The sequence below is a fragment of the Amycolatopsis albidoflavus genome, from assembly GCF_039525725.1.
GTDB lineage: Bacteria > Actinomycetota > Actinomycetes > Mycobacteriales > Pseudonocardiaceae > Amycolatopsis > Amycolatopsis albidoflava.
On the sequence record NZ_BAAAHV010000005.1, the window covers coordinates 113,042 to 227,510 of the forward strand.

Sequence of the window (114,469 nt, forward strand, 5' to 3'; positions counted from 1 at the left end):
TCTCGCCGGACCGGATGGTCAGGTTGACGCCCTTGAGGATCTCCTTGGCGCCCTCGTCGGTGGTCACCGACGCGTGCAGGTCCTTGATTTCCAGGGTAGCCATCTGCTGTTTCCTAAAGAGTCTGAAGTGGACGGACGGGCTCAGGCGCCCACGGCTTCGAGTTCGGCCTCGATCGCGGCTTCGAGGCGCTCGCGCACCTCGGGCACGCCGATGCGGACCAGGATCTCGTGGAAGAACCCGCGCACGACCAGCCGCCGCGCGGCCTCCTCGCCGATCCCGCGCGACTGGAGGTAGAACAACTGCTCGTCGTCGAACCTTCCCGTGGCGCTCGCGTGGCCCGCGCCCTCGATCTCGCCGGTCTCGATCTCGAGGTTCGGCACCGAGTCGGCGCGCGCGCCGGGGGTGAGCACGAGGTTGCGGTTCAGCTCGTAGGTGTCGGTGGCCTCGGCGGCCGCCCGGATCAGCACGTCGCCGATCCACACCGCGTGCGCGCCTTCGCCCTGCAGCGCGCCCTTGTACATCACGCGCGACTTGCAGTTGGGCACCGCGTGGTCCACGAACAGCCGGTGCTCCTGGTGCTGGCCGGCGTCGGAGAAGTAGACGCCCAGCATGTCCACGTCGCCGCCGCGGTCGGCGAACGTCGCCGTCGGCGAAATGCGGACCAGGTCGCCGCCGAGGGTGACCACGGTGTGGTTGAGCGTCGCGTCGCGGCCCAGCCGCAGGTGCTGCTCGGACACGTGCACCGCGTCGTCGGCCCAGTCCTGGACGCTGACCACGGTGATCTTGGCCGAATCGCCGATGACGAACTCGACGTTGTCCGCGTAGGTGCCGGAGCCGACGTGGTCGAGCACGATGACGGCCTCGGCGAACGCCTCGGCGCGCACCTGCAGGTGGCCGTAGGCGACCTTGCCCTCGCCCGGGCCGTGGATGCGCAGCACCGACGGCTTCGACGCCTGGGTCTCCTTCGGCACGGTGACGATCGTGGCCTTGGCGAAGGACGAGTACGCCTGCGCCGCGATGCGGTCGCTCGGCACGCCCGCTTCGCCGAGGCGAGCGTCGTCGCGGCCGACGGTCTCGATCTTCAGCTCCGGCGCGGCCTCGGTCTCCAGCGTGATCTCGCCGGAGGCGACGGCGGAACCGTCGTGCAGGCCGCGCAGGCGCTTCATCGGAGTGAAGCGCCAGTTTTCCTCACGCCCGCCGGGGACCTCGAAGGCCTCGACGTCGTACGAGGTGAACCGCTCCGCGCGGGAGGCCGCCGGAATGACGGCCCCCTCGCGAAGGGCTTCAGAAACATTGCTGTCCGAGGCCACGGACTGTGTTGACTCCATTTAGCCGACGGACCCTTCCATCTGCAGCTCGATCAGGCGGTTCAGCTCGAGCGCGTACTCCATCGGCAGCTCGCGCGCGATGGGCTCGACGAACCCGCGCACGATCATCGCCATCGCCTCGGCCTCGTCGAGGCCGCGCGACATCAGGTAGAACAGCTGCTCTTCGCTGACCTTGGACACGGTGGCCTCGTGGCCCATGGACACCTCGTCGTTGCGGATGTCCACGTACGGGTACGTGTCCGACCGCGAGATGGTGTCCACCAGCAGGGCGTCGCAGACCACACTGGAGCGCGAGTGGTGCGCCCGCTTCGCGACCTTGACCAGGCCGCGGTAGGAGGTCCGGCCGCCGCCGCGCGCGACCGACTTCGACACGATCGTCGAGGACGTGTGCGGCGCGAGGTGCTCCATCTTGGCCCCGGCGTCCTGGTGCTGGCCCTCGCCCGCGAACGCGACCGAGAGGACCTCGCCCTTGGCGTGCTCGCCCATGAGGAAGACCGACGGGTACTTCATGGTCACCTTGGAGCCGATGTTGCCGTCGATCCACTCCATGGTCGCGCCCTCTTCGCACTTGGCGCGCTTGGTGACCAGGTTGTAGACGTTGTTCGACCAGTTCTGGATCGTCGTGTAGCGGCAGCGGCCGCCCTTCTTCACGATGATCTCGACGACCGCGGAGTGCAGCGAGTCCGACTGGTAGATCGGGGCGGTGCAGCCCTCGACGTAGTGGACGTAGGCGTCCTCGTCGACGATGATCAGCGTCCGCTCGAACTGGCCCATGTTCTCGGTGTTGATCCGGAAGTAGGCCTGCAGCGGGATCTCGACGTGCACGCCCTTCGGCACGTAGATGAACGAGCCGCCGGACCACACCGCGGTGTTCAGCGCGGAGAACTTGTTGTCGCCCGCCGGGATCACGGAGCCGAAGTACTCCTCGAAGATCTCCGGGTGCTCCTTGAGCGCGCTGTCGGTGTCCAGGAAGAGGACGCCCTGCTCCTCCAGGTCCTCGCGGATCTGGTGGTAGACGACCTCGGACTCGTACTGCGCGGCGACGCCGGCCACGAGGCGCTGCTTCTCCGCCTCGGGGATGCCCAGCTTGTCGTAGGTGTTCTTGATGTCCTCGGGCAGGTCTTCCCAGCTGGTCGCCTGCTTCTCGGTGGACCGCACGAAGTACTTGATGTTGTCGAAGTCGATCCCCGAGAGGTCGGCGCCCCAGTTCGGCATCGGCTTGAGGTCGAACAGCTTGAGCGCCTTCAATCGGGCGTCGCGCATCCACTCGGGCTCGGACTTCTTGCCGGAGATGTCGAGGACGACGTCCTCGTTCAGGCCGCGGCGGGCGCTGGCGCCCGCCTCGTCGGAGTCCGCCCAGCCGAAGGCGTAGTTGCCAAGGGACGCGATGGTCTCTTCCTGGCTCAACGGCTCGGTGGTGGGAGTGCGCTGCTCGGCAGCGGCAGTCATGCGGGTTTCCCTCCATTCGGGATCCGTGGTGCGTGCCCTTCGGGCGGCGCGGCCGCGTCTCCGGGCGTCGTGCGGTCCGGCTCGGGATGGGCCGGGATACCCGCCGGTCCGGCGGGTACGTGTGTGGTGCACGCGTTGTCTCCGCGCGCGATGGTCGCCAGCCGCTGGACGTGGGTGCCCAGCAGCTTCGCGAACGCTTCCGTTTCGGCCTCGCACAGCTGCGGGAATTCCGCGGCGACGTGCGCGACCGGGCAGTGGTGCTGGCACAGCTGCGCGCCTACGTGCGCGGCCGGGGCTTCCGCTCCGACCGTGCCGACCTGGCGGGTCGAGGCAGCGTAGCCCTCCCTGCTCAGCGCGGTGGCGAGGGCCTCGGCGCGCTCGACCGGATCAGCCGATCCGGTGATCGCCTGCCGGTGCGGCCCGACGAGCCCTTCGACCCGGCGCTCGGCGAACGCGCGCACCGCGTCCGGGCCGGCGTGCTCGGCGAGGAAGCGGATGGCCGAGACCGCGAGGTCGTCGTAGGCGTGCCCGAACCGGGCGCGGCCCGCCTCGGTGAGCAGGAACAGCTTGGCCGGACGGCCGCGTCCGCGCGGGCCCTTGCGGGGGGCGTCGCGGGTCTCGGCCTCGCCGTCGGCCTGCAGCGCGTCGAGGTGGCGGCGGATCGCCGTCGGACTGATGCCGAGCTGCTCCGCGACCACCACGGCGGTCATCGGGCCCTGCTCCAGCAGCAGCCGGGCGACCTCGTGCCGGGTGCGGCCCTCGGCCACGTTCACCGCGCTGACCTGCACGGGAACGCCGACAGCCGCGGCGCGCGGCTGCTCGCCGCGCCCCTCGCCGGTGGTCCCGTTCTTTTTCACAACACAAGTGTGTCTTATTTCCGGCCAGCGGGCAAAGGCGGGGTGTCGGGCAGTGACCCGACTCACCTCCGGACGCACCCCGCCGCCGCAGCCCCCGCCCCAGGTCCGTGAGGGGAACCCTGAGGGACTCTGATTCCCTCAGGGTTCCCCTCACGGACGACCGACTCCCCCGAGCCGGTATGGCTCGGCTGCGCTCATGGCGCCGGCTTGAGCCCTGGGCAGGGGGACTCGGATTTCTTCTAGGAGTCCTTCACGGACCGTCGGGGGCAATCCCGGAGCCGGGGACCGAACGGCTCGATGCTCCGTCCGAACCGGAGTCGATACGCTTCCGGGCGTGGCAGTCGGCGAACACCCGGACCAGCGGGCACCGGAACCGGACTTATCCGGCGAACCGGGCGGCGCTGACGGTGCCGACGGCGCCGTGGCCGCTCCCCCGGCCCCCGAAGCCGCGCCGTCGCCGGTCGGCCCGCGCCGCACCGATCCGCTGAACGCCGCCGAGACCCGCGGCCTCGACGCGGTCCGCCGCTTCGGCACGGTCGGCTCGTTGTTCCTCGCGCTCGGCTCGCTCGGGGCCGGGGCCGCGCCGGTGATCAACCCGGTGCAGGACCTGCCGGTGCTGCGGCTGTTCATCCGGATCCCGACGGTCTCGCTCGCGATCGCCTTCTCCGGCATGGGCATCCTGGTGCTGAGCTGGCTCCTGCTCGCCCGGTTCGCCCGTCCGGCGAGCGCGCGGCTGGCCACCAGCGGGCAGCTCGCCCGCACCGTCGCCATGTGGGTCGCGCCGCTGCTGCTGATCCCGCCGCTGTTCTCCCGCGACGTCTACAGCTACCTCGCGCAGAGCGAGATCGTGCACCGCGGCATGGACCCCTACCAGCTGGGCCCGGCGCAGGCGCTCGGCGTCGCGGACCCGCTCACCGCGGGCGTCACCAACATCTGGCGCGAGACCCCCGCCCCGTACGGCCCGCTGCTGCTGCGCCTCGGCGGCTGGCTGGCCCCGGTCGGCGGCAACAACATCGTCGTCGGCGTGCTGCTGCAGCGCGGCCTCGCGATGGTCGGCGTGCTGCTGATCGTGTGGGCGGTGCCGCGGCTCGCCCGGCGGTTCGGCGTGCAGCCGGCCACCGCGCTGTGGCTCGGCGCGGCGAACCCGTTGCTGATCTTCCATTTCGTCGCGGGCGCGCACAACGATTCGCTGGCCATCGGGCTCATGGTGGCCGGGCTGGAGATCGGCATCCGGCGGCTGCCGGTGCGGGTGAAGGGCGACAGTCCGCCGCCCTTGGCGAAGGGCGAACTGCTTTTCATCGCGCTCGGCGTCGTCATCATCACGATCGGCGCCACGGTGAAAATCCCGGCGGTGCTGGCGTTGCCGTTCCTCTCGGTGATGGTCGCGCGCAGATGGCACGGACGGCTGAAAGACCTGGTGTGGGCGGGCGCGCCGATGGCGCTGCTGTTCGGCGTGGTGCTCACCGCGATCTGCGTCGGCACCGGGCTGGGCTTCGGCTGGATCGGCGCGACGGCGAGCACGCCGGGGCTGGTGCGGTCGTTCATCTCCCCCACCGCGGAGATCGCGAACCTCAGCGGCGTCCTCGGCATCACGCTCGGGCTCGGCAACCACACCGACGCGCTGGTGCCGATCCTCGGCACGCTCGGCAACGTGATCACCGCGGCCGTCACGATCAAATTCCTGTGGGCCAGCTTCAAATGGCGCTACCGGCCGATCATCGGGCTCGGCGTTTCGCTGGGCGCGGCGATGATCCTGCAGATCAACCTGCAGCCGTGGTACCTGCTGTGGGCGGTGATCCCGCTCGCCGCGGCGGCCGGGACGTCGAGGTTCCGGGTGGTCGCCACGGTCATCAGCGCCGGATTGCCGTTCCTGCTCCCGCCCACCGGCGGCACCTTCGACGGCCGCTCGTACATCCTGCCGTGGGCCTACGGCGCGGCCGCTCTGGTGACCCTCGGCGGGCTCGCGATCGTGTACCGGGTTTCGCCGCTGCTGTTGTCCAGGACACCTCCGGCGTCCCCAGCACCGCGCGCGCCCGCCGACGTCGTATCGTGAACCGTTGTGGACAACCCCGCCGTCGAGATCTCCGGCTTGGCGAAAAGCTACGGCTCCACCACCGCGGTCGACGGCATCGACCTGCGCATGGAGCGTGGTTCCCTGCTGGCCCTGCTCGGGCCGAACGGCGCCGGAAAAACGACCACTGTCGAGATTTGCGAGGGTTTCCGCAGACCTGACGCGGGCCGGGTGCGCGTGCTCGGCCTCGACCCCGTCGCGGACAGCTCCCGGCTCCGCCCGCGCGTCGGCATCATGCCGCAAGGCGGCGGCGCGTACCCGGGCGTGCGCGCGGAGGAAATGCTGCGGCTAGTGGCTTCCTGCGCGGCGAACCCGCACGATCCGGCGTGGCTGCTCGACGTGCTCGGCCTGGCCGGCGCCAAGCGGACGCCGTTCAAACGGCTCTCCGGCGGGCAGCAGCAACGGCTTTCCCTGGCGTGCGCGCTGGTCGGCCGCCCGGAACTGGTGTTCCTGGACGAGCCCACCGCGGGCATGGACCCGCAGGCGCGGCGGCTGGTGTGGGACCTGCTCGCGGCGCTGCGCGCGGACGGCGTGAGCGTCCTGCTCACCACCCACCTCATGGAGGAAGCGGAAACGCTGGCCGACCAGGTGGTGATCGTGGACCACGGCAAGGTCGTCGTCGAAGGCACGCCGCATTCGCTGACGCTGGAGGCGGGCGAGGCGGCGCAGTTGCGGTTCCGCGCCCGCACGAAGCTCGACACGACGCTGCTCGCGGCCGCGCTGCCGGAGGGGTACCGGGTCAGCGAAACCGCGCCCGGTTCGTACCTGGTGGAAGGCGCGGTCGACCCGCAGGTGGTCTCCGCCGTCACCGCCTGGTGCGCGCAACAGGGCGTACTGCCCGAACAACTGCAAGTCGGACGGCGGACGCTCGAAGAAGTGTTCCTCGAACTCACCGGACGGGAGCTGCGCGCATGAGTTCTCCGTTCCCCGCAGGCACTTTCGCCCCCGCGCCCGGCCGCGGTTCGCTCGGCAAGATGCTGCGCACGCACGCACGCGTCGAAGCCGCGCTGACCCTGCGGCACGGCGAGCAGCTGCTGCTCACCCTGATCATCCCGCTCGCGCTGCTGATCGGCCTGAGCTCGCTGGACATCCTGCCCGCGAGCCAGCTCGGCTCAGCGTCCAAAGTGGACTGGATGACACCGAGGATCCTCGCGCTGGCGGTCATGTCGTCGGCCTTCACCGGCCAGGCGATCGCCCTCGGCTTCGACCGCCGCTACGGCGTCCTGAAGCGGCTTTCGGCGACGGCGCTGCCGCGCTGGCTGCTCGTGGCCGGACGGGTCGTGGCCGCGCTGGTCGTGGTGGCCCTGCAGTCCGTGGTGCTCGGCGTGGTGGCGGCTTTCCTCGGCTGGTCGCCGTCGGCCGCCGGGATCGGTTCGGCGGTCGTGCTGCTGCTGCTGGGAACGCTCGCTTTCGGCGCGCTGGGCGTGCTGCTGGGCGGCGCGTTGCGCGCGGAAGCCGTGCTGGCGCTGGCGAACATCGTGTGGTTCGTGCTGCTGCTCGCGGGCGGGATCCTGCTGGCTCCGCCGGCGTTGCCGTCCGGGGTCGGGGTGATCGTTTCGCTGCTGCCCTCGGGCGCGCTGGCGGAAGGCATGCGCGCGGCGCTGGTGGACGGCCAGTTCCCGGTGGGACCGGCGGCGGTGCTGGTGGTGTGGGCCGCGGCGGCCGGAGTGCTGGCGACGCGCACTACGAAACTCACCTGAATCCCACCCCCGATTTCCGGATCGCCGCGCCGGAAATCGCGCGCCGAATGTGACGGCCGCCGCACCCGATTCCTTGCGCGCGCTGGCAAATCCGTGCCGGACAATACCGCCGCGTGAAGGCGGGAAAACGCGCGCGAGTATTCTTTCCGCGTGTCCCTTCGCAGTTTGATCGCCCGCCTGCCGTATCCGTCCGCCGCGGTCCAGCGCGGGGTCGGGATCGCCGCGGTGGTCGCGCAGGCAGGCATCGGCGTCACCGGTTCCGTGGTGCGGGTGACCGGGTCCGGGCTGGGATGCCCGACCTGGCCGCAGTGCGTCGCGGGCAGCCTGGTGCCGGTGCGGCACCCCGGCATCGACGCGGTCACGCAGTGGATCGAGTTCTCGAACCGGATGCTGACCGGCGTCGTGATCGTGGTGGCCGCGCTGGCCGTGCTCACCGCGTGGCGGATCCAGGTCGACCACCCGGAGCGCAAACGGCTGGTGAAGCTCGCCTGGACGATGCCCGGCGGCGTCGTGCTGCAGGCGGTCATCGGCGGGCTGACCGTGCTGGCGAAACTGGAATGGTGGACGGTCGCGATCCACTTCCTGGCGTCCACGCCGCTGGTGTGGCTGGCGGTGCTGCTGCTGAAGGCGTTCCGCGAAGGAGACGAACCCGCGCGCCCGCTGGTCCCGAAGCTGGGACGGCAGATGCTGGTGTTGCTGACGGTCCTGATGTGGGCGGTCCTGATCGCCGGCACGACGGTCACCGGAGCGGGCCCGCACGGCGGCGACGTCAACACGCATCGCCTCGACGCCCCGATCGAGCAGCTGGCCCGGGTCCACAGCGGCCTGTTGATCGCGTACCTCGTGGTGCTGGGGGTCTTCGGGCTCACGCTGATGCGCGTCGGTGCGCCGAAGAGCGTGTGGCAGCGGTATGCGTGGGTGTGGATTGTCGCGCTGCTGCAGGGGATTCTGGGAACGGTGCAGTACGCGCTGGGCGTGCCCGAGGCGATGGTGTCGTTCCACGTGCTGGGCTCGGCGCTCGTGATCGTGGTGACGGCGGTGCTGTGGACGGGGACTCGCGACCGCGGGCCGGTGACGTCGCTGGAGCCCGCGGAGAAGCGGGAACTCGCCACCGCGAACTGACGGTCATCCGGGCGTAACTGCGCGTCGGCCCGGCGGACAGGTCGGCGGCTTACCGTCATCGCCGTCCGGCTTTCCGAAAGCCCCGCAAAGCCCGAGGTGCCGCCATGCCGACCGCCCCTGCCCGCCCCGGCAAGCCCCTGCTCTCCGGCCGGCGCGGGACCGCCGAGATGATCGTGCTCAAGACGTTCCTGCTCGTGCCGTTCGCCGCGCTGATCGCCGCCGTGCCGCTGCTGTGGGGGTGGGGCATCGGCTGGACCGACCTGATCCTCGCGACTGTCTTCTACGTGCTCGCGACGCTCGGCGTGACCGTCGGGTACCACCGCTACTTCACCCACGGCGCCTTCAAAGCGAGCCGCCCGCTGCGGATCGCGCTCGCGATCGCGGGGAGCATGGCCGTGCAGGGGTCGGTGATTTTCTGGGTCGCGAGCCACCGCCGCCACCACGCGTTCTCCGACCGCGAGGGCGATCCGCATTCGCCGTGGCTCTTCGGCACCTCGCCCGCCGCGCTGCTGCGCGGGTTCTGGCACGCGCACATGGGCTGGATGTTCCAGCGCGAGGTCACCAACGCCGACCGCTTCGCGCCGGACCTCGTCAACGACCGCGACCTGCGCCTGGTGAACCGGTTCTTCTGGCTGTGGATCACCCTCAGCCTCGCCCTGCCCGCCGCGCTCGGCTGGGCGTTCAGCGGCACCTGGCAAGGCGCGCTGACGGCGTTCTTCTGGGCCGGCCTGGTGCGGATCGCGTTCCTGCACCACGTGACCTGGTCGGTGAACTCGGTGTGCCACCTGATCGGCGACCGCCCGTTCGCGAGCCGCGACCGCGCGGCGAACTTCTGGCCGCTGGCGCTGCTGTCCATGGGCGAGTCGTGGCACAACTCCCACCACGCCGACCCGACCTGCGCCCGGCACGGCGTACTGCGCGGACAGGTGGACGTCTCGGCCCGGGTGATCTGGGCGTTCGAGAGGTTCGGCTGGGCAAGCGACGTCCGCTGGCCCCGGGCAGAGCGGTTGGCGGCGAAGCGCGTCCAGCAACCTGGCTGACAGTCCGTGAAGGGCTCCTTGAGGGAATCTGATTCCCTCAAGGAGCCCTTCACGGACCTTCAAGCATTGCCGGGTGGGACTAGGCCAACTGCTGCCGCACCGCCGACGCGAACCGCAACGGCGCGCCCGCGTCCGCATGCCGGAAGCCCAGCGACGGCTCAGTCAACTCCAGCTCCAGCACCAGCGGCCGACCGTCGTCCCCGCGCACCAGATCCACCCGCGCGTACAAGAGCTCCGCCCGCAAAATGCCGAGCAGCCCGCAGGCGGCGTCCAGCGCGTCCTCCGCCACCGCACGCACCTCCGGAGCCGGAACAGCAGCCGCGAGCCGCTCTTCCCGGTACAGCCCGGAAGTGTCCATTGAGGAATCCAACGGAGCGAATTTCGTGAAGGCGTGCGAATAAACGCCGCCGAAGTAGGTCACCGCGATCTCGCCCTGAGTGTCCACACTGGACTGATACGGCTGAATCAAACCCGTGCGCCCGTCGTCGTGCAAAGCGCGCAGATGCTGCTCCGCGTCCGCACCGGCGGAGGAGAACCGGGCGGCGTCGCGGCCTCCCGCGCCCACCGAAGGCTTCACCACGAACGGTTTCTTCGGCCAGCGCGGCTTCTCCCCCGGCGGCACGATCTCGACCGGCACTGTCGGCACGCCCGCGTCGAGCAGTTCGCCCAGGTACGTCTTGTCGGTGTTCCACCGCACGACCGTCGCCGAGTTGCTCAGCCCCGGGACATCTTCGCACCAGCTGAGGAATTCCTCACGGCGCGAGGGGTAATCCCAGGCGGCACGCAACACCACGATGTCCGCCGAAGCGAAGTCAGCGGCCGAATCCCAGGCCGCCCAGCTCACGGTGAATCCGAGGTCCGCGAGCGCCGGCAGCACCGCGGCCTCGTCGCCGTCGCCCTCAGGCAGCGCGGCGCAGCCGACGAAAATCGCCGAGCGCGTCACCGGCCCGCTCGCGGCCCGGCCATCTTGCGCCGGTGCGCGGCACCGATCTTGACCGTCTTCACGGTTTCGCTGTCCCACTCGGCCGCCTCGAGGTCGTCGACCTGCTCGACCAGCGCGGCACCGGTCTCGACCCCGGCGACCAGCACGTCGCCCATCGCCCCGTCCGGGCCCACGAGCACGACCCGCGCGCCGGCCAGCCCGATGTTCTCGACCACCGCGCGCGACGGTTTGCCGTGCTTCGCCACGAAGCCGCGGGCGGAGGCCAGCTGGCGGGCGGTCGGCGCGGTCGGCGTGTTTTCGGTCTCCTCAGCCACGTCCGGAGCTTAACCCGAGACCCCCGCCCCCGCGGCCCGACCGTGTTCTCGGCCATAGTGGACGGCAGACGCGCACATCTCGAGGAGGAACCATGCCGACCGCAGTGCAGGTGACCCGGACCGGCGGCCCGGAAGTGCTGGAACTGGCCGAGATCGAGCCCGGTCCGCCCGGCGCGGGCGAACTGCTGGTCGACCTCGCCGCCGCGGGCGTGAACTACATCGACACCTATCAGCGCCAGGGCATCTACCCGATCGACCTGCCGTTCGTCCTCGGTTCCGAGGGCGCCGGGACGGTCGTGGAGACCGGCGAGGGCGTCACCGGATTCGCTCCCGGCGACCGCGTGACCTGGCAGGGCGTGCTCGGCAGCTACGCCCAGCGCGCGGTGGTCCCGGCCAGCGCCACGGTGAAGGTGCCCGAAGGCGTGTCCGACGAGACCGCCGCGGCCACGATGCTGCAGGGCCTGACCGCGCACTACCTGGTGCGCTCGACCTACGAAGTCAAGGCAGGCGACGACATCCTCGTCCACGCGGCGGCCGGCGGTGTCGGTTTGCTGCTGGTGCAGCTGGCGAAGGCGCGCGGCGCTCGAGTGCTGGCCACGGTGTCCACCGACGAGAAGGCCGAGCTGGCCCGTGGCGCGGGCGCGGACCACGTGATCCGCTACGACCGCGAGGACTTCGCCGCCGCGACCCGCGAGCTGACCAACGGAGAAGGCGTCGCCGTGGTCTACGACGGCGTCGGCAAGAGCACCATCGACGGCAGCCTCGCTAGCCTGAAAATCCGCGGCACGCTGGCGCTGTTCGGCGCGGCCAGCGGCCCGGTCCCGCCGATCGACCCGCAGCGGCTCAACTCCGGCGGCTCGCTCTTCCTGACCCGCCCGACGCTCGGCCACTACCTGCGCACCCGCGAGGAACTCGACTGGCGCGCCAGCGAACTCTTCGCCGCCGTGCAGGACGGTTCGCTGAACGTCCGCATCGGCGGCCGCTACCCGCTCGCCGACGCCCGCAAGGCCCACGAGGACCTGCAGGGACGCCGGACGACCGGGAAGCTGCTGCTGATCCCGTAAGCAGCGTGGCTCGGACGGGTGTGGCATCGGCGCCGGCGCTCATGCCACACCCTGAGCATCACCATCGGTAATCGATATCGAGTCGCGTCGACAGCCGCTGCTCGGGCGAGGCCTCCGGCCGGGGGCCGCAAGGCCCGCAGAGCATGAGGTAATGAAACGTGAACTTCAGGTTCGCGGTCCCGTTGTTCTTCACCTTGAAGACACACGACCCGTAAAGATCGTAGGGAGTGTTGTCGGATTTGTTTCCCTGCACCGTCGAATGCAAAAATAGTCGACCGGGATATTGCTGTGGGCATCGTGGTACGGCAGCTGCATATGCCCGGCAGTGCAGTTCATCGAGCTCACCGCGATCGCTTGGACAGCGGGCGAAATCCGGAAGGACCACGCCATCGGAACAGCTCTTCCGGGAAAAGTCACTGCCTGACCGGTGAACCGCCCGTTCGCGTCTGTCGCGTCGAACGTGGTGTTGTCCTGGGTGAAGGTGTGATAGTGGTCCGCACTCGCCTGCCCGGCCGCCAGCGCCAGCGCGGCGGCGACGACAGCACCGACGGCTACCGCCTCAGCGGCTTTCCTCCGGCCCATTCCCGCGCTCCTTCGTCGACTTGATCCACGACGCCCGCAGACGAAAATCGTCCTGCTCGGCGTGCTCGACGATCATGCGGACTTCGTCGCCCACATAGAGCTGGCGAAATCCGCTGCCGAGCACGCCCCAGCTCGCCGGATCGACAACCGAATAGTGCACCCAGACGGGATCGCTGAAACTGTCGGATTCGACAACTCCCCACCCGTTGTCCGTGTCCCATTGACTGACTCGGCCCACGTAGACCAGGCCATCTGAATACGCCATTTCGCGACCTCGCTCCTCAGCGACGGTATGCACTTGGCCGCGGCGTGGTCAACACTTTCCGTGAGGAACACCCGAAAGCGGACTCGGCGATTAACCAAGCCCGCCGAGCGCGGGCACCGCCGGACCAGTCCGCACCACGCCGAGCCGCTGCGTCGCCCGGGTCAGCGCCACGTACAGGTCGTTGAGCCCGCGCGCCGAGCCCGCCACGATCTCGTCCGGCGACACCAGCACGACCCCGTCGAACTCCAGCCCCTTTGACCGGTCGACCGTCAGCACGCTCAGCCGCTCGTCCTCGGGAAGCAGCTTCCGCACCTCGTCGACGCGACCGCCCGGCACCAGCACCGCCACGGTCCCACCGTCCACAGCGGACAGTTCGGCGGCCACCAGCGCGGGCAGTTCCCCGTCCAGCGAAGCGACTTCCACGCCCCACGGCGGCACCCCGGTCTCCCGCACCGACGCCGGCGCGGCCAGGTCCACGTCGAGTTCGGCGAGCACGCCCGCCGCGACTGCCATGATCTCCGCCGGGGTCCGGTAGTTCACCGTCAGCTGCTCCAGCCGCCAGCGGTCCGCGACGTACGGCGACAGCACCTCGTCCCAGGTCCGCGCTCCCCCGGCGGCCCCGGTCTGCGCGACGTCGCCGACCAGCGTCATCGACCGGTTCGGCGTGCGGCGCATCAGCAGCCGCCAGTCCATCGCGGACAGTTCCTGCGCCTCGTCGACGATCACGTGCCCGAACGTCCACGTCCGGTCCTGCGCGGCACGCTGCGCCGCGGTCAGCTCGCTGCGCGCCTGCTGGCGTTCGGCGAACATTTCCGCGTCCAGCACGTCGGACACCCGCAGGATCTCCTCGTCCTGGATTTCCTCGTCCTGCTCGAGAATGTCCAGCACGCCCTCGGCATACGCGCGCTCGACGCGTTCGCGGCGCTTCTCCGCAGCCTCTTCCTCGGAGTCGTCGGTGCCGAGCAGCTCGGCCAGTTCGTCGAGCAACGGCACGTCGGCGGGCGTCCACTTCGTGGTGCGGCCGCTCTCCAGGTGCTTCCGGTCCGCTTCGGACAGCAGGTCGCCCGCCGCCCGATCGAGGTGTTCGCGGTCGGCGAACAGGTCGTCGAGCAGGCCTCCCGGGGTGAGTTTCGGCCACAGCGAGTTCAGCGCGACGGCCACCGCGGGGCTCGAGGCCAGCTCGGCGCGGATGTCCTGGACGTCCTGCGCGTCCAGCAAATCCTCGCCCAGCGCGCGGGCGGCCTGCCGGGTGAGCGCGTCGAGGACGTCGGAGACGAACAGCCGCCGCGCGAGGTTGTGCGGCCGCCGCGAACGGCGTGCCCGGGTGCGGGCCTGCGCGCAGGTCTTCCGGTCGAGCTTGAGGATCTCGCGTTCGTGCTCGATCTCGATCACCGGATCGGGTACACCTTGCCGGTCGCGGACGGCCTTGGCGAGCACGTCGGCCATCACCAGCCGGCCCTTCACCTCGGCTGCTTCCGGGGACTCGACGCCGTCCGCGTCCAGGCCCGGCCACAGCTGCCCGATGGTCGACAGCAGCACGCCGGTCTCGCCGAGCGACGGCAGCACCTGGCCGATGTAGCGCAGGAAGGTCGAGTTCGGGCCGACGACGAGCACGCCGCGCGTGGTCAGCTGCTGGCGGTGCGTGTAGAGCAGATACGCCGCGCGGTGCAGCGCGACCGCGGTCTTCCCGGTGCCCGGCGCGCCCTGCACCACCATCACCCCGCCGAGCGGCGCGCGGATGATCCGGTCCTGCTCGGCCTGGATGGTGGCGACGATGTCGGCCATCTCACCGGTCCGGCGGCGCTCCAGCGCGGCCAGCAGCGCCGCTTCTCCGGCCAGCCCGAGATCCTGGCCCTGATCGGCGGCGGTCAGGTCGAGGATCTCGTCGTCGAACCCGGTGACGCGACGGCTCAGCGACCGCAGATGCCGGCGGCGGCGCACGCCGTCCGGCGAAGCGGCGGTGGCGAGGTAGAACGGCCGCGCGACCGGGGCGCGCCAGTCGATCAGCAGCGGCCGGTAGTCGTCGTCCTCGTCGAACAGGCCGAGCCGCCCGATGTAGGCGGTCTCCTCGGTGTCTTCGGAGGTGCTGCCCGGCACGAAGTCCAGCCGCCCGAAGCACAATCCCTGCTCGACCGACCCGAGCTGGGCGAGCCGGTCGGTGTGCAGGTTCGTGGCGGCTTCGCGTTCGGTCCGCGCCTGCGGCGTCCCGCCGGTCTGGCGCAGGGTCTCGTCCAGCCGGCGCTGGGTCTGGGTGCGTTCGGAGTCGAGCTTCGCGAACAGGGCGTCGGTGTAGGCCTGTTCGCGGCGCAGCTCGGCTTCGTAGGCCGGTTCCTCGGGCAAGGAAAGGTCCTGCTTTCAGGTCGGGATCGGGGCCGGAAGAGTGCAACCGGCGAGGATCCCGGGCCATTCCTGCCCGGCGCGAAACGGGGCGGAACGGATCAGAAAGGAAGGCCGAGGACCGGCAAGCCGATCGCCGAGTCGACCGCCAGCGCGACGAACACGATCATCAGGTACGTGTTCGACCGGTGGAACAGCGCCATCGGCTTGGTCTCCTCGCCGCGGTGCACGGCGGCCTGCAGCCGGTGCGCGTAGAAGAGGAACCAGCCGCCGGCGAGGATCGCGAACGTCGCGTACAGCCAGCTGGTGACCGGGAGCAGCAGCAGCGTCCAGGCGACCATCACCCACGAGTAGATGACGATCTGCCGGGCCACGTGCTCGGCGGTCGCGACGACCGGAAGCATCGGCACGCCCGCGCGCTCGTAGTCGTCGCGGTACTTCATGCCCAGCGCCCAGGTGTGCGGCGGGGTCCAGAAGAAGATCACGCCGAACATCACGAACGCAGGCCACTGCACGGTGCCGGTGACCGCGACCCAGCCGATCAGCACCGGCATGCAGCCCGCGGCCCCGCCCCAGACCACGTTCTGCGACGTCCGCCGCTTGAGGCCGAGGGTGTAGACGAAGATGTAGAACAGGATGGTCGCGATCGCGAGGACCGCCGCCAGCAGGTTCACCGTGAAGTACAGGACGGCGAACGAGGCGACGCCCAGCACGAGGCCGAAGATCAGCGCGTTGCGCCGCGGCACCGCGTCCTTCACCAGCGGACGCCGCTTGGTGCGGTTCATGACCTTGTCGATGTCGCTGTCGATCACGCAGTTGAGCGCGTTCGCGCTGCCCGCGGCCATCGTGCCGCCGATCAGCGTCGCGACCACCAGCCACGGGTTCGGCACCTCGCGCCCGGCGAGGAACATCGCGGGGATCGTGGTGACGAGGAGAAGCTCGATCACGCGCGGCTTCGCCAGCGCGGCGTACGCGCCGGCCACCTGGCGGAAGCTTCGCCGGGCCCCGCTCGGCCGTCCGCCGTCCGGGGGTACGGCGCTGGTGTCTTCACTGCGTCCGTGCGCAGCGTTCACCAACGACATTTCGCTCCCTGAGTCAGTCCTGGGCCGGGCGGCCCGGAAGAAACAGGTGGTGCTGTGTGAGAACTTCCGTGCCTGGCCCGCGATCGATGTTAGACGTGGCGGATGGGCTCGACGCCCGCGGGTCCGGGACACGCCCGGCGATGTCTCGTCCGTCACGTCGCCCCGCGAGTCGCGAAGGCCCGCGGCGGGTAGCCGGGGAAGGACAGGCGGGCAGGATCACCTCACCCGCAGGGTGCTCGCCCGCGCTCGCGCGCACGCGTACGCACTAGGGTGACAGCGTCGGGCCGCTCGCTCCGCCTGCACAGCGCCGTCAGCAGGAATATCGTCCCTTCGGGATCGATTGAGATAACTGAGGGCGCACACCGCAGCACCTGAGCGGCACGCACGGAATACAGCCACCACTTCACCGACGCAGGAGTTCGAGTTCAGTGTCCGAAACCTCTAGCAGCGAGACCAACCCCTTGCTCCGGCGCAATGTGCCGGCCGACTGGACCGAGACCGACACCCGCGCCGTAGACACCGCCCGCGTGCTGGCCGCGGACGCCGTCGAAAACTGCGGCAGCGGGCACCCGGGCACTGCGATGAGCCTGGCGCCGCTGGCGTACACGCTGTTCCAGCGCACGATGCGGCACGACCCGGCGGACCCGGAGTGGCCCGCCCGCGACCGGTTCGTCCTCTCCGCCGGCCACTCCAGCCTGACCCTCTACATCCAGCTGTACCTGGCCGGCTTCGGCCTCGAGCTGGAAGACCTCGAGCAGCTGCGCCGCTGGGGCTCCAAGACCCCGGGCCACCCGGAGTACCGGCACACCAAGGGCGTCGAGACCACCACCGGCCCGCTGGGCCAGGGCCTCGCGAACGGCGTCGGCATGGCGATGGCGGCGCGGCGCGAACGCGGCCTGCTGGACCCGGACGCCCCGGCCGGCGAGAGCATCTTCGACCACCACATCTACGTGATCGCCTCCGACGGCGACATCGAAGAGGGCGTCACCTCCGAGGCCTCGTCCATCGCGGGCCGCCAGGAGCTGGGCAACCTGATCGTCTTCTACGACGACAACAAGATCTCCATCGAGGACGACACCAACATCGCGCTGTCCGAGGACGTCGCGAAGCGGTACGAGGCCTACGGCTGGCACGTGCAGACCGTCGAGGGCGGCGAGGACGTCGTCGCGATCGAGGCGGCCATCAAGGCGGCGCAGGCCGAGACCCAGCGGCCGTCGTTCATCCAGCTGCGCACGATCATCGGCTACCCGGCCCCCACCAAGATGAACACCGGCAAGGCGCACGGCGCGGCGTTGGGCGCGGAAGAGGTCGCGGGCGTCAAGAAGGCGCTGGGCTTCGACCCGGAGAAGAACTTCGACGTCGACGACGCGGTTCTCGCGCACACCCGCCAGCTGGTCGAGCGCGGCGAGAAGGAGCGCGCCGAATGGCAGGAGCGCTTCGAGGCGTGGGCCGCGGCGAACCCGGAGCGCAAGAAGCTGGCCGACCGGCTGTCCACCCGCACGCTGCCCGAGGGCTTCGCGGACAACCTGCCGTCGTGGGAGCCCGACGCCAAGGGCATCGCCACCCGCAAGGCCTCCGGCGAGGTGCTGAACGCGCTGGCCGAGCCGCTGCCCGAGCTGTGGGGCGGTTCCGCTGACCTCGCGGAGAGCAACAACACCACCATGAAGGGCGCCGACTCGTTCGGCCCGGCCGCGGCCGGCACCGACATGTGGAAGACCAACCCGTACGGCCGCACGCTGCACTTCGGCATCCGCGAGCACGCGATGGGCTCGATCCTCAACGGCATCGCGCTGCACGGCGGCACCCGCCCGTACGGCGCGACCTTCCTCACCTTCTCCGACTACATGCGCCCGCCGGTCCGGCTCGCCGCGCTGATGAAGGCGCCGGTCATCTACGTGTGGACGCACGACTCGATCGGACTCGGCGAGGACGGCCCGACGCACCAGCCGATCGAGCAGGTCGCCGCGCTGCGCGCCATCCCGGGCCTCAACGTCGTCCGCCCGGCGGACGCCAACGAGACCGCGTACGCGTGGAAGGCCGTGCTGGAGGACGTGCACCACCCCTCCGGCTTCGCGCTGACCCGGCAGAACGTGCCGGTGCTGGAGGGCACGAACGCCGAGGGCGTGAAGAAGGGCGGCTACGTGCTGGCCGAGGCGTCCAACGGCACCCCGGAGGTCGTGCTGATCGCGACCGGTTCCGAGGTCCAGCTGGCCGTCGAGGCGCGCAAGACCCTCGAGGCCGACGGCGTCCCGACCAGCGTGGTCTCGATGCCGTGTGTCGAGTGGTTCGACGCGCAGGACCAGGACTACAAGGACGCCGTTCTGCCGCCGTCGGTCAAGGCCCGCGTTTCGGTCGAGGCCGGGATCGCGATGCCGTGGCAGCGCTTCACCGGCGACGCCGGCGAGAACGTTTCGATCGAGCACTACGGCGCCTCGGCCGACGCCGCGACGCTGTTCCGCGAGTTCGGCTTCACCGCCGAAGCCGTGGTCGACGCCGCCCGCCGCTCGATCGCCAACACCAAGAACTGAATTGAAGGGAGTGCACTCATGACTGACCGACTCGCGCAGCTCTCCGAAGCAGGCGTCTCGATCTGGCTGGACGACCTTTCGCGGGAACGCCTGGAATCGGGCAACCTCGCCGGGCTCGTCCGCGACAAGCACGTCGTCGGCGTGACCACCAACCCGACGATCTTCGCGAACGCGCTGTCGAACGGCGCCGCCTACGACGCGCAGGTCAACGACCTCGCCGCCCGCGGCGCGGACCTCGACGGCACCGTCCGGGAGCTGACCACCACCGACGTGCGCAACGCCGCGGACCTGTTCCGCGACGTGTACAACGCCACGAACGGCGTGGACGGCCGCGTGTCCATCGAGGTGGACCCGCGCCTGGCGAAGGACACCGACAAGACGGTGGCCGAGGCCAAGGACCTGTGGAAGACCGTCGACCGGCCGAACGTGATGATCAAGATCCCGGCGACCGAAGAGGGTCTGCCCGCGATCACCGCGGTGCTCGCCGAGGGCATCAGCGTCAACGTCACGCTGATCTTCTCCGTCGAGCGCTACGAGGCCGTCATCAAGGCCTTCTTCGCCGGCCTGGAGCAGGCGAAGGCCAACGGCCACGACCTCAAGGGCATCCACTCGGTCGCGTCGTTCTTCGTGTCCCGTGTGGACAGTGAAGTCGACAAGCGGCTGAACGCGATCGGCACCGACGAGGCCAAGGCGCTGCTGGGCGAGGCGGCCATCGCCAACGCACGGCTCGCGTACGCGGCCTTCGAGAAGCTGTTCGCCACGGACCAGTGGAAGGCGCTCGCCGAAGCCGGCGCGAACGCGCAGCGTCCGCTGTGGGCCTCCACCGGCGTGAAGGACCCGGCCTACTCCGACACCCGTTACGTCGACCAGCTCGTGGTCAAGGACGTCGTGAACACGATGCCCGAGAAGACCATGGACTCGGTCGCCGACCACGCCGAGATCACCGGCGACACGGTTTCCGGAAAGGGCGAGCAGGCGCAGGCGATCTTCGACAAGCTGTCGGCGGCGGGCATCGACGTGCCCGACGTGTTCCTGACGCTGGAGACCGAAGGCGTCGAGAAGTTCGAGAAGTCCTGGCAGGAACTGCTGGACACGGTGACCGGGCAGCTGAACAAAGCGAGGGGCTGAACCAGAGACCATGAGCGGGGACGAAACCGGCGTCGTGATCGTCGACGCCGAACTGGCAGAAAAGGCAGCGCCGCTGGCGCAGCGGCTGGCCGAAGACGGCGCCGCTGCCAAGCTCGCCGCCAAGGACTCCACGCTGTGGGGTCCGGACGCCGAGTCCGAAGCGTCGATCCGATTGTCCTGGACGACGTTGCACAAGTCGTCGCGTCCGTTGATCGGGGAAATCGAAGCGCTGCGCGCGGAACTGCGCGGCGAGGGCGTGGACCGCGTGGTGCTCGCCGGCATGGGCGGCTCGTCGCTCGCGCCGGAGGTCATCACCGCCACCGCCGGCGTCCCGCTCACGGTGCTCGACACGACCGACCCCGGCCAGGTGGCCGACGCGCTCGCGGGCGACCTCGAGCGCACTGTCATCGTGGTGTCGTCGAAATCCGGCGGCACCGTCGAGACGGACAGCCACCGCCGGATTTTCGCCAAGGCGTTCGCGGACGCCGGGATCGACGCGGCGCGACGCATCGTCGTCGTCACCGATCCCGGCTCCCCGTTCTCCGAACTGGCGGAGAAAGAGGGCTACCGCAAGACCTTCCTGGCGGACCCGCACGTCGGCGGCCGCTACTCCGCGCTGACCGCGTTCGGCCTCGTGCCGGCCGGTCTCGCGGGCGCGGACGTCGCGCGACTGCTCGACCAGGCCGCGTCGGTGGCGGAGACGCTCGCCGAGGACACCGCCGAGAACCCGGCTGTGCAACTGGCGGCGGCTTGGGGCGCGGCGCATGAAGCAGGCGCGGAGAAGGTCGTGCTGGCCGACACTGGTTCGGGCATCAAGGGATTCCCGGACTGGGCGGAGCAGCTGATCGCCGAGTCCACCGGCAAGCTCGGCACCGGACTGCTGCCGGTGGCCGTCGAAGGCCCGGACGCGCCCGGGTTCGCCGACCACGGCAAGGACGCGACCGCGGTCGCGATCGGCGCCGCGGAAGGTGCGGCGCAGATCTCGGTGACCGGCCCGCTCGGCGCGCAGTTCCTGTTGTGGGAGTTCGCGACCGCGCTCGTCGGACGGCTGCTGGAGATCAACCCGTTCGACCAGCCGGACGTCGAGGCGGCGAAGAAGGCGGCGCGTGCGCTGCTGGACGACCCGGAGAAGCTGAAGGGCGGCGAGGAACCGGCCACTGTGGACGGTGCCGTCGAAGTCTTTGGCAGCGAAGGGGTCTCGACCGACGGCAAGCTCGCCGACGTGCTCCGCGCGTTCTTCGGCTCGGTGGCCGACGGCGGCTACATCGCCGTGCAGGCCTACTTGGACCGGCTGGACGACGCGTCGACTTCGTTGCTGCGCGGCGAAATCGCGAAGCGGACCGGCGTGCAGACCACGTTCGGCTGGGGCCCGCGGTTCCTGCACTCCACCGGGCAGTACCACAAGGGCGGCCACCAGAACGGCAGCTTCCTGCAGATCACCGGTGCTGTCGACGAGGACCTCTCGGTGCCGGACCGCCCGTACACGCTGGGGCAGCTCCAGCACGCGCAGGCCCTCGGCGACGGCCAAGTGCTCGCCGAGCACGGGCGTCCGGTGCTGCGGCTGCACCTGACCGACCGTGCCGCCGGGCTCGCCGAGCTCGTCCGGGCAGTGCAGGAGGCCGCTCAGTGACCACCTGGCGCAACCCGCTGCGGGATCCGCGCGACAAGCGGCTGCCGCGGATCGCCGGTCCGTCGAGCCTGGTGATCTTCGGCGTCACCGGCGACCTGGCGCGCAAGAAGCTGATGCCCGCCATCTACGACCTCGCGCACCGCGGGCTGCTGCCCGCCGGGTTCTCGCTGGTCGGCTTCGCCCGCCGGGACTGGGAACACCAGGACTTCGGCGAGCTGGTGCACGATTCGGTGCGGGAGCACGCGCGGACGCCGTTCAAGGAGTCGGTGTGGAACCGGCTCGCCGAAGGAATCCGGTTCGTCCAGGGCACTTTCGACGACGACGACGCCTTCGACCGGCTCGCGCAGACCGTGCGCGAGCTGGACGAGGAACGCGGCACCGGCGGCAACACGGCGTTCTACCTCTCGATCCCGCCGGGCGCGTTCCCGGTGGTGACCAAGCAGCTGGCGCGCTCAGGCCTCGCGCAGGCCGACGAGAACACCTGGCGGCGCGTGGTCATCGAGAAGCCGTTCGGCCACGATCTCAAGAGCGCCAAGGAGCTCAACGCGATCGTGAACGACGTCTTCCCCGAGGAGTCGGTGTTCCGCATCGACCACTACCTCGGCAAGGAGACGGTGCAGAACATCCTGGCGCTGCGCTTCGCGAACCAGCTGTTCGAGCCGATCTGGAACGCCAACTTCATCGACCACGTGCAGATCACCATGGCCGAGGACATCGGCCTCGGCGGCCGCGCCGGGTACTACGACGGGATCGGCGCCGCGCGCGACGTCATCCAGAACCACCTGCTGCAGCTGCTCGCCTTCACCGCGATGGACGAGCCGCTGTCGTTCGAGCCGAAGGCGCTGCGCTCGGAGAAGGCCAAGGTGCTGGCGGCGACCAAACCGATGCTGCCGCTGGACCAGACCACCGCGCGCGGGCAGTACGCGGGCGGCTGGCAGGGCGGCACCAAGGTGCCGGGGCTGTTGCAGGAAGCCGGATTCGCGAAGGATTCGAAGACCGAGACCTACGCCGCGGTGACGCTGGAGGTGCAGAACCGCCGCTGGGCGGGCGTGCCGTTCTACCTGCGCACCGGCAAGCGGCTCGGCCGTCGCGTCACCGAGATCGCGGTCGTGTTCAAGCGCGCGCCGCACCTGCCGTTCGACTCCACCTCCACCGAGGAGCTGGGGCAGAACGCGCTGGTCATCCGCGTGCAGCCGGACGAGGGCATCACGCTGCGGTTCGGCTCGAAGGTGCCGGGGACCACGATGGAGGTCCGCGACGTCACGATGGACTTCGGCTACGGCCACGCGTTCACCGAATCGTCGCCGGAGGCCTACGAGCGGCTGATCCTGGACGTGCTGCTGGGCGAGCCGTCGCTGTTCCCGGTGAACGAGGAAGTCGAGCTGTCGTGGGAAATCCTCGACCCGGTGCTCTCGCACTGGGCGAAGCTGGGCACCGCGCCGGAGCAGTACCCGCCGGGCAGCTGGGGACCGAAATCGGCTGACGAAATGCTCGAACGTACCGGCAGGCACTGGAGGCGTCCGTGATCATCGACCTGCCGTCGACCACGACGTCGGCGCTGAACAAGAAACTGGTGGAGATCCGCGAGCAGGGCGGCCAGGTCGCGCTCGGCCGGGTGCTGACGCTGGTGATCGTCGCGGACGACGACGCCAAGCTCGAGGACGCCATCGAGGCCGCGAACGACGCCAGCCGCGAGCACCCGTCGCGGGTGATCGTCGTGGCGAAGGGCGCGCGCACGGCCGCGCCGCGCATAGACGGCCAGATCCGCGTCGGCGGCGACGCCGGCGCGAGCGAGGTCATCGTGCTGCGGCTGTACGGTCCGCTGGCCGCGCAGGGGCAGAGCGCCGTGGTGCCGCTGCTGCTGCCGGACGCGCCGATCGTCACCTGGTGGCCGGGCGCCGGTCCGAAGGCTCCCGCGGAGGACCCGCTCGGCCAGCTGGCGCAGCGGCGGATCACCGACTCGGCCGCGGAAAAGAGCCCCATAAGGTCTCTCACCACGCGTGCGAAGTCCTATGTGGAGGGTGACACCGACCTGGCGTGGACCCGGCTGACCCGCTGGCGGGCGCAGCTGGTGTCGGCGCTGGACCTCCCGCCGTACGAGAAGATCACGAGCGCGACGGTGACCGGCGAGGCGGATTCGCCGTCCACCGAACTGCTCGCGGGCTGGCTCGCCGAGTACCTCAAGGCTCCGGTGCACCGGGTCAAGAGCTCGAGCGCGCAGGGCATCATCTCGGTGAAGCTGGAGCGGAAGTCGGGCGCGGTGGAGCTGACGCGGCCGGACGGGCGGGTCGGCACGCTGACCCAGCCGGGCCAGCCGACGCGGCGGATCGCGTTGCAGCGGCGCAGCAACCCGGAGTGCCTCGTGGAGGAACTCCGGCGGCTCGACCCGGACGAGATCTACGAGGCGGCGCTGCACGGGCTGCACAAGATCGCCGCGTCCAACGGGTCGAAACCCGCTGCCGCCAAGGCTTCCGCCGCCAAGCCCGCTGCCGCCGCGAAGCCGAAGACGGCCCGCAAGACGGCGGAAAAGAGCACGTCATGAGCCGGACCGAGGTCGTCGTCTACGAAAACCCGGACCTGCTCGCCGCGGCCGCCGCGGCCCGCCTGGTAACGCGGATCGTCGACGTGCAGGCGGCCCGGGGCGCGGCGTCGGTGGTGCTCACCGGCGGCGGCACCGGCATCGCCGTGCTGCGGGAACTGCGGGAGTCGAGCGCGCGGGACGCGATCGACTGGTCGCGGCTGGACATCTACTGGGGCGACGAACGGTTCGTCCCGGCGGATTCGGACGAGCGCAACGAGAAGGGCGCGCGCGAAGCCCTGCTCGACCACGTGCCGCTGGCTCCGGAGCGGGTGCACGCGATGGCCCCGTCGGACGGCGAATTCGGCGACGACGTCGACGCGGCCGCCGAGGCCTACGCGAAGGTCCTGTCCGACGCGGCCGGCCCCGATGCCGACGTGCCGGAGTTCGACATCATGCTGCTGGGCCTCGGCGGCGAGGGCCACACGGCGTCGCTGTTCCCGGAAACCGCCGAGGTGCGCGAAACCCAGCGCTCGGTGGTGCCGGTCCGCGACTGCCCGAAGCCCCCACCGACGCGCGTTTCGCTCACGCTGCCGGCCATCCGCCGCGCCCGCGAGGTGTGGCTGATGACGGCGGGCACCGCCAAGGCGGACGCGGTCGCGCAGGCACTGGCCGGTGCGCCGGAAACGCAGATCCCGGTCTCGGGCGCTCGCGGATACCGGCGGACGCTGTGGCTCCTGGACCGCGAGGCGGCCGGGAAGCTGACGAAGGTGTACGAGCCGCCAGCCGAGTAAGACGGTTTGCCGGAAAGGGCTCCTCGCGCGTTGGCGCGGGGAGCTTTTTTCGTTGTGGAGCAAGGGAAGCGGGCTTATCCCGGCGCTGCGCTCACGCGCATTGTTCCCCCGCCAGGTGGTTCGCCGCCAATTCCCCGCGCATCGCGACCGGGCCCGTCTCCGTCGCGCGGCAAGGAATTCTCGCCGCTACTCCCCCGCTGGCTCCGCACCCGCCAGCAGCGCCGCCGTCGCCCCCAAATGGTCCGTCAGCAACCCCGCCGCGACCTCCGGATCCCGGCCCAGCGCCGCCCGCTCCAGCTCCTCGTGCTGGGCGAGCACGTCCTCCACCGGGAGCCGGTACGCCGGGTGCACCGTCCACCGCCGGGCCAGTTCGCTCGCTGCCCACATCCGGTCGAAATTCTCCAACAGCACCGCGTTCCCGCAGCCGTCGAGCAGCGTGCGGTGGAACAAGCGGTGCGCTTCCGCCCAAGCAGCGGAGTAGTAGCTGCCTTCGTCCGGCACATACATCGGCGTCCGGGCGAGCCGGTGTCCCGCCGCGCGCACCCGCGTCTCCCACTCCAAGTCTCCGCGCACGACCGACAACCGCAGCATCGCGGGCTCGACCGTCTGGCGCGCCTCGACGATCTCCTGCCACCGCCGGTCGGCGAGCGCCGGCACCGCGAACCCGCGGTTGGTCAGCCGTTCCGCCAATCCCTCCCCGGCCAACCGGACCAGCGCCTCGCGCACCACGGCGAGACTGACCTCGTACCGCGCCGCCAGCTCCTGCGGCTTCAGCGCCTGCCCCGGCTCGACCTCGCCGCGCATGATCGCCGCGCGGACCTGGTCGTAGATCTGCTCGGACAGCATCTGCTTCATGCCCTCAGGATAGACGATCTGACAAATCATCGATTATTATTGCTATCGTCGATCAGGTACCGCTTCCCGTGAGAGGAACTCATGTCCGCCAACTCCCCGTTCGCACGCCTTCCCGAGGTGCCGAGCTTCACCGTCGCGAGCACGACCGTCGCCGACGGCGCGGCCTGGTCCGCCGAGCAGTTCTCCGGGATTTTCGGCGTGCCCGGCGGCAAAGACACGTCACCGCAGCTGTCCTGGACCGGAGCGCCGGAAGGCACGAAGAGCTACGCCGTCACGGTCTACGACGCCGACGCGCCGACCGGCTCCGGCTTCTGGCACTGGGTCGTCGCCGATATCCCGGCCACCGTCACCGACCTGCCGGAAGGCGCGGGCGACGACACCGGCTCCGGACTGCCCGACGGCGCGTTCCAGCTGCGCAACGACGCCGGGGCCGCGCGCTTCATCGGCGCGGCCCCGCCAGCCGGCCACGGCGAACACCGCTACTTCGTCGTCGTGCACGCCCTGGATGTCGAGTCGATCGGCGTCCCGGCCGACGCGACGCCCGCCGTCCTCGGATTCACCATGTTCGGCCACGTGCTCGGCCGCGCGGTGCTCGTCGCGACCGCGGAGACCCCCGCGTAAGCCTCGGCAGGCCGATCATTCGGAGGCCGCCGCTTCGTGCTCGCCACGCCGCGGCGGCCTTCGACTGCGCTCCGACACTTCCCACCCACCCGCACGGGTGATCTGTCGCCTGTTCGCGTGGCTAAGACCTGGTCCCGACCTGGGCGGCAAACGGAGTAACTGACACTCCGCCAAAAAGCGGCTCACCAGTATGTGGGAACCGCCGTATGGTGAACATAAGGTGATGTGATCGACACATGGTGATGTCGACCGCGCTTCGTTCATCCTGTTGGAGCAGTTGTGGAGATTACAACACCACAAGAACCACTCTGGGTGAAACTTACTGGCAACACACACGTTCCCGTTAGCATCCGCACATTTGTTCACCGCCGCGCGTCCCGATCGGGTGGCCGGAGCATCTCATCACTAAGTCCACAAGACGAATGGGGTCGCCGCGATGAGCACTGAGGGACTCTCGATTCCTGGCATCTCGATGAGCAGCTCCGCAGCGGGAGCCGCTCGACGGGCCAGGCGCGCCAGTCTGACCGGCGTGTTCGCCGTGTTCCGGAAACCCCTCGTCGCGACGATCGCGGTCGAAGCGGTGGTGGTGCTGCTGGCGGTGCTCGACGTCTGGCTGGTCGTGCCGCCGAAGGCACAGCCCTATTCGCTGTACCTGTCCGCCGCCGCGTGCCTCGCGGTCGTGGTGCGGCGGCGCTTCCCGTTCCTCGCGGTGCTCGCCGCGGCGCCGGGATTCTTCGCCGGATGGGCGCAGCTGGCGTCGATGCTCAACCTGGGCATGCTCGCGACGCGGCGGCAACTGCACTGGCAGACCTGGGTTGGCGCGGGACTCGTGTTCACCTGCCGGTTCGTGCGGTGGCCGCTGTCGGAGTTCGCGGAACTGAGCTGGCGCGAACACGTCCTCGACGGGATCTACGGCGTCCTGGTCGCCGGAATGCCGATCGCGATCGGCCTGCTGATCGGGGCGCGCGCGGAGATCTCGGCGAAACTGCGCGAGCTGGCGAAGAGCCGCGACCGCGAACGCCGCTTCCACGCCGACGCGGTGCGCGCCGAGGAACGCGCGCGGCTGGCCCGCGAGATGCACGACGTGGTGTCGCACCAAATCACGCTGATCGCCATGCAGGCCGGCGCGCTGCAGGCACAGGCGAAGGACGGCCCGGCGCTGGAAACGGCGCAGGTCATCCGCCAGCTCTCGACGCGGACGCTGGAGGAACTGCGCTCGCTGGTGAGCGTGCTGCGGTCCGGCTCCGGAGACGACGGCCCGCGCCCCGGGATCGGGGAACTGGACCACCTGATCCGCGAGTGCGACGTGCCGGTGCAGCTGACCGTGGAGCAGCTGCCGGACACCCTGCCGAGCCAGGTTTCGGCGGCGGCGTACCGGACGGTGCAGGAATGCCTGACGAACGTCCACAAACACGCCCCCGGCGCGACGGCGACGATCCGCATCCACGCGGCGAGCGGCGCGCTGGACATCGAGGTGGAGAACGCGCGCGCTTGTCGCGCCGGAGAAGCCTTCCCGTCGGGCGGCCATGGTCTCACCGGACTCGCCGAACGCGCCCGGCTGCTGGGCGGAAGCTTCGAAACGTCCGGGACGGAAGACGGCGGCTTCCGGGTGCGGGCGCGGTATCCGCTGGACCGCTGAGCCCTTGCTCGGACTTGCCTGAAATTGGTCTGGACCGGTCAAGAACTGCTCGGCGCCAAGGAATCGCCCCCGGTCAGGATGCGAACGCCAGCGGGGTTCAGACCTCTCTCCCGACAGATCGAGACCGCCCGGGCGGTGCCTGGCACCGCAGCCCGAACAGGAGCCGTGACTACCAGACTGCGCCACCCGGCCCCAGAGGCCTGAACCTGTCTCGGCTTGCCGGACAACCAGAAGGCCCCGCACTCCAGAGGTCTGAACCACCCTCAGTCAGGTCCAGACCACCCGGACGACACCCGGCGGCCCCGGCACCTGAACAGAAGGTCCGGCGAACACCCGGTCCGCAGGGGCCCGAGCCTCCCCCAACCAGGTCCAGACCACCCGGACGACGTCGGCTGGCCCGCCGTCCGGACAGGAGCATCCCCGCCGAACTCAAGCCACCGACCGCAGCGGTCTGAACCCTCCCTCACCGAGGTCCAGACCATCCCCGGGAACTAAAAACCACCGGCCCTCGCCCTCGCGGACGGGAAGCCGGTGGTCCCGGAGAAAAACCGTGCCTCAGATCAGTTCTCGGCGTTGGCGGAGGCGCTCGAGCGCTTCGGCGAGGATGGCCTCTCCGTCGGCGTCGCTGCGGCGTTCCTTCACGTAAGCCAGATGCGTCTTGTACGGCTCGGTCCGAGGCGCGGCGGGCGGATTCTGCTCGTTTTGCCCGCCGGGAAGCCCGCAGCGCGGGCAATCCCATTCTTCGGGGACCTCCGCGTCCATCGCGAACGACGGGCGGGCTTCGTGCCCGTTCGCACACCAATAGGACACCCGGCGCCGTGGCGCCGATTCACCCCGCTCCGATTCGCCCGAAGGACCGGCACCCACGCGGGTGCCGCGAATCGCGTTACCGCCAACCATGAATCCTCACCCGTTGGAATCGGCGGCGCGCCCCCCAATAGGCACGCCGATCGCAAGTCCCCTTCCGGGGACCCGGTCAGACCTTGAGCAGGAGGCCGAGACCCACGATGCTGATCAGCCAGATGGCTCCGAGCAGCAGCGTGATCCGGTCGAGGTTCTTCTCGGCGACGCTGGACCCCGCCAGGCTCGACTGCATCCCGCCGCCGAACAGGGACGACAGGCCGCCGCCCCGGCCGCGGTGCAGCAGCACGGCCACCACCAGCAGGACGCTGGAGGCGATCAACAGGATTTGCAGGAACAGCTTCATGTCATCCTCTGTGCTTGTCGGAGCATGCAGGGGTACGGCCGGACCCGCACAGCGTGCGGATCTTCACCGTACCCCTGGACTCGTCCACTGCTCTAGTGACGGACCGAACACACAGGCTACCCGCTAGTGCCCACGATCAGGGCAGCGGGCCACCGGCGGCGAGCGCGCAGAGTTTGGTGAACTCCTCGCCGTCGAGGCTCGCGCCGCCGACCAGCGCGCCGTCGATGTTGTCCGCGCCCACCAGCTCGGAGACGTTCCCGGCCTTCACCGAGCCGCCGTAGAGCACGCGGACCGCCGTGGCGACCTCGTCGCCGTACTTCTCCGACAGGGTCCCGCGCAGGGATTTGCAGACCTCTTCGGCGTCGGCCGCGGTCGCGACCTTGCCGGTGCCGATGGCCCACACCGGCTCGTACGCGATCACGACGGCCTGCACCTGCTCGGCCTTGAGTCCCTTCAGACCCTCGACGAGCTGGTTGCGGGTGTGCTCGAGGTGCTCGCCCGCCTCGCGGATCTCGAGCTCCTCGCCCACGCACAGGATCGGCGTAATGCCGTGCTTGAGCGCGGCCTTGACCTTCTTGTTGACCAGCTCGTCGGTCTCGCCGTGGATCGCGCGCCGCTCCGAGTGGCCGACGGTGACGAAGCTGCAGCCCAGCTTCGCCAGCATCGGGCCGGAGATGTCGCCGGTGAACGCGCCCGAGTCCTGCGGCGACAGGTCCTGCGCGCCGTAGGTGAGCGAGAGCTTGTCGGCGTCGATCAGGGTCTGCACGCTGCGGATGTCGGTGAACGGCGGCAGCACGGCCACGTCCACCTTCGCGTAGTACTTCTCCGGCAGCGCGAAGGCGATCTTCTGCACCAGGGCGATGGCCTCGAGGTGGTTGAGGTTCATCTTCCAGTTGCCTGCCACCAGGGGCTTGCGTGCCACTTAGTTCTTCCCCTCCAGCGCCGCCACGCCGGGCAGCTCCTTGCCTTCCAGGTACTCCAGCGAGGCGCCGCCGCCGGTGGAGATGTGCGAGAAGCCGTCCTCGGGCAGACCCAGCTGCCGCACCGCGGCCGCCGAATCGCCGCCGCCGACCACGGTGAACGCGTCGCTCTTGACGAGCGCCTCGGCCACCGCGCGGGTGCCGCCGGCGAACGCTTCGAATTCGAAGACGCCCATCGGGCCGTTCCAGAAGACAGTCGCCGCGTCGGCGAGCTTCTGCGCGAACAGCTCGGCGCTGCGCGGGCCGATGTCGAGGCCCATGCGGTCGGCCGGGATGGCGGTGACGTCGACGGCCTCGTACGCCGCGTCGGCCGCGAAGCCCTCGGCCGCGAGCACGTCGACCGGCAGCACCAGTTCGACGCCGCGCTTCTCGGCCTCGGCGAGGAAGCCCTTGACCTGGTCGAGCTGGTCCTCCTGCAGCAGCGACGTGCCGACCTCGTAGCCCTTGGCCTTGAGGAACGTGTACGCCATGCCGCCGCCGATGAGCAGCCGGTCGACCTTGGTGAGCAGGTTCGCGATGACGCCGAGCTTGTCGGACACCTTCGAGCCGCCGAGCGCGACCACGTACGGCCGCTTGACGTCGTCGGTGAGCTTCTTCAGCACGTCCAGCTCGGCCAGCACGAGGCCGCCCGCGTACGCCGGGAGCACCGCGGCGATCTCGTAGACCGAGGCCTGCTTGCGGTGCACGACGCCGAAGCCGTCGGAGACGAACGCCCCGCCCGGCGTCAACGCGGCCAGCTCGGCCGCGAGCTCGGAACGGTCGACGGCGTCCTTGCTGGTCTCGCGCGCGTCGAAACGCACGTTCTCCAGCAGCACGACACCGCCGTCGCTCAGCCCGGCCACGAGCGCCTTCGCCGACTCGCCGACGAGGTCGCCGGCCAGCGGGACCTCGGAGCCGAGCAGCTCGCCCAGCCGCTTCGCGACCGGCGCGAGCGTGAACTTCGGGTCCGGCTCGCCCTTGGGGCGGCCGAGGTGCGCGGTGACGACGACCTTCGCGCCCGCGCAGGCGAGCTTCTTGATCGTCGGCAGGGCGGCGCGGACCCGGCCGTCGTCGGTGATGGCCGACCCGTCGAGCGGGACGTTCAGGTCGCTGCGCACCAGCACGTAGCGGCCCTGAACACCCTCGCTCAGCAGGTCGTCGAGGTTCTTGACGCTCATCGGGCTCAGAGCTTGGAGCCGACGAGCTTGATCAGGTCGGCGAGGCGGTTGGAGTAGCCCCACTCGTTGTCGTACCAGCCGACGACCTTGACCTGGTTCCCGATCACCTTGGTGAGCGGCGAGTCGTAGATGCAGGAGGCCGGGTCGGTGACGATGTCCGAGGACACGATCGGGTCGACCGAGTACTTCAGGATGCCGGCCAGCGGGCCCTCGGCGGCGGCCTTGTAGGCGGCGTTGATCTCCTCGACCGTGGCGGACTTCTTGAGGGTCACGGTGAGGTCGGTGGCCGAGCCGGTCGGGACCGGGACGCGCAGCGCGTAGCCGTCCAGCTTGCCGAGCAGCTCCGGCAGCACGAGGCCGATCGCCTTGGCCGCGCCGGTGGAGGCCGGGACGACGTTGAGGGCGGCGGCGCGGGCGCGGCGCAGGTCCTTGTGCGGGCCGTCCTGCAGGTTCTGGTCCTGCGTGTAGGCGTGGATCGTGGTCATCAGGCCCTGCTCGATGCCGAAGGCGTCGTTGAGGACCTTGGCCAGCGGGCCGAGGCAGTTGGTGGTGCAGGACGCGTTGGAGATGATCGTCTGCGAGCCGTCGTACTTGTCGTCGTTGACGCCGAGGACGACGGTCAGGTCCTCGCCCTTGGCGGGCGCGGAGATGATGACCTTCTTCGCGCCGCCGGCGATGTGCGCCTTGGCGGCGTCGGCGTTGGTGAAGAAACCGGTCGACTCGACGACGACGTCCACGCCCAGGTCGCCCCAGGGCAGGTTGGCCGGGTCGCGCTCGGCGAGGGCCTTGATGGTCTTGCCGTCGACGACGATGCCCTCGTCGGAGACGCTGACCTCGCCCGGGAAGCGGCCGAGGATCGAGTCGTACTTGAGCAGGTGGGCCATGGTGGCGACGTCGCCGAGGTCGTTGAACGCGACGACCTCGATGTCGTGACCGCTCGCCTTCACGGCACGGAAGAAGTTGCGGCCGATCCGGCCGAAGCCGTTGACACCTACGCGAACGGTCACTGCTGCCACTCCTCTGGTGTTGATCACGGCGGCGGCGCACCGGCCGCCGGCCGTGGGGTTGGACACTGCGGAAGTTCTCCCGGGGCGCCCGCCCCGGAGAAGCCTCCGCGACTTCCGGGTTTCGGCGCAACCCTAGCGTGCGGGCGCCGTTGCCCCGGACTGCCCTGACGAGACTTCCACCACTGCCGGGAGACGTCAAGAATCGATTAAGAACCCAGCTCAGCCGGGTGAGGGCACGAAACAGGGCGAGCGCTCCCGCCGGGCTCCGAGGCCGGGGCGGACCAGTGGCTTGATCGGTCTTGGTGCCCCGGTTCACGCTGTCGGGCGGCACCGCCGGGGAAGGCCCGTCCGACGGGGCGGGCTCGGGAGGTCCGATCGGGCTCGGCGGCGCGCGAGACGGGCCCCGAGGGACAGCGTGGGCGGCTGGGATCAGGCGGGTTCGGGGACCGGGGCTTGGGGACGGCCTGGAGCCGAAGCTCGCCGGGGCTGGCTCGGGCGGCGGAACGAACTGCCAGGCGGGGCCGGAGCCCTCGGGAACGGACCGAAGCCCACAGGGACCGGCGCAGGCAGCGGCCGAACGAACCATCGAGCGGGGCCGGAGACGAGCCTTCGCGAAACGGACCGAAGCCCACCGAGGCCGGCGAGCGCGGCTGACGAACTGGCAGGCGGAACCGGTGACAAGCCCTCGGGAACAGCCCGGACCCGAAGCCCACCGGGACCGACACAGGCAGCGGCCGAACGAACCACCGAGCGGGCCGGAGACGAGCCTTCGCGAGCGGGCCGAAGCCCACGAGACTGGCTCGGGCGGCGGCCGACGAACTGCCGGGCGGCAGTCCGGCGAACTGTGGCTGCACCGCCGGGGCAATCCGATCACCAGGCAGCTCAGCAGCTGAGCCGTCCGTCGCCCTGCCGGGCGGCAGTCCGGCGAACTGTGGCTGCACCGCCGAGGCAATCCGATCACCAGGCAGCCCACCCGCTGAGCCGTCCGTCGCCCTGCCCGCCGAATCGTCCGGCCCAGCACGATGCCCGCGCGGCAACTGGTCATTTCGGCACAGCGCGAACCGCTATCCGGACACCTCCTTCTCCGCCGGTGTGCGGAACTTCGGCACCACCCGCGCCTCCCCCAGCCACTCGCTCAGCCGGGCTGCCTCGGCCTCCACCGCGGCGGTCTTCTCGGCTCCCACGTCCTCCAGCAGGCGAACCGCGACTTCGCCGGACGCGCGTTGAGCCCAGGCTCCGACGATCCGGCCGTCGCTCCAGACTGTCGGGCCGATGTTGCCGCTGCGGTCGAACAAGGCGGGGCGATGCGGGCCGACGTACCAGTCTCGGGACTGCCAGCCCATCGCTGTCGGATCCAGGGCGGGGAGCAGGGCGATCCACGGGTCGGGCGCGGGGACCGGGGCGAGGTCGTCGGGGAGGGCGATTGCGGGTTCGCCGTCCAGGTCCACTTCGGCGGGGGCGAGGGCGGCGAGCGCCTTTTTCGTTTGGCCCGCATTCCAGCCGGTCCACCAGCGGAGGTCGGCGATCGGAGCGGGACCGAAGGCGTGCAGCCATCGCCGGGCCAGGGCGGTTCGGGCTTCGTCTTCGGAGAGGGCTGGCCAGTCGGCACTGCTGGCAACCCCCGTGGTGCCTTCCGCCAGCCAATCGGTCAGCGGGGACCAGCAGTACTGCGTGCTCTGCCAACTTCCCCGCGGCCGGCCGCGCACGATGTGGCCCTCGGCGGCCAACTGGAACAGCACCCGGCTGGTGACGTTGCCGATCGACTCGTACGGCTTTCCCTTCGCCATCAGCAGTTGCTGGCGCAGGCGCGGTTCGTCGTCCGCCAGTTGCTGGGCGGTCGCCGATTCCCTGGCTCGCAAGGCTTTCTCGACGCTCGCCATCACCTCGTCCAGCCATTCGCCCGGACGCGGGACATTCTCCGGATGCCCCAGGGTGCCCAGCTGCTTCTCCAGCAGACGGCGTTGCCGAGCCGCGATGTCGTACGAGCACGCCGCCTGTACCTGCGCGGCGGTGGCGACATCGGTGACGAACATGGTGCGCCGCATGCCCAGCAACCGCAGGAGGGTGCGCCGGGAGTACAGGGCCTCCTCGACATCGGCGACCGAGACCTCGCGCACGCGCGACCAGGCGGACAGGTACACCGAAGCGGGATCGGTGGCGTGCAGCGCGACGACGCCGTCGACTGCTTCCTCGACGGTCGTCGTCCGGGCCGCCAGGTGGTGGCGTACGCCGAGGCGGGCTCGGCGCTGGGCGAGGGTCATCTTCACGACTCGATTCCTACCAGGAGGGACCGACAGAAAACGCATCCCCGCTGGTCAAGAGGACAAACCGGCGAGCATGGCGGTGCGCACCCGGGCCCGGAACCAGAGCTGGGCGGGGTCGGTGGCGGTGCGCGGGTGCCAGGCCAGGCCCAGTTCGATCGGCGGCAGGTCCAGCGGGATGTCGAAGGTTCGCAAACCCAGCGCGGCCAGGAACGGGTCCAGCCAGCCTGCGACGCCGATGGTCACCAAATCGCTGCTGCTCGCCAGGGCCAGTGCGCTCGGGTGGCCGGGGACGACGACGGCGACCCGGCGGTGCAGGCCCAGCTGGGCCAACGCGGTGTCGATCGGGCCATGTTGCTTGCCTCGGCGGGAGATGCCGATGTGCTCGGCGGCGGCGAAGCGCGCTGGAACCACCCGCGCGTCGAAGAGCGGATTTCCTTGCCGCGCAATGCCTAGGACGGTCGATCGCACCAACGGCTCGGTGCGGGTTTCCGGGTCGTGATGACCGGCGGCGCCGATCTCGAGGTCTACCCGGCCGTCGCGCAGCGCCCCGCTGTCCTCTGTGGACTCCGGCAGGAAAATGACCTCGACGTGCGGGGCTTCAGCACGGATGCGGGCGGCGAGCGGGCCGGCTGAGCCGCTTACCACCAGGTCGGCGGCTTGGATGGTGAAAGTGCGGCGCAAGTCCGCGGGGGTGAAGCCGGGACCGGGGCCCAGGATGCGGTCGGCGCGGTGCACCAGGGCGGCGACTTCGTCCTTCAACTCCAGCGCGCGCGGGGTCGGGACCATGCCTTGGCCCGCACGCACCAGAAGCGGGTCACCGGCGGCGCGGCGCAGCTTGGCGAGGGTGCGGCTCACCGCGGCGGGCGAGCTGCCCAGCCTGGCCGCGGCGCGCGTGACGCTGCCTTCCTGCAGCAGGACGTCCAATACGCGCAAGAGGTTGAGGTCCATGACCATCCGGAAGGTTTGCGTGAAGCGGAAGAATTCCGTGCCGATTCTTGCATCGACGCACAATCCGCGACAGCCCAGAGTGGATCACGTAAGCCAACAGGAGGAGAAAATCTATGCGAGAAGCGATACTCGCGGTCGCGGGAGCGAAGGGATCGGCGGTCGCGTTCTTCGACATCGGGTCCGGGAAGCATCTCGGCACCGTCGAAGTGCCCGCCCAGCCGCACGACCTCTGCTTCGACCCGGTCCACCGGCTCGTCTGGTGCGCGAGCGCGTACCGCCGCGGCGCGTATCACAGCCACGGCGAGCGGGCGACCGAACTGACCGCGATCGATCCGGATTCGCGCGAGATCCTGGAGGTCGTCGACCTCTCGCCGGACCACGCGCCGCACGGGCTGGCGATCGATCCGGTGCGCGGGCTGCTGTACGCGACGGTCGAGGCCGGTCCCGGCAGCGAAGGCGGTCTCGTCGTGGTCGACACTGCGACGCGGCGGCCGGTGCGGCATCTCGCGGCTGGCGCGCCGGGACCGCATTGGGTCGCGATCAGTCCGGACGGGCGGCGCGGGTTCGTGACCAACAAGGAAGCGCCATTTGTGTCCTTTGTGGACCTCGACAGTGGCGAGGTCGAACGCGTCTCCGTGCCGGGCAGTGAAGGGCTGCAAGTTTCCCGAGACGGCAAGAGGTTGTACGTCGCGACGCCGTATCTGGACAACGGCACCGAGCCGCTTAGCGCGACGCCCGGAGTCCGGGTGTTCGACGCGGCCACCGGGTCGCTCGAAACCATCCTTCAGACAGAACGTCCAGTGCTGCCGATCCATTGCACAAACGCAGGCGAGGTGCTAGCCGCCGAATTGGGCGGGCGGTTGCTGGCATTTTCGGCCACCAGCAACGAGGTGCTCGGGTCGATGGAGCTGCGGACGGAGTTTCCGCTGGCCATTCTGTCCGATCCGGACGGTCGGATCGCGTTCGTGTCCGGGGCGGCGTCGACCGCGGTGGAGGTCATCGATCTCGAGACCCGCACCCTGATGACCACTTTGGACACCGAAGCGGCGGGAGCACCGGGCGGACACGGGCTGGCGTACGTGCCCGTCGGCTGACGGGTCTCGGCGCGCGGTGTGTCCTCCCGGACAGACCGCGCGCCAGCCAGACCGTCAGGCCGGTTGTTCTTCCTCAGCAGACAAATCCGCCGCAGGAGACACTCGGCTGAACATCCGCGTCGCCGAAAGCCGGGCCACCCCGTCCGGATCCCCGAGGTCGTCGAGGGAATTCCGGATCGTCGCGTCCACCGACAGGTACTTCCGCCCGGCGCGCAGGTCCGCGTCGTTGCGCAGCCGCACGATCAGCGGGAATTCCGCCAGCGCGCCCGCGTCGAACAGGCCCGTCGTGTAGATCAGCTGCACGCCCAGCGCCTCCGCGACGGCTCGCTGCAGTTCCAGCAGGTATCCGGCCGATGCGCGGCCGATCGGGTTGTCCAGGAACAGCACGCCCGAATGCCGGTTCCGGGCCTTGCCGCGGTTGTTGGCGCGCAACGCCGCCAGCGTGCAGTACAGGATGATCGCCGCGGTCAACTGCTGGCCGCCGGAGAACACGTCGCGGATTTCGGACACCCGCTGGCGTTCGGTGCGCAGCACGGAGTCCGGCTTGAGCATGTCGACCCGATACCCCTTGGGCGAGGCGACGTGCACCCCGCGCAGCACCAGCGACAGCCCGTCGCGCTTCACGTCGCGGCCGTCGGCGGTCTTGCCCGCGGCCGCCTCGTCGACGACCTCGCCCAGTTTTTCCGCCAGCACATGGTCTTCCAGCTCGGTGAACCGGATCCGCAGGAATTCCTGGCCGGACCAGTCGCCGAGCCCGTCCGGCAGCCGCGACACCCGCTGCGCCGAGCGCAGGGTGCGCAGCGCGCCTTCGACCATCCCCTGCAACCGCGTGATGATGCCGCCGCGGTGCCGGTCGATCTGCGCGAGATCGTCGGTGAGCGTCCGCAGCCGGGGCCGCAGCGCCTCGCCCCATTCCGCCGCGTGTGCGGGAAGCTGGTCCCGCTTGACGGAAATCACCTGCTGCCGCACCGGCGTGCTGAGCTTCTCGAACCGCTTCTCGGTCGCGTACTGCGCCAGCTGGTCCGCCGCCGCGCGCACCCGCCGGTCGCCGGAATCGGCGGCCGACTGCGCGTCGTTCAGCACGGTGTTGAGCTGGTTGTACCGGGTCCGCGCTGACTCGACATCGCCGTCGTACGCGTCCGCCGGATCTTCAGAACGCAAGTGCGCCAACGATTCCGACAGCAACCCGAAGCCGGACGCCGAAGCTTTGGCCGCGTCCAGCGTCGCGTCCGCGGCCGCTCGGCGTTCCTGCAGTTCTTCCCACTTCCGGGCCGCCGCGGACACTTCCAGCGAGGCCGCGTCGATCAGCTCAAGGCCGTGTTCGATGTCGCGCGGTCGCTCGGCCGGAGAAGCGACGCCGGTCTGCAACGGCAGGACGTCCAGCTCAGCTCGACGCGTCGACACCTGGCCGATCGCCTCGGTGCGTTCCTCTTCCACTGCATCGACGACTCGCCGCGCCCGCGCCAACGCCGCTGCCCGCGTCGAAGCGTCCGAACCGTCGGGTGTCTCCAGCAACGCCGCCGCGCGCGCCCGGACTTCTTCGTCCAGCGCTTCCAGCGCGGAAGAAGCCGCCGCTTCGGCAGACTCAGCCTGCTCCAACTCGGCCCGGAGATCGCTGCCGACCTCGACCTTCGCGTACGCCTCGGAAGCTGACGCGAACGTGCGCCGCAACGCATCCACTGGTTCCGAAGGCGCTTCGACATCCTCCGGCAGCTCGGCCGCGCCGGGCACCTCGGCCAGCTCGGAACGCGCGGTGGTGACGGTGCGGCGGTGTCCGTCGGCGGTCCGCTGCTCCTCCCCCGCCTGCTCGCGCAACCGCGCCGCCCGCGCCGAAGCCTCGGCCGCCGAATTCTCCGCGCGTTCCGCGATTTCCGTTGCCCGCTCGACTTCTTCGGTCCATTCCGCGACCCGCGCGGCCCGAGTGGACAGCTCGCCGAGCCGACGCGCCTTCTCCTCGGCCTCCGCGGCAGCGGTCCGCAACGCCGGGACCCGCTCCCGCAGCGAAGCGACTTTTTCGCTCAACCGGGCGAATTCCGCCTCCGCCTGCCCGAGCGCGGTCTGCGCGGTCTCCCGCGCGACGCGCGCGTTCTCGGCCTGCTCAGCGAGCGTCCCGATCGCACCGGCCGGGTAGTCCTCGCGCCAGGTGGTGAGCTTCCAGGTCAACGCGCCGTCGTTGGCCAGCGACTCCGACAGCTGCTCCAGCCGACGCTGCCGTTCCGCATGCCGCCGCGCCACGGCTTCCCGCTCGGTGTCGGCGGCTTCCTCGTCGTACATCGCCGGGTTCGGCGGCACGAGGAACTCGACGCCCGCCGCGGCCGGAACATCGGCAGCCTGGAACGCGTCCGTGGTACCGACCGCGACGACCGCGCTCGGCAGCAGCCGCTCGGAGGACAGCACCTCACGCGCCCGCTTGACCTGCGCCGCGTCGTTCAGCAGCACGCCGGCGACGAGCTGCGGCATCCGCTCCAGCACCTCGTCGCGCCGCACGGAGTCCAGTTTGGACAGATAACGCCAGCCCGACCACGCGGTGATTCCGGCCTGCTCCAACGCATCCAGCGCGGCCTGGACGTCCTCCGGCGGCGGCAGCAGACCGCCCGACCCGAGCGCGGCGAGCGCCCGTTCGTCGGCCGACTCCTCCATCCGCAGCGCGGTCTGTTCCTTCTCCACCGCCGCGCTCGCGTCCCGCAAACGCTGCAGCAGCACCGGAAGATCGCTCTCCAGCTTGACGTCGTCCGCGCCGAGCAGCTCCATCAACCGCGGCTCCGCGGCCAGCGCGTCGGTGCGCCGGTGCGCGCGTTCAAGGTCTTCGGCTGCCCGGACGAGCCGGTCCTGAGTGGACCCGGCGAGCTGGTGTGCCTCGTTGACCGAACGCTGCGCCGCTTGCAGATCCTCGCCGACCCGGTCGAGTTCCTGTTCCCGGCGAACGGATTCCGCCGTCGTGGCCTCAGCTTCGGCTCGCGCCGCCCTGGCCGACTCCGCGACGTCCGCACCGGACGTCAACAGTCCACTGCGGACCGATTCCGAGATCTCCTCGCGCAGCTCAGCAATCCGCGACGACAGCCCACGCGCCTCAGCCCGACGGCCAGCAGCCAGGTTCGCCGCCTCGTCCCGTTCGGTCTGCGCCTTCTCCGCTTCGGCCCGCAACGCGTCCGCGTGCGCCTCGGCTTTGTCCGCCTGCCGCTGCGCATCACGCGCCAGCGAAAGCAAGCCACGCCCCAAGGCGACCGCTGCCGCGTCCCGTGCGGCCAGCGCCGGTTTCGCCTTCTCCTCACGGTTTCCGACTAGCTCACGCAGGTCTTTCGCCTTGCGCGCGGCGTTCAACCGGTTCAGCACAGTCGCGGTTTCGCGCCATGCTTCCGCTTGCGTCTTCGCCTCGGCCAGCTCGCCGTCGACGCGCTCGCGTTCGATCTGCGCTTCTTCCAGCCGCAGCACCGCGACCAGCCGGCGCAGCTCGGTGACGCCCGCGGTCAGCCGCCGATGGTCGCCCTCGGCGAGCTTTTCGGCGGACCGCACCTCCTCGACGTGCTCCTCAAGCCCGGACAGCCGCGCGTTCTCCAGCTCGTTGCGCGCGTGGATCCGCCCGGCCAGCTCGCCGAGGTCCTCCCGCGCCGATTCGGCGATCCGGCGCGACGCCGCGGCTACGCCTTCCTCCTCGGCCAGCGGACCGAGCAGTTCCAGGGCACCCTCGACGAAGTCCTTCTCCGCCATCAGATCGCCGCGCTGCGAGAGGTTGTTCGCGTACGTCGACACGACCTCGGCGAGGTCCTTCGGCTCGTCCTCGGACAGCACCGCGCGCAGCAGGAACTCCACGAACGCCTCGTCGGTGGAGAACTGGAACGCGTCGGCCGCCTCGCCCTCGCCCGCGTTCATCGCGCGCTGGTAACGGAACAGCTCGGTGTCGAGACCGAGCTGGTCAAGCCGCCCGGTCCACTCGTGGTGGCGGCGCGTCCAGAACAGCTCCAGCTCCGGTTCGGCCATCGCCGCGCCCGCGATCCGGTCGTGGAACCCGGACATCGTCAGCAGCCTGCCGTCCTCGGTCAGCGGCAGCGAATCGAGCGCGACGTCGGCGGTCGGGCGGAAGCAGTACCAGGAGTCGACCAGGTTCTCCGAGTCCGCGGACGTCACGTGCCCGCGCCACTCCGACACCTTGCCGGTGATCACCCGCTGCCCGGTCTCGACGTGCAGCCACTCCAGCACCACGTGCGCGACGTCCTTGGCCGTCACGAACTTCTCCAGCACCTTCGTGCTCGTGGTGCCGACGACCTGGCGCCGCCCGGGCAGCATCACCGAGAAGATCAGCTTGATCAGCACCGATTTGCCGCCGCCGTTCTCCAGGAACAGCACGCTGGCCGGCGACGGGCGGCGCACCGGGCCGCCCGCGTGGATGCCCGCGGAGAACAGCGCGTCCTGCTTCGGTGCGGTGATCGTGGCCCCGACGCCGCTGAAGTCCAGCACCACGTCCTGGTACCGGGCGCCCGCCGGGCCCACCGAATGCAGGCGGACCCGCGAAAGCTCGTACATTCCCGTCCCCTCTTACTGCAGCGTGTCCGACGCCGTCGCGCGCAGCGTTCCCCCGGCCCCGGCGACCGCGACGACGTCGAGCGCGAGCAAGTCGTCGAACGCGGCGTCCGCGGCCAGCTCGCGCACCTGGATCTGATACCGCGGCGTCGTCCGGTATGTGCCGCCCTGTTCGTCGCTCACCTGCACCAAAAAGCCTTGGTCGGCAAGGAAACGCAGCGCCCGCGACACCATCCCGCGCGTGGTGTCCGCAGCCATCCGGCCGTCCTTCGTCGCCGCGGCGGCCGGACGGCGGGCGTACGCGCGCCACGCCTGCTCCAGCTCCGGCGCGTCCGCCAGCGGGTCGTTGTTCGCCTCGGCCAGCTGCGCCCGCTCGTCAAGCACGCGCGCCGCTTCGCGGACCATCGCGTCGACCTGCTCGACGCTCACCCGGCCGATGTACGTGTCGTTGGCCAGGTCGTCCGGCCGCGGGTAGCCGAGCGCGGCCGTCGCGAGGTGGATCAGGCCGTGCAGCACCTTTTCCGTCTCGCGCCGCTCCCGGATCTTGGCTTGCCGCGCGTAGCTGTCCATCTTGATCTCGAAGACGGACTCGTCGGTGGCCGCGAGCACGCATCCGGCCTGCTGCGTCACCTCCAGCACCATCAGCCCGAGCCCAGACGCGACGGCGTGGGTGAGCGCCTTGAACGCGTTGTCCTCGCCGTAGCGGCGCACCAGCTCGCCGTACACGACGTCTCGGGCGGGCAGCTGCTTCGGGCGCATGCCGAAAGCGACGAGGCGCGAGGCGGCCTCGGCGTCGACGCTCGTGTGCGTCACAGGCATCAGGCGACCTCCTCGGTCTCGTCGTCCGCTCGTTCGACCTCCGCCGTGGACAGCAGCAGATCGGCCCCGCCGAAGTCCGGGTCGTCGAGCAGGGTGCCGTCGTCGACGGCGAGCAGCACGTGGCGTTCCCCCTGCCGGCGCGCCGCGCCGACCTCGGGACTGTAAGCGTGCACCGCACGCAGCGCGACCAGGGACGCCAGGTTCGGCTGCCCGGAGCGGCGCGCGTCCTCCAGCAGCCCGGACAGCCGGCGCGGCACGTCGGGCAGGTCGAGCAGTTCGTCGGCGAGCCGCCACACGTCGTCGCCGAAGCGGTCGGTCACCTCGGCGGGCACCAGCTCCGGTTCGGGCACCTCGCCGACCAGCTGATCGCGTTCCGGAGCGGGCCGCAGCAGCAGCGACACCAGCGAGGACAGCGACGGCACGACCGGCGTCGTAATGCCGGCGACGGCGTGGAAGAAGTGCTCGGCGGGCGCGGTGGCGTCGGCGAGCGGCAGTCCCAGCGTCGGCATCAGGAGCTGGCCGAACAGGTCGATCGTGGCCCGCTGCGGCGGTCCGGAGAACTGCTGGCGGTCCTGTTCGGCGCGGAAGACCGCACCGGCGTCGGCCAGCCGCGACTGGAGCCGGGTGTGCCGCCGGATGCAGTCGGCGACGATGTCGACCAGCTCGGCCGCGCGGCGCTTGTGGTCGGCGTCCTCGGATTCGTCCCGCGCGGTGGTGATGTTCTTCAGGATCGCGTTCTCCGCGCGGAACCGGGACTCGATGTGCCCGAGCGCCGATTCGATCAGCTCCGGCACCTCGCTCTCCCAGTCGACCGCGCGCACGTCACGACGGGTGGCGTCGAGCTTCGCGCGCAGCGTCTCGCCGTACTGCACAGTGCGGTAGCGCGCCTGTTCCGCGGCCAGCTTCGCGTCGGCGAGGCGGCCGCGGTTGATCAGGTTCTCCAGCTTCACCTCGGCCGCGATCTGCGCCGACTCGACGTCCGTGTCCAGCGCGCCGACCAGCACGTTGATCGCTTCGTCGGTGGCGCGCAGGTACACCTCGCCGTCCGGCGCGGCCAGCTCGACCAGGAGCTTGAAGTCGAACTGACGGCGCTGGTAGCCGCCGGGGCCGAGCGAGCCGTAGACGCGCCGGAAGCCGCGGTCGGTGGTGCCGACGTTGATCAGGTTGTCCAGCACCCACTTCGCGACGCGCACGTGCTCGTCCGGCATCCGCGAGGGCGCCTGCAGCGAGATGAACGGCAGCAGCCGGTCGATGACCTGGTCGTGGCCCGCGCCGGTGTCGAAGTCCATCGCGATGGTGACCTGGTCGATCGTGTGCAGCGCGATCTCGGCCATCTGGTAGACGGTGGCGTCGGCCCAGTCGAGCTTCGCCTTGCGCGCGTCGAGGTCGTGCAACGGCGCGGTGCAGGCGAGCGCCTTCAGTCGACGGGTCAGCCCCTCGTCGGCGAGCCCAGCGGCGCCCATCTCGTCGTATCGCACAGCAGGTCAGGCTAGTCGGCCTGCCCGGGCGCCCGCACACGCGGACGGCTAGCGTGGCGGGCATGCGGGAGATGACCAGGGCGGAGTGGTGGAAGTTCGCGAGCGAGGGCACGCGGACCGGGATGCTGGGGATCGTGCGGGCCAACGGGGCGCCGGTTGTCACGCCGGTGTGGTTTCTGCTGAACGAGGGGCCGGGCGGTGACGAATTGATCTTCACCACCGGCACGGACACGCTGAAAGGCAAGGCCCTGCGCCGCGACGCGCGGATCTCGCTGGCCGTGGACGACCAGCGGCCGCCGTTCTCGTACGTGCAGTTCACCGCCGAGGCGGAACTGCACCACGATCTCGACGAAATGCGGGAGTGGGCGACCCGGCTCGGCGCGCGGTACATGGGCGAGGAGAACGGCCCGGCCTACGGCGAGCGCAACGCCGTCCCCGAAGAATCCCTCGTCCGGGCGAGGATCACGAAGGTGATCGCGCGGGCGGACATCGCCGGCTTCTGACCCGCCTGTTCTTTCGGCTTGCGCTCCGCGGCTACGGCTGCGGAGCGTAATGCCGCGATCGCACTATTGACACCGCCCCTGCCGAGGGTGTGTGATCTGTCCCGATAAATAGGAAACTTTCCTAACGAAGACTCTTGAGCAATCCCGCCGCCGCCCCGATCCCCCTCAAGCAGGAGGCCCCCGTGGCACGACGCTCGACGTTGAGCGCGCTGTTCGCCGGTACCGCGGCGACCGCGCTCGGCTGCGCACTGCTGACCCCCGTGACCGCGACCGCGGCGACCGGGGACTACGAGTCCGAGGACGCGACGCTCTCCCAGGCCAAGGTCGCCACGAACCACTCCGGGTACTCCGGCAAGGGATTCGTGGACTTCGACAATCTCGTCGGCAGCTACGCCGACTACTCGGTCAACGCGGCACAGGCCGGCACGCACACGCTGACTTTCCGCTACGCCAACGGAACCGCCGACGACCGGCCGATGAAGCTCGTGGTCGACGGCGGCGACAAGGGCACGGTTTCCTTCCCTGGCACGGGTTCCTGGACGACGTGGAAGACCGTCACCGCGACCGTGCAGCTCACCGCGGGCGTCAATCACGTCCGCACCGTTTCGGCGTCGGCGAACGGCGGGCCCAACACCGACAAGATCACCGACAGCTTCAGCGCGCCGGCCGACAACGAGCCGCCGACGCCGCCGAAGAACTTCCAGGCGTCGAACATCCGGCCCACCGCGGCGGATTTCCGCTGGGACCCGGCGACGGACAACGTCGGCGTCACGCGGTACGAGATCAACCGCGGCGGCAACACACTGAAGGTCGTGGACGGCAAAACCACCTCGGCGACCGTCGACCAGCTGACGCCGAACACGTCGTACGACATCTCGGTGATCGCCTACGACGCGGCGGGCAACCCGTCCCAGCCGAGCAACGTCGTCGGCGTGAAAACGCCGCCCAGCGACGACAAGACCCCGCCGAGCGTGCCCGGTTCGCTCAAGTCCACCGGCAGCACGTCGGACAGCATTTCGTTGTCCTGGAAGGCTTCCACCGACGACAGCGGCTCGATCGCGGGCTACGACGTGTACCAGGGCAACGACGTCGTCTCGACCACGACGCAGACCTCGGCGACGGTCACCGACCTCAAGCCGAACACGTCCTACACGTTCACCGTGAAGGCGCGTGACCCCAACGGAAACGCCTCAGCGGCGAGCAACGCGGTCACCGCGAAGACCACCAGCAGCAGCGGTTCGGGCGGCGGAATTCCTTCGTACGACAAGGACATCGCGAAGGTCGACCTCGGCTGGGCGGTCGGTTTCCTGCCGAACGGCAACGCGCTCGTGACCGAGCGGGACCGGTTCGAACTGCTGCAGATCACCCCGGACGGCAAGAAGACGACGCTCGGCAAGATCCCCGGCGTGGTCACCACGAACGGCGAGGGCGGCCTGCTCGGGCTGGCGATTTCGCCGCAGTGGAACACCGACCACGCGGTGTACCTGTACCACACGTCGTCCAGCGACAACCGGATCGTGAAGGTCACCTACGACGGCACCACGCTGTCCAAGACCACCACCCCGGTGCTGACCGGCATGGCGAAGAACCAGTACCACAACGGCGGCCGGATCGCGTTCGGTCCGGACGGCAAGCTGTACGCCACCGTCGGCGACGCGAAGGTCAAGGCCAACGCGCAGAACAAGAGCTCGCTCAACGGCAAGATCCTGCGGCTCAACCCCGACGGTTCCGCGCCGAGCGACAACCCGTTCTACGCCACCGGCGGCAACGCGCGGTACGTCTGGAGCTACGGGCACCGCAACCCGCAGGGCCTCGCCTGGGATTCGCGCGGGCAGCTGTGGTCGTCGGAGTTCGGCGAGAGCAGCCAGGACGAGCTGAACCTGATCCAGAAGGGCGGCAACTACGGCTGGTCGGCGTGCGAGGGCACGATCGGCGACTGCAACGGGACCATCGCGCCGAAGAAGACCTGGCCGACCTCGCAGGCCGGACCGTCGGGCATCGAGATCGTGAACGACTGGATCTACATCGCGGCGGTGACCGGCAAGCAGTTGTTCGCCACGCAGATCAACGCCAAGGGCGACGGGATCGGCACGGTGTCCGCGGTGTTCTCCGGCCGCTGGGGCCGGCTGCGCTCGGTGACCAAGACCCCCGACGGGCACCTGTGGGTGACCTCGACGAACAACGACAAGCTCGGCGGCACGCCGGACACCATCGACAACGTGGTGGTGCAGCTGAAGTTCCCCGGCGCGACGTCCGCCGGATAAGCCGCGGCAGAGGGTGACCGGAGCGGCGCCGGTCACCCTCTGCCGCACCTAATTCTTTCAGGGGCACGAGCGCCTTGTCGGCTGGCTGACGAAGCGCTCGGTCTGTCCGGCTCAGGCTCTCGGGCATGGTCGCTGGCGGACAGCTCAGCATTCAGCCGCTTCCCCTTGACTGCTATGGCGTTTCGAGCCATTCCACAGCAGCCGGTCACCCCTAGTTCTCCCCGGCCACCAGTTCGTAGCAGCGGATGCGCGCCTTCGCGTCGAATACCGGCACCGTGACCATGATTTCGTCCGCGGCGGTCTGCTTCGCCAGCTCAGCCAGGCGCGCTCGGACCTGTTCCGGCTCGCCGTACGCCTGCGCGGCGCGGAAGTGTTCGAGCTGCGGAACCATCTCCGGCGCGAACTCGTATTCGGCGGCCTGCTCCGGCGTCAGCATCGGCTGGTCTCCCCCGCCGCCGGTGAGCAGGTGGGATTTGAGGACGTTCATCGGCCCGGACAGGTATTCGGCCTCGGCGTCGGTGTCCGCGCAGATCGTCTCGACGCACAGCAGCACGTACGGCTCGGAGCGCCACTTCGACGGCCGGAACTTCTCGCGATACCGCTCCAGCGAGGGCGCGGTGTTGTCCGGCCGGATGTGATGCGCGAACGCGATCGGCAGCCCGCGCTCGGCCGCGACCTCGGCGCCCGCCGGGCTGGAGCTGAGCAGCCACGGCTCCGGCACGATCACTCCGCCCGGGAGCACCTTTTCGCTGCCGAGATGCCTCAGCAACTCGTCGACATCCGCGTGGTAGTCGGCCTCTCCAGCCGGTTCGGCTCCTCGGCGCAGCGCCCGGATGATCTCCGGATCGAGCGCACCTGGCCCGCGTCCGACGCCGAGATCGACCCGGCCGCCGCTGAGCGCGGACAGCGTGCCGAACTGCTCAGCCAGCGCGAACGGCGCGTGGTTCGGCGCGAGGACCCCGCCGGAGCCGACCCGCACCTGCGACGTCACCGCGGCCGCATACGCCGCGAGCACCTGCGGGGACGCGCTGGCGATGGCCGGCGAGCCGTGATGCTCGGCGAACCAGAGACGGCGGTAGCCGAGGTCGTCCAGCCGCCGCGCGACGGCGGACAGCGGCTCGAGCGCCGCCGTGGCCGACTGCCCGGCTTCGACGAGCGCGAGTTCAAGTGCGGAAAGCGGCACATCGATCATGACCCCCACGGTAGCGAACCCGGTGGTGTGACGGGGGTGATTTGTCCACTGTGGACGAAATCTTGGCGGCCGGACCGGGCGGGGCTGGGCAAGGTGCGGCAGGCGGCCATTCGAGCCCACGTGAGTGTTCAGGCCGGTGAGAGCGGATGCCCGGGCCCTGCCTTCGGTGGCGAGCGCCCCAATGTGGCATTGGGTGCGTCAGATGCACCCAATGTGGCGTTCGATGCGTGAGCGCACCCAATGAGGTTCTCAGTAGTGCGGTGTGCGGCGGGTTCGTTGTGGTGCTGCTGGGCCGGGGGATGCGGAGCACTGCTTGGCGAGACGGGCTGCGTGGCTGCGTTCCGGCGAAGGTCCGTGAGGGGAACCCTGAGGGACTCTGATTCCCTCAGGGTTCCCCTCACGGACGTCGGCATGGGGTGCGCAAGACCGCGCACAACCCGAACCCGCAGAGCACTACGGCCTCGGCCTCGTGAGTGTTTCTGCCGGTGAGAACCGGGACGAACACTCACGAGGCTCCCCGCGGGCAACCGCGTCAGGCTTCTTCCTCCAGCATTTCCGGGGTCACCGCTGATTCGGTGTCCGGGATGCTCAGTTCCTTCGCCCGCTTGTCCGCCATCGCCAGCAGCCGCCGGATCCGGCCGGCCACCGCGTCCTTCGTCATCTGCGGGTCGGACAGCTGGCCCAGCTCCTCGAGCGACGCCTGGCGGTTCGACAAGCGCAGGCGGCCCGCGGCTAGCAGGTGATCCGGCGCGGTGTCGCCCAGGATCTCCAGCGCGCGTTCCACCCGGGCAGCCGCCGCGACCGCCGCGCGGGCCGAGCGGCGCAGGTTCGCGTCGTCGAAGTTGGCGAGGCGGTTGGCGGTCGCGCGGACCTCCCGGCGCATCCGGCGTTCTTCCCACTGCAGCACGCTCGCGTGCGCGCCCAGGCGGGTCAGCAGGGCTCCGATGGCGTCACCGTCGCGGACCACGACCCGGTCCGCGCCCCGTACCTCGCGGGACTTCGCCTGGATGCCCATCCGCCGGGCCGCCCCCACCAGAGCCAAGGCCGCTTCCGGGCCGGGGCAGGTCACTTCCAGCGACGACGAACGGCCCGGTTCGGTCAGCGAGCCGTGCGCCAGGAAGGCGCCGCGCCAGGCTGCTTCGGCGTCGGCCACTCCGCCGGACACCACGGCGGCGGGCAGGCCGCGCACGGGGCGTCCGCGCTGGTCGATCAGGCCGGTCTGCCGGGCAAGGCCCTCGCCGTCTTTCACCACGCGCACGACGTACCGCGTCCCCTTGCGCAGTCCGCCGCTCGCGGTGATCACGTGCACGTCCGAATGATGTCCGTACAGCTCGTGGATCTCCTTGCGCAGCCGCCGCGCGACCGAACCCGTGTCCAGCTCCGCCTCGACCACCACCCGGCCGGCCACGATGTGCAGCCCGCCCGCGAAGCGAAGCAGCGACGCGACCTCCGCCCGGCGCGGCCCGATCTTCGTGATCTCGAGCCGGCTCAGTTCGTCCTTCACCGCGGCGGTCATCGCCATGTACTGCCCCTCCTGCCTTTCGCTGCGCGCCCGCCGTCACCCACAGTGCTCCCCGCCGAGGCCTAGTGCCTCTCGCATGCACTGGGCGAGCGCACCAGGATCATGCCGTCCCTCCACGACCGGGTCGGCCACCGCCCCCAGGCAGGCCCTCGCTCCCAGGCGTTCGGCCGCCCGGCGCAGGCTTGCCGGGTCAGGGACGGAATCACGGTCCGCGACGACGGCGTCGACCCGCAGCGCGGGCGCGTGCTCGAAGAGTACGTCCAGATGCCGCTCCGGGGAGAATCCGCCGGTTTCCCCCGGTTGGGGGACAAGATTCAGCACGACGACCTTGGTGGCGCTCGTGCGCACGAGCGCGTCGTGCAGGTCCGGGACCAGAAGATGCGGCAGCACGCTGGTGAACCACGAGCCGGGGCCGAGGAACACCACGTCCGCCTCCAGCACCGCCTCGATCGCCTCCGGGCAGCCGCGCGGCGGACGCTCCTGGCGGCCCGCCGGGTGCAGCGTGATGCGGTGCACCTGGCCGGGCGTGCTGGCGACCGCGACCTGGCCGCGGATCCGCCGGATCGCGTCCGGGTTCTCGCTGTCCAGGCCGCTGACCTCGCCCTCGATCTCCAGCGGCTCCGGCGACATCGGCAGCACGCGGCCGGAGATGCCCATCAGCCTGCTGGCCTCGTCGAGCGCGGCCACCGGGTCGCCGAGCACCTCGAACAGCCCGGCGAGCAGCAGATTGCCGACGGCGTGCCCGGCGAGCGCGCCGTCGCCGCCGAAGCGGTGCTGGAACACCTCCGCCCACAGCCGCCCGCCGTCCTCGGCGGCGAAGGCGGCGAACGCCTGGCGCAGGTCGCCCGGCGGCAGCAGCCCCAACTCGCGCCGCAGCCTGCCGGACGACCCGCCGTCGTCGGCCACCGTCACCACCGCCGTGACGGCGCGGGTGATCCGCCGGAGCGCGGTCAGCGTCGCGTGCAGCCCGTGTCCTCCGCCCAGCGCCACCGCGCGCACGTCACTCCCGGCCAAGATCCCGGTGCACCACCTTTACTGCCATGCCGTCCTCATTGGACAGTCGCTGGGCGAGTTCCTCGGAGATCGCGACGCTGCGGTGCTTGCCGCCGGTGCAGCCGACCGCGAGCGTCAGGTACCGCTTGCCCTCGCGCTTGTAGCCGGCGCCGATGAGCCGCAGCAGCTGGTGGTAGCGGTCGAGGAATTCCTCGGCGCCTTCCTGCGACAGCACGTAATTGCGCACCTCGCCGTCGAGGCCGGTGTGCTCGCGCAGCTCCGGGATCCAGAACGGGTTCGGCAGGAACCGCACGTCCATCACCAGGTCGGCGTCCATCGGCAAACCGTACTTGTAGCCGAAGGACAGCACGGTGACGCGGGTCTGCGTGCTGGCCTCGGAGCCGAACGCGTCCTCGATTTTCGCGCGCAGGTCGTGCACCGACAGCGCGGACGTGTCGAGCACCAGGTCGGCCTCCTCGCGCAACGGCGAGAGCAGCTTGCGCTCGGCGGTGATGCCGTCGGCGAGCCTGCCGTCGCCCTGCATCGGGTGGCCGCGGCGGACCGATTCGAAGCGGCGCACCAGCACCGCGTCCGTGGCCTCGAGGAACAGCACGCGCGGCTTGTAGCCCCGTGCGTCCAGGTCCTTGATCACCGAGGCCAGGTCGTCGGTGAACGCGCGCGAGCGCACGTCCATCACCACCGCCACCTTCGTGATCGCCCCCCGCGCCTGCGCGCCGAGCTCGACCATGGTGGCGATCAGCTCCGGCGGCAGGTTGTCGACCACGAACCAGCCGAGGTCCTCCAGGCATTTGGCCGCCGTGGAGCGGCCCGCGCCGGACAGGCCGGACACGACCGCGACCTCCATCCCGCTGCCCCGTTTTTCCTCTTCCGCACTCACTTGTGTGCTTCCTTCCCGATCACGACCCCTGGTCCCCTCCCGGTACTGCCCGCGGTGCGGCGCCGGTCTCCCCGGCCAGTGCCGCCACCACGGCCTCGGCGGTGCGCCTGCCGAAACCGGGCACCGCTTCGATTTCCTCGACCCGGGCCTGCTTGAGCTTCTTCACCGAGCCGAAGTGCTTGATCAGCGCGGTGCGCCGAGCCTGCCCGAGTCCGGGCACACTGTCCAATTCGGACGTCTGCATGCGCTTGGCGCGCTTTTCGCGGTGGTAGCGAATGGCGAACCGGTGCGCCTCGTCGCGCAGCCGCTGCAGCAGGAACAGCGCGTCGGACGTGCGCGGCAGGATCATCGGATCCGGTTCTCCCGGCAGCCACACCTCTTCGAGCCGCTTCGCGAGCCCGACGACGGCGATGTCGGTGATGCCGAGTTCGGCGAGCACGTCCGCGGCCGCGGTGGCCTGCGGGCCCGCGCCGTCGACGACCAGCAGGTTCGGCGGATAGGCGAACTTGCGCGGACGGCCGGTCTCCGGGTCGATCCCCGCGCGCACCGGCTGGACCGCCTCGTCCCCCGCTTCCTCGACAGTCTCGGCTGCGGTTTCCGTTGTCTCAGCGGCATTTTCCGCGGTTTCCTTGAGATAGCGATAGAAGCGCCGCCGCACGACCTCGGCGATGGACGCGACGTCGCCCTCGGTCGCCGCCTCGCGCAGCGCGAACTTGCGGTACTCGGATTTGCGCGGCAGCCCGTCCTCGAACACCACCAGCGACGCCACGACGTCGCTGCCCTGGATGTGGCTGATGTCGACGCATTCGATCCGCAGCGGCGCGCTGTCGAGCGCGAGGTAGTCCTGGAGTTCCTGCAACGCCGCGGACCGTGCGGTGAGATCGCCCGCACGGCGCAGTTTGTGCTGGGTGAAGGCTTCCTTCGCGTTGCGCTCCACCGTTTCCGCGAGCGCCTTCTTGTCGCCGCGCTGTGCGACCCGCAGCCGCACGCGCGACCCGCGCAGGCCGGACAGCCACTCGGCGACCGCGTCGGCGTCCGCGGGCAGCTCCGGCACCAGCACCTCGCGCGGGACGACCGGCCCGACCTCGACGTCGTCGCGGCCCACGCGGTCGGATTCCTCGCCGTAGAACTGGGTGAGGAAGTGGTCGACCAGCGCCGGGACGTCCATTTCCTCGGCCTTGTCGATCACCCAGCCGCGCTGCCCGCGCACACGCCCGCCGCGCACGTGGAACACCTGGACGGCGGCCTCGAGTTCGTCGTGCGCGAAGGCGACGACGTCCGCGTCCGTGCCGTCGCCGAACACCACGGCTTGTTTCTCCATCGCGCGGCGCAACGCGCCGAGATCGTCCCGCAGCCGCGCGGCGCGTTCGAACTCCAGCTCTTCGGAGGCCTGCGCCATCTCGCGTTCGAGCCGCTTCACCATCGCGTCCGTGCGGCCGGCGAGGAAGTCGCAGAAGTCCTCGACGATCGCCCGGTGCTCGTCCGCCGACACCCGGCCGACGCACGGCGCCGAGCACTTGTCGATGTAGCCGAGCAGGCACGGCCGCCCGATCTGCCCGTGGCGGCGGAAGACGCCGGTGGAACAGGTGCGAGCCGGGAAAACGCGCAGGAGAAGGTCGAGGGTTTCGCGGATCGCCCACGCGTGCGAGTACGGCCCGAAGTAGCGGACGCCCTTCTTGCGCGCGCCGCGGTAGACGTGCAGCCGGGGGAATTCCTCGTTCAGCGTGACCGCGAGGACCGGGTAGCTCTTGTCGTCGCGGTAGCGGACGTTGAACCGGGGGTCGAACTCCTTGATCCAGTTGTACTCCAGCTGGAGCGCCTCGACCTCGGTGCCGACGACGGTCCACTCGACGCTCGCCGCGGTGGTGACCATCTGCCGCGTGCGCGGATGAAGGCCGGACAGGTCGGCGAAGTACGAGTTCAGCCTGCTGCGCAGGCTCTTCGCTTTGCCGACGTAGATGACTCGCTTGGCGGCGTCGCGGAACTTGTACACGCCAGGCGAGTCCGGGATGCTCCCCGGCTGAGGTCGGTAGGTGGTCGGATCAGCCACGTGCCCCACTGTATGGCGAGGGTCCGACAGTTTCCGTGAGACCCCTTGCCGCGAGCGGGCGCATCCGGGTCGGCCGCGGATCCGGCCTGCCGTAGCCTGGCTTCGCCGACCCGCCGAACGATCAGGGAGCAGCCATGACCGTCCGCGTCGCCACCTGGAACGTGAACTCCATCGTTCCCCGGCTGCCCCGCGTGCTCGACTGGCTCGACCGCACTGCGCCGGACGTCCTGTGCCTGCAGGAACTCAAGAACACCACCGAAGCCTTCCCCGCCGACGAGATCACCGCGCGAGGGTACGAGGTCGCCGCCTACGGGCTCGGGCGGTGGAACGGCGTCGCGATCCTCTCCAAGATCGGGCTCGACGACGTGGTGCGCGGGCTGCCGGGCGAACCGGGCTTCGACGGGCAGGCCGAAGCGCGCGCGATCGGTGCGACGTGCGGCGGGATCCGCCTCTGGTCGGTGTACGTGCCGAACGGGCGCGAGCCGGAAAATCCGCACTACGCTTACAAACTCGAGTGGTTCGAGAAGCTCAGCGACCTCGTCGGCGACGAGCTTCAGCAGGCCCGCCCGTTCGCGGTGCTCGGCGATTTCAACGTCGCGCCCACGGACCAGGACGTCTGGGACATCTCGCTTTTCGCCGAGTCCACGCACGTCACCGAACCCGAACGGGCCGCGCTGAAGAAGCTCCGCGACGCTGGGTTGTCCGACGTTTTCCCGCGGCCGCTGAAGTACGACCACCCGTTCACGTACTGGGACTACCGCGGCGGGAACTTCCCCAACAACAAGGGAATGCGCATCGACCTCGTCTACGGGAACGAGGTTTTCGCCAAGGCGGTCACCGATTCCTACGTGGACCGCGAGGCCCGCAAGGGCAAGGGACCGTCCGACCACGCGCCGATCGTCGTGGATCTGGATCTGGAGCGGTAAGAACTCAGGCCTCGGTGGCGGCTCGGTGCAGCTTTCGCAGCGCCCGCACCGCCAGCACCGCGCGTTCCCGGTCCACCGCCTGCACGGCCATCACCGAGAAGTACTCGTCGTCCGGCAGTTCCAGCCGGGCCCACGAGGCGCCGTCCGGGAAGCTGATCGACAGCACCTGATCCCAGGTGAACACGCGCCGCGCGAGGACGTTGCGGACCTCGATGCCGGTGGCGTCCGCGCGGACGCGGGCGTTGCCGAACAGCATCGTGCCCGCCGACAGCGCGACGCCGATGCCGATCATCGCGATCTGGTCCGACGCCTCGAACACGACGCCGGTGTGCGAGCTGCGCAGCAGGACCGCGACCACCACGAACGCCGCGAGCAGCGCCACCGCGAGCACGCTGCACATGACGAGCGCCCGGCGCGGCCGGATCACGAGGGTGGTCTGCGGCTCGGTCATCACGCTCACACGAATCCCCGCTCGGTCCACGGCTTGCCGAGGCCGCGCAGCACGTGCGCGGTGTCGAGCGCCGCCACGGCCGCTTCGTAGCCCTTGTCCTCCACGGAGCCGGGCATGCCGGAACGGTCGAGCGCCTGCTGCTCGGTGTCGCAGGTCAGGACGCCGTTGCCGACCGGGGTGCTCTCGTCGAGCGCGACCCGGGTGAGGCCCGCGGTGACCGCGTCGCACACGTACTCGAAGTGCGGGGTGCCGCCGCGGATGACGACGCCCAGCGCGACGACCGCGTCGTGGTTGCGCGCCAGTGCCTGCGCCGCGACCGGAAGCTCCACCGCGCCTGCGACGCGGACGACCGTGGGCTCTTCCTCCAGCTCGGCGTCCTTCGCCGCGGCGAGCGCGCGCTCCAGCAGCACGTCGGTGATCTTCGCGTTCCACCGCGTCGCGACGACCGCCAGCCGCAGGGACTTGCAGTCGCGCAGGTCGAGCGCGGCTTCCGGCCGCCCCTCGCCGCTCATCGCGTGGTGTCCTCCTCAGTGCCCTGGTCGGACGCCCCGACCTGGTCGTAGTGCTCGAGCTGGCTGAGGTCGTGCCCCATCCGGTCGCGCTTCGTGCGCAGGTACCGCAGGTTTTCCGGGTTCGGCGAGATCGGCAGCGCGACCCGGCCGGTGACGCGCAGGCCGTAGCCCTCGAGACCGACCCGCTTCGCCGGGTTGTTCGTGAGCAGCCGCATCGACCGGACGCCGAGGTCGCACAGGATCTGCGCGCCGGTGCCGTAGTCGCGCGCGTCGGCGGGCACGCCCAGCGCCAGGTTCGCGTCGACGGTGTCCGCGCCCGCGTCCTGCAGCTGGTACGCCTGAAGCTTGTGCAGCAGGCCGATTCCGCGGCCCTCGTGCCCGCGGATGTAGAGCACGACCCCGCGACCCTCGTCGGCCACCTTCTGCAGCGCGGCGTCCAGCTGCGGGCCGCAGTCGCAGCGCAGCGAGCCGAAGACGTCGCCGGTGAGGCATTCGGAGTGGACGCGGACCAGGATGTCCTCGCCGTCGCCGATCTCGCCGTACACGAAGGCGACGTGCTCGATCCCGTCGAGCAGGCTGTCGTACCCGACCGCGCGGAACTCGCCCGCGGCCAGCGGGATCCGCGCCTCGGCGACGCGCTCGACCTGCTTCTCGGTGCGCCGCCGGTAGGCGATCAGGTCCGCGATCGAGATGATCTTCAGGTCGTGGTCGGCGGCGAACACTTCCAGCTCGTCGCGCCGGGCCATGTCGCCCTCGTCCTTCTGCGACACGATCTCGCAGAGCGCGCCCGCCGGGTGCAGGCCCGCCAGCCGGGCCAGGTCCACCGCGGCCTCGGTGTGCCCGGGACGGCGCAGCACGCCGCCTTCCTTGGCACGCAGCGGCACCACGTGCCCGGGGCGGCGGAAGTCCTTCGCGGTGGCTTCGGGATCGGCCAGCAGCCGCGTGGTGTGCGCGCGGTCGGTGCCGGAGATGCCGGTGCTGATGCCCTCCGCAGCGTCGACCGTGACGCTGTACGCGGTCCCGCGCTGGTCCTGGTTCGTGTGGTACATCGGCGGCAGGTCGAGCCGGTCCGCCTCGGACTCGGTCAGCGCGACGCACACGTAGCCCGAGGTGTAGCGCACCATGAACGCGAGCAGCTCCGGCGTCGCCTTCTCGGCGGCGAAGATGAGGTCGCCCTCGTTCTCGCGGTCTTCGTCGTCGACAACGACCACGGCGCGTCCGGCCGCGATGTCCGCGATCGCGGCCTCGATGGCGTCGACGTCTACCACCGCGCCTGCTCCGCACGGGGTCCAACCGGTCTGCGGCTCGGCCGCCTTCGTCTCGCTCACGGGTGCTCCTTCGCTGCCGCCGCCGGGTGGATGTCACACATTGTGCGCGTTCGCCGCCACGTGTGGCGCAGTGAGCTTCTCCACGTACTTCGCGACGACGTCCACTTCGAGGTTCACGTGGTCGCCTTCTTCCCGCCTGCCGAGCGTCGTCACCTCGAGCGTGGTGGGGATCAAAGCGACCGAAAACCGGTCCTCGGACACGCTCGCGACGGTGAGCGAAACGCCGTCCACGGCGATCGAACCCTTCTCCACGACGTACCGCGACAAGGCCGGGGGCAGGGAGAACGTCGTCACGCCGCGCTCGTCGCGGGAGACGAAGACGCCGGTGCCGTCCACGTGGCCCTGCATGATGTGCCCGCCGAGCCGTCCGCCCGCCGGGGTCGCGCGCTCGAGGTTCACCGCGTCGCCGACGGCCACCTTCGCGAGGCTCGAACGCTGAAGTGTTTCGTTCACCACATCGACGGTGAACTCGCCGCCGGAGACTGTGACGACGGTCAGGCAGACGCCGCTGACCGCGATCGAATCGCCGTGGCCCGCGTCCGAAGTGACCAACGGGCCGCGCACGGTGAGCCGAGCCGCGTCGGTGAGCTGCTCGACCGCGGTGACCTCGCCGACCTCTTCGACAATTCCCGTGAACACTGCTGCCTCCTCGCCCGGCCACCGCCCTCGGTGGCCCCTCCATCCAACACCCGTCCGGCCCCGGGAGCTTCCCGGGCCGCGACGTCAGCTGACGCGGAGGCGGGCGGCCTGCTCGCGCAGCGCGGCGACGGCGCGGCCGGGGTCCTCGGCGCCGTAGACGGCCGAGCCCGCGACGAAACAGTCGACGCCCGCTTCGGCGGCCTGTTCGATGGTGTCGGAGTTGATCCCGCCGTCGATCTCGACGACCAGCTTGAGGTGCCCGGTGTCGACCAGGCGGCGCGCGGTGCGCACCTTCTCCAGCACGTCCGCGATGAACGACTGCCCGCCGAAGCCCGGTTCGACCGACATGACGAGCAGCGTGTCGTAGTGCTTGAGGGTTTCCAGGTGCGGTTCGAGCGGGGTGCCCGGCTTGATCGACAGACCGGCCTTCGCGCCCGCGGCCCGCAGGTTCTTCGCCAGCATGACCGGGTCCGCGGCGGCTTCCACGTGCACCGTGACGTTGTACGCGCCGGCCTCCGCGTAGCCGATCGCCCAGCGGTCCGGGTCGTCGATCATCAGGTGGCAGTCGATCGGCACGTCGGTCGACTTCAGGATCGACTCGACCACCGGGAGGCCGAGGGTCAGGTTGGGCACGAAGTGCGCGTCCATGACGTCCACGTGCACCCAGTCGGCCCGGGTCTCTCCGGGCCGCGCGACGGCCGCGATCTCCTCGCCGAGCTTGGCGAAGTCGGCGGACAGGATGCTGGGTGCGATGAGAGGTGAAGCCACGACCCGAGTGTAGGAGGACCCGGTTCCGTCCTGTTCACCGGCCGTGACCGCACCGGAGTTCGCTTTCCGGACACCGGGCGCTCATCCGGATTCTCCGTATCGAACACATCGGCGAGCACTAATGGGTCGCATCCGGAAGTTCCGGACGAGAAGCACCCCGAGGAGAATCATGAGAACCGTCTTGGCAGGCCGCCGCAAGTGGCTGGCCGCGGGCGCGCTGGGCGTCGCGATGGTCGCCGCGGCCCCGGTCGCGATCGCCGCGCAGGGCAACCAGGACGACCAGGGCGCGCGCGCCGCTTCGGCCGGCGCGGGCGACCGCACGCAGGAGGTCCGCCAGGCGATCCAGGGCGGCCACGCGCGCAACGTCATCCTGTTCATCGGCGACGGCATGGGCCAGTCCGAGATCACCTCGGCGCGCAACTACGAGCGCGGCGCGGCCGGCCGGCTCGCGATGGACGAGTTCCCGCTGACCGGCGACTACACCACGTACGCGGTCGAGAAGGGCAACCCGGCGAAGCCGGACTACGTCACCGACTCCGCGGCGTCCGGCACCGGCTGGGCGACCGGCACGAAGACCTACAACGGCGCGATTTCCGTGGACGCCTACGGCAACCCGGTCCCGACGCTGCTCGAACTCGCCAAGCGCGGCGGACTGCGCACCGGCGACGTGACCACCGCCGAGGTCCAGGACGCGACCCCGGCCGTGCTCGGCGCGCACGTCGTCGACCGCGACTGCAAGGGCCCGGACGAGACCACCAAGAAGTGCGCACAGAACGCCAAGGAGAACGGCGGCGCGGGCTCGATCTCCGAGCAGCTCGTGCAGACCCGCCCGGACGTGCTCCTGGGCGGCGGCGCGAAGTACTTCGACCAGAAGGCCACCGCCGGGCAGTTCAAGGGCAAGCCGGTTCTGGAGCAGGCCAAGGCCGCTGGCTACAACGTGGTCAACACCGCTGACGACTTGGCCAAGGCCCGTCCGGGCCAGCCGCTGCTCGGGCTGTTCGCGTCGGGCAACATGCCGGTGAACTGGACCGGCCCGAAGGCGACGCAGGGCGGCACCGCGCCGACTCGCTGCACCCCGAACCCGGCGCTGCCGAAGACGCAGCCGAAGCTGGTGGCGCAGACGCAGAAGGCGTTGCAGTTGCTGGAGGATCGGCGCAGCAACAAGGGGTTCTTCCTGCAGGTCGAGGGGGCTTCGATCGACAAGCAGGACCACGCGGCTGACCCGTGCGGGCAGATCGGCGAGACGATCGACTTCGACGCTGCTGTCGCGGCCGGGCTTGCTTATGCGCGCAGCCACACCGACACGCTCGTCGTGGTGACTGCGGATCACGGACACACGAGCCAGATCGTGTCCAACGACGCCAAGACTCCGGGCCAGACCGCCACGCTGATCACCAACGAGGGCGCGAACATGACCCTCAACTACGGCACCGCGCTGCCCGGTTCCTCGATGGAGCACACCGGCACGCAGGTCCGCATCGCGGCTTACGGGCCGCAGGCGGCGAATGTCGTCGGGCTGACCAACCAGACCGACCTGTTCGGCACGGTGAAGCGCGCTCTTCGCCTGCGCTGAGCCTGAAGTCCGTGAAGGGCTCCTTGAGGGAATCTGATTCCCTCAAGGAGCCCTTCACGGCTTTCTACGCAGGCGAGGGCAGCAAGTCGAGCGGCTCTGACCAGGGGCGGCGCGGGTCCAGGCGGTGCAGCCGGACACCGGCCTCGGCCAAGGTGTCGAGGTGCCGCTGCCAAGCCGGATGGTGGGCCCGGGTCGGCTGGATCTGATAGGCCACGACGATGGTGATTCCTGGCGCGCCAAGGACATCGCCTAGCAATGTGAGCGCCTGATTGTCCGCGATCCCCAGTGCCAGCTTCGCTACCGAGTTCGCCGACGCGGGCGCGAAGAGGAACACCTTTGGGTCCGGGTGCGGACGCGGTTCGCCGGGGAGGCGGGACGTGCTGCGCACCGGCAGGTCCGTCGTGGCTTCGAGTTCGCCAAGGCCGCCGGTTGCTTTCAGCCAGCCCCAGGCCGTGGGCGTAAGGGTGACGGCCAATCGCCAGCCTCGGGCGACCGCTGGTTTTGCCAGCTCGTCGGTGAACCGGGTGTCCAGTCCGCCGCACGAGCTGGCGACCAAACCTAGATCCGTCACGGTTTGCGCAGCACCGCGCAGAACATCGCGTCGGTGCCGTGTCGGTGGGGCCACAGCTGGACGTACGGGCCGTCGCCGAGCTGCGGGACGCCGGGGAAGAACTCCCGGGCGTCCACGATCTCGGACTTGGTGCGGCGGGCGGTTTCGCCTACCACGCCTTCGGTTTCGGCCAGGTGCGGCGAGCAGACGACGTACGTGACGATGCCGCCCGGGCGCACCAGGTCCAGCGCCGCCATCAGCAGTTCGCCCTGCAGCTTGGTGAGGTCCGCGACGTCCGACGGCTTGCGGCGCCACCGGGCCTCGGGACGTCGGCGCAGTGCGCCCAGGCCGCTGCACGGAGCGTCGACGAGGATCCGGTCGTAGCCCGGTTCCAGGCCGGTTTCGCGGCCGTCGGCGACGTGCACGGTGACCGGCAGGCCCTCGGTGGCGTTTTCGATCAGCCGGGCGCGGTGCGGGGCCTTCTCCACGGCGTCCACGTGCGCGCCGCTGATCTTGGCCAATGCGCCGAGCAGCGCCGCTTTGCCGCCAGGACCCGCGCACAGGTCCAGCCAGCGCTCGTCGGAGCCCTCCAGCGGAGCCTTGGTGACGGCGATGGCGCACAGCTGGCTGCCTTCGTCCTGCACCGCGGCGAGGCGTTCGCGCACCGGTTCCGCGTCGGCCGGGTCGCCGGCGCCCGCGGGCAGGTGGACGCCGTAGGGCGAGTACGGCGCGGGGTCGCCGCCGGTGATGGCGGCCAGTTCGTCGGCGCTGATCTCGCCGGGGCGGGCGACCAGATGTACCTCGGGGCGGGCGTCGTCCGCTTCGAGGGCGGCCTTCAGCTCAGCGCCCTTGTCCCCCAACGCTTCCGCGAACGACCGGGCGACCCAGCGCGGGTGCGCGGTGCGGAGCGCGTAGGCGCCGATCGGGTCGGTGGTCTCGTCCGGCGTCAGCTCGTCGAGCCACTGCGACTCGTCCTTCGCCGACACCGCGCGCAGGATGGCGTTCGTGAATCCCGTTGCCCACGAACCGGCTTCGGCGCGCACGAGGTCCACAGTGGACCCGACGGCGGCGTGCTCCGGGATCCGGGTGCGCAGCAGCTGGTAGACGCCGAGCCGCAGCGCGTCGAGCACCACCGGGTCGGTCTTCTCGATCGGCCGGTCGGCGCACGCGGCGATCACCGCGTCCAGCAGGCCCTGCGCGCGGGCGGAACCGTAGGTCAGTTCGGTGGCCAGCGCGGCGTCCCGGCCGCTCACCCGGCGTTCCCGCAGCAGCTGCGGGAGGACGAGGTTGGCGTACGCGTCCTTCTCGCGCACGGCGCGCAGCACGTCGAACGCCACCTGGCGGGCCGGATCGATCTCCGGCGGACGCCGCGGTCCCTGTTTGCGCGGAGCCGGACGGCCCCGCTGCGGCCGTGACGGCCGCCGTTCTCCACGCTCGTTCACCGCAGGCGCTCTCCTTCGTCGATCCTCGTGCCGCGCGCCCAGTCGGTGGCAGCCATTCGTTTCTTCCCGGCCGCCTGGACCTCGCCCAGCCGCACCGGTTTCGTCGCCGTGCCCACGAGCACGCGCTTGCGCTCGACCACCAGCTCGCCCGGCCGCGGGCCGGGTTCGTCGAGCACGGTGACCGGCCCCAGCTTGAACCGCTCGCCGCGGAACTCCGCCCACGCGCCGGGATCCGGCGTCACCGAGCGGATGTGCCGGTCGACCGCCGAAGCCGGGTCCGCGAACGACACCCGCGCGTCCTCGACGGTCACCTTCGGCGCGTAGCTCATGCCCTCGCCCGGCTGCTCGACCGCGCGGAGCGTGCCGTCCTCGATGCCGTCCACGGTGGACACCAGCAGGTGCGCCCCGGACTCGGCGAGCCTGCCGAGCAGCGCGCCCGAGGTGTCGGCCGGGCCGATCGTCTCGGTCACCACGCCGAACACCGGCCCCGCGTCGAGTTCCTTCACGATCCGGAAGGTGGACGCGCCGGTCATCTCGTCTCCCGCCCGGATCGCCGCCTGCACCGGGGCCGCGCCGCGCCACGCGGGCAGCAGCGAGAAGTGCAGGTTGACCCAGCCGTGCGCCGGGATGTCGAGCGCGGACTGCGGCAGCAGCGCCCCGTACGCGACGACCGGGCAGACGTCCGGTTCCAGCTCGCGCAGGCGGGCGAGAAACGCCGGGTCGCCGGCGCGAGCGGGGGTGAGCACCTCGATGCCGTGCTCGTCGGCGAGTGCCCCGACCGGGGACCGCAGCACTTTGCGCCCGCGCCCGGCCTGGGCGTCCGGCCGGGTGACGACCGCGACGACCTCGTGCCGCCCGGACTCGATCAGCGCGCGCAACGACGGCACGGCAGGCTCCGGGGTGCCGGCGAAAACGAGACGCATCACCGCACCTCCGGAAGGGAAAAGGGGATTTCAGGCTGGTCGGACATCGGAAGCGAGTCTAGAAGACCCCGTCCCCGGCGGCGCGGCGCGGGCAGCCGGCCGGGGCGGGCGCCAGGATCGGGTATATGACCACGCTGAAGGCGACCCTGCACGACGACCTCACGACCGCGATCAAGGCAAGGGACCAGCTGCGCTCGGCAACCCTGCGCCTGACCCTCTCGGCGATCGGCTACGAAGAAACCGCGGGCGACAGCGCACGCGAACTCTCCGACGACGAGGTCCTGAAGATCATCACCCGAGAGGTGAAGAAACGCCGCGACGCCGCCGAGGCCTTCGAGAAGGCAGGCCGCGCGGAATCAGCCGAGCGCGAACGGGCGGAGGCCGAGGTCCTCACCGGCTACCTGCCCGCCCAGCTGCCGGACGACGAACTGCGCGCTCTGGTCACCGAGGCCGTGACGGAAACGGGCGCCTCCGGGATGGCCGGGATGGGCGCCGTGATGAAGGCGGTGCAGCCGAAGATCGCCGGACGCGCCGAAGGCTCCCGCGTCGCCGCCGAGGTGAAACGCCAACTCTCCGCCGGGTGACGCCTCACCGCCGCTCGCCTGCCGGCACTTCGGTCGCGCCCGCAGTCCGTGAGGGCCACCTTCACGGACTCTGAGTCCCGCAGGGTTCCCCTCACGACCCGCCGATGTCCGTGAGGGCCACCCTCACGAACTCAGAGTCCCGCAGGGTTCCCCTCACGACCCGCACAATTCCGTGAGGGGCTCCTTCACGGAATCAGATTCCCTCAAGGAGCCCTTCACAGCCCACCCCGCCCGCCCGCTCGCTCGCCGCAATGCGCCCCAACGCCACATTGGGTGCATCCCACGCACCCAATGTGGCATTCGGTGCGTCACATGCACCCAACGCCACATTGGGGCGCAAGCCCCAACCACCCACCCAACCGCACCGATGCACCCAACCATCGAGGCACCCACACCACCCCCGCACCCCGATACGAAGCCAAAAACGCGGACGGCGGGTGCTTGTCAAGGCATCTTTCCCGCCTTGACAAGCACCCGCCGTCCGTCGTAACAATCAGCTTCGGGGTGCCCCACGCAACCACTCAAAGCAATGTCGCCGCCAGGCGACGAGCCGACTCACCGCCCCCCAGGCCACCGCCAAGGCAACACCACCTCAGCAGCCCCCTGCCCCCGCCGCACCGGCTCAGCAGCAGCAATCCACCGCCCGTCCCGCAAACTCTCCACCCCAGTAGAAGCCCCGATCTCCGCAGGCGAAGACGAAAACACCTGCCCCCGCCCCTGCAAATCCGCAACCTCCGGCTGAGCCAAGAACCCAGCCTCCACATCCGCCTTGGCAGAATTCCGCTGAGAAGCCCGCGGAGCGGCAATGGCATCCTCCAACGACAACCCCCGATCAATCCGCCCGAGCAAAACCTGCAGCACCGTCGTAATAATCGACGCACCCCCAGGCGACCCAGTCGCAAAGAACGGCTTCCCGTCCCGCAAAACCACAGTAGGAGCCATAGAAGACCGAGGCCGCTTCCCGGACCCAGGCAAATTAGGATCCGGAACCCCAGGCGTAACCGGCACGAACGAGAAGTCAGTCAGCTCATTGTTGAGCAAGAACCCCCGCCCCGGCACCACAATCCCGCTACCACCCTCCTGCTCGATAGTAAGAGTGTAAGCAACAACATTCCCCCACTTATCCGCCACAGTAAGGTGAGTAGTGTTCTCCCCTTCATAAGGCGTAGGCGTCCCAACAGAACCAGCACCACAAGGCTGAGGATGACGAGGATCAGCAGGCGCAACAGGACTGACCCCAGCCCGATCCCGGGAAATCAAACAAGCCCGACTGTCCGCGAACCCCTGACTGAGCAACTCCTTAGCCGGAACATCAACCACCGCCGGATCGCCGATCCACCGATTCCGGTCAGCGAACGCATACCGCGAAGCCTCCAGGAAATACTGCAGATAATCAGCCTTGCTCGCCCCGCGAAGATCAAAGTTCTCCAGGATATTCAACGCCTCGCCCACGGTAAGCCCGCCGGACGAAGGCGCGGGCATCCCGTAAACGTCCAACCCGCGATACTCAGTATGCGTAGGCTCGCGCTCAATAGCCCGATACGCGGCAAGATCAGAAACGGAGAGCTTCCCCGGACGAACATTCAGCGAAGAAGCCGGATCGACCGGCGGCTGCTGAACAGTCCGGGCGACATCCGCCCCGATATCGCCGCGGTACAAGGCATCCGTCCCCCGCCGGGCCAGCTGCCCATACGTGGCAGCCAAATCGGGATTCCGGAAGACCGTCCCCGGCGCGGGCGGCTGCCCGCCCGGCAGATACAACGACCGAGTAGAAGGAAACGCGGCGAACCGCCCGGCATTGTGCGCGACCTGATCATGGAACGTCTGGTCGACCACGAACCCCTTGCGCGCCAACCGCTCCGCCGGGGCGATCGACTGCGCGAGCGAGCGCGTCCCCCACTTGCGCAACGCGTCACGCCAAGTAGCCGGAGTGCCCGGCACCCCGACGCTCAACCCGCTCGTCACGGCGTCCGCGAACGGCAGCGGCTTGCCGTTCTCCACGAACAGGTTCTCGTCCGCGGTCTTGGGCGCGGTTTCCCGCCCGTCGAGCGTGTGGACCTTGCCGGTCTTCGCGTCGTAGTACACCAAGAACCCGCCCCCGCCGATGCCGGCCGAGAACGGGTCCGTAACGCCGAGCGCGGCCGCGACGGCGACCGCCGCGTCGACGGCGTTGCCGCCGCCGCGCAGCACCTGCGTGCCGATGGCCGTGGCGTCGGCGTCGATGCTCGACACCGCGCCGAGATAGCCGGTCGCGACAGGCGATTTAGGAGTGGGAACGGCGGCCGAGGCGCTGGCCGCCCCGGCCGTGGACACCAGAGCGGCCACGGAGAGCACCGCGAGGATTCGCTTTCCGGTCGTGGGCATGCGGGCGAGTCTGCCCCGCGGCAGAACCGGTGTCCACACTCATTTCGAGGCCGCCATCGCCACCGCGGTCAGCGTCGCCAGGCCGCCGACCCCGAACACTCCGACCACCAGCCCGGACACCGCGGCGACCGACGCGGCCAGCTTCACCGCCAGCCCGGCGATCCAGCGCAGCACCCGGATCAGCGCGACCAGCACCACCAGCGCGAGCACGAGCACCCCGGCCGGCACGCCTTGCCCGCTTTGCGCGGCGGCCAGCACGGTGGTCATATCCGCACCTGTATCCGCGGTTCGCGAAGGTCCTCGCGCCCGAATTCGCGCAGGTTCTCGGAAGCGCGCCTGCGCATTTCCTCGCGGGCCTGAACGCGCTTGCGCTCCGACCCCAGCTGCCACACCCAGCGCCAGCCCGCGACCGTCGCGATCAGGGAGCCGGCGAGGATCACCAGGAACGCCTGCGCGACAAGCCCGTGAAGCGATTCGAAACTCAGCAACACCAGCAGCGCCCACACCTGAGCGACGGTGAACGGGACGACCAGAGCTGCCGCGTACACCCCCCGACGCCAGCGAACCGGCTGAGGAGCGGGAAGAAACGGTTCCATGACTGCCTCCCTCGGTGGTGTGTATCCAGAAAACCCCGGCGGAGCCGGGAAATCTGTGTCAGCTGACACGTTCAGCGGGCGAGCCGCCGCAATTCCGCGAGCCGGTGCACGGTCACCTGGCCGCGCGCGGTGCTGATCACCCCCTGGCGGCGGAGTTCCCGGGTCACCCGTGCCCACGATTCGCGCGAAATCGCCGCTGTCATCGCGAGTTCCGCTTGCGTGCCGGGCACCGCGACTTCGATGTCCGTGCCGCGCCGCACGCCGTGCTGCACCGCCAGCTGCATCAGCTGCGCGGCCACGCGGCGGGTGCTCGTCCCGCCGCCGATGTCGAGCCACTGCCGTCCGACGTCGCGCATCCGGTCGGCCAGCACTTGCAGCAGCGCCCAGGAAATCGCCGCCTCGCGCCGGCACAGCGCGACGAACCGGGCGGCGGGCACCACCAGGACGTCGAGTTCGTCGAGTGCTTGCACTGTCGCCGACCTCCGTCCGCCGTCGATCACGGCCAGTTCGCCGATCACGTCGCCCGCGCCGCGGACGCCGATCACGACCTCGCGCCCGTCCGGCGTCGCGTTGGTGATCCGGACGTGGCCGGCCAGCAGGAGAAGCACCACCGAGGCCCGCTCGCCTTCGCGGCAGAGGACGTCCCCGCGCCGATAGGCCTTGCGGACGGACAGCTCTTCGAACTTCGCGCGGTCCGCGGCGCCCAGCGCCGGCCAGAACCCGATCGTCTCCACAGCGGTCCACCCTCCTCGTCGCCGGCCGGACCGCTCAGGCGATCAGTCCCGCTCCCGGCCGGACGGCGTCGGTGGTGCGGACCCAGCCCCGCGTCCGCTGTCCGCCGACCCGGACGGTGAAGGCGTGGGCGAAGGAGCTGCGGTCGATCCCGGCGTAGCCGTGCCGGACGACCGAGCGGTGGATGGCGTTCGAGACGACGAGGGCGAGCGGGCCGGAGGAACTGCGCAGCCTGCGTCTCAGGTCAGGCGCGTCGAGAAGCCGGCAGGCGATGTCGACGTCCTCGCCGTACGGGCCGTGCGCGTCGTAGTGCACCTCGCCGGCGTGCACCGAAACGCGCAGCCGGAAGGCCAGTTCGGGGTCCTGGTCGCCGTGCCGGGCGAGCAGTTCGGTCAGCGCGGGCACCACGCGGGCGAGCAGCACTGTCTTCGGGACCTCGTCGACCGGCCGGACGAGGCACAGCGCCCCGTCGCCCCGGTCGATGAACGGGTCCCGGAACCGCTCGGTGATGCCCCCGGCCAGGAACGCCTCGTCGAGCAGGTCGAACAGGACCGAACGGAGCCCGGCCCGAGCCGGGTTCGTGCGGGTTGTCGACCCTTCGATGTCGACCACCACGATGGCTCGGTGTACTGGTGCCTGTACTGCTGAGGTGTCCATGACCGCCCCCCTATTTCAGGAAGCTACTGAAATCTAGTAGACTTTCACAGCAGCTACTATAAGGGCGGGCCCGGACTGAAACAATGGTGTCGCGCACACGACATCTTCCGTTCAGGCAAGGGTCCGGTCCGCAATTGGCAACCCCTGAACGCTCGCCGACACTCGACCCCCGGCCCGTCCGGCCACCCCGGCGTCCCGGGTGTAGAATCCCCGCCATTCACGTCTGACTGAACTTCACTGAAGGGTCTGAAGTCGTGTCTCAGCCCAACCCCGCGCTCGCCGCCCGCCTGCGTACCCTGCGCAAGGAGAGCTGGTCCGACGTGGTGCTGACCCAGCGCCAGCTCGCCGAGGCCTTCGGCGTGAGCACCGGTCTGCTGTCGTCGTGGGAGAACGTGGCGAAGCCGGTGACGCCCCCGCAGCCGAGGCTCGAGGCGTACGCGACCTTCTTCGCCACCCGCCGCTCCGTCCGCGGCCGCGAACTTCACCTGCTGGACATCGAAAAGCTGACGGACGACGAGCGCACCGTCCGCAAGGAGTTGCTCGCGGAGCTGCAGGCGCTGCGCGACGACCTCGAATACCCGCCCACCCAGCCGGTCTTCGCGCCCTTGAGCCTGTGGCACTTCCCGCCGAACCAGGACATCGTGATCGTCTGCGCGCAGCTGCCGGAGAAGTACCGCATCGCCTACACCGACCCGTCCAGCCCGGACTACGTGAACCTCTACACCTACGCCGACCCGGACGCGCTGATCGAGCTCTACGGCCACATCCGCGCGTGCAACCCGGCGAGCAACGTCACCTTCCGCAGCACCGACCAGAACGCGACGCTGTCCGCGGACGAGTACACCGCGCACCTGGTGCTGCTCGGCGGCGTCGACTGGAACCCGCAGACCCGCGCGCTGCTCGACCGGGTCGACGTGCCGGTCCGCCAGATCAGCCGCAAGGGCGACGAGGAGCAACTGGACAGCGGCTTCGAGGTGACCTGCGCGGACGGGACGACCCGGCTGTTCAGCGCCAAACTGCGCGACGGCGCTCTGATCGAAGACGTCGCGCACTTCTACCACGGCGTCAACCCGCTCAACCGCAAGCGCACTGTGACCGTGTGCAACGGGATGTACGGCCGCGGCACCCTCGGGGCCGTACGAGCGCTGACCGACCGCCGCTTCCGCGACCGCAACCAGGCCTACCTCGACCGGCGCTTCGCGGGCGCGGATTCCTTCAGCATCATCAGCCGGGTCCCGGTGTTCGACAACCAGGGGCTCACCCCCGACTGGACCCTGCAAGAAAACCGGCTGCACGAGTGGCCAGAATCGAGCCTCCCATGACCGCGACCGTCGCAGCGCCGGCGCAGCACACGACGCACCAGCGGCTGCTGCACCACGTCGCCGCCGAGGACGCTCCGCAGGCCCAGCTGGACGCGATCGTCGTGCCCAACGGCAGGCCCGCCGCCTACCTCAAGGACGCTTTCCGCGCGGCTCGCGAGGTCGACGCCACGCTCCTGTTGCTGTGCAGCAAAAGCGCCCGGGCGACCGACGCGGTGCTCGCCGCGAAGCGCGCCGGGGTGCGCGTCCGCGCGATCGACACTGACGAAGCCGCCGGTCTCGGCGCCGTTCCGCCCTTCGCGACGAGCAGGCTGCTGCAGGCGAAACGCCAGTTGCGCCGCACTGACACGAGTTTCAAGCGCAACCTCGGCGTGCTCGTCGCCGATCTCGCGGGCTGGCGGCGCATCCTTTTCCTCGACGACGACATCCACCTTTCGCGGCCTGGCGATCTGCGCGCCGCGGCGGGCCTGCTCGACGCATACGCGGCGGTCGGCCTCGCCAACACCGGCATGCGGGACAACTCCGTGGTGTGCCACGCCTACCACGAGTCCGGAGGACAGCAGGACACGTTCGTCGGCGGCGGCGCACTGGCGGTCGGGCGCGACGCGTTCTCCTCGTTCTTCCCGGACATCTACAACGAGGACTGGTTCTTTCTCCTCAGCGGCACCGGATTGCGCGCCACCGCGGTCACCGGCTCCGCGTACCAGCACGACTACGACCCCTACCGCGACACCATGCGCGCCCGGTCGGAGGAACTCGGCGACACGCTGGCCGAGGGCCTCTACTGCCTGCTGGACAACGGCATGAGCCTCGCCGACGCGACCGCCGAGCACTGGGCGAGCTTCCTGGAAAGCCGCCGGGCGTTCATCAGCACCACGCTTCAGCAGGTCCAGGACGCGCCATACCTGACCGGTGCGTACGAGGCGCGGATGATCGCGGCGTTGAAGGCCGCGCTCGGCCGCAGCCTGCTGATCGACCCGGACCTGTGCGTCCGGTATCTGCGCGCTTGGCAGCGCGACCGGGACACCTGGCAGACGCATCTGCTGTCGCTGCGCGCGCGGCACGGGGCGCCGGGCGATCCGGACGCCGCCTTCGACACGCTGGGCATCTCGGAGATCGTGCACAAGTCCTGAAGGTTCACCGTTCGCCGCACGTGCGGCTCGCCAGCGGTGCGGGGCTGTCGTCCGGCAGCCCTTTGACCAGGACGTGGCACCGTTCGGCCTCGGAAATCGTGCGCCCGTCGGGCGAAACGCGCTCCGCGTAGCAAACGACAGTGCCGTGGCCCCAGTCCCGGTAGCCGAGGCGGCTGTACAGCCGGGCGGCGCGGGTGTTGTCGGTGCGGACCGCGAGCGCGCCGAGGGCGTGGCCGTGGCCGGCCAGGTAGTCCTCGGCCGCGTGCACGAGAGCGGCGCCGATGCCGCGGTTGCGCGCGTCCGGGGCGACTTCCAAGTGGGTCAGCAGCGGAACGCCCGGCAGATGGCCGCGGATCGGCGGCTCCTCGGCGTCTTCCAGCCACAAGTAGACGGCCCCGACCGGCCGCGCGGAGCACCACGCGGCGAACAGCACGCCGAGCCCCTTCGCCTGCCGGGTGAACCGGTCCTCGAAGAACCCCTGGTCGCCGAAGACCTCCGCCAGCACCGCGAGGTCCGCCTGCTCAGCCGGCCGGATCGAGACGTCGCCCATCAACGCCGACTCCTGTCCGCAGGACCGGGCACGCGCCGCGCGCGCGGGAGGCCGGCCCGGAGCCGGCCCGGGCCGCGGTCCTGATCATGGCCGCCCGGCCTCAAGAGTAAGTGTGCGCTCGGTAGGCGCGAAGACTGCAGATGCCGCAGCCCGGACCTGCGAACGGAGCAACCGGCTACCCTGCGCGACCGCGCCCCTCCCCCGGTTTCCACCTCCCCAATACACCCCGGGACGAACCGGTTCAAACGGAACTCGCGCAGCAGCACGGAAAACCGCCTTCGGGGCGGGGTTCGGTGAGGGAATTAGCGGCTGGCTAGATCGGGTTCAGCGGATCCAGTTGCGCGCGTGGCGGTTGGGGCGGATCGCGGGCCCGTCACGCCCCGCGTTGGCCGGGCCTGCTCGGGGCATGGAGCGGCTCTGCGTCGGCGGGCCAACGCAGGCGAACGAACGCAGCGGTGCCTGCGGCTGGCTCCTGTCGTCAAGCAACAACCGGACGGCTCCAACGGGACCCGCATCGGGTCGGCTTCCTCTCCGGGCTTTCCCCCGCTACCGGGCCACGCGCCGAAACCCGGTTGACCAAGTCCTCCGGAACCAACCGCCCCCGAACCGGCTCGACCGCCACCCGAACCTTCCCGCACCATCGCGCCGCGCGCCCAAACCATCCGCGCGCAACCCCTAAATCAAGTCCAGCGGATCCAACTGCACCCGTAGCCGCCCGCCCACGCAACCGCCTAAATCAAGTCCAGCGGGTCCAACTGCACCCGCACCGGCTCGACCGCCTTCCGGGCGTCTCGGCGGGCCACCGCGTCTCGCACCACCGTCGCCAGGGCGCGGCCGTCCGGGCGGGCCACACGCACCAGCGCCCGCTCGCGTTCGGCGTTGCCTTCGTCGTCGAAATCGCCCAGCGGGACCGGGCCGAGCACCTCGCCGGTGTCCGGCAGCGGGAGGTCGTCGAGCACGCTCGCCACCGCGGCCGGGCTCCCCTCGACGCTCGCCATCCGCATCGCGGGCGGGAAACCCAGCTCCCGGCGTTGCTCCAGCTCCTGGCTCGCGTGCCATCCCGGGTCCCAGCGCACCAACGCCTGCACCACGGGCAGCCCGGCCTCCGCGCCGACGACCACCCGGCCACCGCCCGCCGCCGGGCGGACCAGCGCGCCCGCGGCCATCCAGCGGCGGAGGGTTTCTTCCGCGGCGCGCAGATCCTGACGGCCGAGCAGCGCCCAGCCGTCCAGCAGCAGCGCCGCGCCGTAACCGCCCTCGGCGACCGGTTCCGCGCCTGGCGTGCAGACCACCAGAGCCGGGCGGCCGGGGACAGTCGCCAGGACTTCAGTCGCGCCGGAGGTTCGGACGGGCACCCCGGGGAAAGCCCGGCCCAGTTCTTCGGCGGTGCGTTTCGCGCCGACGACGACTGCTCGCAGCCGGACGGAACCGCAAGCAGGGCAACGGAAAGCGGTCTCGGGGACGCCGCACCACCGGCAGGCGGGCGGGCGCGGGGCACCGTCGACCGAACCGCCGGGCAACGCCAGCGGACCGGCGCAGCGGCGGCAGTGGGCGGGCGTTCGGCATTGGCCGCAGGACAATCCGGGGACGTAGCCGCGGCGCGGGACTTGGACCAGAGCGGGCAATCCGGCGGCGAAGGCTTGGCGTGCCGCTTCGAAAGCGACTGCGGGCAGGCGGGCTACGCGGGCGGCTTCGTCGCGCGCTACGTCGAAGTCCTCGCCGACCGGTGTGACCCGCGGGGCGGCGGCACGGAGTTCGGTGCGACCGGCCTGGATTTGCTGTGCCCAGCCGGATTCCACCAGCAGCTGCGCCTCGGCGGTTCGGGCGAAACCGCCGACCAGGAACGCTGATTTCGTTGCGTGGGCCCGATCCATCAGCACATCTCGTACGTGCGGGTACGGGGCATGCGGATCCAGGTGCAGGTCGTCGCCGTCGTCCCAGACTACGAACAGGCCTGGGTCTTTGACGGGGGCGAACATCGCCGCGCGAGTGCCGACTACTACGCGGACTGCGCCGCGCAGAACGGAAAGCCAGCGGCGGTATCGCTCTGCCGGTCCCAGACCGGCGATCAGCGCTGCGACGCCTTGTTCTCCGACGAGCTCGACGCAGGCGTCGTGCACTCGGGTCAGGTCGCGGTGGTCGGGGACCACCAGGACCGCGCCTCGGCCTTGGGACGCGGCAGTGGCGGCTGCCTCGGCCAGGCGGCGGGGCCAGTCTTCGCCGGGGAGGGCTTGCCAGACCGCGTTGGCTTGGCGGGCTTCGGTTATGGCTTCCAGGAAGGCTTCGCCGCGTTGGTAGCGGGTCCAGGCGGAGATGTCCGGCGCGGACGGCGCCGGGGCCGGTTCCGCGGGTGGTTCGGCTTCTGTCTTCGCGTGTCGCGGGGGCAGGGCCAGGCGGAGGACGTCGGAGAGGGTTCCGGCGTAGCGGTCGGCTACTGAGCGGCAGACGGCGTGCAGGGCTGGCGGAAGTACCGGTTCGCTGGAGGTTACTCGTTCCAGGTAGGCGAGTTTGCGTTCGTATTCCGTGGTGTCGGTGCGTTCGATGAGGTAGCCGTCGACCAGTTGGCCGGCGAAGCGCACTCGGACTCGGCAGCCTGGGACTGCGGATTCGTGGAGTTTCTCTGGGACTTGGTAGTCGAAGGTGCGGTCCAGGTGGGCCAGGGGGATGTCGACCGCGATCTTCGCTACGGGGAGTTCTGGAGCGGGGGTTTGCTGGCCTTTGCGGGAACGGGTGGGTTTGGCTTTGCTGGGCTTTTTCGCCGGGGTGGCCTTCGGCTCCGGGGCGGAGCGCGAAGGCTCCGGGAGGTCCCACAGGGGGGTGGGTTCGGAGCTGGTCACTTGGAGATCTCTACCAGACTGGTCCGACAGTCCTGTCGTGAGCGTTCCCCTTCGGGGGAAGGGGTTGCGTGGGGCACCCCGAAGTTTGATTGTCCTGACGGTTCGGGGGTGCTTGTCAAGGCGGGAAAGATGCCTTGACAAGCACCCCCGAACCGCAGAGGAGGCTTCGTATCGGGGTTGGGGTAGGGCTGGGTGCCTCGATGGTTGGGTGCGTCGGCGGCGGTATGGAGCTGGTTGTCTGGCTCGGTGGGTGCGTCGGCTGCGGGGGCGTCCGTGAGGGGAACCCTGAGGGACTCTGAGTCCCTCAGGGTTCCCCTCACGGACCTCGGTCTAGCCCGCCTCGCCTGAAAGCCGTGAAGGGCTCCTTGAGGGAATTAGATTCCCTCAAGGAGCCCTTCACAGACCAAAAAAGGCTCAGGCGCCGGCCAGGGAGCGCAGGGCGTCTGCGCGGGCGGTGCTTTCCCAGGGGAGGTTCAGGTCCGGGCGGCCGAAGTGGCCGTAGGCCGCGGTCGGGGCGTAGATCGGGCGCAGCAGGTCCAGGTCGCGGATGATCGCGGCGGGGCGCAGGTCGAAGACCTCGCTGATGGCCGACTGGATCTTGGTCGGGTCGACCGTTTCGGTGCCGAAGGTCTCGACGAACAGGCCCACGGGAGCGGCCTTGCCGATCGCGTACGCCACCTGCACCTCGACCCGTCCGGCAAGTCCGGCCGCGACCACGTTCTTGGCCACCCAGCGCATCGCGTACGCGGCGGAGCGGTCCACCTTGGACGGGTCCTTGCCGGAGAACGCGCCGCCGCCGTGGCGGGCCATGCCGCCGTAGGTGTCGACGATGATTTTGCGGCCGGTGAGGCCCGCGTCGCCCATCGGGCCGCCGATCACGAAGCGGCCGGTGGGGTTCACCAGGAGGCGGGTGCCGTCGGTGTCGAGGCCCAGTTCGGCCAGCTCCGGCTCCACGACGTGCTTGCGCACGTCGACGCCGAGCATCTGCTCCAGGTCGATCCCGTCCGCGTGCTGAGTGGAGACCACGACGGTGTCGAGCCGCACCGGCTGTTCGCCCGCGTACTCGATGGTGACCTGGGTCTTGCCATCCGGGCGCAGGTACGGCAGCACGCCGTCCTTGCGGACCGCGGTCAGCCGGCGCGAGAGGCGGTGCGCGAGCGCGATGGGGAGCGGCATCAGCTCGGGCGTGTCCGAGCAGGCGTAGCCGAACATCAGGCCCTGGTCGCCCGCGCCCTGGCGGTTGATCTCGTCCTCGTCCGACTCCACGCGCGACTCGTACGCCGTGTCGACGCCCTGGGCGATGTCGGGCGACTGCGACCCGATCGCCACGTTCACGCCGCAGGAGTTGCCGTCGAAGCCCTTGGCCGACGAGTCGTAGCCGATGCGCAGGATGACGTCCCGCACGATGGTGGGGATGTCCGCGTACGCCTCGGTCGTCACCTCGCCCGCGACGTGCACCTGGCCCGTCGTGATCAGGGTCTCGACGGCGACCCGGCTGCGCGGGTCCTTGGTCAGCAGGCCGTCGAGGATCGAGTCGCTGATGGCGTCACAGATCTTGTCGGGGTGGCCCTCAGTCACGGATTCCGACGTGAACAGCCTTTTCGTGGACGCAGACACGACCTCGTCACTTCCCTCGGTCAAGCGATGGCGCCCCACCGGTATTTCAGGCGCTCCTGGCACAGCCCACCCTACCCAGCGGGCCTGTAGCTAGAGTCGACGCTGGATCAACGCTGTTACGGCATCCCACAATGTGGCCGCCAGGCGGGCTTTAGCTCCCTGTGCGATGACCTGCTCGGCGCCGTCCGAGGCGAGCAGCCAGCCCGCGTTGTCCTCGGTGCCGAAAGCCTTGCCGTCGCCGACCGCGTTGACCACGAGCAGATCCGCGCCCTTGCGGCGAAGTTTCGCGCGGGCGTGGTCGAGCACGCTGCCGTTCTCGTCGCCGGTTTCCGCCGCGAAACCCACCACGATCTGCCCGGAACGCCGTCCTCGCACCACTTCGGCGAGGATGTCGGCGTTGCGGTCGAGCGTGATGACCGGGTCCGGGCTGTCGTCGGACTTCTTGATCTTGTGGTCGGCGCGCGTGGCGGGCCGGAAATCCGCGACCGCGGCGGCCATCACGACGACATCCGCGTCGGCCGCGGCGGAATGCACCGCTTTGCGCATTTCTTCCGCGGTGGACACGCGCTGCAGCGTCGCGCCCGCCGGGGCGGGGAGTTCGTCGGTGTGCCCGGCGACCAGCGTGACCTCGGCACCGCGCTGCGCCGCGACCCGGGCGAGGGCGAAGCCCTGTTTGCCGGACGAGCGGTTGCCGAGAAAACGGACCGGGTCGAGCGGTTCGCGGGTGCCGCCCGCGGAGATCACCACGCGGAGGCCTTCGAGGTCTCGCGGCAGCGCGCGCGGTTCGGCGAGCAGCAAGCGGGCCAGGTCGACGATCTCGGCCGGGTCGGCGAGCCGTCCCTTGCCGGTGTCGACGCCCGTCAACCGGCCCGCCGCGGGTTCGGTGACGACCATGCCGCGCGAGCGCAGCAGCGCCACGTTGTCGCGGGTGGCCGGGTGCTCCCACATCTCGGTGTGCATCGCCGGGAAGAAGGCGACCGGGCACCGGGCGGTGAGCAGGGTGTTCGTCAGGAGGTCGTCGGCGAGCCCGTGCGCGGCCTTGGCCAGCAGGTTCGCGGTCGCCGGGACGACCAGCACGAGGTCGGCCTCTTTGCCGACCCGGACGTGCTGCACCTCGGGCACCTCGGTGAAAACCCCGGTGTGCACCGGGTTCCCGGACAGCGCCTCGAAGGTCGCCGCGCCGACGAAGTTCAGCGCGGCCTCGGTGGGCACGACGCGGACGTCGTGCCCGGATTCGGTGAGGCCCCGCAGGACCTCGCACGCCTTGTAGGCGGCGATGCCGCCGCCCACGCCCAGGACGACCCTGGGCTTGGCGTCATTCACCCTCGGTGTGCTCGAGCAGCCCGCCGTGGATCTCGCGCAGCGCGATCGACAGCGGCTTCTCGCGGGGGCCGGGCTCGACCAGCGGGCCGACGTATTCCAGCAGGCCCTCGCCCAGCTGCGCGTAGTAGTCGTTGATCTGCCGGGCCCGCTTGGCCGAGTAGATCACCAGCGCGTACTTCGAGGAGACCTTTTCGAGCAGGTCGTCGATCGGCGGGTTGGTGATGCCTTCGAGCTCTTCCAGCGTCGCCTGTTGCACAGTCACTCGTGGTGCTCCGTATCGTCACATCGAGCGGCGGCAGAATCGCCACCGCCAGTAATCAAGTCTAGCAACCGCCGCGCGGCGACCTCGACGTCGGCGTTCACGACCCGCTCGTCGAACTCCCCGGCCGCGGCCAGTTCGCGTTCCGCCTCGGCCAGCCGGGCGGCCACCGCGGCCTCGGTCTCGGTGCCGCGGCCGGTGAGCCTGCCGACCAGTTCTTCCCAGGACGGCGGCATCAGCATGACCAGCCGCGCTTCCGGCATCGCGGCCCGGACCTGCCGGGCGCCCTGCAGTTCGATCTCCAGCACCGCCGGACGGCCGTCGGCCAAGGCCTTCTCCACCGGCTCGCGCGGCGTGCCGTACCGGTTGCCCGCGAACTCGGCCCACTCCAGCAGCCGGTTCCCGGCCACCATCCGGTCGAATTCGGCGGAATCCACGAAGTGGTAATGGTTTCCGTCGACCTCGCCCGGCCGCGGCACCCGCGTCGTCACCGAAACGCTGAAGTACAGGTTCGGCTCCAGCAGGCGCAGCTGTCCCACCACACTCGACTTCCCGACGCCGGAAGGCCCGGAGACGACGGTGAGCCGGGGGCGGGAGAAGTCTCCTGCCACCGGCTCACCGCCGCGGTCGGCGCCCCGGGTCACCGGGTAGTCCTGACCGACGCCGCTCACTCGCCGCTGAACTCGGCCAGCAGCGCCTTGCGCTGCCGGTCGCCGAGCCCGCGGAGCCTGCGGCTGGGGGCGATCTCCAGTCGTTCCATCGTCTGCTGGGCGCGCACCTTGCCGACGCCGGGGAGCGCCTCGAGCAAGGCCGAAACCTTCATCTTGCCGAGGACTTCGTTCTCCTCGGCCTGCTTCAGCACGTCGACCAGAGTGGTACCGCCCCGCTTCAGCCGCTCCTTCAGCTCAGCACGGATGCGGCGGGCGGCGGCGGCCTTCTCCAGCGCCGCAGCACGCTGTTCCTCTGTCAGCTGGGGAAGTGCCACGTTTTCCTCCGGTAGTTCTCACATCTGGGTGGGTGACGCGACGGTACCCACCCCTGAGCAGGGGCCACAATGCGGGGGTGGCTGGTGGAGCGCGATTCCGGGGCCTGCTATTGGCCTTTTCCGCGCAGTCCCGCCAACCGGCCGTTCACCTCTTGGGCCGCACGGCGTAACGCCGCCGTGTCCGGGCCGTGGCGCAGCAGGTCGCGCGAGGACGCCGGGAGCAGGCCCGGAAGGCCTTCCCCGAAGACTGCCCGCAAATCCGCCTCAGTTGCCCCCTGCGCCCCGAAACCGGGCGCGAGCACCGGTCCGTTGAGCCGGCTCAGGTCGACTTCCCCAGGAGCCACAGTGGCCCCTACGACCACGCCGACGTCGCCGTACGGCTCAGCACCCGCATTGTGGTCCGCAGCAGCGTCTACGACGCTCTGAGCGACCGTACGGCCGTCTTCGAGCCGCGCGCGCTGCAACGCGTTCGCTTCCGGGTTGGACGTGCGCGCGAGGACGAAGAGCCCGTTGCCCGCTTCGCGCGCCGCCGCGACAGCCGCGTCCAGCGCGCCGAAGCCGAGGTACGGCGACACCGTGGCCGCGTCGGCGGTGAAAGCCGCCTTCTCGGCCACGTACGCCGCCGTATAGGCCGCCATGGTGGAACCGATGTCGCCGCGCTTCACGTCCAGCAGGACGAGCGCTCCGGCGTCGTGGGCGACGTCTACGACGCGTTCGAGCACCGCCACGCCGGCGGACCCGAACGCCTCGAAGAACGCCGACTGCGGCTTCACGATCGCCGCCACCTCGCCCAGCGCCTCCGCGGCGCTGAGCGCGAAGCGTTCGAGCCCGCTCGCGTCGAGCGGCAGGCCCCACGACTCGATCAGGCCCGGATGCGGGTCGATCCCGGCGCACAGCGGCCCGCGCGCGGCCACCGCTTCGGCCAGCCGGGCCCCGAACCGCGCGGTCACGACGTCGCCTTCAAGGCCGCCTGGAGGTCCTGCAGGCTGCGCACGCCGATGTCGCCGCGGATAAGCGCTTCGATGCCGTGCACGGCCGCAGCCGCGCCCTGAACCGTGGTGACGCACGGAATATCGCGCGACACCGCGGCGGTCCGGATTTCGTAACCGTCCACGCGCGGCCCGCTGTTTCCGTACGGCGTGTTGATCACCATGTTGACCTCGCCGGCGAGGATCACGTCGACGATGTTCGGCTCGCCGGTGCCCGGGTCCGGCTCGGAGTGCTTGCGCACGACCGAACAGGCAACTCCGTTGCGCCGCAACACTTCCGCGGTGCCGGAGGTGGCGAGGATTTCGAAGCCGAGGTCCGCCAGCCGCTTCACCGGGAAGACGAGCGAACGCTTGTCGCGGTTGGCGACGGAGACGAAAACCCGGCCCGAGGTGGGAAGGGATCCGTAGGCGCCGCTCTGCGATTTCGCGAATGCTTTCCCGAATGAGGTGTCGACGCCCATGACCTCGCCGGTGGATTTCATTTCCGGGCCGAGCAGCGAGTCGACGCCGTGTCCTTCCGGCGTGCGGAACCGGTGGAAGGGCAGCACGGCTTCCTTGACCGCGACCGGCGAATCGGCGGGCATCCGGCCGCCGTCGCCCTCGGCGGGCAGCACGCCGGAGGCGCGCAGGTCCTTGATCGTCGAGCCGGTCATCACCAGCGCCGCGGCCTTCGCCAGCGGGACGGCGGTGGCCTTGGAGACGAACGGGACGGTGCGCGAGGCGCGCGGGTTGGCTTCCAGGACGTAGAGCACGTCGTCCTTGAGCGCGTACTGCACGTTGAGCAGGCCGCGGACGCCGACGCCGCGCGCGATGGCCTCGGTGGAGCGGCGGACCGCGTCGAGGTCCTGCGCGCCGAGGGTGATCGGCGGCAGGGCGCAGGAGGAGTCGCCGGAGTGGATCCCGGCCTCCTCGATGTGCTCCATGACGCCGCCGAGGTAGAGGTCCTCGCCGTCGAACAGCGCGTCGACGTCGATCTCGATGGCGTCGTCCAGGAACCGGTCCACGAGCACCGGGTGCTCGGGGGTGACCTCGGTGGCGCGGCGGATGTAGCCGGCGAGGGATTCCTCGTCGTAGACGATCTCCATGCCGCGCCCGCCCAGCACGTAGGACGGGCGGACCAGCACCGGGTAGCCGATCTCGTCGGCGATCCGCTTCGCGCCCTCGAACGAGGTCGCCGTGCCGTACTTCGGCGCGGGCAGCCCGGCCTCGGTCAGCACCTCGCCGAACGCGCCGCGGTCCTCGGCCAGGTCGATCGCCTCCGGCGGCGTCCCGACGACCGGCACCCCGGCGTCGGCCAGCCGCTGCGCGAGCCCGAGCGGGGTCTGCCCGCCCAGCTGCACGATCACCCCGGCGACGGTGCCGGACTGCTGCTCGGCGTGCACGACCTCCAGCACGTCCTCGAACGACAGCGGCTCGAAGTACAGCCGGTCGCTCGTGTCGTAGTCCGTCGACACGGTTTCCGGGTTGCAGTTGACCATCACGGCCTCGAACCCGGCCTCGCGCAACGCGATCGCCGCGTGCACGCAGGAGTAGTCGAACTCGATGCCCTGCCCGATCCGGTTCGGCCCGGAGCCGAGGATCAGCACCTTCGGCTTGTCGCCCTGTGCGGCGACCTCGGAGACGGCCGCGGGGTCGGTCTCGTAGGCCGAGTAGTGGTACGGCGTCTTCGCCGCGAACTCCGCCGCGCAGGTGTCGACCGTCTTGAACACCGGCCGCACGCCCAGCCGGTGCCGCAGCGCGCGCACGCCGTCCTCGCCCGCGAGTTCGGGGCGCAGCGCGGCGATCTGGCGGTCCGACAGGCCGGTGCGCTTCGCCCGCCGCAGCAGGTCGCCGTCGAGCACCGGGGCGTCGCGGACCTCGGCGCCGACCTCGCCGATCAGCGCGATCTGGTCGATGAACCACGGGTCGATGCCGGAAGCCTCGTGCACCTGCTCGACGGTCGCGCCGAGCCGCAGCGCGAGTTCCACCTCGTAGAGGCGGCCTTCGTGCGGCGTGCGCAGAGAGTCCAAAGTGGACTCGACGGTCGCGCCCTCGGGGTCGGGCAGCGTCCAGAACCCGGTCGCCTTCGTCTCGATCGACCGCATCGCCTTCCCGAGGGCTTCGGGGAAACTGCGGCCGAACGACATCGCCTCGCCGACGCTCTTCATCGTCGTGGTCAGCGTGGGGTCCGCGCCGGGGAACTTCTCGAACGCGAACCGCGGCACCTTCACCACCACGTAGTCCAGCGTCGGCTCGAACGCCGCCGGGGTCTCGCCGGTGATGTCGTTGCGGATCTCGTCGAGGGTGTAGCCGATCGCCAGCTTCGCCGCGATCTTCGCGATCGGGAAACCGGTCGCCTTCGACGCCAGCGCACTGCTTCGCGACACGCGCGGGTTCATCTCGATCACGACCATCCGGCCGTCGGCCGGGTTGAACGCGAACTGGATGTTGCAGCCGCCGGTGTCCACGCCGACCTCGCGCAGCACCGCGATGCCGACGTCGCGCATGACCTGGAACTCGCGGTCGGTCAGCGTCATCGTCGGCGCGACGGTGACCGAGTCGCCGGTGTGCACGCCCATCGCGTCCACGTTCTCGATCGAGCACACGACCACGACGTTGTCGTGCTTGTCGCGCATCAGCTCGAGCTCGTACTCCTTCCAGCCGAGCACGCTCTCCTCGATCAGCACCTCGGTGACCGGGGACTCGGTGAGCCCGGTCGAGGCGAGCCGCTCCAGGTCTTCCGGCGTGTGCGCCATGCCCGAGCCGAGGCCGCCCATCGTGAACGACGGCCGGATGACCACCGGCAGGCCCAGTTCCTCGACCGTGGACCGAACCTCGTCCATGTCGTGGCACACCCGGCTGCGCGGGACCTCGGCGCCGATGGTGCGCACGATGTCCTTGAACTTCTGCCGGTCCTCGCCGCGCTGGATGGCGTCGATGTCCGCGCCGATCAGCTCCACGCCGTACTTCTCCAGCACGCCGCGCTCGTGCAGCGCCACCGCGCAGTTCAGCGCGGTCTGGCCGCCCAGCGTCGCCAGGATCGCGTCCGGGCGCTCGGCGGCGATGACCTTCTCCACGAAGTCCGGCGTCACCGGCTCGATGTAGGTCGCGTCCGCGAACTCCGGGTCCGTCATGATCGTCGCCGGGTTCGAGTTCACCAGGGACACGCGCAGCCCCTCGCTGCGCAGCACCCGGCAGGCCTGCGTGCCCGAGTAGTCGAACTCGGCCGCCTGCCCGATCACGATCGGCCCGGAGCCGATCACCAGCACGTGCTGGATGTCCGTCCTCTTCGGCATCAGGCCTTCTTCTCCATCAAGTCAACGAATTCATCGAACAGCGGCGCGGCGTCGTGCGGACCCGCGGCCGCTTCGGGGTGGTACTGCACGGAAAACGCGGGCACGTCGAACGCGCGCACGCCTTCGACGGTGTCGTCGTTCGGGCAGTAGTGGCTGATCTGCGCGGCCCCGTAAGGGGAATCGAACCGCTGGCCCGGTTCGCCTTCGAGGGCGAAGCCGTGGTTCTGCGCGGTGATCGCGACCCGGCCGGTCGCCACGTCGATCACCGGGATGTTGATGCCCCGGTGCCCGTAGCGCATCTTGTACGTGCCCAAACCCAAGGCGCGGCCGAGGATCTGGTTGCCGAAACAAATCCCGAACAGCGGAATCCGCTGCTCCAGAACGGTTTTCGTCAACGCCGTCGCGTGCGCGGTCGTCGCCGGGTCGCCCGGGCCGTTGGACAGGAACACCCCGTCCGGCTCCAGCGCGAGCAGTTCCTCCGCACTCGTGCTCGAAGGCAGCACGTGCACCTCGATGCCCCGCTGCGTCATCAGCCGCGGCGTGTTCGACTTGATCCCCAGGTCCAGCGCCGCGACCCGGAACCGCGTTTCGCCATGCGCCGCAACGACATACGGCTTGTCCGTGGAGACCTCGCCGGCCAGATCCGCGCCCTTCATCGGCGGGCTCGCCAGCACCTCCGCGACCATCTGCTCGTCGCTGCCCAGCGCGTCGCCGGAGAACACGCCCGCGCGCATCGCGCCCTGCTCGCGCAGATGCCGCGTCAGCGTCCGGGTGTCCACTTCGGAAATCCCGACCACGCCCTGGCGGACCAGTTCGTCGTCCAGCGTGCGCTTCGCCCGCCAGCTCGACGGCGTGCGCGCGGGATCCCGCACGACGTAACCGGAAACCCAGATCCGGGCCGATTCGTCGTCCTCGTCGTTCCAGCCCGTGTTGCCGATCTGCGGCGCGGTCTGCACCACGATCTGCCGGTGGTACGACGGATCGGTCAGCGTTTCCTGGTACCCCGTCATGCCGGTGCAGAACACCGCCTCGCCGAGGGTCCGCCCGCGCGCGCCGTACGCCGCGCCGCGGAACACCCGGCCGTCTTCGAGAACCAGGGCGGCGGGGCCGCGAGTGCCGGTGCTCACTGGGCACCTCCCTTGATGTCGTGATCGGAAAGTTTTTCGATCCACAATGGATAGTCGTCCAAGTCGTCGCCGCGGAACCCGGTGTCCAGCTCGACGTCGCCGAGCCGCCAGGTGATCACCAGCAGCACGTCGGTGCCGGTGACCTTCCCGGCGAGCCGCGAGTCGCGGCGGATCCCGGTGATCGAAGCGCGCGGGATCCAGAAGTCCGGCAGCCCGCCGCGTTCCACGGCCACCCCGTCCGGGTGCAGCCGCCAGACCGCGCCGGACCGGGGGCCCGCGCCTCGCGTGACGACACGGTCCTGCCAGTTGCCCGCGGTCGTGGTGCCCACGCACACGCCGACGGATTCCAGCTGGAACTCGCCGGGCTCGGCGGGGATCTCCGGGAACGGCGCGATCCGCGCGCTCTGCGAACGCGCCTTGCGCCGCCAGCCCATCCACATGCCCCACAGGCACAACAGGAAGAAGACGACGATCCCCAGCGTCAGCAGCAGCCGCTCCATCAGCAGATCTTCCCCTCGCGCGCGGTGATGCGCCCGCGCAGCAGGGTCGCCGTCACCACGCCGGGCAACCGCATTCCCTCGTACGGGGTGTTGGCGGCGATGCTGGCCAGTTCGGCACCGCGCACGGTCCATTCGGCGTCCGGGTCGACCAGCGTCAGGTTCGCCGGTTCGCCCGCTTCGATCGGACGGCCGTGCCCGGCCAGGTTCCCGACCTCCGCGGGCCGCTCGCTCATCACGCGGGCGACGCCGCGCCAGTCGAGCAGGCCGGTCTTGACCATCGTCTCCACGACCACCGACAGCGCGGTCTGCAGGCCGAGCATGCCCGGCCGGGCCGCGGCCCATTCGGTGTCCTTGTCCTGCGGGGCGTGCGGCGCGTGGTCGGTCGCGACGCAGTCCACCACGCCCTCGGCCAGCGCGGCGCGCAGCTTCTCCGCGTCGCCGCCGGTGCGCAGCGGCGGGTTGACCTTGTTGACCGGGTCGTAGGTCTCCAGCCGGTCGTCGGTCAGCAGCAGGTGGTGCGGCGTGACCTCGGCCGACACCTTCGTGCCGCGTTCCTTCGCCCAGCGCAGGACGTCGACCGTGCCCGCGGTGGAGACGTGGCAGACGTGCAGGCGTGCGTTCGCGTGCAGCGCCAGCAGGCAGTCGCGCGCGACGATCGACTCCTCGGCCGAAGCCGGCCAGCCCGGGTAGCCGAGGCGCGACGCCTGCTCGCCCTCGTGCGCCTGAGCGCCGACAGTGAGCCGCGGTTCCTCGGCGTGCTGAGCGATCACGGCGTCGAGCGCGGTCGAGTACTCCAGCGCGCGGCGCATCAGCAGCGGATCCGCGACGCAGACGCCGTCGTCGGAGAAGACGCGCACCGCCGCGGTGCCCTTGGCCATCGTGCCCAGCTCGGCGAGCTTCTCGCCCTTGAGCCCGACAGTGACCGCGCCGACCGGGTGGACGTCGACCAGGCCGACTTCCTGCCCGCGCCGCCACACGTGGTCGGTGACGAGCGAGTTGTCGGCGACCGGATCGGTGTTGGCCATGGCGAACACAGCGGTGTAGCCGCCCAGCGCGGCGGCGGCGGAACCGGTGTCGACGGTCTCGGTGTCTTCGCGGCCCGGCTCGCGCAAGTGCGTGTGCAGGTCGACGAAACCGGGCAGCAGGATCTGGCCCTTGGCGTCGAGCACCTCGGCACCCTCGGGAACGCTCACCGCGCCGATGGCGGCGATTACGCCGTCCTCGATCAGGACGTCCACCGGCTCGCCCTCGCCGTACGGGCGGGCACCCTTGATCACGATGCTCACGCGGCAGCTCCTTCACTGGCCAGGAGGTGGTAGAGGACCGCCATGCGCACGTGGACGCCGTTGCGGACCTGTTCGGTAATGGCTGAGGAGGGGGAATCCGCGACCGCGGAGGAGATCTCCATGCCGCGCAGCATCGGGCCGGGGTGCAGCACGACCGCGTGGTCCGGCAGCAGCGACTGGCGGCGCTCGGAGAGCCCGTAGGAGATCGAATATTCGCGCGCCGATGGGAAGAAGCTCTGCCCAGGGCCCCCGCCCGTCATCCGCTCGGCTTGGACGCGCAGCATCATCACGGCGTCGACTGCGGGCAGCTCGGCATCGAGATCGTGCGACACCGTGACCGGCAGCTTCTCCACGCCGACCGGCAGCAGCGTCGGCGGCGCGACGAGCACCACCTCCGCGCCGAGAGTGCTGAGCAGGTGGATGTTCGACCGCGCGACCCGGCTGTGCAGGACGTCGCCGACGATCGCGATCCGCCGGTCCTTCAGCGAACCGAGGCGTTCGCGCAAGGTCGCCGCGTCCAGCAGCGCCTGAGTCGGGTGCTCGTGCGTGCCGTCGCCCGCGTTGACCACCGCGGTGCCCGGCCCGGCGAGCCAGCCGGACAGCCGGTGCGCGGCACCCGAAGCGGGGTGCCGGATGATCACGCAGTCGGCGCCCGCGGCGGCCAGGGTGAGCGCGGTGTCCCGCAGCGATTCGCCCTTGTTCACCGAGGAGCTGGACGCCGAGACGTTGATCACGTCCGCGCTCATCCACTTCCCGGCGATCTCGAACGACACCCGGGTGCGCGTGGAGTTTTCGTAGAACAGCGTGATCACGGTGCGGCCGCGCAGCGTCGGCAGCTTCTTGACCTCTCGGCCGAGCAGCGTGTGCTTCAGCTCGTCGGCGGTGTCGAGCACGGCGGTCGCGGTGTCCGCGTCGAGCCCGTCGGTGGCGAGCAGGTGCTTCACCGGGTTTCTCCTTCCGGCGCGCGCAGCAGCACCGCGTCCCGGCCGTCGGTTTCGGACAACAGCACGGAGACGCCCTCGGCGCGCGCGGTGGGCACGTTCTTGCCGACGTAGTCGGCGCGGATCGGCAGCTCGCGGTGGCCGCGGTCGACGAGCACGGCGAGCTGGACGGCACGCGGGCGGCCGTGGTCGCGCAAGGCGTCGAGGGCGGCGCGGATGGTGCGGCCGGAGAACAGGACGTCGTCGACGAGGATGACGACCCGGTTGTCGATCCCGCCCGGCGGCAGCTGCGTCTGCTCGAGAGCGCGCGGCGGACGGCGGCGGAGATCGTCGCGGTAAAGGGTGATGTCGAGGGCGCCGTGCGGCGGCGCGACCCCGGCGAACTCGCCGATCTTCTCGGCGAGGCGCGCGGCCAGCGGAGTGCCGCGCGTGGGAATGCCGAGCAGCACCGGGTACTGCTCCGGCGGACCGGCTCCGAGAGCGGTCTTCTCGATGACCTGGTGGGCCATCCTCGCGATCGTGCGCGCGACATCACCGGCGGACAGCAGCTCGCGCTCTCCCGCCGGCTCCGCCGCGCCACGCGGACGTGACGACAAGGCGGACCTCCTTCCCCGCCTCTCTGGACGGGTCCTTAAAGGACGTCGGCAACCGGCTGCTGCCGGAAACCGCACCGACAGTAGCAGGACCGGTCAATCAGTCTTCCGGGTGGTACGCGCACGGCCGCCACCTGCGCGGACCGACCTTCTGCTTGACCTGGTGACAACTATGCGTAACCATTACTCTGAGTATTCGACTCGAGGAGTCCCCGGCCCGGTCCTCCCGGCCGGCGCGGGGTGAGGAAACGGAGAACCACCAGATGGGCGATTACGCCAAGGCGCTCGGGGCCAAGCTCCGCGGGATCCGCCAGCAGCAAGGCCTGTCCCTGCACGGGGTCGAGCAGAAGTCCGGCGGCCGCTGGAAGGCCGTCGTGGTCGGCTCGTACGAGCGCGGCGACCGGGCGGTCACCGTCCAGAAGCTGGCCGAGCTGGCGGACTTCTACGGCGTCCCGGTGGTCGAACTGCTGCCGGAGGGCCGCGTCCCGTCCGGGGCCGAGCCCGCCACGAAGATCGTGATCAACCTGGAGCGGCTCCAGCAGCTGCCCGCGGAGAAGGTCGGCCCGCTCGCCCGGTACGCGGCCACCATCCAGAGCCAGCGCGGCGACTACAACGGCAAGGTGCTCTCCATCCGCACCGAGGACCTGCGCTCGCTCGCCATCATCTACGACATGACCCCCGGCGAGCTCACCGAGCAGCTCATCGACTGGGGCGTCCTCCCGCCGGAAGCCCGGCCGTCCAAAGAGGACTGAGCACTGATGGCGGCAGCGGCCGTGCACGACGCGGCGGGCTTCCCGCACCCGGGGAACCGGGAACGCCCGCCGCGCTTCGGGTGAGGCCGGAGCCGCCGATGTCCTGGTTCCGGAGCCGCCGGCGTTCCGGTTCCGGTGCTGCCGAAGTGCTGGTTCTCGAGTTGCCCGAGTTTTCTCGAGTCGCCCGGGTTCCGGTTTCCGGAGCCGTCGACATTCCGGTTCTGGAACTACCGGTTCTTCCGCTGCCGCGCTCGACCGGGTTGACCTCGGGTGATCCGAGTCGATCCCGAACGCGGTCGCATTGACGCGCCCCGTTCGCCATGCGGCGGACCCGCTTGAATTTCCCCCGTTTTTCCCGCCGGGAACCGGATCCGTCCGGATTCCGGCGCGTTTTCCGCTCCGGGCCGCGTCGCCGGGGACTGTTTCCTCACCCCGGCCACTCCCCCGCTCCGGGCCACGCCGCCGGGGACCATTTCCTCGCCCCAGCCACTTGCCCGCTCCGGGCCGCGCTGCCGGGAACCGTTTCCTCGCCAGGCCGCTCCCCCACTCCGGGCCATACCACCGGGGACCGTTTCCTCACTCCAGCCACTCCCCCGCTCCGGATTCCTGGTCCGGGCGAATTCACTGACGTGGCTTGCACTTCGGCTTCGAACGCCAGCTCTCCCCCGCGACCGCCTGCCTCGCGCGGCGCGGAAAATCGGTGCCACACCGCAGTTTCCGCAGTTTCCGCGATTTCCCGCCGCGATTCCCGTCGCACGGCACGGATTTCCCAGCCGGCCGCTGGTCCGCCGTCCGTGCCACTGCTCACTCACCGCAGCGGATCCCGAAGACGGCCGCCCGGAACTCGCCGGATCACGGCGAAAACCGGCCGGGCCGGGCCGCCGCGAATGGCGCCCGCCGACCGGTTCTGATTCCGCTCGGTGATCAATTTTCTCCCGAGCGCCCCTCGCGCCGGCCGCCGCGGCCCGGCGGTGACCCGATCAGGCAGCGGCCATTCAGGTGGCGCTTTCCCCCAGCCGGGTTACCTCTGACTACCGGACCGCCGGGTTACAGCACCGCGCGCAGGCGGTCGGCGATCGTGCCGATGCGGCCGAGGACGCCGTTGATGAACCGCGGCGAGTCGTCCGTCGAAAGTTCCTTCGCGAGGCCGACCGCTTCGTCGATCGCGACCGCGTCGGGGACGTCGGCCGACCACAGCATCTCGTAGACGCCGACGCGCAGCACGGCCAAGTCGACCGGCGGCATCCGCTCCAGGGTCCAGCCCTGCGAGTGCTCCGCCAGGAGTTCGTCGATCCGCTCGCGGTGGGCCGTGACGCCCTCCACGACGGTGATCGTGTAGTCCGCGACCGGGTCGACCTCGACCGCGCCGACGCGGTCGGCCAGCAGCGTGACCGCGTCGGCGGACCGCTGGGCGGCCTCGTACAGCATCTCGACCGCGCGCCTGCGGGCCTGCCGCCTGCTGATCGCGCCGCCGCGGTTCGGGTGCGGGGGGAGCTTGTCCGCCATCAGCTGGAGACGCGGCCGAGGTAACGGCCGTCGCGGGTGTCGACCTTGATCTTCTCGCCGGTCGAGAGGAACAGCGGGACCTGGATCTCCGCGCCGGTCTCGAGCGTCGCCGGCTTGGTGCCGCCGGTGGAGCGGTCGCCCTGCAGGCCCGGGTCGGTGTGCTGGATGAGGATCTCGACCGAGGTCGGCAGCTCGACGTACAGCGGCTCGTTCTCGTGCACCGCGACCTGGACCTCGGTGTTCTCGAGCATGTAGTTCGCGTTGTCGCCGACGGTCTCGGCGGGCACGGTGATCTGGTCGTAGGTGTCGCCGTCCATGAAGACGAAGTCCGCGCCGTCCTTGTACAGGTACGTCATGTTCCGGCGGTCCACCGTGGCCGTCTCGACCTTCGTGCCCGCGTTGAAGGTCTTGTCGACGACCTTGCCGGTCAGCACGTGCTTGAGGGTGGTGCGCACGAACGCGCCGCCCTTGCCCGGCTTGACGTGCTGGAACGCGGTGACGCTCCACAGCTGGCCGTCCAGGTTGAGGACGAGTCCGTTCTTCAGGTCGTTGGTGGTGGCCACGAGTCTTCAGGTCTCCTGTGTTCGATCTCTTCGGCCGCGGCCGTCAGACGGCCACGAGGTCCTTGGTGCTCAGGGTGAGGAGTTCGGGTCCGGAGTCCCGCACGACGAGCGTGTCCTCGATGCGCACGCCACCGCGCCCCGCGAGGTACACGCCGGGCTCGACGGTGACCGCCATACCGGCGGACAGTGTACCGACGCCCGCCGCGGCGAGACTCGGTGCCTCATGCACTTCCAGCCCGACGCCGTGGCCGAGACCGTGCGCGAACTGCTCGCCGTACCCCGCGTCGGCGATCACCGACCGCGCCGCGGCGTCCACTTCGGACACCACAGCGCCGGGGAGGACCGCCTCGCAGCCCGCAGCCTGCGCGCGGTGGACCAGGTCGTAGATCTCGCGCTGCCAGTCCGCGGGCTCGCCGATGACGACCATGCGGGTCATGTCCGAGTGATAGCCGTCGACGGTGGCTCCGAAGTCGAATTTCACGAAGTCGCCGCGGCTCAGCTCGGCCCCGGTCGGCCGGTGGTGCGGGATCGCCGAGTTCGGCCCGGCGGCGACGATGGATTCGAACGAGATCCCGGACGACCCGTGCTCCAGCATCCGGTTCTCCAGATCGCGGGCCACTTCCAGCTCGGTCCGGCCCGGCCGCACTCCCCCGGCCTCGATCAACCCGGCCAGCGCGCGGTCGGCCGCCGCGCACGCGGCGCGCAGGGCGGCGATCTCGACCTCGTCCTTGACCACCCGCAGCTGTTCGGTCAGCCCCGGCGTGCGGATCAGCTCGACCCGGTCGAAGGGCACCTTGAGGTTCTCGTGCTCCTCGACGCTCACGTGCTGGCTCTCGAACCCGGTCCGGCCGTAGTCCGCGAGCCGGCTCCCCGCGTGTGCCGCGAGCGCGCGGGCGCTGGCGCGGTCGAGCACGCGTTCCAGGTCGGGCACCTCCGACGCCGACTGGGTCGTGTAGCGCCCGTCGGTGCAGAACAGGGTCTTCGCGTCGCCGCCGGCGTGCAGCAGCAGCGCGGCGTTCGACCCGGTGAACCCGGTCAGGTAGCGGATGTTGAGCAGATCGGTGACCAGCAGCGCGTCGACCCCGTTCTCGTGGAGCAGGGCGGCGAGCGCGGCGCGGCGGTGAGCGTGGATTTCCGGCACGCGACCAGCTTAACCAGCGGCTTCCGGGCCGTGTTCAGGCAACGGTTCGAGGACGGCCTACTGGCGGTTAACTTCGGCGCGCCTACACTCCGTCCATGCTGGGTGCCTGGTTGACGCGCGGGCTGGTCATGGCGGTCGTGCACGCCGCCGCGATGACGCTGCTCGCCAAGTGGTCCGTGTTCCACCCGACCGGCCAGACGCTGTTCACGTCGCTCACCATCGCCGTACTGGTCGGCCTGGCGGCGCTGTGGAGCGCGATCGACGGCTGGCGCGGCCTGCGCGACAGAGGGCGCGCGTGGTTCATCGCGTCGCTGGTCGCGGGCGTGTGCTCGGGCATCCTGTACGTGATCGGGCGGGCGATTTTCGTCGACCAGACCGGGGTTTCCGAGCTGGGAGCCGCGCTCACCGGCGGGGCGGCGTTCTCCGCGCTGCTCGTGCTCGTGCCCGCCGGGCTGGGGCTGTTCGTCGGCGGCCGGATCCGGCGGCCCGCGGCGGACGACGAAGACTCCTCGGGCTCTTCCGGCCCGGAGCCGGACGACGAGGACGAGGACGGCACCGGCAGCCGCTCCGGCGAACTCGAACTGCCGCCGAGCCCGACCCCGAGGGCCGCTCCGAAGCCTTCGCCGGTCAGCCGCCCAGCGGCAAACCGCGGGCGGCGCCGTCCCACTGTTGCGGGTCGATCTCCTGCACCCCGGAACCGTTGAGCGACACGATCGTCGTGTCCGGCAGGCCGTAAAGCTGCCCGTCGAGCACCATGCCGTAGCCGCGGCCGTACGAGTGCACGACGGTCGCGCCGGAGCGCAGACGCGTCTTGACCGGCACTTCCGGCACCTGCGGCAGCGGCCGGTCGACCAGCTCCCCGGCGAGCACCGAGGCGACTGAGCGACGGTCGATCCGGATGCGCTCGCCGCGCCGGTAAAGGTCGATCATGCGGTCCGGTGACGGCATCGCGACGCCGTCGAAGGTCGCGGTGCTGCGCGTCGGGGTCGAACAGCCGCCCGCGCCCTTCACGTCGAGCCCGAAGTGCTTCAGCCCGGTCGGCGCGCCCGCCGGGCCGATCTCCGTGGCGCGCACGACGTCCAGCGAGACCAGATCGCACGGATCGCTGACCGAGGTCGGCGCGTGCCCGTCGGGACGGCGCACGAGGCCGGGGCCTTCCTTCCACGCGCCCGGGATCACGACCGGTTTGTACGGCTGCATCGTGAAATCGCGGTCCCAGAAGGTGATCGTGGTTCCGTCGGCGGTCTCGTGCGCGATGGCGAAGGCGTCGAGCGCGCCGACCCACTCCAGGTCCACGCTGAACGCGTCGACGACGGACCGGGTCCGCGGCGCGGCGGTCGTCGCGGTGGGCTCGAATCCCTTCTCCCCCAACGCTTCCACGCCCTCGCGGAACGCCGGGTCGTGCGCCCGGATCACGAACTGGCCCGCCCCGTTCCACCCCGCCGCGCGGCCGGTGGTGTCGGTGAACATCAGGTAGTACCAGCCGTCGAGGAAGACCACCGAGGGCTGGCCCGCGCCGTAGACGTTGTCGCGGTGGACGTCGTGGGAGGCGCCGAGGATCGGTTTGCCGCCGTTCGAACGGGTCCAGTGGATGCCGTCCGGGCTGGTGGCCATGCCGATCGCGTTGCCGAGCGCGTGGTCGCCGGCCGCGCCGGTGTAGTACATGAAGTACGTGCCGCCGACGCGCAACACCGACGGGTCGCAGGTGTGCATGCCGTCGAAGTTCCCGGGCGCGCCGGACAACACCGCGGGCGGCGCACCTCCACCCGGTCCAGTGAAGGGTCCGTCGGCCGAGGGACCCTCGGCGTAAAGGATGTCGTCGCCCGGCGGCGGGGCGCTGCTGTACTGGCTGCACCACCAGATCCGGGTGCGGCCGTTCTCGACCATCACGGTGGGGCCGTAGTTGTAGGACGCGTCCGCGGCCCCGGCGGCGACCACGCCCCCGCTCGCGCGACTGGCACCGGCGGCGAGCGCGACATCCGCCGCACGAGGCGGATCTTTCGGCGCCTGCGGCGCTCCGCCCGCGATGCCGCCGTGGTCAGTGCCCTCAGCCTGCGGCTGGGCTGTCGTCTGGCTGCACCCGGAAACGAGGGATCCGGCGATCAGCAGCGAGAGCAGCTGACGCACGGGTCGCCGACCCCCACGACGAAACGGGTGCATGATCGCCGAGTGTAGCGACAGTGGCACCGGATGGGTGAACCACGTCGCGCATCGGCTGGTCGGGCGGCGGGTTTACCGGGGGCTTGCTTTCGCGCTGTTTGCCGCGGCGGGGCGTCTACGCCTCGCGCCTGGCGATCACACTGGTCGGGAGGGCGGAAAACGCGCTGTGGTGCCGAAATCGCCCAGCTGAGCCGGGCTTCGCTTCCCGGCCGCCGAGTCGCGATGAATGCGTAGCGATTTAACGCAGCGCGAGCGCGTAACCACCCGCCCGAGACCGACGATCGCCCGGTCGCGCCGTCGGAAACCACGCTGTGGTGCCGAAATTGCTCTGCCGCAGCGGGGCTCTCGCGGCGGACTTCGCTTTCCAGCCGCCGTCAGGACGAGTGAGCGGCGATCCACCGCAACGCAAGCGCGTAGCCGTCCACCCCGAGACCGGCCATCACCCCGGTCGCGATGTCCGAAAGCACGCTGTGGTGCCGGAATTCCTCGCGCTTGTGCACGTTGCTGATGTGCAGTTCGATCAGCGGCGCGGTGAGCTGGGCGGCGGCGTCGCGGACGGCGATCGAGTAGTGCGTCCACGCTCCGGCGTTCAGCACGACCGGCGCGCCCGCGTCGGCGGCCTCGTGCAGCCAGCCGACCATTTCGCCCTCGTGGTCGGTCTGGCGCACCTCGACGTCGAGGCCCAGTTCCTGGCCGGTCGCGACGCACAGTCGCGCGAGGTCGTCGTGGGTCGTGGAGCCGTAGACAGACGGCTCGCGTTTGCCCAGGCGGCCGAGGTTGGGACCGTTGAACACGAAGGTTTTCACAGCAGCACGCTCCCGCCGTTTTCCGGGGCCTCGGCCGCGATCGCCGAGTACGCGGCGGCGAGCAGGGACGGATCTGGGCCTTCCAGCCTGCCGGGTTTGCCGAGTCCGTCGAGGACGACGAACCGCAGTACACCGGAGCGGGTTTTCTTGTCGCCCTTCATGCTTTCGAGCAGCTGGGGCAGCGCGTCCGCGTCATACGCGGTGGGCAGGCCGATCAGCTTGAGCACGGAGGCGTGCCGGTCGGCGGTGGCGTCGTCGAGGCGTCCGGCGAGACGGGCCAGTTCCGCGGCGAACACCAGGCCGACGCTGACCGCCGCGCCGTGGCGCCAGCGGTAGCGCTCGCGGCGTTCGATGGCGTGGCCGAGGGTGTGGCCGTAGTTGAGGATTTCGCGCAGATCCGACTCGCGCAGGTCGGCCGCGACGACGTCGGCCTTCACCTGGATCGAGCGGCGGACCAGTTCGGCGAGCACGTCGCCGGCCGGGTCGAGCGCCTGTGCCGGGTCGGCCTCGATCAGTTCGAGGATCCGCGGGTCGGCGATGAAGCCGGTCTTGACGATCTCGGCCATTCCGGCGACGAGTTCGTTGCGCGGCAAAGATTCCAGCGTCGCGAGGTCGACCAGGACGGCGGAGGGCTCGTGGAAGACGCCGACGAGGTTCTTGCCGGCTTCGGTGTTGATCCCGGTCTTCCCGCCGACCGCCGCGTCGACCATGCCGAGCAGCGTCGTCGGCACGTTCACCAGCCGGACGCCGCGCATCCAGGTGCCCGCGACGAACCCGGCGAGGTCGGTGACCGCCCCGCCGCCGAGCGCGACGACCACGCCGCGCCGGTCCAGGCCGATCCGGCCGAGGACCTCCCAGCAGAAACTGGCGACGGAGAACGCTTTGCCGTCCTCCGCGTCGGGAATCTCGACGCGGTGCGCGTCGAGGCCGGCCGCGGCCAGCTCGTCGCGGACGGCCTCGGCGGTGGCGGTGAGCGTCGGCGGGTGGATCAGCGCGACCTTCGACGCGTCGGCGAGCTGTTCGGTGAGTTCGCCGAGCAGGCCGCGACCCACGAGCACGTCGTACGGCTGCGCGGTGGCGACCCGGATCCGGACGGGCTGGGTGGCGGACACGGTTCTCCTCACTGCTCCCGGACCCGGTGGTCCTGGAGCGGGTTTGCGGTCCGTGAGGGGAACCCCGAGGGACTCAGTGTCCCTCAGGGTTCCCCTCACGGACTTGAGCGGGCGCGGGCGGCCGGTGGCTGGTCACGGTTCGCGGACCCGGTCGGGTTCGAGGGCGGCGACGGCGGCCGCGACGACCTCTTCGGGCGTTCGCTTGTCGGTTTCGATCTCGACGGTCGCCACCTCGCGGTACACCGGCAGCCGCTGGTCGAGGAGGGCTTTGAAGGTCGCGCGCGGGTTGATGCCGGCCAGCAGCGGGCGCGCGCTGGACATCCCGGTGCGCTGGACGCCGGCGGCCAGCCCGACGTTCAGGAAGATCACCGTGTGGTCCTGAAGCCGTTCCCGGGTTCCCGGGGTGAGCGGGGCGCCGCCGCCGAGGGAGAGCACGCCGTCGTGTTCGGCGAGTGCCGTGGCGACTGCTTCCGCCTCGATCGCGCGGAACGCGGGTTCGCCGTCGTCGGCGAAGATGTCCGAGATGGCGCGTCCGGCGCGGGCGACGATGTCGTCGTCGGTGTCGCGGAAGGTCACGCCGAGCGCGGCGGCCAGCAGCGGGCCGACCGTGCTCTTGCCGGAGCCCGGCGGTCCGACGACGACCGCGCGCGGGCTCACCAGCGCTCCTCGAGCGCCTTCAAGTACGCCTGCGCGTTGCGCCGGGTCTCGGCCAGCGAGTCGCCGCCGAACTTCTCCAGCGCCGCGTCCGCGACGACCAGCGCCACGACCGACTCCAGCACCACGCCGGCGCGCGGCACCGCGCACACGTCGGACCGCTGGTGGATCGCCACGGCGGGCTCGCCGGTCCGGACGTCCACTGTGGACAGTGCCTTGGGCACGGTCGAGATCGGCTTCATCGCGACGCGCACCCGCAGCGGTTCGCCGTTGGTGATGCCGCCTTCGAGCCCGCCCGCGCGGTTCGACCGGCGCGTCACGCCGACCGGCCCGGTGCCGCGGTCGATCTCGTCGTGCGCCTGGCTGCCCCAGCGACGGGCGGTGGTGAAGCCGTCGCCGACCTCGACGCCCTTCATCGCCTGGACGCCCATCAGCGCGCCGGCGAGCCGCGCGTCGAGACGCCGGTCCCAGTGCACGTGCGAGCCGAGGCCCGGCGGCAGGCCGTAGACGATCACCTCGATCACGCCGCCGACCGTGTCGCCGGCCTTCCGCACCGCGTCGACCTCGGCGATCATCGCCTCGGTCCCCTCGGCCGAGAACGCCCGCACCGGACTCTCGTCGATCGCCGCGAGGTCGCCCGGCTGCGGAAGCGGCCCGTCGGGCGCGTCGGCGCCGCCGATCGAGACGACGTGGCTCAGCACCTCGGCCCCGAGCAGCTGCCGCAGGAAGTTCCGCGCGACAGTGCCGAGAGCGGTCCGCGAAGCCGTCTCGCGGGCGCTGGCGCGCTCCAGGACGGGACGGGCCTCGTCGAAGCCGTACTTCTGCATGCCGGGCAGGTCGGCGTGCCCCGGACGGGGCCGGGTCAGCGGCTCGTTGCGGGCGAGCCCGGCGAGCTCGGCCTCGTCGACCGGATCGGCCGCCATGACCTTCTCCCACTTGGGCCACTCGGCGTTCTCGATCTGGACGGCGATCGGGCCGCCCTGGCTGACCCCGTGCCGGACCCCGCCGAGGAACTGGACCTGGTCGGTCTCGAAGCCCATCCTCGGGCTGCGGCCGAACCCGAGCCGGCGCCGCGCGAGCTGCGCGGAGAGGTCCGAGGTCGTCACCTCCACCCCGGCAGGCAGCCCCTCGAGCACAGCGGCGAGGGCGGGTCCGTGCGATTCTCCAGCGGTGATCCAGCGCAGCACCGGACAATCCTGTCACGGCCCGTCCGGAGGCCTGGCAGAGCCCCTGGCCTCAGGCGATGCCCGTTCCAGCGGCTGGGAAGACCGCGCACGCCCAGGTGGCCAGAACCAGGCCGGGACCGTAGGGGACGCGGACGGGGCCGGCTCGGATCCGGGGGCCGGCGGGGGCTGGCGGTGGTGAGGGGGCTTCGGCTTTCGGTGCGGGCGTCGGGTCTGGTGGCGAGACGGGCGCGGCTGGCGTGGGGGCGGCGGCCGTCGGAGCGGGAGACCGGACAGTCGGCAAGAACGCGACGTCGGTCGGCACGGAGGCAGCGGCCGTCGACGTGGACGGCTGGCCGGGAGCGGTTGGCGCAGAGCCAACGACCGTCGGAGCAGAAGACCGGACAATCGGCAAGAACGCGACACCAGTAGGCACAGAAGCAGCGGCCGTCGACGTGGACGACTGAGCGGGAGCGGTTGGCTTGGAGCCAACGACCGCGACACCAGTCGGCACCGAGCCTGCGGCTGTCGACGTGGACGGCTGAGCGAGAGCGGTCGTCTGAGGCGTGGAGTCGGGTTGGTTCGGAGTGGGCTCGTCGAGTTCTCCTGCGAATGAGACGCCGGCGGGTGCACTCGGGCCGGGTCGAGCGGATCGCCAGCGGACTGAGGCCCGCGAGTCGCGGATTCGGCGCAACAGCCACATCGGCCCAAGGGCCGCCAAGCTCACCATTGCCGCGAGGACTGCTGCCACGGCTGGGGCCAGTCCGCCGACCGCGCCCAGCACAGCACCGAAAGATCCGGCCAGTTTGACGTCCCCGGGGCCGAGACCGCCTGCCGACAAGCGGTGCACGATCAGGTGCGTGCCGCCGAACAGGAGGCAGCCCAGGGCAGCTCCGGCGGCCAATCGCCATCCTCCGCCGCTGAGGGCGGCGAGGGTGAGTGTCAGGGCAACAGCCGGATACGCGGGCAGGGTGAGGATGTCCGGCAGGCGGCGGTGTCGGGCGTCGGCCAGCGCGAGGGGGACGCCGAGCACCGAAACCAGCCACGCGACCGGCAGCCACCAAGCCGGGAGTGCGCCTGCCTCGGCACGCGCGGCGGCCACTGCGGCTGCCGCGACAGCAACCGTCAGGCCGAGCACAGCCGACACGGGAGCGTCGGCTTTCTTCATCATCACCAGCAGCACGGGGACCACCGCCCCGGCTGCGAGCACTGCTGTCAGGACCATGCGACCCAGCCTGCCGCCAACGCTTGGACCAGGGCAAACAGATCGGGGTGCGAGGGGACCCCTCGTGCGCGACACGCCGGAAGGTTCACTCGACGGGGACAAAAACGGCGCGGCGCTCGGGTCGTCAGCAACGCTTCGGCTGGCGAGCTGCGAAATTCAGCGGGAAGAAGCCAGAACCCCGTCCTCAGCAAGAAAAGCCCGGCGATGCTCAGTCGGATTGACCCCGCGCACCCGCTTGAAAGCCGAGCTGAACCCGAACGCGTCCGAGTACCCCACCGCGCGGGCCACCTCCGCGATCGGCATCGACGGCTGTTCCGTCAGGAGGTCCGCGGCGAGGGTCATCCGCCAGCGGGTCAGGTACGTCATCGGCGGCTCCCCCACCAAATCCGCGAAGCGTTTGGCCAAGGTGGACCGCGAAACCCCGGCCCGGGCAGCCAGCGTGACCACCGTCCACGGGGCCGCCGGATCCGCATGGAGCAACCGCAGGCAAGCGCCCACCACCGGGTCCCGTTGCGCGGCCCACCACCGCGGCGGCGAGCCGCCCGGACGGTCGAACCAGTCGCGCAGGATGCAGACCAGCATCCAATCCAGCAAACGGTCCAGGACAACCTGCTGCCCCGGCGCGTCGACGGCCAGTTCGGCGGCCAGATGGTGCAGCACGGGGTCTTCCTCAGCCGAGGAAGGCGGCCGGACCACGACCGGAAGCGCGTCCAGCAAAGCGGACATCCGGCTGCGGCTCCGAACCGGGTACGCGCCGACGATCAGGTTGGTTTCACCGTGGAACGGGTCGTTCCAGCCCAGGTGGTGCTGGGTGCCGCCCTGGTCGGGAGTGGCGCAGAACTCGCCGCATTGGACGGGGACGGCGGGGGTGTCCAGGCTGTCCACGAAGGAGAACGGGCCGCGGACCAGGATGGTCTCGCGGGCGCGCAGCAACTCCGGCGGATGGTCTTCCGGCACGACCCAGCCTTCGCCGCTCAGCAGCGTGCACAGGGTCAGCGGGGCACTGTCCACGAAGCGCAGCGACCACGGCGCCGACAGGGCCGTGCAGCCGAACAACGAGCCGTGCGCCCGGACCCCGCGGATCAAATCGCTGAAAGCGTCCACTCACCCGAGGTTAGACGAATGGACAGGCGATCCGGCTTTTCACCTATGGGATCGTCCAAGCAGGCCCGGTTAAATCCCAGCCATGAGCACCCTCACCGACCATGATCTCGAATTCCTCCGCCGCCCCCTGCACGGCTTCCTGACCGTCGCAGCCGGGCCGCGGCCGCCGCAGCCTCGGCCCGTGTGGTTCGAGGCCACCGACGAGGGCACGATTCAGCTGTTCACCGCCCCGGACTCGGCCAAGATCCGCCAGCTCGGCGAGGACCCGCGCGCGTCGATCGTCGTCGCGGCGCCGGTCGGGGAACCGGAGCGCTGGGTGTCCGTCGCCGGGCGCGTCACGATCGAGGCCGACGGCGGGCACGAGCTCGCTCGCAGGCTCGCCGGGCGCTACTGGGACCTCAGCACCCCGGAAGGCCAGGCCGGAGCGAAAATCCTGCAGGACGTCCCCCAGGTCCGGGTCGTCATCCACCCGGAGAAGGTGAACCGCTACGCGTTCTGAGCCGTCCGCCGCGCGCGGATCGCCTGCACCAGCAGCACCAGGCCGCAGATCACGCAGACCGCTTCGGTGATCACGCCCCAGTATTCGTACTGGCTGTTGAACTGGTCGTGCACGCCGTAGAAGCCCACCGTCACCGACAGCAGGTAGGCCAGCAGCGTCACACCGCCGAAGCCCAGCGTGAAGAACGCCGGCAGCCAGTGCCGCCAGGCGAGCAGGGCGACGGCGATCACCAGGCCGGCGATGCCGTTCACCAGGAAGAGCGGCCCGACCACCGGGATGTCCGCGTAGCCGCTGCCCCAGTACAGGTAGAAGTGGATCGCCGCCGAGCCGGCCAGGCCCGCCGCGCCCAGCACTCGCATCCAGGTGGTCAACATGCCGTCTCCTTCCGTGCGGAATGCCGGATACGGACTACACGCACGGGCGACCGCGACGGTTCACCGGCACCCGGAGCGGTCCCGGTTCGTTGCACAAGGCATGACTGCCGAACTTCACTCCCGCCGCTCCGTACTCGCCTCCGGGGCGGCCGTCGCGGGGACCGCCGCCCTAGCTCTCACTGCCTGCGGGAGCGGCGACAGCGGGTCTGGACAGGCCGCACCGAAGGCGGGCGGGAAGGTGATCGCGCTGGCGGAAGTGCCGGTGGGCCAAGCGAAATCCGCGAAAACCCCGGACGGGCAGGAAGTGCTCGTGGCACAGCCGTCAGCGGGGACGGTCGCCTGTTTCAGCGCCGTCTGCACGCACCAGGGCTGCACGGTGAACCCGCCGCAGAACGGCCAGGCGAGCTGTCCGTGCCACGGTTCGGTGTTCGACGCGCTGACCGGCGCGGTGAAGCAGGGGCCGGCGAGCCAGCCGCTGTCCAAAGTGGCCGTGAAGATCGAGAACGGCGAGATCGTCACGGCGTGACCGGGATCGCCCTTTGTGGACCTTCACTGTCCACAAAGGGCTCCGGTGGTCAATCGTTCCAGGTGAAAAGCTCGTCGCCGGCGGCGACCGTGCGCCCGCCTTCGAGGCCGGCGAGCACGTCCGCGGACGCGTCGAGGCCGACGACCGGGACGATCGGCGAGTAGCCCTTGGCGGCGACCGCCTCGGGGTCCCAGCCCACGATCGGCTGACCCGCCCGCACCTTCTCGCCCTTGACGACGTGCAGGGTGAACCCGTCGCCCTTTTCCTTGACCGTGTCGATGCCGAGGTGCACGAGCACCGCGCGGCCGTCCTCAGTGGCCACGACGTACGCGTGCGGATGCAGCGTCACCACGGTCCCGTCCACCGGGGCGACCGCGTCGGCGCGGCCGCCGGACGGCTTCACCGCGATGCCGGGGCCCACCATCGCCTCGGCGAACACCGGGTCGGGCACCTCGGTGATCGCGACGACCTCGCCCGCGACCGGGCTCAGGATCGGCAGGCTCACATCAAGTCCTCGATGTCGCTGGCGATGGTGTCCGCCTCCGGCCCGACGATGACCTGGACCGCCGAGCCCATCTTCACGACGCCCATCGCGCCGGCCGACTTCAGCGCGGGTTCGTCCACGAGGGACATGTCCTCGAGCTCGCACCGCAGCCGCGTGATGCAGCCCTCGATCTCGATGACGTTGTCCGCGCCGCCGAGCGCCGCGAGAATCTTTTCCGGCCTGTCATCCGCCATCGCGGCCTCCTCGTATCCCGTTGGTTTTCCACTCGGAACAGGTGCGCTCCGCCACCATTACTACGCCGTTTGCCGCCTTGCCGAGCGAGCCCGGCCACGAACGGATAACGGTGGTTGACACCCGCTCTCGCTGCGGAGCATCCTGCCCCATCAGATCATTGGTCTAGACCGGAACGTACCAATCTTCCGGCGCGGACGCGAGCACCGGCCCCGGTGCGCGAAGCGAGGGAGGGTGACACCGAGATGAGTGCGGCCGCGCACATTCCGCCGTCCGACCCCGCCGAGCGCGTGGTGAACGGGCCGACCCCGAAGCACGCCCAGCTGCGGGAGATCCTGCGCCGCCTGGTGGAGCGCGAGCTCCCGCCGGGCTCGCCGATCCCGTCCGAGCGAGAACTCGCGCAGCACTACGGCGTCTCGAGGCTCACCGTCCGCTCGGCGATCGGGAAGCTCGTCGAGGAAGGACTGCTGGCCCGGGTCAGGGGCAAGGGCACCTTCACCGCCGCCCGGCGGATGGAACTGCAGGTGTACCTGATGTCGTTCACCGACGACATGCGCCGGCGCGGGCTCACCCCGACCACCGAAGTGATCTCGACCTCGACCGAGGTCCCGCCGGTGACTTCGGCGCACGCGCTCGGCCTGTCCGAGGGCGTCGCCGCGCACCGGCTCGTGCGGCTGCGGCGCGCCGACGGCGTTCCGCTGGCCGTGGAACGCGGCTGGTACCACGCGGGCCGGACCCCCGGCCTGCTCGACCTCGACCTGACCCGTTCGCTGTACGCCCAGCTGGCCGACGCCTTCTCGCGCCGCCCGGACCAGGCGTACCAGACGGTGTGGGCCGAATCCGCGGACCGCGAAACGGCGCGCTTGCTCGGCATGCGCACCGGCAGTCCGCTCCTGGTGTTCCGCCGGGTTTCCAGCTCGGGCGGCGAACCGGTCGAGGACATGACGTCCTGGTACCGGGGCGACCACTACCAGGTGACCATGCAGCTGGACCGGAACACCCCGAGTTCCGGCGACCAACCCCACAATGGAGGTATCCGATGAGCGCCACCACCGCGGCTGGGGCTAGCGGAAAGAAGGGCGGCAGCGGCCTCGCCGGACTGCAGCGCTTCGGCCGCAGTCTCATGCTGCCGATCGCGACCCTGCCCGCAGCAGGCATCCTGAACCGGCTCGGCCAGCCGGACATCCTCGGCAAGGACGGCCTGAACTGGGGCAAGGCCGCCGACGTGATCGGCGCGGCTGGCGGCGGCATCTTCAACTGGCTGCCGCTGATCTTCGCGATCGGCATCGCGGTCGGGTTCGCCCGCAAGGGCGACGGCTCGACCGCCGTCGCCGCGGTCATCGGCTGGGTCGTGTTCAACAACGTGATCCAGGTGATCGCCCCGATCAGCAGCCAGCAGGGCTACAAGGTCGCCTGGGAAAGCCAGCCGCTGCACTGGCCCTACAGCGTGCTGACCGGCATCGTGTCCGGCATCGTGGCGGCTCTGCTGTGGCAGCGCTACCACCGGATCAAGCTGCCGTCCTGGCTCGCCTTCTTCGGCGGCCGCCGGTTCGTGCCGATCATCACCGCGCTGGCGATGCTGGTGCTGGGCGTCATCTTCGGCCTGCTCTTCAAGTACGTCGACGAGGCCATCACCTCGGCGGGCAAGGCGGTCGTCGGATCGCCGGTCGTCGGCGGCGGCATCTACGGCCTGCTCAACCGCCTGCTCATCCCGGTCGGCCTGCACCAGCTGCTGAACGTGCCGGTGTGGTTCATCTTCAACGGCGGCGACATCCCGAACTTCCTGAACAACCACGTCCAGGGCTCGGGCATCTTCCAGACCGGCTTCTTCCCGATCATGATGTTCGCGCTGCCCGCCGCCGCCCTGGCGATCATGCACACCGCGCGTCCGGCGCAGCGCAAGCTCGTCGGCAGCATCATGGTCTCGGCCGCGCTGACCGCCTTCGTCACCGGCGTCACCGAGCCGATCGAGTTCGCGTTCATGTTCGTCGCGTGGCCGCTGTACATCTTCCACGCGGTGATGACCGGCATCTCGCTGGCGGTCTGCAACGCGCTGGGCATCCGCCTCGGCTTCTCGTTCTCCGGCGGCGCGATCGACTTCGCGCTGAACTCGTCGCTGGACACCGCGCACAAGGCGTGGCTGCTGATCCCGATCGGGCTCGTGTTCGCCGTGATCTACTACTTCGTGTTCCGCGTCGTGATCACCAAGTTCAACCTGCGCACGCCGGGCCGCGAGGACGACTCGATCGAGGGCGACCTCGAGCGCACGGCCGCGAAGTAACACCCGAGAAAAGCAAGAGAGGTACACCATGCCGGAGAAACGCGTCACCGTGGCCAGCAAGGTGGGGCTGCACGCCCGCCCGGCCGCACTGGTCGCCAAGGCGGCCGCGGCCCAGCCCGTGGCGGTGCAGATCGCCAAGGACGGCGGCGAACCGGTGGCCGCCGGCAGCGTCCTCAACCTGATGACCCTCGCCGCCGCGTACGGCGACGAGGTCGTCATCAGCGCAGAGGGCGACGGTGCCGAGGCGGCGGTCGAGGCCGTCGCCGAGCTGGTCGCCACCGACCTCGACGCTCAGTAGCGATACCGCTCCACGGGGAAAACACGAACCGTGCGGGGCTCCGGAACTTCCGGAGCCCCGCACGGTTCGTCGCGTCAGGGCACTGCGAAACAGCGGCTGGGCGGGCCCTATTACGCTGGCGGGCATGGAGAGCCTGCGCCTGATCGACGAATGGCCCGTGGACAACGCCGCGGCCGGGGTGGTCTCCGCTTCCGGCGAGGTGCGCGGACGCCACGGCGACCCCGCCCGGCCGTTCCGGCTCGCGTCGGTCACGAAGCTGCTCACCGCCTACACCGCGCACATCGCGATCGAAGAGGGCGTTGTCGAGCTGGACACGCCCGCCGGGCCGGAGGGCTCCACCGTCGCGCATCTGCTCGCGCACACTTCCGGGCTCGCCTTCGACGCGCACAAGGCGATGGCCGAGCCCGGCACGCGCCGGCTGTACTCCAACGCCGGTTTCGAGGAACTCGCCGACGCGCTGGCGGAGCATTCCGGCATCGAGTTCGCCGAGTACCAGCGCGAAGGGCTGTTCGAACCGCTCGGCATGACGTCGACCCGGCTGGACGGCTCGCCCGCCGCGGGTGCGGTGTCCACATTGGACGATCTGCTGCGGTTCGCCGCGGAGCTGCAGTCGCCCAAGCTGCTCGCGCCGGAAACCCTCGCCGCCGCCACCGAAATCGCGTTCCCCGGGCTGAACGGCGTCCTGCCCGGCTTCGGGCACCAGAAGCCGAACGACTGGGGTCTCGGCTTCGAAATTCGCGACCACAAGAGCCCGCATTGGACGGGCGCGAACAGCTCGCCGCGCACGTTCGGCCACTTCGGGCAGTCGGGGACTTTCCTGTGGGTGGACCCGGAGGCGGGCCACGCCTGCGTCGGGCTCGCCGACCGGTCGTTCGGGCCGTGGGCCGCGCAAGTCTGGCCGCCGTTCACCGACGCCGTGCTGGCGGAACTCTCCGCGTGAGACTCTGGCCAGCGCTCGCTGCGCTGCTGCTCATCGCGAGTTGTTCCGCGCCGGCCGCGCAAACCCAAGCGCCGCAAGCATTGCCCGCCCCGGACGCTCCGCTTCCGTTGGGCACCAACGGCACCGCTGTGCCCAAGCTCGATTGGACGCCGTGCCACGGCGGGTTCCAGTGCGCGACCGCGCCGGTTCCGTTGAGCTACCGCGAACCTGGCGGCGCGAAGCTGAACCTCTCGGTGATTCGCATGCCTGCCACCGATCCCGCGCACCGCGCCGGGTCGCTGGTGATCAACTTCGGCGGCCCGGGCACCGACGGGGTCGGCGAGCTGATGCGGTTCGGCCCGCGGTACCCGGACGAGCTGCGGGCCAAGTTCGACCTGGTGAGCTTCGACCCGCGCGGGATCGGCGGCAGCGCTCCGGTGCAGTGCCCGGGAACGCCGCCCGCGGCCGGTTCTCCGTTGCGGGACAGCGCGGCGTTCTGGACCGCGAGCGCGGCCGTCGGCAAGGCGTGCGCAGCGGGCACGGGTGCCGAGCTGTCGCATCTGTCGACGGCGAATGTCGCACGGGACATGGATTTGCTCCGGCAGTCGCTCGGCGAGCAGCAGCTGAACTTCTACGGCTACTCGTACGGCACGTATCTCGGCGGCACCTACGCGAACCTGTTCCCCGACAAGCTGCGCGCAATGGTCCTCGACGGAACGCTCGATCTGGTCGCGAACGCCACCGGACAGCCTGGCCAGCAGCACAAACCGGTCGACGTGCGCGCCGACGTCGCGACGGCTCAGCAGCAGGAACTCGAAGCGTTCTTCGCCGCCTGCGACGCCGCCGGGCCGGGGAAATGCGCGTTCGCGGGCGGTGACCTGAAACAGAAATTCGCCGCGGTCTTCGCCCGGCTGACGCACGGTCCAGTCGGCGGAATGACGGTGTCGTCGCTGATGGAGACCATCGACCGGGCGCTGTATCAATCGTCCCGGTGGCCGCGGCTGGCGAAGACGCTCGCCGGGCTCGTGCCGCCGTCGCCAGTCTCCCCCGCGCCAGTGCTCGACCCGCGCGTGCCGACGCATTCCCCCGGCTTCCTCGCCGTGCAATGCCTGGACAGCGAACTCCCGCAAGACACCGCCGGGTACGCCGAACTCGCTGCCGCGGAAGCGAAACGGCAGCCGTACTTCGGGGTCGCGCCGGTGTTTTCGATGGCGCAGTGCGTCGGCTGGCCCGCGCGGGACGAGGACCGGTACCTCGGTCCGTGGAACCGGCCGCGGCAGCATCCGATCCTGATCCTGGCCAACCGGAACGACCCGGTCACCCCGCTCGCCAACGCCCAGGCCACCGCCCGGGAACTCGGCGACGGCCACGTGGCAGTGGTCGACGGTGCCGGGCACACGACGCTCGACGTGCCCAGCACGGCGGCTTCCGCGGCGATGGCACGGTATTTCGTGGACTTGACCGTGCCTCCGGACGGGACGGTTTACCCGCCGGAGGTCCGGCCGTTTCCCTAGCCGTTCAGCACGTTGATCGGTTCGCCCGCTTGGAACGCGGCGATGTCCTCCACCGCGCCGCCGTAGAAAATCTCGTACGTCTCCCGGCTCACGTAACCGATGTGCGGCGTCAGGATCGCGTTGTCCAGCGTCCGCAGCGGATGGCCCGCGGGCAGCGGCTCGACGTCGTAGACATCCAGCGCCGCCGCGGCGATCTTCTTGCCCCGCAACGCATCCACCAAGGCCGACTCGTCGACGATCGGACCGCGCGAGGTGTTCACCAGCAGCGCGGACGGCTTCATCGCGGCGAATTCGGCGGCACCGACCAGGCCGCGAGTCCGCTCGGACAGAACCAAGTGAACCGACAGCACATCGGACTGAGCGAACAAATCCTCTTTGGACACCGCCGTCACGCCGTGCTCCGCCGCTCGCTCCGGGGTGAGATTCTGGCTCCACGCAATCGGTTTCATCCCGAACGCCTGCCCGATCCGGGCAACCTCGGCACCCAGCCTGCCGAGCCCGAGCAGGCCGAGAGTCTTGTCCCGCAACGCCATCCCGAGCCCGACCTGCCAGCCGCCGTCGCGCATCGACCGGAACTCCAGAGGCAGATTGCGCGCACCGGCCAGAATGAGCGCCCACGCGTGTTCCACCGTCGGCGCGGCCAGCGCTCCGGTCGCGGACACCACCACGCCGCACCGCTTCGCCGCGTCCAGGTCGATCGCCGCGTTCCGCCGGCCGGTGCTGACCAGCAGTTTCAGCTCGGGCAGCCGGTCGAACACCGCGGCCGGGAACGGCGTGCGCTCGCGCATCGCGACCACGACGTCGAACCCGGCCAGCCGCGTCACCACCTCGTCCGGCCCGGCGAACGGCTCGCCGAACACCTCGATCTCCGCCCCGAGCGGCTCCCAATCGGCGCACTGGAGCGCCACGTTCTGATAGTCGTCGAGGATCGCGATCTTCATGCCGCCCACCGTAACCCGAGGGTCAGGCGTTGCGCGCCCGCTCGATGATCTCGTTGATCACCTTGCTTTTCGCGTCGGCGTAGAACTGGACGTACTCCCACGTCTGCGCGGCGAGTTCGCGTTTCTTCGCCAGGTACAGCTCCAGTTCCTCCGGGTGGCTGCGCAGCCTGCCGCGGAACAGCCGGTACCGCTCGGTCTCGCCGTTGCCCGGCGAATGGACGTGCAGGTTGATGTTGGTGTCCGGACCCTTGAACAGGCGGTGTTTCTCCCAGTCCGGTTCGCGGATCACCAGGCGGTAGCCCGCCGCTTCGAGGTCCGGCACATACGCAGCTTCGTCGTCCGAATCGGGCACTTCGAGCAGAATGTCGATGATGGGTTTCGCGGCGAGGCCGGGCACCGACGTGGAACCGACATGTTCGAGCACCAGCACGCGTTCCCCGAGCACGGAACGGATCCGCGCGGCCTCGCGTTCGTAGAGCACCGGCCATTCCGGGTCGTACTCGGCGAGCGTGATGGTCTTGCCGTGCTTCGGCGCGGTGCCGACCCACGCCGCTTGGACCGACGCCTCGTCGTTTTGCTGACTGGACACAGTGATTCCCCCTGTCGACTGAAAAGCAGCCCGCCAGGATATCAGGAAATCGGCAACGGCAGGATGTTTCCGCTCGCCTCGCGCAGCGCCGCCCGCATTTCCTCGCGCGGCGCCGGTCGCCCGGTGAAATGCTCCGCTTGTCCGAATGCCTGGTGCAGCAACATGTCCAGCCCGGTCGCGAGCCGTCCGCCGCGCCGCTCGACCGCTTCGGCCAGCGGCGTCGGCCACGGGTGGTAGATCACGTCGAGCACGCTGCCGACCCGGGCGAGCTCCGCGACGTGCGGCGCGACCGCGTCCGGCGGGACTGTGTTGACCAGCACCACCGCAGCGTCCGCCAGCTCCGCGAAGTCCGCTTCGGACCATCGCTGCACGTCCACGGTCAAGCCCGCGTGCTTCGCCGCGTCCACGGTTTCCGCAGCCCGTGCCGGTTCTCGCACCACCAGACGCACCGTCGTGACACCCAGTGCGGCCAACGCGACCACGGCGGCCGCAGCCGTCCCGCCCGCGCCGAGCACCACGGCCTGGTCGCTCGCGGAAGGCGAATAGCCGCCGGCGTATCGCAGGGCTCCGGTCACCCCGTCGACATCGGTGCAGTCAGCGAGCCAGCCGTCCGGACGGCGCACGAGCGTGTTCGCCGCGCCGACTGCCGCCGCGCGCGAGGTGACCTCGGCGGCGTGGTCGAGCGCGGCCCGCTTTCCCGGCATGGTGACCGAAAGGCCGACCCATTCCGGGCCGAGACCGTCGACGAACCCGGGCAGCTCGGCGGCGTCGGTCTCGACGCGGTCGTAGGTCCAGCCGTCCAGGCCCAGCGCCGCGAACGCCGCGCGGTGCAGCACTGGCGACAGCGAATGCGCCACCGGCTTGCCCAGCACCGCCGCGCGGCGCGGCCGGTCATTTGAGGACGCCACGCTGCTCCGCCAGCTGCCTGTTCGCGTTGTGCTGGTCGTTCGTGACCGCGAAGCAGGAATGCCCGTCCTTCTCGCATTTCACGAAGTACGCCCAGTCGCCGGGAGTCGGGCTGACCGCGGCCTTGATCGCGTCGATGCTGGGCACCGCGATCGGCGTCGGCGGGAGACCGTAGTTGGCGTAGGTGTTGTACGGTCCCGCCTTCGCCCGGTCCTCGGGTTTGGTGAGCAGCGTCGGGCGGTCCAGCACGTAGTTGACCGTGGAGTCCAGCTGCAGCCTGATCTTCTGCGAGAGCCGGTTGTAGATCACTCGCGAAATCTTGCCGAAGTCCGGCTTGATCGCCTCGCGTTCGATGAGCGACGCGATGATCAGCGTCTCGTACGGCGATTTCCCCGGCCCGGTGTTCTGCGCGGTGAGGCCGGACGCCTGGATCGTGTCGGCCGACTGCTTCACCAGGTCGGTGATCAGCTCGGTCGCGCTCCAGCCGGGCTTCACGTCGTAGACGCCGGCCGCGATCAGGCCTTCCAGCCGTTTGTCCTTGCTCAGCGCCTTGCCCGCGTCGGCCACTGCCCACTCGGGCGCGCCCAGAGCCTTGAGGTCGGCGTCGGCGACCGTCTTGCGCAGCTGGTCCACCGGAATGCAGGTGCTCTTGCCGTTCAAAGTCGCGCACGAGGCCTTCGACATCAGGCTGTACACGCCCGGCGTCACCTTGCCGTCGGGCTGCGTGATGTCGTCGAACTGCGTGTACGGCCGGATTTCCAGCCGTCCGACGCGCGCGGCCGGCGAGGTGATGAGATCGACCGCTTCCTCGCCCGACATGTGCTGGCGCAGCAGGTAGTAGCCCTGCTGGATCTTGCTGAGCGCGGTGTTCTCCGCGCCCGCCTTCACAAACGCCCGGGAACTCGCGACCACGCCCGCGTCGGTGAGCTTCGCGCCGATCGCGGACGTCGTGTCGCCCTGTTCGACCTGCACGAGCGCGTCGCCTTCGCCGGAACCGTCGAAGTCCGCGTAGCCGAAGATCTTCTGGTATCCGAAATAGGCGCCGCCGCTGAGCAGGACGAGCACGAGCACCGCGGCGATCCAGCCGATCGCGCGCTTGCGCTTCCTCTTGCGCGGCTTCTTCGCGGGCGGTTCCTCGACCGGCGGCTCGGCCGCGTCTTCGGGGTAGCCGTCCTCGTCGTAGCCGTCGTATTCCTCGTCGTAGTCCTCGTACTCGCCGTATTCGTCGTACTCGTCCTCGAAGAGCCCGTCGATCGGCTGCTGCTCGTCCGGGTGCTCCGGCTCGTGCGCGGCGGGCACGGTGGGGATCACTTCGGTGGGCTGCTCGACCGGCTGCCGGCGCGGCGGCTGGTTGCGCGGATCGCGCGGCATCGACGCGTCCGCGAAACGCGGGTCGCGCGGCATGGAAGCCTCGGCGAACCGGGGATCCGGCGGCATCGAGGCGTCGGCGAACCTCGGATCGCGCGGCATCGAGGCCTCGGCGAAGCGCGGGTCCGGCGGCATCGACGTGTCCGCGAACCTCGGATCGCGCGGCATCGAAGCGTCGGCGAACCGGGGATCCGGCGGCATGGAGCCGTCCGGCGGCGGAGCGGGTGCGCGCCGGGCCGGAGGCGGCGGTGGCATGTCCGGCGCCCGGCGACGGGCAGGCGCGACGGCTTCCGCCGGCACGTCGACGTCGTCACGGCGACGGCGGCCGGACGGCGGTTCGACGTCCACCGGCGGCGGAACGTCCTCGCGGCGACGGCGACGCCCAGCGGGGGGCTCGGCCGGCGGCGCGTCCTCGAGGCGGCGACGGCCTGCCGGAGGCTCGGCGTCCACCGGCGGAACGTCGTCACGGCGACGGCGTCGACCGGCTGGCCGCTCGACCTCCGCGGGCGGAACTTCGTTCCCGGTCACCGGTGCATCGCCCGGAGCTATCCGGCGCGGACGGGCGCGCGGAAGGTCGTCGGCCGCGTGCGGCGGCAGATCCCAGTTCTCCGTCGACCGCTTCGGGCGCTCCGCAGGCGGCGGGGCCGGACGGCGACGCCGGGTCGGCGGCGCGTCGGCGGCCGGGCGACGAGGCGGCTCGGCGGGAGGCATCGCGTCCGGTGCGACGCGACGAGTCGCTTCGCCGGCCGGACGAGGCGCACCCTCGGGCGCGCGACGGCGTCCCTCCGCGGCGGGAGGACGCGGAGGAACTTCGCCGCGCGGACGTCGTCGTTCTCCAGACGGCGGCATGCCGTCCGGCGCCTCGCCGCGCGCGCGGCGAGGAGGTGGTTCGTCTTCAGGCTCGCGCCGCCTGCGCCGCCCGCCCGGAGCGCCGGAACCCGTTGCGGGGTCCGGGAAATCCGGAGTGTCGGGGTTGCGCAGCCGACGGCGGCCGCCCGGGTCGCCGGGGTCGGTCATGAGTCGCCTTTCCGGGCGCGGTGCGCGGCGGCGGCGTCGAGCCAGGCTTGCAGGATCTCGACTGCCGCTGCCTGGTCGACCACGGCGCGCTGCTTGCGTCCCTTGACCCCCCGCTGGGACAGCATTCGCGACGCGGTGACCGTCGTCAACCGCTCGTCTGCCAGCCGCACGGGCACGTCCCCCACGCGCCCGGCGAGCTTCTCCGCATACGCCACCGCGATGTCCGCGGCCGCGCCCTGCCGGTTCGCCAGCGTCCTCGGCAAGCCCACGATCACCTCGACCACCTCGTGTTCGGTGACGAGATCGGCAAGCCGGTCCAGATCGCTGTCGTCCTTCGCATCACGGGAGAGGGTAACGAGCGGGCTCGCGAGCACGGGGGCGGGATCGCTCAGCGCGACCCCCACCCGGACAGACCCGACATCGACCGCGAGCCGCCTGCCCCGCCCCGGATCGGACTCGCCGGGCCGATCCGGGCCTCTCCGGGGATCAGCGGCCAAGGTTCGCGACCGCCGCGCGCAGGGCCGTCACGGCCTGCTCCGCGCCGGCCGGGTTGCTGCCGCCGCCTTGGGCCATGTCCGGCTTGCCGCCGCCGCGTCCGCCGATCGCCTCGGCGAACGACGGCACGAGCTTGCCCGCCGCGATTCCCTTGTCGCGCGCCGCCGAGGTCGTGGCGACCACGAAGGCCACCTTCTCCCCCGAGGGCGCGAACAGCGCGACGACACCGGCGCGGTCGCCGAGGCGGCCGCGGATGTCGGACGCGAGCGCGCGCAGGCCGTTGCCGTCGACGTCCGGCACGACCTCGGCGACCACCGAGACGCCGGAGACGTCCTGCGCCTTGTCCGTCAGCGCGCCCGCCGAGCCGAGCACCTGCTGCGTGCGCAGCTGCTCGATCTCCTTCTCCGCGTTCTTCAGCCGGGACAGCACGTCCTCGATGCGGCCGGGCAGTTCGTCCGACGGCACCTTGAACGTGTTCGCCAGCTGCGACACGAGCAGCTGCTCCTTGCGGACGTGCTTCAGCGCGTCCGGCCCGACCAGCGCCTCGACACGGTGCACGCCGGAGCCGACCGACGCGTCCGACACCAGCTTGACCAGGCCGAGCTGGCCGATCCGGCCGACGTGCGTGCCGCCGCACAGCTCGCGCGAGTACTCGCCCATGTCGACCACGCGGACGTCGTTGCCGTACTTCTCGCCGAACAGCGCGACCGCGCCCAGCTCGAGGGCCTTGTCCTTGGTCGTGGTGTAGCTCTGCACCTCGACGTCGGTCTGCAGGTAGTCGTTCACTTCCTGCTCGACCTCGGTGAGGATGTCCGCCGACACCGCGCCCGGAGTGGTGAAGTCGAAACGCATCCGGCCCGGCGCGTTGAGCGAACCGGCCTGCGCCGCACGCTTGCCGTACGCGCCGCGGACCGCCGCGTGCACGAGGTGCGTGGCCGAGTGCGAGCGCTCGATCGACAGGCGGCGGTTCGCGTCCACCGATCCGGTGAGCCGGGTGTCGATGCCGACCTCGCCCTCGGTGACCTCGACGCGGTGCACGAACAGGCCCGGCACGATCTTCTGCACGTCGAGCACCTTCAGCTCGACGCCGTCGCCGACCAGCACGCCGGTGTCGGCGATCTGCCCGCCGCTCTCGGCGTAGAACGGGGTGCGGTCGAGCACCAGCTCGGCCTTGCGACCCGCGGCGACGCTGCGCACCGGCAGGCCGTCCTCGAGCAGGCCGACGACCTTCGCGTCCGCCTGCAGCTCGGTGTAGCCGAGGAACTGGGTTTCGCCGTGCTGCTCCAGCACCTTGCGGTACTCGGACAGGTCGCCGTGGCCGCTCTTGCGCGACGCCGCGTCCGCCTTCGCGCGCTTGCGCTGCTCCTCCATGAGCGTGCGGAAGCCGGCCTCGTCCACGGTCAGGCCCTGTTCGGCGGCCATCTCGAGGGTCAGGTCGATCGGGAAGCCGTAGGTGTCGTGCAGCTGGAACGCCTTGTCGCCGGCGAGGACGTCGCCGCCGCCCTTCTTCGTCTCGGCCGCGGCCAGGTCGAAGATCCGCGAACCGCTGGTGAGGGTGGCGAGGAACGCCTCCTCCTCGACGCGCACGACCTCGGAGATCCGGTCGAAACCGCTGACCAGCTCGGGGTAGGTCGGGCCCATGGTCTTGCTGACGACCTTCGCGAACTCCTGCAGCACCGGCTCCTGCACGCCCAGCAGGCGCGTGGAGCGCACGATGCGGCGCAGCAGCCGGCGCAGCACGTAGCCGCGGCCGTCGTTGCCGGGGGTGACGCCGTCGCCGATCAGCAGCACGCCGGTGCGCGCGTGGTCGGCGATGACGCGGAAGCGCACGTCGTCGGCGTGGTTGGCGCCGTAGCGGCGGCCGGAGAACTCCTCGGCGCGGCCGATCACCGGGCGCACCAGGTCGGTCTCGTACACGTTCTCGACGCCCTGCAGGATCGTCGCGACGCGCTCGACGCCCATGCCGGTGTCGATGTTCTTCTTCGGCAGCTCGCCGATCGGCGGGTGGCCCAGCTTCGGGCTCTGCTCGCCGCGGACGTCCTGCATGAAGACGAGGTTCCAGATCTCGATGTAGCGGTCCTCGTCGGCGACCGGGCCGCCTTCACGGCCGTACGCGGGGCCGCGGTCGTAGTAGATCTCCGAGCACGGGCCGCCGGGACCGGGCACGCCCATGTCCCAGTAGTTGTCCTTGCCGTCGCGGACCTGGATGCGCTCGCTGGGCAGGCCGGTGAGCTTGCGCCACAGCCCGGCCGCCTCGCTGTCCTTCTCGTAGACGGTCGCCCAGATCCGGTCCGGGTCGAGGCCGAAGCCGCCGTCGTCCTGGGATTTGGTGATCAGCTCCCAGGCGTTCTCGATCGCGCCTTCCTTGAAGTAGTCGCCGAACGAGAAGTTGCCCGCCATCTGGAAGAACGTGTTGTGCCGGGTGGTCTTGCCGACCTCGTCGATGTCCGGCGTGCGCACGCACTTCTGCACCGAGGTCGCGCGCGGGTACGGCGGCGGGGCCTCGCCGAGGAAGTACGGCTTGAACTGGACCATGCCCGCGTTGACGAACAGCAGGTTCGGGTCGTCGAGGATCAGCGGGGCGCTCGGCACGCGCGTGTGGCCCCGGCTCTCGAAATGGCGCAGGAAACGGTCGGTGATCTCGTGTGTGTCCACGGGTACGTCCTTGTGCTGAAGACCCGGCTTCGGCCGGGGAAGGAAACGAGGGTCGGAGGCGGCGGAAGGCGCGCGGAGATCAGCCCTCCGCCCGGCGAGCTCGCCGGGCGGGGCGACGTGCGGCGTGCCTGCCCGCGCCCGAAGGCGGCGCGACGGCGGCGGTCCGCTCCTCGACCATGTCGTGCAGCTCCTGTTCCCGTTCATTCATCCCGGCGCGCACCTCGGCGCCGAACGAACCGACGGCGCCCGCGAGTTCCCGCACGGCGTCGCCCAAGTTCGATGCTAACCCGGCAGGCGTGGCCTGACGAGCCGTTTCGCTCGCCTTGCGGCTCAGCGCGACTCCCGCGACGACCCCGACCCCGAGCCAGAACAGCCGCTTCACTTCTTCCCCCGGCGGGCCGGGCGCTGCGCCTTCGCCTCTTGCTTCTTCCGGCGCGCGCGGATCGCCTTGCTGATCCCGTACGACAGCGCGGCGGTCTTCACCAGCGGGCCGCCGAGCGTCGCGGTGAACACCGACGACAGCGCGGTCACGTTGCCGCTCACCGCCTGCGCGTTCGCGGTGATCCCGTCGACGCGCTCGAGCTGGGTGTTGACGTGCGTGATCGTCTCGTTGGCCCCGATCAGGATCGGGTCGCTGTTCTCGTGCGCCTTGCGGATCGCGATCGTCGCCTCGTCCAGCGTGCGGCCGAGCTTGAGCAGCGGGATCGCCAGCAGCAAGACCAGCAGTACGAAAGCTCCTGCGGCGATCAGCGCGGCGATCTGCCCTGCCGACACGGGCCCTCCTCGGGTGGTGCGGGGTCTTAGGTGGTGTGAGGTTACCGCCTGTGTTTGATTGCGGCGGCTTCGCCCCCGCGGCGAGATCGCCTCGAAGTCGGCGTGTCAGCGAGCGGCGCGCCCGCCTAGGGGCCCTGTTGATTGCGGCGGCTTCGCCGCCGCGGCGAGATCGCCTGGAAGTCGGCGTGTTAGCGAGCGGTGCGCCCGCCTGGGGGCGGTCACACCGCTCGCTGACACGCCGACGCGATCTCGCGGCTGGGCTGGCTGGGAGGAAAACAGGTCGCGGAGACGGGTCCGGGCTGGTCTGCTCGGGCGATGAACTCCTCGAACGGCCCGCTCCCCCGCGTGCTCGCCGGACCGGGCGGCCCCGCCGCCGATGTGCTCGCCGAGCTTCCCGGCGCGGACCTGACCACGCTGCAACTGGAAGTAGCCCGGCGTCGCGCCGCGAAGCTGCGTGGCCCAGACGTCCTGCGCCGCTACCGCGAGGACCGCTTCACCACCCCCGCGCCATTGCCGTTCGAGACCTTGAGGCGAGTTGAAGACGCCCTGCTTTCCGCTGCCCCGCCGGAATTCGAACGGGTCACGCTCTCCCCGGTGACCCCGCTCGGCACTCACTCCACAGTGGCCGGACTGGCCCAGCACCGCGTCGTCCCGACCGGCCGCGGCACCGAGGTCGCCGCGGACCCGACGAACGGTCTTGCGCTGGAAGCCGCCCTCCGCCGCACCGGCGTTGAACCGGTCCGCCTCACCACCCTGCAACGCGTCGTCCGAGCCCAGCCCCCAGGCCCCGGTCTCTTCGCCCACTTCTCCCTGTTCGGCGCCGTCACCGCCGGTCGCGACCGCGGCAGCC

The 114,469-nt window shown here is 70.5% G+C and carries 104 protein-coding genes and 2 pseudogenes (2 of these 106 cut by a window edge); 32 read left to right on the forward strand and 74 right to left on the reverse strand.

The window, feature by feature from the left end; all coding sequences use genetic code 11:
* The 4 genes in view from sufC to ABD156_RS05070 are tightly spaced (at most 38 nt apart) and all read right to left on the reverse strand, a layout consistent with a single transcriptional unit that may run on beyond the window.
* Positions 1 to 103, reverse strand: the beginning of a protein-coding gene (sufC, locus tag ABD156_RS05055) for a Fe-S cluster assembly ATPase SufC (protein ID WP_344267204.1). 668 nt of this gene lie to the left of the window's left edge; 103 of the gene's 771 nt are visible here — the first part of the coding sequence; the start codon lies at positions 101 to 103; the stop codon falls past the left edge of the window.
* A gap of 38 nt (positions 104 to 141) precedes the next feature.
* Positions 142 to 1,329: a Fe-S cluster assembly protein SufD gene (gene sufD, locus ABD156_RS05060; protein WP_344267206.1), complete on the reverse strand. Its 1,188-nt coding sequence runs from the start codon at positions 1,327 to 1,329 to the stop codon at positions 142 to 144.
* On the reverse strand, positions 1,330 to 2,778 hold the full coding sequence (gene sufB, locus ABD156_RS05065; RefSeq protein WP_344267208.1) for a Fe-S cluster assembly protein SufB: 1,449 nt from the start codon (positions 2,776 to 2,778) through the stop codon (positions 1,330 to 1,332).
* Positions 2,775 to 3,635, reverse strand: a complete 861-nt coding sequence (locus tag ABD156_RS05070; protein ID WP_377928143.1) for a helix-turn-helix transcriptional regulator — start codon at positions 3,633 to 3,635, stop codon at positions 2,775 to 2,777. Before ABD156_RS05070 ends, sufB begins: the two co-directional genes overlap by 4 nt.
* 421 nt (positions 3,636 to 4,056) lie before the next feature.
* Between ABD156_RS05070 and mptB the strand changes: the two genes are divergently transcribed.
* From mptB to ABD156_RS05095, 5 genes are all read left to right on the forward strand, one after another.
* The gene (gene mptB / locus ABD156_RS05075) at positions 4,057 to 5,688 is read left to right on the forward strand and encodes a polyprenol phosphomannose-dependent alpha 1,6 mannosyltransferase MptB (RefSeq protein ID WP_344268471.1); all 1,632 of its coding nucleotides are present in this window, start codon (positions 4,057 to 4,059) and stop codon (positions 5,686 to 5,688) included.
* Between the two features lie 6 nt (positions 5,689 to 5,694).
* Complete coding sequence (locus tag ABD156_RS05080; protein WP_009075909.1) at positions 5,695 to 6,621, forward strand: ABC transporter ATP-binding protein; 927 nt, start codon at positions 5,695 to 5,697, stop codon at positions 6,619 to 6,621.
* Positions 6,618 to 7,406: an ABC transporter permease gene (locus ABD156_RS05085; protein WP_344267213.1), complete on the forward strand. Its 789-nt coding sequence runs from the start codon at positions 6,618 to 6,620 to the stop codon at positions 7,404 to 7,406. The genes ABD156_RS05080 and ABD156_RS05085 overlap by 4 nt, the downstream gene beginning before the upstream one ends.
* Positions 7,407 to 7,556: 150 nt before the next feature.
* Complete coding sequence (locus tag ABD156_RS05090) at positions 7,557 to 8,528, forward strand: COX15/CtaA family protein (RefSeq protein WP_344267215.1); 972 nt, start codon at positions 7,557 to 7,559, stop codon at positions 8,526 to 8,528.
* A gap of 104 nt (positions 8,529 to 8,632) precedes the next feature.
* Positions 8,633 to 9,568 carry an acyl-CoA desaturase gene (locus tag ABD156_RS05095; RefSeq protein WP_344267217.1) on the forward strand — a complete coding sequence of 312 codons (936 nt, stop codon included), beginning with the start codon at positions 8,633 to 8,635 and terminating at the stop codon, positions 9,566 to 9,568.
* Positions 9,569 to 9,647: 79 nt separating this feature from the next.
* Here ABD156_RS05095 and ABD156_RS05100 read toward each other — a convergent pair whose 3' ends face one another.
* Entirely contained in the window at positions 9,648 to 10,511 is an 864-nt protein-coding gene (locus ABD156_RS05100; RefSeq protein ID WP_344267219.1) for an ATP-grasp domain-containing protein, read from the reverse strand.
* On the reverse strand, positions 10,508 to 10,825 hold the full coding sequence (locus tag ABD156_RS05105) for a hypothetical protein (protein ID WP_344267221.1): 318 nt from the start codon (positions 10,823 to 10,825) through the stop codon (positions 10,508 to 10,510). Before ABD156_RS05105 ends, ABD156_RS05100 begins: the two co-directional genes overlap by 4 nt.
* Before the next feature lie 92 nt (positions 10,826 to 10,917).
* Between ABD156_RS05105 and ABD156_RS05110 the strand changes: the two genes are divergently transcribed.
* Positions 10,918 to 11,889 (forward strand): quinone oxidoreductase family protein, encoded by a 972-nt coding sequence (locus tag ABD156_RS05110; protein ID WP_344267223.1) that lies wholly within the window; start codon positions 10,918 to 10,920, stop codon positions 11,887 to 11,889.
* Positions 11,890 to 12,078: 189 nt separating this feature from the next.
* Here ABD156_RS05110 and ABD156_RS05115 read toward each other — a convergent pair whose 3' ends face one another.
* From ABD156_RS05115 to ABD156_RS05130, 4 genes are all read right to left on the reverse strand, one after another.
* The gene (locus tag ABD156_RS05115; protein WP_344267225.1) at positions 12,079 to 12,471 is read right to left on the reverse strand and encodes a hypothetical protein; all 393 of its coding nucleotides are present in this window, start codon (positions 12,469 to 12,471) and stop codon (positions 12,079 to 12,081) included.
* Positions 12,449 to 12,736 carry a cold-shock protein gene (locus ABD156_RS05120; protein WP_344267227.1) on the reverse strand — a complete coding sequence of 96 codons (288 nt, stop codon included), beginning with the start codon at positions 12,734 to 12,736 and terminating at the stop codon, positions 12,449 to 12,451. Before ABD156_RS05120 ends, ABD156_RS05115 begins: the two co-directional genes overlap by 23 nt.
* Before the next feature lie 90 nt (positions 12,737 to 12,826).
* Positions 12,827 to 15,076 carry a HelD family protein gene (locus ABD156_RS05125; RefSeq protein ID WP_344267229.1) on the reverse strand — a complete coding sequence of 750 codons (2,250 nt, stop codon included), beginning with the start codon at positions 15,074 to 15,076 and terminating at the stop codon, positions 12,827 to 12,829.
* Between the two features lie 98 nt (positions 15,077 to 15,174).
* Positions 15,175 to 16,155 carry a heme o synthase gene (locus tag ABD156_RS05130; protein ID WP_344267231.1) on the reverse strand — a complete coding sequence of 327 codons (981 nt, stop codon included), beginning with the start codon at positions 16,153 to 16,155 and terminating at the stop codon, positions 15,175 to 15,177.
* Between the two features lie 428 nt (positions 16,156 to 16,583).
* Between ABD156_RS05130 and tkt the strand changes: the two genes are divergently transcribed.
* From tkt to pgl, 6 genes are read left to right on the forward strand one after another with little or no spacing between them, the layout of a single operon-like run.
* Entirely contained in the window at positions 16,584 to 18,683 is a 2,100-nt protein-coding gene (tkt, locus tag ABD156_RS05135; protein WP_344267233.1) for a transketolase, read from the forward strand.
* 18 nt (positions 18,684 to 18,701) lie between these two features.
* On the forward strand, positions 18,702 to 19,811 hold the full coding sequence (gene tal, locus ABD156_RS05140; RefSeq protein WP_344267235.1) for a transaldolase: 1,110 nt from the start codon (positions 18,702 to 18,704) through the stop codon (positions 19,809 to 19,811).
* 10 nt (positions 19,812 to 19,821) lie between these two features.
* The gene (locus tag ABD156_RS05145) at positions 19,822 to 21,441 is read left to right on the forward strand and encodes a glucose-6-phosphate isomerase (RefSeq protein WP_344267237.1); all 1,620 of its coding nucleotides are present in this window, start codon (positions 19,822 to 19,824) and stop codon (positions 21,439 to 21,441) included.
* Positions 21,438 to 22,967, forward strand: coding sequence for a glucose-6-phosphate dehydrogenase (gene zwf, locus ABD156_RS05150; RefSeq protein WP_344267239.1), 1,530 nt, complete (start codon positions 21,438 to 21,440; stop codon positions 22,965 to 22,967). The genes ABD156_RS05145 and zwf overlap by 4 nt, the downstream gene beginning before the upstream one ends.
* Entirely contained in the window at positions 22,964 to 23,983 is a 1,020-nt protein-coding gene (opcA, locus tag ABD156_RS05155; RefSeq protein ID WP_344267241.1) for a glucose-6-phosphate dehydrogenase assembly protein OpcA, read from the forward strand. The genes zwf and opcA overlap by 4 nt, the downstream gene beginning before the upstream one ends.
* Positions 23,980 to 24,753, forward strand: coding sequence for a 6-phosphogluconolactonase (gene pgl, locus ABD156_RS05160; RefSeq protein ID WP_344267243.1), 774 nt, complete (start codon positions 23,980 to 23,982; stop codon positions 24,751 to 24,753). Before opcA ends, pgl begins: the two co-directional genes overlap by 4 nt.
* Positions 24,754 to 24,939: 186 nt before the next feature.
* On the opposite strand, the gene ABD156_RS05165 is transcribed toward pgl, so the two are convergent.
* Positions 24,940 to 25,599 (reverse strand): GntR family transcriptional regulator, encoded by a 660-nt coding sequence (locus ABD156_RS05165; protein WP_344268474.1) that lies wholly within the window; start codon positions 25,597 to 25,599, stop codon positions 24,940 to 24,942.
* A gap of 90 nt (positions 25,600 to 25,689) precedes the next feature.
* On the opposite strand from ABD156_RS05165, the gene ABD156_RS05170 reads away from it, so the two are divergent.
* Both ABD156_RS05170 and ABD156_RS05175 read left to right on the forward strand, forming a co-directional pair.
* A complete protein-coding gene (locus ABD156_RS05170) occupies positions 25,690 to 26,229 on the forward strand; it encodes a YbhB/YbcL family Raf kinase inhibitor-like protein (protein WP_344267245.1) in 540 nt (179 codons plus the stop codon).
* A gap of 436 nt (positions 26,230 to 26,665) precedes the next feature.
* Positions 26,666 to 27,868 (forward strand): sensor histidine kinase, encoded by a 1,203-nt coding sequence (locus ABD156_RS05175; RefSeq protein ID WP_344267247.1) that lies wholly within the window; start codon positions 26,666 to 26,668, stop codon positions 27,866 to 27,868.
* A gap of 555 nt (positions 27,869 to 28,423) precedes the next feature.
* On the opposite strand, the gene ABD156_RS05180 is transcribed toward ABD156_RS05175, so the two are convergent.
* From ABD156_RS05180 to ABD156_RS05210, 7 genes are all read right to left on the reverse strand, one after another.
* Positions 28,424 to 28,768: an RNA polymerase-binding protein RbpA gene (locus tag ABD156_RS05180; RefSeq protein WP_344267249.1), complete on the reverse strand. Its 345-nt coding sequence runs from the start codon at positions 28,766 to 28,768 to the stop codon at positions 28,424 to 28,426.
* Between the two features lie 76 nt (positions 28,769 to 28,844).
* Positions 28,845 to 29,075: a preprotein translocase subunit SecG gene (gene secG, locus ABD156_RS05185; RefSeq protein WP_033292761.1), complete on the reverse strand. Its 231-nt coding sequence runs from the start codon at positions 29,073 to 29,075 to the stop codon at positions 28,845 to 28,847.
* 136 nt (positions 29,076 to 29,211) lie between these two features.
* The gene (gene tpiA, locus ABD156_RS05190) at positions 29,212 to 29,997 is read right to left on the reverse strand and encodes a triose-phosphate isomerase (protein WP_344267253.1); all 786 of its coding nucleotides are present in this window, start codon (positions 29,995 to 29,997) and stop codon (positions 29,212 to 29,214) included.
* On the reverse strand, positions 29,998 to 31,212 hold the full coding sequence (locus ABD156_RS05195) for a phosphoglycerate kinase (protein WP_344267255.1): 1,215 nt from the start codon (positions 31,210 to 31,212) through the stop codon (positions 29,998 to 30,000).
* 5 nt (positions 31,213 to 31,217) lie between these two features.
* A complete protein-coding gene (gene gap / locus ABD156_RS05200) occupies positions 31,218 to 32,219 on the reverse strand; it encodes a type I glyceraldehyde-3-phosphate dehydrogenase (protein ID WP_344267257.1) in 1,002 nt (333 codons plus the stop codon).
* Between the two features lie 1,064 nt (positions 32,220 to 33,283).
* Positions 33,284 to 34,480, reverse strand: a complete 1,197-nt coding sequence (locus ABD156_RS05205; protein WP_344268477.1) for a winged helix DNA-binding domain-containing protein — start codon at positions 34,478 to 34,480, stop codon at positions 33,284 to 33,286.
* Positions 34,481 to 34,534: 54 nt separating this feature from the next.
* Positions 34,535 to 35,431: a LysR family transcriptional regulator gene (locus tag ABD156_RS05210; RefSeq protein WP_344267259.1), complete on the reverse strand. Its 897-nt coding sequence runs from the start codon at positions 35,429 to 35,431 to the stop codon at positions 34,535 to 34,537.
* 113 nt (positions 35,432 to 35,544) lie between these two features.
* Here ABD156_RS05210 and ABD156_RS05215 point away from each other — a divergent pair, with 113 nt between their 5' ends.
* On the forward strand, positions 35,545 to 36,525 hold the full coding sequence (locus ABD156_RS05215; protein ID WP_344267261.1) for a YncE family protein: 981 nt from the start codon (positions 35,545 to 35,547) through the stop codon (positions 36,523 to 36,525).
* 54 nt (positions 36,526 to 36,579) lie between these two features.
* Here the strand turns inward: ABD156_RS05215 and ABD156_RS05220 are convergent, their stop codons facing one another.
* Genes ABD156_RS05220 through ABD156_RS05230 form a run of 3 tightly spaced genes read right to left on the reverse strand, consistent with a single transcriptional unit; the run spans position 36,580 to position 43,325 of the window.
* Entirely contained in the window at positions 36,580 to 41,046 is a 4,467-nt protein-coding gene (locus tag ABD156_RS05220) for a hypothetical protein (RefSeq protein ID WP_344267263.1), read from the reverse strand.
* Between the two features lie 12 nt (positions 41,047 to 41,058).
* Complete coding sequence (locus tag ABD156_RS05225) at positions 41,059 to 41,862, reverse strand: hypothetical protein (RefSeq protein WP_344267265.1); 804 nt, start codon at positions 41,860 to 41,862, stop codon at positions 41,059 to 41,061.
* A complete protein-coding gene (locus ABD156_RS05230; protein WP_344268480.1) occupies positions 41,862 to 43,325 on the reverse strand; it encodes a hypothetical protein in 1,464 nt (487 codons plus the stop codon). The genes ABD156_RS05225 and ABD156_RS05230 overlap by 1 nt, the downstream gene beginning before the upstream one ends.
* A gap of 77 nt (positions 43,326 to 43,402) precedes the next feature.
* Between ABD156_RS05230 and ABD156_RS05235 the strand changes: the two genes are divergently transcribed.
* Together ABD156_RS05235 and ABD156_RS05240 are read left to right on the forward strand one after the other, a co-directional pair.
* A complete protein-coding gene (locus ABD156_RS05235) occupies positions 43,403 to 43,843 on the forward strand; it encodes a PPOX class F420-dependent oxidoreductase (protein WP_344267267.1) in 441 nt (146 codons plus the stop codon).
* A gap of 209 nt (positions 43,844 to 44,052) precedes the next feature.
* Positions 44,053 to 46,104, forward strand: a pseudogene (locus tag ABD156_RS05240) (PQQ-dependent sugar dehydrogenase); the annotation flags it as partial.
* Between the two features lie 214 nt (positions 46,105 to 46,318).
* On the opposite strand, the gene ABD156_RS05245 reads toward ABD156_RS05240, so the two are convergent.
* From ABD156_RS05245 to uvrC, 5 genes are all read right to left on the reverse strand, one after another.
* A complete protein-coding gene (locus ABD156_RS05245; protein ID WP_344267271.1) occupies positions 46,319 to 47,299 on the reverse strand; it encodes an LLM class flavin-dependent oxidoreductase in 981 nt (326 codons plus the stop codon).
* Positions 47,300 to 47,831: 532 nt separating this feature from the next.
* On the reverse strand, positions 47,832 to 48,821 hold the full coding sequence (whiA, locus tag ABD156_RS05250) for a DNA-binding protein WhiA (RefSeq protein ID WP_344267273.1): 990 nt from the start codon (positions 48,819 to 48,821) through the stop codon (positions 47,832 to 47,834).
* Positions 48,822 to 48,857: 36 nt separating this feature from the next.
* Positions 48,858 to 49,820 (reverse strand): gluconeogenesis factor YvcK family protein, encoded by a 963-nt coding sequence (locus tag ABD156_RS05255; protein WP_116205181.1) that lies wholly within the window; start codon positions 49,818 to 49,820, stop codon positions 48,858 to 48,860.
* Position 49,821: 1 nt separating this feature from the next.
* Complete coding sequence (rapZ, locus tag ABD156_RS05260) at positions 49,822 to 50,679, reverse strand: RNase adapter RapZ (RefSeq protein WP_020658140.1); 858 nt, start codon at positions 50,677 to 50,679, stop codon at positions 49,822 to 49,824.
* A 52-nt stretch (positions 50,680 to 50,731) separates the two neighbouring features.
* A complete protein-coding gene (gene uvrC / locus ABD156_RS05265; RefSeq protein ID WP_344267275.1) occupies positions 50,732 to 52,762 on the reverse strand; it encodes an excinuclease ABC subunit UvrC in 2,031 nt (676 codons plus the stop codon).
* A 134-nt stretch (positions 52,763 to 52,896) separates the two neighbouring features.
* Here uvrC and ABD156_RS05270 point away from each other — a divergent pair, with 134 nt between their 5' ends.
* A complete protein-coding gene (locus ABD156_RS05270; protein ID WP_344267277.1) occupies positions 52,897 to 53,688 on the forward strand; it encodes an exodeoxyribonuclease III in 792 nt (263 codons plus the stop codon).
* A 4-nt stretch (positions 53,689 to 53,692) separates the two neighbouring features.
* On the opposite strand, the gene ABD156_RS05275 is transcribed toward ABD156_RS05270, so the two are convergent.
* From ABD156_RS05275 to rpe, 5 genes are all read right to left on the reverse strand, one after another.
* The gene (locus tag ABD156_RS05275; protein ID WP_344267279.1) at positions 53,693 to 54,139 is read right to left on the reverse strand and encodes a PH domain-containing protein; all 447 of its coding nucleotides are present in this window, start codon (positions 54,137 to 54,139) and stop codon (positions 53,693 to 53,695) included.
* Between the two features lie 5 nt (positions 54,140 to 54,144).
* Entirely contained in the window at positions 54,145 to 54,651 is a 507-nt protein-coding gene (gene ribH / locus ABD156_RS05280) for a 6,7-dimethyl-8-ribityllumazine synthase (RefSeq protein WP_067579223.1), read from the reverse strand.
* Positions 54,648 to 55,919, reverse strand: a complete 1,272-nt coding sequence (locus ABD156_RS05285) for a bifunctional 3,4-dihydroxy-2-butanone-4-phosphate synthase/GTP cyclohydrolase II (RefSeq protein ID WP_344268485.1) — start codon at positions 55,917 to 55,919, stop codon at positions 54,648 to 54,650. Before ABD156_RS05285 ends, ribH begins: the two co-directional genes overlap by 4 nt.
* 93 nt (positions 55,920 to 56,012) lie before the next feature.
* Positions 56,013 to 56,618, reverse strand: a complete 606-nt coding sequence (locus ABD156_RS05290; RefSeq protein ID WP_344267282.1) for a riboflavin synthase — start codon at positions 56,616 to 56,618, stop codon at positions 56,013 to 56,015.
* Positions 56,619 to 56,702: 84 nt separating this feature from the next.
* Positions 56,703 to 57,386, reverse strand: coding sequence for a ribulose-phosphate 3-epimerase (gene rpe / locus ABD156_RS05295; protein ID WP_344267284.1), 684 nt, complete (start codon positions 57,384 to 57,386; stop codon positions 56,703 to 56,705).
* Between the two features lie 169 nt (positions 57,387 to 57,555).
* On the opposite strand from rpe, the gene phoA reads away from it, so the two are divergent.
* Entirely contained in the window at positions 57,556 to 58,959 is a 1,404-nt protein-coding gene (gene phoA, locus ABD156_RS05300; RefSeq protein ID WP_344267286.1) for an alkaline phosphatase, read from the forward strand.
* Positions 58,960 to 59,023: 64 nt separating this feature from the next.
* Here the strand turns inward: phoA and ABD156_RS05305 are convergent, their stop codons facing one another.
* From ABD156_RS05305 to fmt, 3 genes are read right to left on the reverse strand one after another with little or no spacing between them, the layout of a single operon-like run.
* Entirely contained in the window at positions 59,024 to 59,530 is a 507-nt protein-coding gene (locus ABD156_RS05305) for a flavoprotein (protein WP_344267288.1), read from the reverse strand.
* A complete protein-coding gene (locus ABD156_RS05310; protein ID WP_344267290.1) occupies positions 59,527 to 60,951 on the reverse strand; it encodes an RsmB/NOP family class I SAM-dependent RNA methyltransferase in 1,425 nt (474 codons plus the stop codon). The genes ABD156_RS05305 and ABD156_RS05310 overlap by 4 nt, the downstream gene beginning before the upstream one ends.
* Complete coding sequence (gene fmt, locus ABD156_RS05315) at positions 60,948 to 61,874, reverse strand: methionyl-tRNA formyltransferase (RefSeq protein ID WP_344267292.1); 927 nt, start codon at positions 61,872 to 61,874, stop codon at positions 60,948 to 60,950. The genes ABD156_RS05310 and fmt overlap by 4 nt, the downstream gene beginning before the upstream one ends.
* Before the next feature lie 125 nt (positions 61,875 to 61,999).
* Between fmt and ABD156_RS05320 the strand changes: the two genes are divergently transcribed.
* Complete coding sequence (locus tag ABD156_RS05320; RefSeq protein WP_344267294.1) at positions 62,000 to 62,458, forward strand: GatB/YqeY domain-containing protein; 459 nt, start codon at positions 62,000 to 62,002, stop codon at positions 62,456 to 62,458.
* A 555-nt stretch (positions 62,459 to 63,013) separates the two neighbouring features.
* On the opposite strand, the gene ggt is transcribed toward ABD156_RS05320, so the two are convergent.
* The 5 genes from ggt to ABD156_RS05345 all read right to left on the reverse strand — a co-directional run bounded on the left by ggt (position 63,014) and on the right by ABD156_RS05345 (position 66,807).
* Positions 63,014 to 64,822, reverse strand: coding sequence for a gamma-glutamyltransferase (gene ggt / locus ABD156_RS05325; RefSeq protein WP_344267296.1), 1,809 nt, complete (start codon positions 64,820 to 64,822; stop codon positions 63,014 to 63,016).
* A 39-nt stretch (positions 64,823 to 64,861) separates the two neighbouring features.
* Positions 64,862 to 65,089 (reverse strand): hypothetical protein, encoded by a 228-nt coding sequence (locus ABD156_RS05330; protein WP_344267298.1) that lies wholly within the window; start codon positions 65,087 to 65,089, stop codon positions 64,862 to 64,864.
* Positions 65,086 to 65,418: a hypothetical protein gene (locus tag ABD156_RS05335; RefSeq protein WP_344267300.1), complete on the reverse strand. Its 333-nt coding sequence runs from the start codon at positions 65,416 to 65,418 to the stop codon at positions 65,086 to 65,088. The genes ABD156_RS05330 and ABD156_RS05335 overlap by 4 nt, the downstream gene beginning before the upstream one ends.
* Positions 65,419 to 65,489: 71 nt before the next feature.
* On the reverse strand, positions 65,490 to 66,152 hold the full coding sequence (locus ABD156_RS05340; protein ID WP_116206509.1) for a Crp/Fnr family transcriptional regulator: 663 nt from the start codon (positions 66,150 to 66,152) through the stop codon (positions 65,490 to 65,492).
* 34 nt (positions 66,153 to 66,186) lie between these two features.
* Complete coding sequence (locus tag ABD156_RS05345; protein WP_344267303.1) at positions 66,187 to 66,807, reverse strand: nucleotidyl cyclase domain-containing protein; 621 nt, start codon at positions 66,805 to 66,807, stop codon at positions 66,187 to 66,189.
* 254 nt (positions 66,808 to 67,061) lie between these two features.
* Between ABD156_RS05345 and ABD156_RS05350 the strand changes: the two genes are divergently transcribed.
* Positions 67,062 to 68,129, forward strand: coding sequence for a helix-turn-helix domain-containing protein (locus ABD156_RS05350; protein WP_344267305.1), 1,068 nt, complete (start codon positions 67,062 to 67,064; stop codon positions 68,127 to 68,129).
* Positions 68,126 to 69,259, forward strand: a complete 1,134-nt coding sequence (locus ABD156_RS05355) for a hypothetical protein (RefSeq protein WP_344267307.1) — start codon at positions 68,126 to 68,128, stop codon at positions 69,257 to 69,259. The genes ABD156_RS05350 and ABD156_RS05355 overlap by 4 nt, the downstream gene beginning before the upstream one ends.
* Positions 69,260 to 69,263: 4 nt before the next feature.
* Here the strand turns inward: ABD156_RS05355 and ABD156_RS05360 are convergent, their stop codons facing one another.
* The 14 genes from ABD156_RS05360 to pyrR form a co-directional block, all read right to left on the reverse strand.
* Positions 69,264 to 69,809, reverse strand: a complete 546-nt coding sequence (locus ABD156_RS05360; RefSeq protein WP_344267309.1) for a GNAT family N-acetyltransferase — start codon at positions 69,807 to 69,809, stop codon at positions 69,264 to 69,266.
* A gap of 731 nt (positions 69,810 to 70,540) precedes the next feature.
* On the reverse strand, positions 70,541 to 72,646 hold the full coding sequence (locus ABD156_RS05365) for a primosomal protein N' (protein WP_344267311.1): 2,106 nt from the start codon (positions 72,644 to 72,646) through the stop codon (positions 70,541 to 70,543).
* 414 nt (positions 72,647 to 73,060) lie between these two features.
* The gene (metK, locus tag ABD156_RS05370) at positions 73,061 to 74,263 is read right to left on the reverse strand and encodes a methionine adenosyltransferase (protein ID WP_344267313.1); all 1,203 of its coding nucleotides are present in this window, start codon (positions 74,261 to 74,263) and stop codon (positions 73,061 to 73,063) included.
* Positions 74,264 to 74,353: 90 nt separating this feature from the next.
* Positions 74,354 to 75,586, reverse strand: a complete 1,233-nt coding sequence (coaBC, locus tag ABD156_RS05375) for a bifunctional phosphopantothenoylcysteine decarboxylase/phosphopantothenate--cysteine ligase CoaBC (protein WP_344267315.1) — start codon at positions 75,584 to 75,586, stop codon at positions 74,354 to 74,356.
* Complete coding sequence (gene rpoZ, locus ABD156_RS05380) at positions 75,579 to 75,848, reverse strand: DNA-directed RNA polymerase subunit omega (protein ID WP_020658117.1); 270 nt, start codon at positions 75,846 to 75,848, stop codon at positions 75,579 to 75,581. Before rpoZ ends, coaBC begins: the two co-directional genes overlap by 8 nt.
* The gene (gene gmk / locus ABD156_RS05385; RefSeq protein WP_344267317.1) at positions 75,845 to 76,516 is read right to left on the reverse strand and encodes a guanylate kinase; all 672 of its coding nucleotides are present in this window, start codon (positions 76,514 to 76,516) and stop codon (positions 75,845 to 75,847) included. The genes rpoZ and gmk overlap by 4 nt, the downstream gene beginning before the upstream one ends.
* Positions 76,513 to 76,830, reverse strand: coding sequence for an integration host factor, actinobacterial type (mihF, locus tag ABD156_RS05390; RefSeq protein ID WP_003096398.1), 318 nt, complete (start codon positions 76,828 to 76,830; stop codon positions 76,513 to 76,515). The genes gmk and mihF overlap by 4 nt, the downstream gene beginning before the upstream one ends.
* Before the next feature lie 107 nt (positions 76,831 to 76,937).
* A complete protein-coding gene (pyrF, locus tag ABD156_RS05395; protein WP_344267321.1) occupies positions 76,938 to 77,780 on the reverse strand; it encodes an orotidine-5'-phosphate decarboxylase in 843 nt (280 codons plus the stop codon).
* Entirely contained in the window at positions 77,777 to 81,094 is a 3,318-nt protein-coding gene (gene carB / locus ABD156_RS05400; RefSeq protein WP_344267323.1) for a carbamoyl-phosphate synthase large subunit, read from the reverse strand. The genes pyrF and carB overlap by 4 nt, the downstream gene beginning before the upstream one ends.
* Positions 81,094 to 82,221: a glutamine-hydrolyzing carbamoyl-phosphate synthase small subunit gene (gene carA, locus ABD156_RS05405; RefSeq protein WP_344267325.1), complete on the reverse strand. Its 1,128-nt coding sequence runs from the start codon at positions 82,219 to 82,221 to the stop codon at positions 81,094 to 81,096. Before carA ends, carB begins: the two co-directional genes overlap by 1 nt.
* Entirely contained in the window at positions 82,218 to 82,721 is a 504-nt protein-coding gene (locus ABD156_RS05410) for a PH-like domain-containing protein (RefSeq protein ID WP_344267327.1), read from the reverse strand. The genes carA and ABD156_RS05410 overlap by 4 nt, the downstream gene beginning before the upstream one ends.
* Positions 82,721 to 84,007 (reverse strand): dihydroorotase, encoded by a 1,287-nt coding sequence (locus ABD156_RS05415; RefSeq protein ID WP_344267329.1) that lies wholly within the window; start codon positions 84,005 to 84,007, stop codon positions 82,721 to 82,723. The genes ABD156_RS05410 and ABD156_RS05415 overlap by 1 nt, the downstream gene beginning before the upstream one ends.
* Positions 84,004 to 84,951: an aspartate carbamoyltransferase catalytic subunit gene (locus tag ABD156_RS05420; RefSeq protein ID WP_344267331.1), complete on the reverse strand. Its 948-nt coding sequence runs from the start codon at positions 84,949 to 84,951 to the stop codon at positions 84,004 to 84,006. Before ABD156_RS05420 ends, ABD156_RS05415 begins: the two co-directional genes overlap by 4 nt.
* Positions 84,948 to 85,544: a bifunctional pyr operon transcriptional regulator/uracil phosphoribosyltransferase PyrR gene (pyrR, locus tag ABD156_RS05425; RefSeq protein WP_344267333.1), complete on the reverse strand. Its 597-nt coding sequence runs from the start codon at positions 85,542 to 85,544 to the stop codon at positions 84,948 to 84,950. Before pyrR ends, ABD156_RS05420 begins: the two co-directional genes overlap by 4 nt.
* 260 nt (positions 85,545 to 85,804) lie before the next feature.
* Between pyrR and bldD the strand changes: the two genes are divergently transcribed.
* Positions 85,805 to 86,293 carry a transcriptional regulator BldD gene (gene bldD, locus ABD156_RS05430; protein WP_003096372.1) on the forward strand — a complete coding sequence of 163 codons (489 nt, stop codon included), beginning with the start codon at positions 85,805 to 85,807 and terminating at the stop codon, positions 86,291 to 86,293.
* 1,047 nt (positions 86,294 to 87,340) lie between these two features.
* On the opposite strand, the gene nusB is transcribed toward bldD, so the two are convergent.
* The 3 genes from nusB to ABD156_RS05445 are packed head-to-tail and all read right to left on the reverse strand — an operon-like array spanning position 87,341 to position 89,503.
* Positions 87,341 to 87,799 carry a transcription antitermination factor NusB gene (gene nusB, locus ABD156_RS05435; RefSeq protein ID WP_344267335.1) on the reverse strand — a complete coding sequence of 153 codons (459 nt, stop codon included), beginning with the start codon at positions 87,797 to 87,799 and terminating at the stop codon, positions 87,341 to 87,343.
* On the reverse strand, positions 87,799 to 88,362 hold the full coding sequence (efp, locus tag ABD156_RS05440; protein WP_344267337.1) for an elongation factor P: 564 nt from the start codon (positions 88,360 to 88,362) through the stop codon (positions 87,799 to 87,801). The genes nusB and efp overlap by 1 nt, the downstream gene beginning before the upstream one ends.
* A 43-nt stretch (positions 88,363 to 88,405) precedes the next feature.
* Positions 88,406 to 89,503 carry a M24 family metallopeptidase gene (locus tag ABD156_RS05445; protein WP_344267339.1) on the reverse strand — a complete coding sequence of 366 codons (1,098 nt, stop codon included), beginning with the start codon at positions 89,501 to 89,503 and terminating at the stop codon, positions 88,406 to 88,408.
* Positions 89,504 to 89,598: 95 nt separating this feature from the next.
* Here ABD156_RS05445 and ABD156_RS05450 point away from each other — a divergent pair, with 95 nt between their 5' ends.
* A complete protein-coding gene (locus ABD156_RS05450; protein ID WP_344267341.1) occupies positions 89,599 to 90,207 on the forward strand; it encodes a B-4DMT family transporter in 609 nt (202 codons plus the stop codon).
* Here the strand turns inward: ABD156_RS05450 and ABD156_RS05455 are convergent.
* From ABD156_RS05455 to ABD156_RS05485, 7 genes are all read right to left on the reverse strand, one after another.
* Positions 90,131 to 91,621: a glycoside hydrolase family protein gene (locus ABD156_RS05455; RefSeq protein ID WP_344268488.1), complete on the reverse strand. Its 1,491-nt coding sequence runs from the start codon at positions 91,619 to 91,621 to the stop codon at positions 90,131 to 90,133. The genes ABD156_RS05450 and ABD156_RS05455 overlap by 77 nt on opposite strands.
* A gap of 416 nt (positions 91,622 to 92,037) precedes the next feature.
* The gene (gene aroQ / locus ABD156_RS05460) at positions 92,038 to 92,469 is read right to left on the reverse strand and encodes a type II 3-dehydroquinate dehydratase (RefSeq protein WP_344267343.1); all 432 of its coding nucleotides are present in this window, start codon (positions 92,467 to 92,469) and stop codon (positions 92,038 to 92,040) included.
* Positions 92,466 to 93,581, reverse strand: coding sequence for a 3-dehydroquinate synthase (gene aroB / locus ABD156_RS05465; protein ID WP_344267345.1), 1,116 nt, complete (start codon positions 93,579 to 93,581; stop codon positions 92,466 to 92,468). The genes aroQ and aroB overlap by 4 nt, the downstream gene beginning before the upstream one ends.
* Before the next feature lie 132 nt (positions 93,582 to 93,713).
* Positions 93,714 to 94,238 (reverse strand): shikimate kinase, encoded by a 525-nt coding sequence (locus ABD156_RS05470; protein WP_344267347.1) that lies wholly within the window; start codon positions 94,236 to 94,238, stop codon positions 93,714 to 93,716.
* Positions 94,235 to 95,422: a chorismate synthase gene (gene aroC / locus ABD156_RS05475; protein WP_344267350.1), complete on the reverse strand. Its 1,188-nt coding sequence runs from the start codon at positions 95,420 to 95,422 to the stop codon at positions 94,235 to 94,237. Before aroC ends, ABD156_RS05470 begins: the two co-directional genes overlap by 4 nt.
* Positions 95,423 to 95,471: 49 nt before the next feature.
* Entirely contained in the window at positions 95,472 to 96,623 is a 1,152-nt protein-coding gene (locus ABD156_RS05480; protein WP_344267352.1) for a prepilin peptidase, read from the reverse strand.
* Between the two features lie 156 nt (positions 96,624 to 96,779).
* Positions 96,780 to 97,727 (reverse strand): AraC family transcriptional regulator, encoded by a 948-nt coding sequence (locus ABD156_RS05485; RefSeq protein WP_344267354.1) that lies wholly within the window; start codon positions 97,725 to 97,727, stop codon positions 96,780 to 96,782.
* An 82-nt stretch (positions 97,728 to 97,809) separates the two neighbouring features.
* On the opposite strand from ABD156_RS05485, the gene ABD156_RS05490 reads away from it, so the two are divergent.
* Positions 97,810 to 98,226: a pyridoxamine 5'-phosphate oxidase family protein gene (locus ABD156_RS05490; RefSeq protein WP_344267356.1), complete on the forward strand. Its 417-nt coding sequence runs from the start codon at positions 97,810 to 97,812 to the stop codon at positions 98,224 to 98,226.
* On the opposite strand, the gene ABD156_RS05495 is transcribed toward ABD156_RS05490, so the two are convergent.
* Complete coding sequence (locus tag ABD156_RS05495) at positions 98,214 to 98,600, reverse strand: hypothetical protein (protein WP_344267358.1); 387 nt, start codon at positions 98,598 to 98,600, stop codon at positions 98,214 to 98,216. The two genes, ABD156_RS05490 and ABD156_RS05495, sit on opposite strands and share 13 nt — an antisense overlap.
* Positions 98,601 to 98,700: 100 nt before the next feature.
* Between ABD156_RS05495 and ABD156_RS05500 the strand changes: the two genes are divergently transcribed.
* Positions 98,701 to 99,126 (forward strand): Rieske (2Fe-2S) protein, encoded by a 426-nt coding sequence (locus ABD156_RS05500; protein WP_344267360.1) that lies wholly within the window; start codon positions 98,701 to 98,703, stop codon positions 99,124 to 99,126.
* 49 nt (positions 99,127 to 99,175) lie between these two features.
* Here ABD156_RS05500 and ABD156_RS05505 read toward each other — a convergent pair whose 3' ends face one another.
* Entirely contained in the window at positions 99,176 to 99,631 is a 456-nt protein-coding gene (locus tag ABD156_RS05505) for a PTS sugar transporter subunit IIA (RefSeq protein WP_344267362.1), read from the reverse strand.
* Positions 99,628 to 99,864: a PTS sugar transporter subunit IIB gene (locus tag ABD156_RS05510; RefSeq protein WP_344267364.1), complete on the reverse strand. Its 237-nt coding sequence runs from the start codon at positions 99,862 to 99,864 to the stop codon at positions 99,628 to 99,630. The genes ABD156_RS05505 and ABD156_RS05510 overlap by 4 nt, the downstream gene beginning before the upstream one ends.
* 243 nt (positions 99,865 to 100,107) lie before the next feature.
* Between ABD156_RS05510 and ABD156_RS05515 the strand changes: the two genes are divergently transcribed.
* The 5 genes from ABD156_RS05515 (at position 100,108) to ABD156_RS05535 (ending at position 104,874) form a co-directional block, all read left to right on the forward strand.
* Positions 100,108 to 100,905, forward strand: coding sequence for a GntR family transcriptional regulator (locus tag ABD156_RS05515; protein WP_344267366.1), 798 nt, complete (start codon positions 100,108 to 100,110; stop codon positions 100,903 to 100,905).
* Positions 100,902 to 102,143 (forward strand): PTS transporter subunit EIIC, encoded by a 1,242-nt coding sequence (locus tag ABD156_RS05520; RefSeq protein ID WP_344267368.1) that lies wholly within the window; start codon positions 100,902 to 100,904, stop codon positions 102,141 to 102,143. Before ABD156_RS05515 ends, ABD156_RS05520 begins: the two co-directional genes overlap by 4 nt.
* Before the next feature lie 28 nt (positions 102,144 to 102,171).
* Positions 102,172 to 102,441, forward strand: a complete 270-nt coding sequence (locus tag ABD156_RS05525; protein ID WP_033291653.1) for an HPr family phosphocarrier protein — start codon at positions 102,172 to 102,174, stop codon at positions 102,439 to 102,441.
* Between the two features lie 124 nt (positions 102,442 to 102,565).
* Positions 102,566 to 103,381 (forward strand): serine hydrolase domain-containing protein, encoded by an 816-nt coding sequence (locus tag ABD156_RS05530; protein WP_344267371.1) that lies wholly within the window; start codon positions 102,566 to 102,568, stop codon positions 103,379 to 103,381.
* A complete protein-coding gene (locus tag ABD156_RS05535; protein ID WP_344267373.1) occupies positions 103,378 to 104,874 on the forward strand; it encodes an alpha/beta hydrolase in 1,497 nt (498 codons plus the stop codon). The genes ABD156_RS05530 and ABD156_RS05535 overlap by 4 nt, the downstream gene beginning before the upstream one ends.
* Here ABD156_RS05535 and ABD156_RS05540 read toward each other — a convergent pair.
* The 8 genes and pseudogenes from ABD156_RS05540 to ABD156_RS05575 form a co-directional block, all read right to left on the reverse strand.
* Positions 104,871 to 105,815 carry a D-2-hydroxyacid dehydrogenase family protein gene (locus tag ABD156_RS05540; protein ID WP_344267375.1) on the reverse strand — a complete coding sequence of 315 codons (945 nt, stop codon included), beginning with the start codon at positions 105,813 to 105,815 and terminating at the stop codon, positions 104,871 to 104,873. The two genes, ABD156_RS05535 and ABD156_RS05540, sit on opposite strands and share 4 nt — an antisense overlap.
* A gap of 25 nt (positions 105,816 to 105,840) precedes the next feature.
* A pseudogene (locus ABD156_RS05545) lies at positions 105,841 to 106,404 on the reverse strand (GrpB family protein); the annotation flags it as partial.
* 41 nt (positions 106,405 to 106,445) lie between these two features.
* Entirely contained in the window at positions 106,446 to 107,312 is an 867-nt protein-coding gene (locus ABD156_RS05550) for a shikimate dehydrogenase (protein WP_344267377.1), read from the reverse strand.
* Positions 107,296 to 109,695, reverse strand: coding sequence for an endolytic transglycosylase MltG (gene mltG, locus ABD156_RS05555; protein ID WP_344267379.1), 2,400 nt, complete (start codon positions 109,693 to 109,695; stop codon positions 107,296 to 107,298). The genes ABD156_RS05550 and mltG overlap by 17 nt, the downstream gene beginning before the upstream one ends.
* Positions 109,692 to 110,192: a Holliday junction resolvase RuvX gene (gene ruvX, locus ABD156_RS05560; RefSeq protein WP_344267381.1), complete on the reverse strand. Its 501-nt coding sequence runs from the start codon at positions 110,190 to 110,192 to the stop codon at positions 109,692 to 109,694. Before ruvX ends, mltG begins: the two co-directional genes overlap by 4 nt.
* Positions 110,182 to 112,845 (reverse strand): alanine--tRNA ligase, encoded by a 2,664-nt coding sequence (gene alaS, locus ABD156_RS05565; RefSeq protein ID WP_344267383.1) that lies wholly within the window; start codon positions 112,843 to 112,845, stop codon positions 110,182 to 110,184. The genes ruvX and alaS overlap by 11 nt, the downstream gene beginning before the upstream one ends.
* Positions 112,846 to 112,924: 79 nt before the next feature.
* A complete protein-coding gene (locus ABD156_RS05570) occupies positions 112,925 to 113,227 on the reverse strand; it encodes a hypothetical protein (RefSeq protein ID WP_037362888.1) in 303 nt (100 codons plus the stop codon).
* Positions 113,224 to 113,619, reverse strand: a complete 396-nt coding sequence (locus tag ABD156_RS05575) for a DUF948 domain-containing protein (RefSeq protein ID WP_344267386.1) — start codon at positions 113,617 to 113,619, stop codon at positions 113,224 to 113,226. The genes ABD156_RS05570 and ABD156_RS05575 overlap by 4 nt, the downstream gene beginning before the upstream one ends.
* 315 nt (positions 113,620 to 113,934) lie before the next feature.
* Here ABD156_RS05575 and ABD156_RS05580 point away from each other — a divergent pair, with 315 nt between their 5' ends.
* Positions 113,935 to 114,469, forward strand: the 5' portion of a protein-coding gene (locus ABD156_RS05580; RefSeq protein ID WP_344267388.1) for a hypothetical protein. Its footprint extends 371 nt past the window's final position; only the first 535 of its 906 coding nucleotides appear in the window; it begins with the start codon at positions 113,935 to 113,937; its stop codon lies beyond the right edge, outside the window.

Excerpts from the sequence above, each read along its gene's own strand:
- sufD (WP_344267206.1), bottom strand. The coding sequence starts at position 1,329 with ATGGAGTCAACACAGTCCGTGGCCTCGGACAGCAATGTTTCTGAAGCC.
- sufB (WP_344267208.1), bottom strand. The coding sequence starts at position 2,778 with ATGACTGCCGCTGCCGAGCAGCGCACTCCCACCACCGAGCCGTTGAGC.
- ABD156_RS05085 (WP_344267213.1), top strand. The coding sequence starts at position 6,618 with ATGAGTTCTCCGTTCCCCGCAGGCACTTTCGCCCCCGCGCCCGGCCGC.
- ABD156_RS05095 (WP_344267217.1), top strand. The coding sequence starts at position 8,633 with ATGCCGACCGCCCCTGCCCGCCCCGGCAAGCCCCTGCTCTCCGGCCGG.
- ABD156_RS05110 (WP_344267223.1), top strand. The coding sequence starts at position 10,918 with ATGCCGACCGCAGTGCAGGTGACCCGGACCGGCGGCCCGGAAGTGCTG.
- ABD156_RS05115 (WP_344267225.1), bottom strand. The coding sequence starts at position 12,471 with ATGGGCCGGAGGAAAGCCGCTGAGGCGGTAGCCGTCGGTGCTGTCGTC.
- ABD156_RS05120 (WP_344267227.1), bottom strand. The coding sequence starts at position 12,736 with ATGGCGTATTCAGATGGCCTGGTCTACGTGGGCCGAGTCAGTCAATGG.
- ABD156_RS05130 (WP_344267231.1), bottom strand. The coding sequence starts at position 16,155 with ATGTCGTTGGTGAACGCTGCGCACGGACGCAGTGAAGACACCAGCGCC.
- tal (WP_344267235.1), top strand. The coding sequence starts at position 18,702 with ATGACTGACCGACTCGCGCAGCTCTCCGAAGCAGGCGTCTCGATCTGG.
- ABD156_RS05145 (WP_344267237.1), top strand. The coding sequence starts at position 19,822 with ATGAGCGGGGACGAAACCGGCGTCGTGATCGTCGACGCCGAACTGGCA.
- pgl (WP_344267243.1), top strand. The coding sequence starts at position 23,980 with ATGAGCCGGACCGAGGTCGTCGTCTACGAAAACCCGGACCTGCTCGCC.
- ABD156_RS05165 (WP_344268474.1), bottom strand. The coding sequence starts at position 25,599 with ATGCTGTCCGAGCAGATCTACGACCAGGTCCGCGCGGCGATCATGCGC.
- ABD156_RS05170 (WP_344267245.1), top strand. The coding sequence starts at position 25,690 with ATGTCCGCCAACTCCCCGTTCGCACGCCTTCCCGAGGTGCCGAGCTTC.
- ABD156_RS05175 (WP_344267247.1), top strand. The coding sequence starts at position 26,666 with ATGAGCACTGAGGGACTCTCGATTCCTGGCATCTCGATGAGCAGCTCC.
- ABD156_RS05180 (WP_344267249.1), bottom strand. The coding sequence starts at position 28,768 with ATGGTTGGCGGTAACGCGATTCGCGGCACCCGCGTGGGTGCCGGTCCT.
- secG (WP_033292761.1), bottom strand. The coding sequence starts at position 29,075 with ATGAAGCTGTTCCTGCAAATCCTGTTGATCGCCTCCAGCGTCCTGCTG.
- ABD156_RS05195 (WP_344267255.1), bottom strand. The coding sequence starts at position 31,212 with ATGAGCGTCAAGAACCTCGACGACCTGCTGAGCGAGGGTGTTCAGGGC.
- ABD156_RS05205 (WP_344268477.1), bottom strand. The coding sequence starts at position 34,480 with ATGACCCTCGCCCAGCGCCGAGCCCGCCTCGGCGTACGCCACCACCTG.
- ABD156_RS05210 (WP_344267259.1), bottom strand. The coding sequence starts at position 35,431 with ATGGACCTCAACCTCTTGCGCGTATTGGACGTCCTGCTGCAGGAAGGC.
- ABD156_RS05215 (WP_344267261.1), top strand. The coding sequence starts at position 35,545 with ATGCGAGAAGCGATACTCGCGGTCGCGGGAGCGAAGGGATCGGCGGTC.
- ABD156_RS05220 (WP_344267263.1), bottom strand. The coding sequence starts at position 41,046 with ATGTACGAGCTTTCGCGGGTCCGCCTGCATTCGGTGGGCCCGGCGGGC.
- ABD156_RS05225 (WP_344267265.1), bottom strand. The coding sequence starts at position 41,862 with ATGCCTGTGACGCACACGAGCGTCGACGCCGAGGCCGCCTCGCGCCTC.
- ABD156_RS05230 (WP_344268480.1), bottom strand. The coding sequence starts at position 43,325 with ATGGGCGCCGCTGGGCTCGCCGACGAGGGGCTGACCCGTCGACTGAAG.
- ABD156_RS05235 (WP_344267267.1), top strand. The coding sequence starts at position 43,403 with ATGCGGGAGATGACCAGGGCGGAGTGGTGGAAGTTCGCGAGCGAGGGC.
- ABD156_RS05245 (WP_344267271.1), bottom strand. The coding sequence starts at position 47,299 with ATGATCGATGTGCCGCTTTCCGCACTTGAACTCGCGCTCGTCGAAGCC.
- whiA (WP_344267273.1), bottom strand. The coding sequence starts at position 48,821 with ATGGCGATGACCGCCGCGGTGAAGGACGAACTGAGCCGGCTCGAGATC.
- rapZ (WP_020658140.1), bottom strand. The coding sequence starts at position 50,679 with ATGGAGGTCGCGGTCGTGTCCGGCCTGTCCGGCGCGGGCCGCTCCACG.
- ABD156_RS05270 (WP_344267277.1), top strand. The coding sequence starts at position 52,897 with ATGACCGTCCGCGTCGCCACCTGGAACGTGAACTCCATCGTTCCCCGG.
- ABD156_RS05275 (WP_344267279.1), bottom strand. The coding sequence starts at position 54,139 with ATGACCGAGCCGCAGACCACCCTCGTGATCCGGCCGCGCCGGGCGCTC.
- ribH (WP_067579223.1), bottom strand. The coding sequence starts at position 54,651 with ATGAGCGGCGAGGGGCGGCCGGAAGCCGCGCTCGACCTGCGCGACTGC.
- phoA (WP_344267286.1), top strand. The coding sequence starts at position 57,556 with ATGAGAACCGTCTTGGCAGGCCGCCGCAAGTGGCTGGCCGCGGGCGCG.
- fmt (WP_344267292.1), bottom strand. The coding sequence starts at position 61,874 with ATGCGTCTCGTTTTCGCCGGCACCCCGGAGCCTGCCGTGCCGTCGTTG.
- ABD156_RS05320 (WP_344267294.1), top strand. The coding sequence starts at position 62,000 with ATGACCACGCTGAAGGCGACCCTGCACGACGACCTCACGACCGCGATC.
- ggt (WP_344267296.1), bottom strand. The coding sequence starts at position 64,822 with ATGCCCACGACCGGAAAGCGAATCCTCGCGGTGCTCTCCGTGGCCGCT.
- ABD156_RS05330 (WP_344267298.1), bottom strand. The coding sequence starts at position 65,089 with ATGACCACCGTGCTGGCCGCCGCGCAAAGCGGGCAAGGCGTGCCGGCC.
- ABD156_RS05335 (WP_344267300.1), bottom strand. The coding sequence starts at position 65,418 with ATGGAACCGTTTCTTCCCGCTCCTCAGCCGGTTCGCTGGCGTCGGGGG.
- ABD156_RS05345 (WP_344267303.1), bottom strand. The coding sequence starts at position 66,807 with ATGGACACCTCAGCAGTACAGGCACCAGTACACCGAGCCATCGTGGTG.
- ABD156_RS05355 (WP_344267307.1), top strand. The coding sequence starts at position 68,126 with ATGACCGCGACCGTCGCAGCGCCGGCGCAGCACACGACGCACCAGCGG.
- ABD156_RS05360 (WP_344267309.1), bottom strand. The coding sequence starts at position 69,809 with ATGGGCGACGTCTCGATCCGGCCGGCTGAGCAGGCGGACCTCGCGGTG.
- carB (WP_344267323.1), bottom strand. The coding sequence starts at position 81,094 with ATGCCGAAGAGGACGGACATCCAGCACGTGCTGGTGATCGGCTCCGGG.
- ABD156_RS05410 (WP_344267327.1), bottom strand. The coding sequence starts at position 82,721 with ATGGAGCGGCTGCTGCTGACGCTGGGGATCGTCGTCTTCTTCCTGTTG.
- bldD (WP_003096372.1), top strand. The coding sequence starts at position 85,805 with ATGGGCGATTACGCCAAGGCGCTCGGGGCCAAGCTCCGCGGGATCCGC.
- nusB (WP_344267335.1), bottom strand. The coding sequence starts at position 87,799 with ATGGCGGACAAGCTCCCCCCGCACCCGAACCGCGGCGGCGCGATCAGC.
- ABD156_RS05450 (WP_344267341.1), top strand. The coding sequence starts at position 89,599 with ATGCTGGGTGCCTGGTTGACGCGCGGGCTGGTCATGGCGGTCGTGCAC.
- ABD156_RS05480 (WP_344267352.1), bottom strand. The coding sequence starts at position 96,623 with ATGGTCCTGACAGCAGTGCTCGCAGCCGGGGCGGTGGTCCCCGTGCTG.
- ABD156_RS05490 (WP_344267356.1), top strand. The coding sequence starts at position 97,810 with ATGAGCACCCTCACCGACCATGATCTCGAATTCCTCCGCCGCCCCCTG.
- ABD156_RS05495 (WP_344267358.1), bottom strand. The coding sequence starts at position 98,600 with ATGTTGACCACCTGGATGCGAGTGCTGGGCGCGGCGGGCCTGGCCGGC.
- ABD156_RS05500 (WP_344267360.1), top strand. The coding sequence starts at position 98,701 with ATGACTGCCGAACTTCACTCCCGCCGCTCCGTACTCGCCTCCGGGGCG.
- ABD156_RS05510 (WP_344267364.1), bottom strand. The coding sequence starts at position 99,864 with ATGGCGGATGACAGGCCGGAAAAGATTCTCGCGGCGCTCGGCGGCGCG.
- ABD156_RS05515 (WP_344267366.1), top strand. The coding sequence starts at position 100,108 with ATGAGTGCGGCCGCGCACATTCCGCCGTCCGACCCCGCCGAGCGCGTG.
- ABD156_RS05520 (WP_344267368.1), top strand. The coding sequence starts at position 100,902 with ATGAGCGCCACCACCGCGGCTGGGGCTAGCGGAAAGAAGGGCGGCAGC.
- ABD156_RS05525 (WP_033291653.1), top strand. The coding sequence starts at position 102,172 with ATGCCGGAGAAACGCGTCACCGTGGCCAGCAAGGTGGGGCTGCACGCC.
- ABD156_RS05530 (WP_344267371.1), top strand. The coding sequence starts at position 102,566 with ATGGAGAGCCTGCGCCTGATCGACGAATGGCCCGTGGACAACGCCGCG.
- ABD156_RS05540 (WP_344267375.1), bottom strand. The coding sequence starts at position 105,815 with ATGAAGATCGCGATCCTCGACGACTATCAGAACGTGGCGCTCCAGTGC.
- mltG (WP_344267379.1), bottom strand. The coding sequence starts at position 109,695 with ATGACCGACCCCGGCGACCCGGGCGGCCGCCGTCGGCTGCGCAACCCC.